Source organism: Pseudidiomarina sp. (assembly GCF_048268165.1).
Classification (GTDB): domain Bacteria; phylum Pseudomonadota; class Gammaproteobacteria; order Enterobacterales; family Alteromonadaceae; genus Pseudidiomarina.
In genome coordinates this window covers 803,011-916,618 of record NZ_JBLWWA010000001.1, presented here as the reverse complement: position 1 = coordinate 916,618, position 113,608 = coordinate 803,011, and the positions used below count along the sequence as shown (strand labels likewise).

The window sequence follows — 113,608 nt, the reverse complement described above, 5'->3', positions numbered from 1 at the left end:
AGTTACCACCGGCGCTTCGAATGACATTGAGCGCGCAACCCAAATAGCTCGCAAAATGGTGACTCAGTGGGGTTTATCCGAAAAAATGGGGCCATTGCTCTATGCGGAAGATGAAAACGAAGTGTTCTTAGGCCGCTCGGTAACGCAACATAAGCACATGTCTGATGATACTGCGCGCGCCATCGACCAAGAAGTGAAGCTGTTTATTGATCGCAACTACGATCGTGCAAAACGCATCTTGGAAGAGAACGTCGACATCTTGCATACCATGAAAGATGCGTTAATGAAGTATGAAACCATTGACGCAGACCAGATTGATGACCTGATGAATCGTCGTGACGTGCGTGAGCCACGCGACTGGCAAAAGCGTGACAACAACAAGTCGGGTGGTGATGACGGTGAGTCTGAAGTCAGCAAACCGGTGCCAACAAATAAACCAGCTGGAGATTCTCCAGCCAGTTAAGAAATAATAAGAAGCCCCGTGATTCGGGGCTTTTTTTTGAGTGAACACAGGTACGAAGTTATGTCGGATACACGCACAAATATTGAAGTTATGGGGATATTAAACGCAACGCCTGATTCGTTTTCAGACGGCGGTAAGTTTAATCAGGTTGATCGGGCACTTTATCAAGCCGAACAAATGGTTGCTGATGGTGCTGCATGGCTTGATATTGGCGGCGAATCAACGCGCCCAGGAAGTGGGGGCGTAAGCGCGCACGAAGAGCTCGAGCGGGTTATCCCTATTGTGGACAAGCTACGTGAGAATTTTGATGTGTCGCTGTCAGTCGACACGTACAAGACTGCCGTTATGGCGGAAGCACTTAAATATGGCGTGCGGATGATTAATGATATTAATGCACTGCGCGATGAGGGGGCTGAGTTGTTGTTAGCTACGAGACCGGACGTTAAAGTGTGTCTGATGCACATGCAAGGCGAGCCACGTACCATGCAGCACGAGCCACGCTATGATGACGTGGTGGTGGAAGTAAAACAGTTTCTAGATGCGCGTGTACGCGCTTGTGTGAAAGCTGGCATACAAAAAAATAATATATATCTCGATCCGGGCTTTGGATTTGGTAAGTCTGTCAGGCATAATTACCAGCTGTTACAACGCTTACAAGCGTTCCATGAGCTACAACTGCCATTGCTAATTGGTATGTCGCGCAAATCTATGGTTGGTCAAGTTACCAACCGTGAGGTGAGTGAACGCTTAGCAGGTAGCATTGCAGCGGCAACGATTGCCGCGATGAAAGGGGCACAGATTATTCGTGTGCATGATGTCAAGGAAACGGTTGATGCAATGAAAGTTGTTGCAGCAACCTTGGCTGGAGAATTCGCTTGAGTGAGCGTAAATATTTTGGCACTGACGGGGTTCGTGGCCGCGTTGGTGATTTTCCGATTACCCCAGATTTCGCTGTAAAGCTGGGGTGGGCTGCGGGTACCGTATTGTCAGCCAATGGCAACCATCGTGTATTGGTGGGAAAAGACACCCGTTTGTCAGGGTATATGCTGGAGTCAGCACTAGAAGCCGGTTTGTTATCTGCTGGTGTCAGCGTTGAATTTTTGGGCCCGATGCCAACACCCGCGGTTGCCTATTTAACGCGTAATTTCCGCGCAGCAGCCGGAATTGTAATTAGTGCTTCGCATAATCCTTATTACGATAATGGTATTAAATTTTTCTCCGACTCGGGCAGTAAACTGCCGGACAGTGTCGAAGCAGAGATAGAACGTTTATTGGATGAACCAATTCGCTGCGTGCCCTCTGAAAATATGGGCAGAGCCAGCCGCATTGATGACGCACCTGGGCGCTATATCGAATTTTGTAAAAGTGTTTTTCCGTCTGACTTATCACTTAAAGGCTTAAAGATAGTGGTCGATTGCGCACATGGCGCAACTTACCATATTGCCCCCGATGTGCTCAGCGAATTGGGTGCAGACATTTGGGAAATTGGTACAGAGCCAAATGGCGTCAATATCAATGAAAAATGTGGTGCCACCCACCTTGATGCGCTGCGCGCCAAAGTGCTTGAAGTGAAAGCTGACCTCGGTTTTGCGCTTGATGGTGATGGCGACCGAATCATGATGGTAACCGCATCAGGCCGCGTTGTTGATGGCGACGATATTATTTATATTCTGGCGCGTGCGGCACAGCAAGACGGCTTACTGCAAGGCGGTATTGTTGGCACGTTGATGAGTAATTTTGCGCTGGAAAAGTTTTTTACTGATCGCCGCATTCCTTTTGTTCGGGCTAAAGTGGGTGACCGTTACGTGATGGAAGAGTTGGTGAAACGTGATTGGCGTATCGGTGGCGAAAATTCAGGCCACATTATCAACCGTCAATTTCATAGCACCGGTGATGGCATCATTGCAGGTTTGCAAGTACTTACCGCAATGCAACGCGAAGGTCGCAGCCTTGACGACTTGCTGCAAAACTTTACTAAGTTTCCGCAAGCTTTAGTGAATGTCCGTTTCGAAGCTGGAACCGATCCTTTGGCAGCTGACAATGTGCAAGCGGTGGTTACCGAGGTGGAGCAAGCTTTGGGTAACAATGGGCGGGTGCTGTTGCGTAAGTCGGGAACTGAACCGTTAATACGTGTCATGGTAGAAGGCAAAGACGCAAAAACTGTACGCAAATTTGCTGAAGAAATCGCCAGTGAAGTGGAAGCGGCTAGTAATTAATCAGTGAACAACTATTTAAGCATTCACTGCTTGTAACTTGGGGCGAGGTTATGTAATATCTCGCCGCTCTCAATGAAGTCAGAGGTTTAGATGCAACGCCAACCGTTAGTGATTGCTAACTGGAAAATGAACGGCGACCGCTCCTTGGTCGTAACCATGGCTGATGCACTCCGAGACAGTGCCGCACAGCACGCTGGAGTAAGCGTGGTGGTATGTCCACCCGCAGTGTTAATGCCGGCTTGGCAGCAAGCAGCATTCTACGACAACGTGCAGTTAGGCGCGCAAGACGCGAACGAGAACTCGGGCGGTGCCCATACTGGTGAACATAGCCTTGCACTTGTGCAAGAAGCTGGTGCCAGCATGGTTCTTATCGGTCACTCTGAGCGCCGTCAGTTTTATGGTGATAATGCGAAGCGTATTGCAGCGAAAGTTAGCCATGTGCTCGAAAACTCACCGATGACTGCAGTGCTGTGTGTTGGCGAAAGTGCGCAAGAACGTGAGCAACAACGCACGTTTGATGTTGTTGCGCAGCAGTTGAACGAAGCCTTGCAGAACATTGATAGCGCCGAACGTTTAGTGATTGCCTATGAACCGGTTTGGGCAATTGGAACTGGCTTGACCGCTTCGCCGGAACAAGCGCAGGAAGTTCACGCGTTTATACGTAACTGGTTAAATGAAAAATTCGGGCCTTCAGGCGCCAACTTACAGATTTTGTATGGTGGTAGCGTGAAAGCTGATAATGCTGAGCAACTTTTTGCACAAGCTGATATAGATGGTGGTTTGATAGGCGGCGCAAGTTTAGTGCCAGAGCAATTCGTAGCCATCTGCGATGCTGCACAAACCCGGAGTAAGTAAGCTATGTACGAAATATTATTAATTGCCTACTTGATTGTTGCGTTAATCCTAGTTGGTTTCATTATGATTCAACAAGGTAAAGGCGCAGACATGGGCGCTTCATTCGGCGCTGGTTCGTCGAATACTGTATTCGGTTCAGGCGGTTCAGGTAACTTCCTAACGCGTACAACTGCTGTTTTGGCTGTCGTGTTTTTTGTACTGAGTTTGATTCTAGGTAACTTATCCTCAGGCAATGGCGACACCAAAGGTAACTTCGATGAAATTGAAGTACCAGTGGAAGAAGTCCCAGCAGTGCCTACGAACGACAGTGACGTTCCAGGTAGTAACTAAGCATTTAATTGCTAAAAGATTTTTTGCGGATGTGGTGGAATTGGTAGACACGCTATCTTGAGGGGGTAGTGCTTTAGGGCGTGCGGGTTCAAGTCCCGCCATCCGCACCAAATTAGCGACCGGCCACGGTTGCGTTTCCGTTGGAAACCCTTATAATATGGACACGTTTTCGGACGCGGGGTGGAGCAGTCTGGTAGCTCGTCGGGCTCATAACCCGAAGGTCGTAGGTTCAAATCCTGCCCCCGCAACCAATTACAAAAGGGTCCAGTGTTTTAAAAGCCCCGCAGCAGTTCGGGGCTTTTTACTATGTGACCTTTGCTGCGGCAGTTCTACGTATGAGCGTACAACTGAGTGGGCAGTCAACAACACTGGGCGTTTACGCCCTTTTTTTGTTTTTAGGAGTTAGCAAACTTGGCTCGTATTGAAGACCGTTTATTCGACATGATAGAACCTGCTGTTTCAGCACTTGACTATGCCTTATGGGGCGTAGAATTTGTGCGTGCAGGTAAACATTCTACGCTGCGCGTTTATATTGACCATGAAGATGGCGTAAGTGTAGATGACTGTGCAAAAGTCAGTCATCAGGTTAGCGCTATTTTAGACGTTGAAGATCCAATTCAAAGTGAATATTTCCTTGAAGTTTCTTCACCTGGTATGGAACGGCCTTTCTTCAAAGCGGCTCAGTACGCTGACTACCTGGGTGAAACGGCAGCCGTAGAGCTGACCATGGCCCAACAAGGTAAACGTAAATTTAAAGGTGTAATTGCCGCAGTTGATGGCGATTACGTTGAATTCAATATTGATGGCGAAGCGTTTAAAGTAGCGCAGTCATCAATCAAGAAAGCTCATTTAGTTCCTCAGTTTAACTAAGGATTGCGTAGGCGAGGCAAAACAATGGCAAAAGAAATATTATTGGTTGCAGAAGCAGTTTCAAATGAAAAAGATGTTTCAAAAGAAAAGATTTTTGAAGCGCTTGAATCTGCGCTCGCGCACGCAACCAAAAAGAAATACGACGGTGACATCGATGTACGCGTAAGTATTGATCGCCATACCGGTGAATTTGATACCTACCGTCGTTGGTTAGTGGTTGACGATAGCGAGCAACCGCTTGAGCACCCTTATCGCGAAATCAGCTTAGCTGCGGCCCAGTATGAAGACGAAAGTGTTCAAGCGGGTGACTATGTTGAAGAGCAAATTGACTCAATTGAGTTCGACCGCATCACCACGCAAACCGCCAAGCAAGTTATCGTCCAAAAGGTTCGTGAAGCCGAGCGGGCGAAAGTGGTTGATGAATACCAAGATCAAGTTGGCGAATTAGTCAGCGGTATCGTTAAGCGCGCAACGCGCGAGCACGTTATTTTAGATTTAGGTAACAACGCTGAAGCAATTATCTATCGTGAAGACTTGTTGCCACGTGAATCATTCCGCGCTGGTGACCGTTTGCGTGGTTTATTGTTTGAAGTTCGCCCAGAAGCACGTGGTGCACAGTTGTTTATCAGCCGTACCCACCCTGACTTCTTGATTGAACTGTTCCGCATTGAAGTGCCGGAAATCGGCGAAGAAATGATTGAAATCCGTGGTGCGGCGCGTGACCCAGGTTCGCGTGCGAAAATTGCGGTGAAGAGTAACGATCGTCGCATCGACCCAGTCGGTGCTTGTGTGGGTATGCGTGGTGCACGTGTACAAGCCGTTTCGGGCGAGTTAGGTGGCGAGCGCGTTGACATCGTACTGTGGGACGATAACCCAGCACAGTTCGTGATTAATGCCATGGCACCAGCTGAAGTCGCATCGATTGTGGTTGACGAAGAAGCGCACACAATGGACATCGCAGTTGAAGAAGGCAACCTTGCACAAGCTATCGGTAAAGCCGGCCAAAACGTTCGCCTTGCGAGCCAGTTAACGGGTTGGCAGCTGAATGTCATGTCGGTTGACGAATTTAATGAGAAGAACCAAGCCGAAGCGCAAAAAGTGCTCGATTTGTTTACGTCGAAGTTAGGTATCGATGAAGATTTCGCTGGTGTATTGGTGGATGAAGGCTTCTCAACCTTAGAAGAAATCGCGTATGTACCAGTTGACGAGCTGTTAGATATTGAAGGTATGGACGAGGACATCGTTGAAGAATTACGTAGCCGTGCGAAAGGCGTGTTAACAACACAAGCCTTGGCCAACGAAGAGTCGTTAGAAAGTGCTGAGCCAGATGAAACACTACTGAACCTTGAAGGTTTAGATCGTCATTTGGCTTTCGTATTTGCAAGTCACGGTATCGTCACCTTAGAAGACCTTGCTGAGCAAGGTATTGATGATTTGGCCGATATTGACGAACTAACCGCAGAGCGAGCAGGCGAGCTGATTATGCAAGCGCGTAACATCTGCTGGTTCGGTAATGAAGAATAAGATCAACGGGGGTACTACAGACTATGGAAGAAGTAACGCTGGATAAACTAGCTAACGATGTCGGTACGACAGTTGATCGTTTGGTGCAACAGTTTGCGGAAGCAGGCATGAAAAAGCAGCCAGGCGACGGTGTGACGGAAGACGAAAAACAGGCCCTGTTAGCCCATTTAAATAAAGCGCATGGTGGCAGCGGCCCAAGTGAGCCGGCCAAAATGACGTTAAAGCGCAAAGAAAAGAGCACCTTGAGTATTGGTGGCGGCCCCGGCCGTAACAAATCCGTACAGGTTGAAGTACGCAAGAAACGCACTTATGTGAAGCGCTCAGCGCTGGAAGATCAGCAACGTGAAGAACAAGAAAAAGCTGATCAGAAAGCAGAACAAGAACGTTTAGCTGCAGAAGCCAAGCGCAAAGAAGAAGAAGCGAAAGCAGCGGCAGAAGCCAAAGCAAAAGCAGACGCTAAAGCGGCGGAAGAAAAAGCGAAGCAAGAAGCAGCCCGCAAAGAAAAAGAAAAAGCGAAGGCCAAAGCTGAAGCTGAAAAACGCGCAGCAATGACACCTGAAGAACGTCAAAAAGCTGACGAAATTAAAGCTGAAGCCGATCGTTTGCGTAAAGCGCAAGAAGAAGAAGCACGTAAAAAAGCTGAAGCTGAAGCGTTAAAACAAGCGGAAGAAGCACGCCGTTTGGCAGAAGAAAACGAAGCGCGCTGGCAAGAAGAAGAAGCCAAGCGTAAAAAAGCTGAGCAAGAAGAAGTTCACTTCACCACATCACAAACCGCGCAAGCGGCTGAAGATGAGCAAGACGAAGGTGAAGAACGTCGTGCCCGTCGCAACAAGAGTAAGCGTCGTGGTAAAGATGACGAGCGTGATGAATCACCACGTCGTGAAAAACGTCGGAAAGGCTCAAAACGTTCGACCCTGCAGCACGGCTTTAATAAGCCAGCCGCACCGGTAGAGCGTGAAGTGAAGCTTGGTGAAACCATCACCGTTGGTGAACTTGCAAACCGCATGGCTGTTAAAACTGGCGAAGTGATCAAAACCATGATGAAAATGGGTGAGATGGTCACGATTAACCAGGTTTTAGACCAAGAAACGGCGTCATTAGTCGTTGAAGAAATGGGTCATAAAGTATTGTTGGTGAGCGAGAACGCGCTTGAGCAAGAAATTTTGGCAGACCGTAATGAGTCTGAAAACCAGCAGCAGGTGTCGCGTGCACCGGTGGTAACCGTTATGGGTCACGTTGACCACGGTAAAACCTCGCTGTTGGATTATATTCGTAAAGCGAAAGTGGCAAGCGGCGAAGCGGGTGGTATCACCCAGCATATTGGCGCTTACCACGTGGAAACCGATCATGGCATGATCACTTTCCTTGATACACCAGGTCACGCTGCATTTACGTCAATGCGAGCACGTGGTGCCGGTGCAACGGATATCGTTATCTTGGTGGTAGCAGCCGACGACGGCGTTATGCCGCAAACCTTGGAAGCGATTCAGCACGCGAAAGCTGCTGGCGTACCATTGGTGGTTGCAATCAACAAAATGGACAAAGAAGAAGCTGACCCTGATCGTGTTAAAAACGAACTCGCGCAGCGCGACGTTATCCCTGAAGAATGGGGCGGTGACGTGATGTTTGTGCCGGTATCAGCTCATTCTGGCGAAGGTATCGAGCAATTACTTGAGTCAATCCTATTGCAAGCAGAAGTACTTGATCTGAAAGCCAATGCCAGTGGCATGGCCAAAGGTATCGTGATTGAGTCGCGCTTGGATAAAGGCCGTGGCCCAGTGGCTTCGGTATTGGTCCAAGAAGGTACATTGCGTCAAGGCGATATCGTACTCTGTGGTCTGGAATATGGCCGTATTCGTGCGATGCGTGATGAAACTGGTCAAGAGATCAAAGAAGCTGGCCCATCAATTCCAGTAGAAATACTTGGTTTGTCGGGTGTGCCGCAAGCGGGCGATGAAGCAACTGCTGTTAAAGACGAGCGTAAAGCCCGTGAAGTTGCAAATTACCGTCAAGGCAAGTATCGCGAAATCAAATTGGCGAAACAGCAGAAAGCGAAGCTGGAAAACATGTTTGCGAACATGCAAGAAGGCGACGTGCAAGAGCTTAACATTGTACTCAAATCTGACGTACAAGGTTCGCTCGAGGCTATTTCTGACTCATTGATGAAGCTGTCTACCGATGAAGTGAAAGTGAACATTATTGGTAGTGGTGTGGGCGGTATTACTGAAACTGACGCATCATTGGCAAGTGCCTCAAATGCTATCGTGGTTGGTTTCAACGTACGTGCCGATGCATCAGCGAAACGCTTGATTGAGCAAGATGCTGTTGATTTACGCTACTACAGCGTGATTTATGACCTCATTGACGAAGTTAAAGCGGCAATGGGTGGCATGTTAGCACCAGAATTCAAGCAACAGATTATTGGTTTGGCCGAAGTACGTGATGTATTTAAATCACCGAAAATTGGCGCCATTGCTGGTTGTATGGTTACTGAAGGTGTCGTGAAACGCTCAGCGCCAATTCGTGTACTGCGTGACAACGTGGTTATCTTTGAAGGTGAGTTGGATTCATTGCGCCGCTTTAAAGACGACGTTCAAGAAGTTCGCAACGGTATGGAATGTGGTATCGGTGTGAAGAACTACAACGACGTGAAAGTGGGTGACCAAATCGAAGTATTTGAAACAGTTCAAGTAGAACGGAGCTTATAAACCGAAATGGGCAAAGATTTTAGCCGTACTGACCGCGTGGGTCAGCAGTACCAGCGCGAAATAGCGATGATATTGCAGCGTGAAATTAAAGATCCACGCGTGTCGATGGTCACTGTATCGGACATTGAAGTGTCGCGTGATTTGGCGTATGCCAAAGTATTCGTGACCTTTTTCAATGACGATGAAGCCTATGTAACCACCGCATTGAAAGTATTAAATGATGCGTCGGGTTTCATTCGGTCATTACTCGGTAAACGTGTACGTGCTCGGGTCATGCCTGAGTTACGTTTCGTGCATGATCCGTCATTGAACGAAGGCATTCGAATGTCACGGTTGGTTGATGAAGCGATTCGTCGCGATACCCACCGTGATGATGCCAGCGACAAGGATTCGAACGGAGACGATTAAATGGGACGTCGTAAGTTGGGCCGCAATGTAAGTGGCGTGATTTTGTTAAACAAGCCCCGTGATATCACATCAAACGCCGCACTCCAGCAAGTGCGGCGTTTTTTTAATGCCAATAAGGCAGGGCACACGGGAGCGCTTGATCCGCTCGCAACGGGCTTATTGCCATTGTGTTTTGGTGAGGCCACTAAAGTTTCACACTTTGCTCTTGAAGCGGACAAAACCTACCGTGTGGTTGCACAGCTTGGTGCGCGAACCACTACCAGCGACGCCGAAGGCGAAGTGGTTGAGCGTTGTCAGCCGGAAGCGCTTGAACGGCTGACACGCGACTTGATTGATGAAGCAATTATTCAGTTCACCGGCAGCCAAGAACAATCGCCATCCATGTACTCCGCGTTAAAGTATGAAGGTCGGCCGCTGTATTGGTATGCTCGGCAGGGTATCGAAGTGCCACGCAAAACACGCACCATTGCTATTCGTGCGATTACCTTTATCGATTGGTCATCAGACCGTGATCAGCTGACGCTGGAAGTTACCTGCTCCAAAGGCACATATATTCGTACGTTAATCGACGACATGGGCCAATGGTTGGGCTGTGGTGCCTATGTGCAGGAATTGCATCGCACGTGGATTGAAGGGGTCGAGGGCCCGGTTCTCAGTATGGATGAGATAGCCGCAATCGCCGCAACCACGAACCCTGAAGAAGGTGACTATGCTGCGGTGGATGCATTGCTGCAACCGAATGACTGCGTGATTCGGCAAGTGCCGGCGGTAGAAATTGATGCGATCAATTCAATACGCTTTATTAGCGGCAATCCAGCCAAGCTGCCCGAGCAGCCGCTGAATCCAGAGCAGCCTATGCGCGTATTTCGTGCTACAGATGGAGCGTTTTTGGGGATTGGCGTTTGGCGCGATGGTGCTTTGGCACCGAAGCGGGTGGTCAATTTAGCAGACTGATATTAGCTGCTGTTAGCATTGCGTTTTAGCACGTTCATGCGTATAATCCACAGCGATTTCGTCGGTGCTGAATTAGTGATTGGCACTGACATCTTTTAACAATCAGGAGTAATATATGTCACTAACTGCGGCACAAAAAGCGGAAATCGTTAAAGAATTTGGTCAAGGCGAAAACGACACTGGTTCTCCAGAAGTTCAAGTAGCGTTGTTAACTGCGAACCTTAACGAGCTGCAAAGCCACTTTAAAGAACACGCCAAAGATCACCACTCACGTCGTGGTCTGTTGCGCATGGTAAGCCAACGTCGTAAATTGTTGGACTATCTGAAGCGTAAAGACAATCAGCGTTATGCAAGCCTGATTGAGCGACTCGGTTTACGTCGCTAAGCACTGTTCGAGCAAAGGGGCCCAACTGCGGCCCCTTTTTTGTTTAATGAAAAACTAAAGCGATATTGGATATTAGATATTGGATATTAGAAAATCGAGCCGGCATTTCGCTAGTATCTAATATCTAGTAGCTAATAGCGCTTTAGAATTTAAGAGAAAGACAAAGGAAAATAACACGTGAATCCGATTACAAAGAAATTTCAGTATGGTCAACATACAGTAACATTAGAAACCGGCGCGATGGCGCGTCAAGCAACAGGTGCAGTTCTTGCGAGCATGGACGACACCACAGTATTAGTTACTGTCGTTGCTAAGAAAGAAGCCAAAGAAGGCCAAGACTTTTTTCCATTAACAGTTAACTATCAAGAGCGTACTTACGCTGCAGGTAAAATTCCAGGTGGTTTCTTCAAGCGTGAAGGCCGTCCGTCTGAAAATGAAACCTTAACTTGCCGCCTTATCGACCGTCCAATTCGTCCACTGTTTCCTGAAGGCTTCAAAAATGAAGTACAGGTTATAGCCACGGTTATCTCGGTAAACCCACAAATTAACCCTGATATTGTTGCCTTAATTGGTACCTCAGCAGCGCTTGCTATTTCTGGCGTGCCGTTCTCTGGGCCAATTGGTGCAGCGCGCGTTGGTGTTATCAACGACGAATACGTACTTAACCCAACTGCTGATGAGTTAGCGACTTCGAAGTTGGATTTGGTAGTTGCTGGTACTGCAGGCGCAGTATTAATGGTTGAATCAGAAGCCCAAATGCTGTCTGAAGATGCAATGTTAGGCGCAGTTGTTTATGGTCACGAGCAAATGCAAAACGTGATCACTGCAATCAGCGAATTTGCAGCAGAAGCAGGTAAAGAGAAGTGGGATTGGCAAGCTCCGGCAACCAACGACGCGTTGCTTGGTAAGATTAAAGATTTAGCAGAAGCTGGTATCGGCGATGCATACCGCATTACTGAAAAAGCAGAGCGTTACGAGAAAATCTCAGCATTGAAAGCCGAAGTGACTGAAAAGTTGCTTGCTGAAGATGAAACGCTGAACACCAAAGAAATTGGCGACTTGTTCCATTCGTTGGAAAGTAAAGTTGTACGTGGCCGTATTATCGCTGGCGAGAAGCGTATCGACGGTCGTGAACCGGATATGGTTCGTGCGTTACACATTGCAACTGGCGTATTGCCACGTACCCACGGCTCTGCTGTGTTTACGCGCGGTGAAACGCAAGCTTTAGTAACGGCTACCTTGGGTACTGAACGTGATGCACAGATGATTGATGACCTGTCAGGTATGATCAGCAATCGCTTCATGTTGCATTATAACTTCCCTCCATACTGTGTGGGCGAGACCGGCATGGTTGGTTCGCCGAAGCGTCGTGAAATCGGTCATGGCCGTTTAGCGAAGCGCGGTGTGCAAGCGGTTATGCCGTCGCAGGAAGAATTCCCGTACACCATTCGTGTGGTTTCAGAAATCACTGAGTCAAACGGCTCAAGCTCAATGGCTTCAGTATGTGGTACGTCACTGGCGTTAATGGATGCTGGTGTACCGATTAAATCATCGGTTGCAGGTATTGCTATGGGTCTAGTGAAAGAAGGCGATAACTTCGTTGTTCTTTCTGACATTCTTGGTGACGAAGATCACTTAGGTGACATGGACTTTAAAGTAGCAGGTAGCACTGAAGGTGTAACTGCACTGCAAATGGATATCAAAATCGACGGTATCACCCGTGAAATCATGGAAAAAGCATTGGCTCAAGCTAAAGCCGCACGCTTGCATATTTTGCACGTAATGGACGAGGCCATTTCTGGCGCTCGCACTGAGCTTTCAAGCTACGCACCGCGTTACACCACAATCAAAATTAACCCGGATAAAATCCGTGACGTGATTGGTAAAGGCGGAGCAGTAATTCGTGAATTAACTGAAAGCACAAACACCAACATTGAAATCAATGATGACGGTACTGTGCGCATTGCTGCCACCGATCAAGAATCAGCTGACGCAGCAATTGCTCGCATCGAAGAGCTGACCGCTGAAGTGGAAGTAGGCCGTATTTATCAAGGTAAAGTTGCGCGTATCGTTGATTTCGGCGCATTTGTGACAATTCTGCCAGGAAAAGATGGTTTGGTTCACATTTCACAAATTGCTGAAGAGCGCGTGAATGACGTTAACGAATACTTGAAAGTTGGTGACGTGGTACCTGTTAAGGTACTCGAAATTGACCGTCAAGGCCGTGTTCGTTTGAGCATGAAAGATGCGTCTGACAAGCCAGCTGCTGCACCTGCTGCAGAAGCAACGGATGCAACTGAAGATAACTCAAGCGATAACGCTGAGAGTTAATCAAAAACTAAGCTGATATTAGATATTAGATATTAGATATTAGATATTAGATATTAGATATTAGATATTAGATATTAGATATCGGATAAGGGCCGCGCTTTGGCGACAAAGCGCGGCCTTTTTATTTATATTTCTTAACATTCCGCTTTCGTCTTTTTTGCCAATCTAAGTTATTATGCCTACATCATGTTATAGACAAGGTCGTGCTTCATGAAAATCCGTTTGGGGGCTTTGGTATTGGTCGCCCTTTTGCTCAGCGCTTGCGCGCAAACAGGGCAATCACAAAACGCTGCGTTAACTAATTTGTTTGTGGTCACGCCACAAGCACCCGATATGCGTTACCAGCTAGAAATCGCTAAACTCAATGAAATTGTCGCACGCGACATGGATCTGCCAGAAGAGAGCCAAGCAGAGCTCCTGTATCGACGTGGTTCGCTTTATGACGCCTTGGGCCTGGTCACACTTGCCCGTATCGATTTTAATCACGCCTTAGAGTACAACCCGCGTTTAGCCGATGCATATAATTACTTGGGTATTCATTACACGCAACTGGAAGAGTTTAATTACGCTTACGAAATGTTCGATGGGGTATTGGAGCTTGAGCCTGATCACCCATACGCAACACTCAATCGTGGTGTAAATGCTTATTATGACAATCGTATTCGTCTGGCGATTGACGACTTTACGACCTTTTACGAAGCGCAACCGGATGATCCTTATCGTGTTATCTGGCTATTTTTAGCAGAAGTTGAAGAAAATCCTGAGGCTGCGCGTCTTGCTTTGGCACAACGTCGTGTTCAATATGGCAATACTGATTGGGGCTGGAGCTTAGTTGATTTAATGCTCGGCGCCATTGACGAACAAACCTTTTTAAAAGGGTTTGCGGTGCGCGACTTGAAGCCCGATGAAACTTTGGCGGAGCGGATGTGCGAAACTTACTTCTATTTGGGTAAACTCAAACAAATGGAAGGCGATTTTCAGGCCGCTTCGGTGTACTTCCGACTCGCCATGAGTACCAATGTATTTATGTTCCTTGAGTACCGCTATGCGAATTTGGAACTTGAACGCAGTAAACAAGCGATTGAAGCTGCGTCAGCGAAGTAGTACTTGCAGTAGCATCACCAATGCCCGTAAACCTTGGGCGTTACTGGTATTATGCTGGGTGAGCTTGGTGCCGGCTCATGCCAGCGCCACCACCATTCCAGCTGTTATTGGGCAAACCGCGCTAGGCGCAAAGCCGCCCCAAATAGCGGGTCAGCAGTGTGGCGTGTTTTCAGCCGTAACCTTATGGTTGCCAGAGCAGCAACAAAGCCAGCCGTTAGCGATGTTATCAAGTTGGCGGCAACACCCGTTATCTGCCTTTATCAATTGTTTTTCGGTAGCAACCTACAATCCTGAACATTTGAACTGCAAAACTGTCGGGACGCGGCGTCGAGCTCAGTGTGTGTTGCCGGAACAGCATCATGCGGCGAATCGAAGTGTTTTGTTTGTTGCCGATAAGCTCGGTATCGCCAGCAGTCAGAATCATTCAATTGTGTTACCCACCAATGCAACGCTAAGCCTGTTTGCGCATGAGATTGCGCATTGGCTTGGCTTCGTGGATGAATACGCCATGAGTGCAGAACTTGCTGAAAATTATTGTGCGGGACGCTACGCGCATCCAAGCCTAAATGTTGTGACCACTGCAAGCACAACACTTGATCGCGATGCCTTAATTGATTTGTGGGTGCAACTACCGTGGCGTTTTGCAGTACCTGATTGGCGAGCACTAGGGCAGCCTTTAGATGCTAATGAACAGCGTTGGCGGTTAGGCTCGAAGGACGAAGATGTTGGGTTGTATTCGATTGCGACGTGTCAGCAAACTGACAGGTATGCATGGCGCCCAGTAAATACCATGACGCCAATGCAATATTACGATATTGGCCAGTGGCCTGAGTTGTACCTTGAGCTTATTGCCCGGCCACGGTAATTGCTGTTTGTGCAATCATTAATACTGGGCACAATAGCGCAAATAACCACACCAAACTGCGTAGTTTATCCCAATTGGTTAAATAGAATACGTGGTAAGCAATGCGTAAGCCTATAAAGCTCACCGCTAAGGTGGTGTTTAACGCAGTAAGTTGCTCAGTAACAATAACCAACAATACCGCCGCAGCAAACAGAGGGAATGCCTCATAGGCGTTGTAGTGGCCTGCAACTGCGCGAGCGCCAGCACCGGTTAAACGTTGCTGTTGCGCGCGCGGGTGACGGTTGTCGTATCCTTTGTCACGGTTTTGAAAGTAAACCACCGGTGCTTTAGCAGCAATAGGTAATAACCCTGCAATAAGCAAACACCAAATTAGCGTACTCATTTGACTTCCTTCCCAGCGGCTTGCATATCAGCATGGTAAGACGATCGAACCAGTGGGCCAGAAGCTATATGGGTAAAGCCCATTTTTTCACCTTCTTCACGAAACATCTCAAATTCCGCTGGGGTTACGTAGCGCGTTACGGGCAAGTGGTGGCGACTTGGTTGCAGATATTGGCCAATTGTCAGCATCTCAACGTCATGTGCGCGCAGGTCACGCATGACATCAAGAATCTCTTCATTGGTTTCACCCAAGCCGACCATTAAGCCGGACTTACTGCGTACATCTGGGCGTGCCTTTTTATAACGCTGTAGTAAATCTAATGACCACTGATAATTGGCACCTGGGCGTGCTGCTTTATACATACGCGGCACGGTTTCGAGGTTGTGATTGAACACATCCGGCGCTTCATCAGATAAAATATCAAGTGCAACGTCCATGCGGCCGCGAAAGTCAGGAACCAAAACTTCAACTTGAATACCTGGGCTATGTGCACGAATTTCGCGAATGCAATCCGCAAAGTGTTGCGCCCCGCCATCTCGTAAGTCATCACGGTCAACTGAGGTAACCACAACATACTTTACCTTCATGTCACGTACTGTTGCGCCCAGCTTCACAGCTTCTTCAGGGTCAACCGGTAGCGGTCGGCCATGCGCAACATCACAGAATGGGCAGCGGCGTGTACAAATAGCGCCTAAGATCATGAATGTTGCTGTGCCGTGATTAAAACACTCGGCTAAGTTCGGGCACGAGGCTTCTTCACACACTGAATGCAAACCGTGCTTACGCATGGCTTGTTTAATTTCGTCAATGCGTTGGGTTGATGCAGGCAACTTTACTTTCAGCCACTCTGGCTTACGCAACATCTGATCGCGTTCAGTTGGGACAATCTTGACTGGAATCAACGCCATTTTATCGGCGTCACGTAATTTTACTCCAGGTTCAACTCTAACTGGCTTTGACATAATTTCTCGCGAATCCTGTTTCTTCAGTCGTGTGTTCATAACCCAGTAATTTAGCAAATATCTGGGTGACGTGTTGCGCCGCTTCACTCACGCTTTGCGGCCCATTCAAATCTATACTTTGCACCATTTCCATACCGGCGTAACCGCAGGGGTTAATGCGCAGGAACGGTGTTAAGTCCATGTCTACGTTTAACGCTAATCCGTGAAATGAGCAGCCTTTACGTATACGCAAACCTAACGAACATAGTTTAGCGCCGTTCACATAAACTCCCGGTGCGTCTGGACGTGCTGCAGCTTCAACACCGTACTCGGCCATCATTGCCACTATTGCGTCTTCGATAGCGTTTACCAATTGGCGTACGCCCATTTTACGACGACGAATGTCTAACAAGAAGTAAACCACCAATTGGCCCGGGCCATGATAGGTTACTTGCCCACCGCGGTCGACTTTCACAATCGGAATATCGCCGGGTGCTAAAATATGTTCTTCTTTGCCCGCCTGGCCTTGCGTAAAAACCGGGTCGTGTTCAAGTACCCAAAGTTCGTCGGTGGTGTGCTCGTCACGCTCATCGGTGAACGTTTGCATGGCAGTCCATACCGGTTCGTAGGGTTGCCGACCAAGATGGCGAATAATCAGTTTAGAGGACATAACGAACTTCTTCGATATCGGCAAGTGCGCGATACAAAGTCTCAATATGTTGCTGACTGGTTACCTGAACCTGAATGGATATCGAATGGTAGTTGCCTTTACTACTTGGCTTCACCGACGGTGAATAATCACCCGGTGCATGCTTTTGAGCAACGGCAACGACAGTATCCGGAAGTTCTGGCGTGGCGAGCCCCATTACTTTAAAGGTAAAATGGCATGGAAACTCAACCAATTCGTCAAAGCTAGTTTTTTGCATGCTTTTACTCCTGAATTAGGTGTCGTTTGCTGGCGTGAAACGCTTCAGCTAAACGCGCGGTAACTTCACCGCACTGACCATTGCCAACAATTATATCATCAATTTGACCAACCGGCTGCACTTCGCGGCTTGAGCTGGTAAGGAACAATTCATCGAAGTGGTGCAGTTGGTTGACATAAATCGGTTCTTCAACCGTTTCAATCTGCAGTTGTTGCGCAAGGTGCAATACCCATGTGCGGGTGATGCCCGATAAAATCAAGTGATCAGCGGGTGGGGTGAGTAATTTACCTTGCTGTACGGCGAAGTAATTGCACGACGCGCCCTCAGTAATACGCCCATCACGATGCAGGAGTGGTTCGATTGCACCTTGCGCTGCGGCTTTGCGCTTTAACATGATATTACCCAGCAAACTGATGCTTTTGATGTCACAGCGCTGCCAACGAATGTCTTCAAGCACAGCTACTTTCACCGGTTGGGGTACCTGCCAGTGCACCTGTAATGGCGACACACAGGCAAATATTGTGGGCTTCAATTCGCTACTAGGTAAATGTGATCGCTGTGCCTCTGCGCCCATCGTTACCTGAATATAAACCAAGCAATCATGAGCTGCATTGCGTTGTATCAATTCATCTACCAGCGTGTTCCAAAAGTGCTCGGTGGGTGCTTGAATGCCAATTTCTGTAAGTGACCGATGCAGTCGTTGTAGGTGCAGTTCGAGTAGGAAAGGGTGGCCTTGATAAACCGGAACAACTTCATAAATGCCGTCTGAAAACAAAAAGCCTCGGTCGAAGACCGAGACTTTTGCTTGTTCACTAGCGAGCCATTCGCCATTCAGATAAACCGTTGTGGTCATACAAGTGGTGACCTACGATTCGTCGCTGAATTGTTGTTTTGCCCAATCCATAAAGCGCTTAAACATACCGCCTTGTTCAACACTGGAGAGCGTGACCAGTGGATAACTGGCAATGTCCTCGCCTTCAAGCTGCAAATAAACAGTACCTACTTGGGTACCTTTTGCAATAGGGGCTTCAAGGGTTTGATTGAGTTCAAAGTTGGCTTTCAGATTATTGCGCTGGCCTTTCGGTAGCGTAATGACAACAGCGTCAGTCACACCCAACTGTACGGTATCCTGTTCACCACCCCAAATGCGATGATCAACAAAACTTTCGCCAGCTTGGTAGGCGGTAACTGTTTCGTAATACCGGAAGCCGTAGTTAAGCAGCTTCTTGCTTTCAACTTTACGGGCTTGCTCGCTTGAGGTACCCATAACTACGGCGATAAGACGGGTGTCGCCTTCGGTTGCAGATGAAACAAGGCTGTAGCCAGCTTCATTAGTGTGGCCAGTTTTGATTCCGTCCACGTTCATGCTGCGATCCCACAACAATGAGTTGCGGTTGTATTGTTTAATATTGTTGTAGGTGAATGATTTTTCCGCGTACAACGAATATTCTTCTGGCACGTCACGAATTAACGCGCGAGCCAAAGTAGCCATATCACGTGGTGAGCTGTATTGATTCGGATCAGGGAGGCCATGACTGTTGGCAAAGCTGGAGTTTGACATACCCAGTTCAGCGGAATAGGTATTCATTAAATCCGCGAATGCATCCTCGCTGCCAGCAATGTGCTCTGCCATCGCTACGCAGGCATCGTTGCCTGATGAAATAACAATACCGCGATTCAAGTCGGCGACAGAGACCTCTTTACCAACTTCGATAAACATTTTTGATGATTCTGGGAAGTTTTTTGCCCAAGCATTTTTGCTAATGGTTACTAAGTCATCGTTGTTGATTCGGCCAGCCTGCAGCTCGCGACCAATAATGTAGCTGGTCATCATTTTGGTTAAACTTGCAGGAGCTAATGATTCGTCTTCATTACCCGCAGTAATGACGTGACCGGTGGTGTAATCAATCAGAATGTAACCTTTGGCATTGATTGATGGTGCCGGGGGAACAATTGCAGCTTGTGCGACAGCTGTAAAAGCGGCCGCAGTGAAGACAACTGTGCGAACAAAATGACGGAGTACACGACGCATAGTATTCATTCTCTGGTTTGTTTAGCTCTAGATGAAAAAAAGGGTGCTGAATATAGCACAATCAATGGTAAAACGCAGCGATTAGGGCACCGCAACCCGAAATGCATCGGGGTAGCCTGCATTTCGCAACTGTTCCAGCAATTCATTTGTTTGTGGTTCAGCGAACGGCCCCAAAACTACACGATATAGACCATTGTTTGGCTGAGTAGTTGCAGGAACTTGGTATAAATCTTGTAATTGTTGCGCCTCGGCCTTTAAGCGCTTGGCATCGCTACCGGCATGAACTTGAATATAAAACTGTTCAATGTCGTCCAGCTTCAGTGGTGGCGTAACCGCTAACATCTCATTATTGGAGCTCGGTTGCAGGGCGTCAACACGTACCCGGGCGGTACCAGAATTCAGCATGTCGAGCTTGTAGGCCGCAACGTATGAAAGGTCGATAATACGGTTGCCGTGAAAGGGCCCGCGGTCGTTTACACGAACCACTACCGATTTGTTGTTATCAAGGTTGGTGACCCGTACGTAGGTTGGTAGGGGCAGTGTTTTGTGTGCAGCACTCATAGCATACATGTCATAAATTTCGCCATTGGAGGTCAGATGGCCATGAAATTTTTCACCATACCAAGATGCTGTGCCTTCTTGACTAAATGCGGACACGTCATCAAGTATGTGCCAGGTATTACCGAATAGTGAGTAGGTGCGGTTGCCTTGGCGACTGGGCGCTTCGAAGGTGGGTTCTGGCTCAATTAATTCATTCGCAGTAGGTAAGCGGGTTGGAATTGAGTCATGTTTCTGGCTATAACGTGAATTCGAGGCCGTTGAGCATGCACCAAGCACGCTCATCAGCAAAATAATGAAAACGAAACGAAGTCTAACCATAAGTAATTAGCGCGCTTGTTGTAATTGTTGACTGAATTGATAAACCGCCATCGCATATAACGGACTGTGGTTATATCGCGTGATCACATAAAAATTATGCAAGCCCAGCCAGTATTCATTATTTTCCACCTGCTCAAATTCGAATACTTTGCCAAGCATATCATCGCTCAACGCATGGCCTTCGGGTAATTCTAGACCGTCTTGCAAAAGATTAGCAAGCGTCGCTTCAGGCTTTAGGCCTTTGTTGACCAACTGGGCATGGGTGTCTGTGGTTGCCAGCTTGAGTGCTACAGGCGCGTTTTGTTTCCAGCCGTGCCGCGCAAAATAGTTGGCTACACTGCCAATTGCATCAACGGGGTTGCCTAATAAATCACGAACTTCATCACCATCGAAATCGACAGCATAGTGCCGGTACGACGACGAAATGAACTGGCCATAACCCATGGCTCCGGCGTAAGAGCCCATTAACTCGGTTGCAGGGAGTGATTCTTCACGCGTAAGCAACATAAATTGTTCAAGTTCAGAGCGAAAGAACTTTGACCTTGGCGGGTAATGAAAGCCGAGTGTATAGAGCGCATCGAGTACACTGTATTTACCACGGTATTCGCCGTAAAAAGTTTCGACGCCAATGATGGCAACAATGATTTCTGCAGGAACACCGTAGGTTTGCTCAGCGCGTGCTAGCGTATCTGCATGTTCTTGCCAAAATTTGAGTCCAGCACTAAGGCGTTTTTCCGTCAAGAAAATAGGATAGTACTGGTGCCATGGTTTGGCTTCCCAAGGGCGGGCAATGGCTTCAAGAATGGTCTCGTTACGCTCTGCCTGGGCGAGCAGTTGTTCAACCTCAGCGCGTTTAAAGTCGTGCTTGGTGACCATTTGATCAATAAATTGTTCGGTTTCTTTGGCCGTTTCATCCTGGGCCACAGCCGCTTGCGTGAATAGCCCGAATCCGCATAGTGCGATGATTGTCTTGGCGATGCTTAGTCGTGAAGGTACGAAGCCACTCATTGCATTACTCCTGTGATGTTTTAATCATGCATAACCAAGCGTTGGTTAGTCGCTATAGCCATCAGTAAACCAAACCCGGCTAGCAATGTCACCATTGACGTGCCGCCATAGCTGATTAACGGTAAGGGTACACCAACCACCGGCAATAAGCCGGAAACCATGCCGATATTTACAAGAACATAAACAAAAAATGTCAATGTTAAGCTGCCAGCCAATAATTTCTGATACACACGTTGCGCACGCATGGAAATAATCATGCCGCGGAAAATTATAAATCCATAAACCAAAAAGAGCCCGATAACACCAACTAAACCGAATTCTTCGCTAAACACAGAGAAAATGAAATCCGTATGGCGCTCAGGCAAAAATTCGAGTTGAGATTGTGTACCTTGCATCCAGCCTTTGCCCTCAATACCACCTGAGCCAATGGCAATTTTTGACTGGATAATTTGATAGCCAGCTCCGAGTGGATCCCGCTCAGGATCTAAAAAGGTTAGTACGCGCTGACGCTGATAGCCATGCATTAAAAAAGTCCAAAGAATCGGAATGAACGCACCAATAGCGACTGCAAAAAATGTAATTAACCGCCAACTAATACCCGCTAAGAACAATACAAAAATACCTGAACAAGCTATAAGCAGTGAAGTGCCTAGATCAGGCTGTTTGGCAATCATTAAGGTGGGCACCATCAACAGAACGAAAGCTGCTGCCATACGGCGCTTGGTTGGGGGAATCCCGTGCTCGGCAATAAACCATGCGATGGCCATCGGAACGGCCAGTTTCATGATTTCGGAAGGTTGAATGGTCGCGACACCCAGATTTAACCAGCGCTGTGCACCTTTGCTGGACTCACCAAACAACAGCACACCCAGTAACAGCACCACACCAATGGCGAATAACGGCAATGAGAAGCGCTCAATGGCGCCCAAAGGTATTTGTGCGATGACCAACATGCCGACGAAGGCAATACCGATACGCACAATTTGACGTTGTGTCATTGCCCATTCTTGGCCGCTGGCAGAATAAACTGTTGCTGCGCTAATAACCGCCAACAATAACAGGCCAACAAACAGGGGACCGTCAATATGAAAGCGGGTTAACCACTTACTTTTTTGATCAGCGCTTTGCATCATCCCGCTCCAGTTGGAAATAGAAGTCCAGTAGTTTTCTGGCCATTGGTGCGGCAACGCTGCCGCCACCGCCAATGGTATTTTCCGCTGCAATCACCACCACCACCTCCGGTTCTTCAGCCGGGGCGTAACCTACGTACATGGCGTTATCACGATAACGTTCATCAATTTCTTCGGCGTTATATTCTTCTTCTTGGCCGATGCTGCGCACTTGCGCGGTACCGGTTTTGCCACCACTGGTATAGGTTGCATCGGCGAAGGCTCGGTGCGCAGTTCCTTTAATAGAACTGACTGTAAGATTTAGCGCATTTAACACGACGTCCCAGTTTTCAGGCTGTTTCAGGGTGACCGGTTCACGTTTTTCGACCACCGCCGGTAAGACAACTTCACCTTCTTGCAAGGCGTGCAACAGCCTAGGCACGGGGCGTTCGCCTCTATTTGCAACCACTGCGGTACCCACGGCCAACTGAATTGGCGTGGTGGTCCAATAGCTTTGACCAATACCTATAGAAACGGTTTCACCGGCATACCAAGGTTGATTAAAACGCGCGCGCTTCCAACCGCGTGACGGCATCACAGCCGTCGATTCTTCTGCGATGTCGATGCCGGTACGCTCACCAAAACCATAACGAATCATATCATCATGAATCGCATCGATACCGAGCTTCAAAGCAAGATCGTAATAAAAAGTATCACAGCTCTCGACAATGGCTGATGTGACATCGGTCCAACCGTGTCCCCAAGCTAGCCAGTCACGGTAACGGTGGTCGACACCTTCAATTTGAAACCAACCTGGGTCCCATATACGAGTTTTTGGGGTGATTGTGCCTTGTTCTAACCCCAATATTGCAAGCTGCGGTTTAATTGTTGATGCTGGCGGATAACCGCCTTGAGTAGAGCGGTTCAGCAAGGGCGAATGTTGTGAGTTGAGTAAGCTTTGATATTGCGCATAGGAGATACCTTGAGCAAACCAATTGGGATCGTAACTGGGTTTACTTACCATCGCACGAATCGCACCATCACGCGGATCCATCAGGATAATCGAACCACGGTCGTCAGCCAGTAAATCATAGGCAAATTGCTGCAGTTCAACATCTAACTCTAAGTAGAGATCTTGGCCCGGCACAGGCGGTTCAATCGATAGTGTGCGAATGGCACGGCCATGAATGTCGACTTCTACCTGCTGGTAACCGATAGTTCCGTGCAACAATTCTTCGTAATAGCGCTCGACACCTAATTTACCGATGACACGGGTGGCTGCATAGTTGGCCTGTCGGTTTTGTTCGTTTAGGTTAATTAAGTCATTGCGATTGATTTTTGCCACATAACCTAAGGCGTGGGTAATCGCATCGCCGTAGGGGTAATGGCGTACTAATCGTGCTTCAATACTGACCCCAGGGAACTCATGCTGGCGGACGGCGAAACGTGCTGCTTGTTCTTCACTGAGGCGGTCGAGTAAAATCACCTGATTAAAGCGACGTTCGCGGCGGCGGTTATCATGAAACGCCTGTAACGTTTGTGCATCGATGTTAAGTAAGGTTTGCAAGTCAGCCAGTGTTTGTTCGAGGTTGCTAACTTTTTCTGGGGTTACCTCAAGACTCAAAACAGGCCTGTTTTCAGCCAAAATACGGCCATGACGATCATAAATAATGCCACGGTTAGGTGCCAGCGGAACCACTTTAATACGATTGTCATTGGAACGCGTTTGAAAGCTCTGGTGATCAACAACTTGCAGGCGATACATATTGGTCAGCAACACACCAAAAGCAATGACGACCAGAATCAAGCTTACGAAAACACGACGCCCAAAGAGCGCGGATTCAGCGTGATGGTCTCGGATGGTTATGCGGCGATGCTTCATATTATTCGCGATGATATGGGTGGTTAGCGGTGACGCTCCAAGCACGGTATAAACTTTCAGCAATGACCACCCGTACCATCGGGTGAGGCAAAGTGAGTGCTGATAATGACCAACGCTCGTCGGCAGCTGCGACACATTCCGGCGCAAGCCCTTCAGGGCCGCCCACCAGTAAACTGATATCACGCCCGTCCATCAGCCAGTGTTCAAGTCGCGCTGCCAGTTGCGGGGTAGTCCAACTTTTACCGGTTACTTCAAGCGTAACAATTCTGTCGCCTTTCCCAACAGCGGCGAGCATGGCTTCACCTTCTTGCCGTAGGATACGCGCAATATCTGCATTTTTGCCGCGCTTGCCCGCTGCGATTTCAACCAGTTCAAGTTGGCAATCGGCGGGGAAACGTTTGGCATAGGTTTGATAACCGGTGCTGATCCAATCGGGCATTTTCTGCCCAACCGCTATCAGCTGGATCCGCATTACTTGCGTCCCCAAAGCTTTTCGAGCTCGTAAAAGTCTCGAATTGACTCTTGCATGATGTGAACGACCACGTCAGCCAAATCAACCAAAACCCACTCTGAGTGTTCGTGACCTTCAACGCCAATTGGCGGCACACCATGATGCTTCGCTTCAGCTGCAACATAGTTCGCTAAGCTGCGAACATGCGTTTTTGAGCTACCTGAACAGATGATCATGTATTCAGCTACATCAGTTTGTTCACGCACGTCCATCACTTTGATATCACGGCCTTTAAGATCTTCTAACTTTTCTACAACGAAATCGCGTAATTGTTCTGCTTGCAAGAGTTCAACGCTCCAATTTATACGGCAAAAATCTAATTTAATGAAAACCGCGGTAGTTTACCACGAAGGCGATGTAAAAAGCAGCTAGCGATATAGCGCTTCTGTTTGGATATAGTCGGCCACGCTAGGCGGTACCCATTGTTGCCACGGTTGATTGGCTTGTATGGCCTGACGAATGGCGGTTGCCGAGATGTTCACCGCCGGTGTTTCGGCAAGGTAAACATGGCCATGCGTATGTTGATGCAGGGCGCTCACGGTATCAACCTGAACCTGTGCGAGCCATTGCTGCAATGCAGGTGAAAACGTATTCTGCGCATGCGGACGGCGCATCACGACAAAATGCGCATGGTCGAGTAATTGCTGCCAATTGAACCAACTTTGCAGTCCGGCAAAGGCATCTTCGCCAAGTAGAAAAACTAAGGTGTCGTTTGGCCAGCGTTGATGCAGTTGTTGCAACGTAAGTTGGGTGTAAGATTTACGCTGCTGTTGCAGCTCCCAGCCTTCAGCGCTGCAATTAACTAATTCACCGGCGGCCAGTTCGGCCATTGCCAAGCGTTGTTCCGCCGTGGCGCCAGGATAACTGCGGTGCGGCGGTTGTGCGCTGGGCATTAAATGCAAGTGCTGCGCTTCAATGTGAGCAGATACAGCAAGTGCCGGGCGTAAATGACCCCAGTGAATCGGATCAAAGGTGCCACCAAGTATTGCCCGCATCATTGGGGCAGCTCACCAACCGCCTCTGGGCGGCAATAAAGGGTAACAAGGTGAGTTGCCAAGGTACTGTAATGCTCACCGGAATCACGTTTAAAGGCGTATTCCATTCGCGCCAAAAGCTGGGCAGCTTTGCTTATAGCCACCGGTGACATGCGTTGGCAGAAGTTCCGATAGGCAGCTTCTTGATTTCGCCATACACCATTTTTGCGGCAGGCATCGGCATAATTATCGGCATTCTGTAAGGTGCTTACCAATTGCCATTCCCGTTGTAACATCCAATTGAGAATTGCTTCTTCGACGCTGTCTTCAAATAGTCGAGCGAGGCGATGCAAGGCAGTGTCAAGATCGGCCTGCACAATTGCTTCTTGCAGTGCAAATACATTGAATCGACTTTGGTCTTCGGCAGCACGCTGAATATCGGCCACGCTAAGCGGTTGTGGTAAGTCGGAAAGCGCAAGCTTTTGCAGTTCTTGATCTAATGCTAATAAATTACCTTCAAACCAGTCTGCCAACAGCTGTGTTGCATCAGGTTGAAGTTGTACCTGATGCAGTTGCGCGCGCTGTTGAATAAATCGGGGTAGGGCGCTGCGATCTGGGCTATTTGCAGTGACCACGGGGCCAGCTGCCGTCAATTCTTTGTACCACTTAGCTTTGAGTTGTTCTTGCTTCAGCTTCGGGCCAATGATAATCAGTATCTGGTCTGCTGTGGGAGCCTGCGCGTAGTTGCGTAATGCTTCACCGCCTTCGCGGCCGGGCTTCCCTTCGGGCAGTTCTAACTCGACCAGTTTAAGGGTTGAAAACAGACTCAGACTGGCGCTTTGGTCGTTTAACTGCTGCCAATCAAATTGGTTATCCTGTAACCAGCGTTGGCGCTCATCAATGCCTTGCTCACGCGCAAATCGGCGAATTTGTTGCAGCGCGTCATCAATCAACAATGGGGTATCGCCAAACACACTCATAATGGCCGGCAAACCGTGGTTGGTTAAGTGGGCGCTAAGCTGTGCTGGCGTAAGTTGCATAGGTTACTTACTACTCGCTGAGTTGGGCGATGGTTTGGCGCAACAGTTGTCGTGCTGCGTCGTCACGCATTTCACGGATTAAGACTTCCCGTTCGCGGGTTTTAGCTAATGCGAAATTAGGGTCGTCCTGGTAATCCCGATACACTTCTACTTGCAATTTTTTTGGCTCAGAATCCTGCTGAATGATCTGATAATTAACCGTATAAATCATCTCATATTCGGCAACTTGGCCTGATTGTGAGAGCGATAGGGTGCGTCGGTCAAGTTGATCGCTAAGAACTTCGATGGTCACGCCAGCTTGTGCACTATCAACCAGTTGAGCGCCGGCCAAATTAAGGCGCCGTTGGAGCACCTGACTAAATTCGCTAAAGGCTGGCGCTTGCACTGAAACGGCCTGCATTGCAGCCGGTAACTGGTAGTTGTCACGCAACTGAAAACCACAGCCGTTCAGGGCTGTGGCTAAAATGACAAGGCCGATGTAGTGCAATAGTTTAGTCATCAATTAGTTCGCTACGATATTAAACAGTTTGCCGGGCACGTATATTTGTTTGCGTACTGTTTTATCTTCTATAAAGCGCAGTACATTTTCATCTGCCATGGCAACTTGGGTAACCAGTTCTTGGGTGGCATCGGCTGGCACAGTGATTTTACTACGCACTTTGCCGTTTACCTGAACTACAACCAATACCGATGTTTCAACCATAGCTGCTTCATCAAATTCTGGCCAGGCTGCGAAGTTAATATCACTGTCGTGCCCTAAGGCTTGCCATAATGCTTCGCTTAAGTGCGGTGTGACTGGGGCCAACATCAACACAACAGCATCAAGTGCTTCAGCCATAATGCCACGGTCAAGTTCGGTTGCTAGCGGCGCTTTTTGCAGGCGGTTCAGCAGTTCCATGATGGCCGCGATAGCCGTGTTGAAATGCTGACGGCGACCCATGTCATCGGATACTTTCTGAATGGTGCGATGCACTTCACGGCGCAGCTCTTGCTGTGCGTCGTTAACATCGGCCCATGCCGAGCTTTGCGGCTTATCGGCAACATCAGCGTAGTCCGCGACTAAACGCCAGACCCGACGCAAGAAGCGTTGTGCGCCTTCAACACCTGAATCAGCCCATTCCAGGGTCGCTTCTGGTGGGGCTGCGAACATCATAAATAAACGCACGGTGTCGGCGCCATATTTATCAATCATTACCTGCGGGTCAATGCCGTTATTCTTTGACTTCGACATTTTGGTCATGCCGCCATGTTGTACCGGCTGACCATCTGTTCGCAATATTGCTTGGTTGATTCGGCCTTTTTCGTCGCGCGTAATGTCGACGTCTAACGGCGAATACCACGTGATTTTTCCAGACGCGTCTTCGCGGAAGTAACTATCCGCTAAGACCATGCCTTGCGTGAGTAGACGCTTGAATGGTTCATCTGAGTTAACTAAGCCGGTGTCGCGCAAAAGCTTATGGAAGAAACGCGCGTACAACAGGTGCAAAATTGCATGTTCGATACCGCCGATATACTGGTCAACAGGCAGCCAATAGTTGGCTTGCTCTGGGTTGAGCATACCGTCGTGATGATTGGCGCTGCAATAGCGTGCGTAATACCAGGATGATTCCATAAAGGTATCAAAAGTATCCGTCTCATGCTCTGCCGGCATGCCATTATAGGTGGTTTTGCGCCATTCTAAATCAGCTTTGATCGGTGAGTTGGTGCCATCCATGACGACGTCTTCTGGCAGAAGCACCGGCAATTGGTCTTCCGGCACAGGTACCGATTCGCCATTAGGTAAGTTCAACATTGGAATTGGAGCACCCCAATAACGCTGACGGGAAACGCCCCAATCACGCAGGCGGTAGTTGACCTGACGACGTCCAATATTGCGTTGTTCCAGATGTGTGGCTATTGCATCAAACGCAGCGTCGCTGCTTAACCCATTGTAGTCACCAGAGTTTACTGTGGTTCCTTTAGCAACAATGGCACCGTTGTTGATGTCTTCGTCGCCTGACTCGGCTTCAATCACGACTTGAATGGGCAACTTATAAGTTGTTGCAAATTCCCAGTCGCGCTGGTCATGCGCCGGAACGGCCATAACTGCACCAGAGCCGTAATCCATGAGTACAAAATTAGCTACCCACACCGGAATTTCTTCGCCGGTCATTGGGTGAATGGCGCGAACACCGGTGTCCATACCTTTTTTCTCGATGGTTGCTAAATCAGCTTCTGCCATCTTGGTGGTTTTAATGGACTCAATAAAGGCTGCTAAATCAGGATTTGAGGCGGCAGCTTTTTGAGCCAGTGGATGTTGTGCAGCCACGGCCATATAGGTTACGCCATAAAGCGTGTCTGGGCGGGTGGTGTACACGGTGAGTTGTGCATCACTTTGCGCAATCGAAAAGTCGATTTCGACACCTTCAGAGCGGCCAATCCAATTGCGTTGCATGGTTTTGACTTGTTCTGGCCAGCCTTCAAGCTGGTCTAAGTCGTTTAACAACTCATCGGCGTAGTCGGTAATTTTGATAAACCACTGCGGAATTTCTTTTTGTTCAACCAGCGCGCCAGAACGCCAGCCGCGACCGTCAATAACTTGTTCATTGGCCAGTACGGTTTGATCGATCGGGTCCCAGTTAACCGTGGCGTTCTTCTTATAAACCAAGCCTTTTTCAAATAGCTTAGTGAAAAACCATTGCTCCCAACGGTAATACTCTGGCGTACAGGTTGCCAATTCTCGTGACCAGTCGTAACCAAAGCCTAGCGACTTTAGCTGATTACGCATGTAGTCAATGTTTTGATAGGTCCACTTTGCCGGTGCGGTTTTATTCTGAATGGCCGCATTTTCTGCAGGTAACCCGAAAGCATCCCAACCCATGGGCTGCAATACGTTTTTACCTTGCATGCGGTGATAGCGGGCAACCACGTCACCAAGGGTGTAATTGCGCACGTGACCCATGTGCAATTTTCCACTTGGGTAGGGGAACATCGACAAACAATAGAACTTTTCTTTGTTTGGATCTTCGGTAACTGTGAATACCTGATCGCGTTCCCAGCGCTGCTGAACGGCTGGCTCAACCACGGATGGATCGTATTGTTCCGCTATTTTTTTTGACATCTGGCTTTCCGTTTAACTGCTCGGTTAAAAAATTAAAGTGCGTACCACATCATTAGCATCACAACGACGCCAAAAAGACCAAAGAAAGCGTATTCAAGACGCTCGCGTTGTTGGGTGTCACGGTTTTCATGACGGTGAAACGCAAACATGCCTAAGCTAGTAACACCTAAGGTACCCGCAGCGACTAAAACGGCAAATAATAACGCGGCAATGATGTTTTCCATGGCGACTCTCCATGCAGTGGTTAATTAATATGAGATGAATGCTGTTAGTTTACTGATTTTGAGCGCGCTTGACCATGCCGAAATGCAGCCAAAATACTGCTTAATGCAATTAAAAGCGCAATCAGCCAAGCGCCGATAGAACCATAGCGGTGATAAGCTGTTTGTCCTGTTACAACCGGTACTTGGGCGCTTAAAGATGTTGCTGAAAACTGCGGAGCGCGGGCAATTTCGTGGCCATTGGCATCAACAACAGCACTGATGCCATTGTTGGTGGCACGTAGCAAAGGGCGGCCAAGCTCTAGCGCCCGCATGCGTGCAATTTGCATGTGCTGCGCCGGGCCGTGCGATGCACCGAACCAGGTATCATTACTGACGGTTAAAATATAGTCAGTGGTCGGTAATACGTTGGCTCGTACTTGGTCGGGAAAAGCAATTTCGTAGCAAATTGCACCGGCTAAGTGGAACCCTTTCGCACGCAAGTTCGGCTGTTGGTAATCGCCCCGTGAAAACGAACTCATCGGTAAATCAAATAATGGCGCCAGAGGGCGCAATAAATCTTCAAATGGTACAAACTCACCGATAGGCAGTAATTGATGTTTCTGATAGCGGTTGGTATGGCCATGTGTATAGGGTTCAACCGGTTGGTATGGTGCATCCAAACCCAGCACAATCATGGTGTTAAAGTATTCATTCTGCTGATAATCAATGATGCCTGTTATGAGGGTGGTGTCGGTTTCAACCAAGGCATTGTGAATATTACTCAGCACGTCATCGGTGTAAGGCTCGGGCATGGTTACTGCTGACTCGGGCCAGATAATAATATCGTGGCTGAGATAATGCGGCCGGCTTAAGTCGAGGTAGGTCATTAGCGATTGCCAATGCTGATCAGGATTCCATTTAATGGACTGTTCAATATTGCCTTGCACCAACAAAACACGGGCTTGTTCACCGGTTTTCTCAATGGTGCTAACCCAGGGTAGGGTGAACGGAATGATCAATAGCCCAAAGGCGATTAAGCCGAACTCTTTTCGTTTGCGGTCAAACCACACGAACAAGGCAATCGCAATTGCCCAGAGCATTACGGTCACGCCCACACCACCTAACCATGGCGCGTAGTTGCCTATCCAGCTGTCAGTTTGCGTGTAACCTAGTTCTAGCCAAGGAAAACCGGTAAGAAACCAACCACGAATCGACTCACTGATTAACCAAGTTAGTGGCAATAGTGCTATCGCAAAGTGACCGAGCCAGCGCTCGCTATACTTCCACAAAAATAATGCTAATGCGGGGAATAAGCTCAAATAAAGGAACAACACCATGAGCACAGCAAGCGATGCGACTACGGGTAAACCGCCAAATTGGTCGATGCTGACATAAATCCAACTTAGGCCCGCACTAAACCAGCCTAGGCCAAAGTAAAATCCAATACGCCAAGCCATGCCTGCAGAGGCTTTGCGGGTAATCAGCAACAGCCCAAATAACACCGGCAACACCAGCCAAGCTTGTTGAAACGGTGCGTAGCTAAAAACCAAGCTACCGCCGAGTAGTAGCGAGGTGACCCGATAGTTCCTCATTTAGTCGGCATCTGCAGCATTGTTGGTATCCGTGATGGTTACCTGAAGTTGTTGAATGCGGCGCTTATCGGCACCGGTTATTTTGAACAAAATACTGCCCAAAGTGAGTTCTTCACCCACTTCAGGTAAATGGCCGAAGCCATGTGCAACCATGCCACCAATCGTGTCATATTCCTCATCACCAAAAGTTGTGTTGAAGTAGTCGTTAAAGTCTTCAATGGTGGTTAAGGCCTTTACGGAATAACGCGACTTATTGATGCGGCGAATATCGGCTTTGTTGTCTTCGTTGTAATCGGTTTCGTCTTCAATCTCACCGACAATTTCTTCTAAGATGTCTTCAATAGTCACCAGGCCAGAAACACCGCCATACTCATCGACCACAATAGCCATATGGTAACGTTGCGAGCGAAACTCTTTGAGCAACACGTCAACGCGTTTACTCTCTGGAACGATAACCGCTGGACGAATAACATCGGCGAGGGCAAATTCTTGGTCGGTCATACCGAAACCGTAAGCGAGCAAGTCTTTCGCCAGTAAGATGCCTTCAATGTGGTCTTTGTTCTCACTGACAACAGGATAGCGGCTATGTTGTGAGTCAATCACGATAGGTAAAAATGATTCAACGCTTTGATTGATATCGATAGTGACCATCTGTGAACGTGGCACCATGATATCGCGGACCTTGAGTTCGGCAACATCGAGTACACCTTCAATCATTTCTTTGGTGTCGTTGTCGATTAGATCGCGTTCTTCAGCGTCTTGGATTAAATCAACTAACTCTGCGCGGCTATTCGGTTCTCCGGTAAAAAGTTGCAACAGTTTGGTTGCCCACGTTTTACGCGCAGAACCGTTGGTAGAGTGTGGATTGTCATCGCTCATTTGCTGTTATTGCTCCAATTAATGCTGATCATCAGCGTGGTCATCAGCGTAAGGGTCAGCATACCCTAAGGCTGCAAGAATATCTTTTTCGAGCTGTTCCATGTGCTCGGCTTCATCGTTTTCAATATGGTCATAACCTAGCAAATGCAAGGTTCCGTGTACAACCATATGCGCCCAGTGTGCGACCAATGACTTATTTTGAGCCTTGGCTTCATCGGCAACAACACTTGCACAAATGACAAGGTCGCCGAGCAAATTGACCGGCAAGGGCACGGGGGCTTCAAATGGGAAGGACAATACGTTGGTGGCGTATGCTTTACCGCGGTACTGATGATTCAAGGCTAAACCTTCTTCGGCATCGACAACGCGTACCGTAAGCTCGGTTTCTGTACTGCAGTTTAAATGGTGCAGTACAGCCTCAATCCAGGCTTCAAACGAAGCGTCTGAGGGCAAATTGTCTGCTTCACAGGCAAGTTGCAGATCAACAGTTAAGTTTGTCATGATTTTTCGTCAAACGCCTCGTAGGCTTGTACAATGCGTTGCACTACAGGGTGACGCACAACATCGGATGCCTGAAAGAAGGTGAAACTAATTGCATCGATGTCTTTGAGCACTTCAATAACATGGCGTAAACCTGACTTCTGCCCACGCGGTAGGTCAACTTGAGTGATGTCGCCAGTAATCACGGCGCGCGAATTAAAGCCGATACGGGTAAGGAACATTTTCATTTGTTCACAGGTCGTATTTTGGCTTTCATCCAAGATAATAAATGCATCGTTAAGTGTCCGGCCGCGCATATAAGCGAGCGGTGCCACTTCAATGACATTGCGTTCAATAAGCTTTTCAACCTTTTCAAAGCCCAACATCTCAAACAAGGCGTCATACAAAGGGCGCAGGTATGGGTCTACTTTTTGCGCTAAATCACCGGGCAAGAAGCCCAGCTTTTCACCAGCTTCTACTGCGGGACGGGTTAGTAATATCCGTCGAATTTCTTGCCGTTCAAGCGCATCAACCGCGCAAGCAACAGCAAGATAAGTTTTACCAGTACCGGCAGGGCCCACACCGAAATTAACATCGTGCGTCAAAATGGCACGAACATACTCAGCTTGATTGTGATTGCGTGGCTTAATTAAGCCACGTTTGGTTTTAATGTGAGTCATTTTTTCAGCAGCGGGGTCATCGGCTGGTGTCTGTTCAAGCACTTTTGCTTGTTGTACCGCTAGATGCACCATTTGCGGGGTGACTTTACCCTCGTCGCCTTTCACTGTCGCAGTTTCGACATAGAGATCGCGTAAAATTTTAGCACCAGCCTGAACGGTATGGCTGGGGCCGATAATACGAAACTCGTTATGGCGATGGCTTATTTCAATGCCTAAGCGCCGTTCGATGTGCTTTAGATTTTCATCTAAAGCGCCACATAAATCCGCAATGCGGCGGTTATCTGCAGGTTCTAAATCGATGTCTATGGTGCTAACAGATGGACTCAAATTTACCTCGCTTTAATTGGTTGCTGGTGGAACAAATGTTGTTACACCGAGCTCATCGGGCTGTGTACGTGATTGACGCGCCAAAATAGTTTGTGGCGCGGTATCAACACGTAAGCCCATGTCTGACTCAACGCGCAGCACATCACCGCGTAATGAGTTCACAAACACGTCGGTGACTTTTACATCAACAAATTTACCGATCATGTCCGGAGTTCCGACAAAGTTCACCACACGGTTGTTTTCAGTACGACCGCTTAACTCCATCGGGTCTTTTTTCGATGGACCGGTAACTAAAATACGTTGCTCAGTGCCGAGCATACGACGCGCATGTACATGTGATTGTTGATTTAAGCGCTGTTGCAGCAGTTGTAAACGCTGCTTTTTGGTTTCTTCACTCACGTCATCAGGCAGGTCAGCCGCCGGGGTGCCGGGGCGCGCGCTGTAAATGAAGCTAAAGCTCATATCAAAGTCAACCGCTTGGATTAAATTCATCGTCGCTTCGAAGTCAGCATCGCTCTCGCCAGGGAAGCCGATGATAAAGTCTGAACTCATGGCGATATCTGGACGAATCTTTTTCAGCTTGCGAATTTGCGACTTGTATTCCAGTGCAGTGTGGCCGCGTTTCATCATGGCTAGAATACGATCTGAACCGCTTTGCACCGGCAGGTGCAAGTGGCTGACCAATTCAGGAATGGTTGCATACGCTTCAATGATATCGTCGGTAAATTCAACCGGGTGCGAAGTGGTGTAGCGAATACGGTCGATGCCGTCAATCGCAGCAATCATATGCAACAATTCAGAGAAGCGGCAAACGCTGCCGTCGTGGTAATCACCCCGGAATGCATTCACGTTTTGCCCCAACAAATTCACTTCACGTACGCCTTGCTCGGCCAATTGCGCAATTTCAAACAATACGTCGTCGACCGGGCGACTAACTTCCTCGCCACGGGTATAGGGCACCACACAGAACGTACAGTATTTGCTGCACCCTTCCATGATGGAGACAAAGGCTGTTGGGCCGTCAGCTTTGGGTTCAGGCAAACGATCGAATTTTTCAATTTCTGGAAATGAAATATCAATCATTGGGGTGTGATTCGTTTGCACTTGCTTCACCATTTCAGGCAAACGGTGCAAAGTTTGTGGACCAAATACGATATCAACGTATGGCGCACGTTCACGAATATGATCGCCTTCTTGTGAGGCAACGCAACCACCCACACCAATAACTAAGTCTGGATTCTTATCTTTCAGGTTTTTCCAACGGCCCAGTTGGTGAAAGACTTTTTCCTGCGCTTTTTCGCGAATGGAACAGGTGTTGAGCAGGATCAAGTCAGCCTCTTCAGGCTCAGCTGCGACGTCATAGCCATGAGTTGCCTTAAGCAGATCAGCCATTTTAGCTGAGTCATACTCGTTCATCTGACAACCCCAAGTTTTAATGTATAACTTCTTACTCATAAATCTTCGCGCTCACTTGCTCAATTGCGTTAAATACACCACACATAAAAAGGGCTGCTATTTTAGCCTGAACAGCCCCTAACTGCCAACTTTGCCGCCAGTTTCTGCTTTGCGGCGGGTGCGAATGGCTAAATAGCCTGCGACAGTAATAATGGTGGCACCTAAAATCATACTCACGGTAATGGGTTCATCCCAAAACCAATAACCCATTAAAGCGGCAAATATCACCGAGCTGTAGGTGAAAACGCCAACCCGTGCTGCTGGGGCTAAGGCAAAGGCCTTGGTCATGCCGAGCTGACCCGCCACGGCGAGTGCACCCATCACCATGATCCCAAACCAGTGTTCACTGGCAATGGACTCGCCGCGCCAAATCAGTGGTAGTGCCGATATCACGGTAGCGAGAGTCGCGAAATAGAACACAATTTTACTGGACGACTCGGTTGCGGACATCTGCCGGATCAATGTTTTGGTGAATGCGGCTAAACATGCCGCGATAAACGCAATACCAACAATCGGCGACAATGTGGTTTGCGCAGGGTTTAAAAAAACAAAAACCCCAACAAAGCCAATAGCAATCGCCAGCCAGGTTTGGGCAAGCACACGCTCTTTAAGCCATACCCGCCCAATTATTGGAATCAGAAAGGGCGACAGCAACAGCACTAAGGTTGCTTGCGCCAGTGGCAAATTGGCAATTGCATAGAAAAATAAATACATGGCCGCAAGGCCTGCTAAACCGCGCGTTATATGAAATCCCCAAGCCTTGGTTTTAAAAGCACTTGGCCCTTTACGCCATATCCACGGTAACAGCACCACAAACGCCATCAAATTTCTGAAAAATACCAGCTGTTCAGAGGGTAAATCAGTGCTCAGATACTTGACCAATGCGCTGACGCCAGCAAAGCAAAGCTCGGCGCCAAGCACTAGCGCGGAGGCAATAAACACCGTTCGTTGTGGGGTGTCCATAGAATCCTTACACGGCTTACGTCGCCGTTAAAAAGATGAGAGCCAAATAAGGCGCTATCTTATCACGTTCACAATGCTGGCGTTTAGCAATGTTTTTTAGCGTTGTTGGTGTATTTGTGGCGCAGTATTTTCTATGATGCGCAGTACGTTAAACGATTCAGTGGATTATAGAGATGCAAATTGTCGTAATCGGTGGTGGCATGGTGGGAGCTTCAGCGGCATTGGCTTTCGCCCAAAGCGGCCATGACGTAACCGTGATTGAGGCGGGTAAACCGGCGACCAGTACAGGTGACTGGGATTTGCGGATTTCTTCAATTCATCAACGTAATGTCGCCTGGTTGACTGAACTTGGCGTATGGGCTGATGTGCGCCCTGAACGGCGGTTTTATTACACCGATTTAGCGGTTGAATGCCGCGATGGTATGCGTGTTAATTTTGCGGCCAGCGAAGTGAACGTCGAAGCACTCGGGGCTATGGTTGAAAACAACGCACTGCAGCAGGCGCTGTGGCAGCACCTAGACCAACATGGCGTGCGCTGCTTAAGCCTAACGCGTGTGGCGCAGTTTCAATTAGCCGAGCAGCAGGTTGAGCTCGACACCGGTGAGCGACTCCCTTACGACTTATTGGTTGGCGCTGATGGTTCAACTTCGCAAGTTGCGAAAGCCGCAGGTATTGCAATGCGCGGCTGGGATTATGATATGCGTTGCTTGTTAGCAATTGCGGATGTTCGTGAGCCGATTCAACCGGCAACATGGGAAGTGTTTCGTGAAGCTGGGCCATTTGCGTTATTGCCGTTGGGTACTCACCAGGCATGTTTGATTGATTACCGCAGTGAGCAGGAGTGGCAGCAACTTAGTGGCGATGCGCAGGTTCATAAAGCCTTGCATGAAACCTTTGCACCCCATATCGGAGACCACAAGGTATCGCGATTCGCGAGCTTTCCACTACGGCGTCAGCGCGCTTTAAGGTATCACGTTCACAACTCAGTGGTACTTATTGGTGATGCCGCACATAGTATTCACCCATTAGCTGGGCAGGGCGTGAATATTGGGTTTGCAGACGTTCAAGAATTGCTTAGCCAGCTGAATGATCAACAACCGGTAGCTGCAGCGTTGCGTGCTTATGAGCGTGTACGTGAGCGCGAAAATCAACAAATGATGCGCGCAATGGATGCGATTCACTTCGGATTTCGCTCACAGCACGTGGTGCCACGGGCGTTAATTTCCGGCGGTTTAGCGTTAGTGAATCGGGTGATGCCATTGAAGCGAGCGTTAATCAAGCAAGCAATAGGAATGAAGTGACGAAAAGCGAAAAGCGTTATTGGTTATTAGTTATTAGTTATTAGTTATTAGTTATTAGTTATTAGTTATTAGTTATTGGTGTTTAACGAATAACGACAAGCGAAGCGATCGAATAACGAATAACGGGTTTTAAAAGTTTGTTGCGGTTTTCACCACCGAAGTGGTGCGGAGGGGGGGACTTGAACCCCCACGAGCGTTAGCTCACTAGCACCTGAAGCTAGCGCGTCTACCAATTCCGCCACCCCCGCAACAAACAGGGGATAAAAATGGCTGGGGTACCAGGATTTGAACCTGGGAATGGCGGGATCAAAACCCGCTGCCTTACCGCTTGGCTATACCCCAACACTGGGTGCATCAAGAAGAGAAGGGCGATTGGCTGGGGTACCAGGATTTGAACCTGGGAATGGCGGGATCAAAACCCGCTGCCTTACCGCTTGGCTATACCCCAACTTGTGTATACCGCCTGACAGTTTGAGTTGGTGCGGACGGAGAGACTTGAACTCTCACGCCGTGAGGCACTGGAACCTAAATCCAGCGTGTCTACCAATTCCACCACGTCCGCCCAAAAAGGGATTTGATTGGTGGCTACGGCGAGATTCGAACTTGCGACCCCAGCATTATGAGTGCTGTGCTCTAACCAGCTGAGCTACGTAGCCAATATCAAATTTTCTATCAAACTGCACTCGTTGAGTGCGGCGCGTATTATGCAAATCAGGGGGGAAACCGTCAACCTCTTTTTCCTAAAAAATCCATGATTTCGGTGCGATTGCTTAAAAAACGGATAGTTTGCCTATTTAATCGACGACTAATCGACCAATTGATAGGAAACCGTGGACACCACACGCACAATTTTTAGGTGCGGTGTATTCGAGTCGCGATCATAAATAGTAAATTGACCTTGATTGGCACTGCGAATTTTCCCTAATTCACTGTCTGAATGCTCAGCGAACCTTAATGCGACCTCACGGGCATTACGCGCAGACTCTTCAATCATGCTCGGCTTAATCGCGTTGAGGCCATTAAAATGGTACTCAACCTGAGTATCATAGCCATTACTGCTCAAGCTCACGCCCTTTTTGCCAAGCTCGGACAATTGTTGGCGTAATTCACGCACTTGGTTCACTTTTTCAGTGTACACGGTAATGGTTTGATCGCCGGTAAAGCGCAGGCCAACATCTTCAGTCGCCCAGCGCTCGGCCAGCTTATCTAACACATTAGGTGCAGAAACAGACAATTCATTCTCATCAAAGCCATTAACCAGCAAAAAGGCACGAATTGCCTGAATGTCTTGGTCGAGCTCCTGATAAATGGTGTTTTGTGTGTTGCCCGCACGGGTCACTTTTAAGGGCCAAATTGCGGTATCCGCGGCCACCTCTCGCTCGGCTAAGCCTTTTACTTCGACGACTCGATCAAAGCTACGAAAGTTATTTATGCTGCTCGTCAGCCCTGAACTTAATAGCGCTGCACTCACTATGGCTGCAACAGAAAAAATAATGGCATTAACGCTCGAGCGAGAAGTTGACATGATTATATCCTCAAAGTTACCACGGCAATGAATCGCCGTTGCTATGCCTAAATTGACCCGTGGACTCGATGTTAAGTTCATCCATGCGTGCAATTAGGCGTTCAGCTGCTGTATCCGCGCTGATATCGCCGGCATTATTGACCATTTCCGTTTGCACAAAACCTGGGTGCAACATAGCGACAGCAATGCCAGCGTCTTTTAAGTCATTAGCGAGCGACACACCGGCGGCGTTAAGGGCAGCTTTACTCATACGATATCCATAATAGGCGCCAGAACCGTTATCCGCCATTGAACCCATACGGCTGGTAATTAGAATGACTTTACTGCCTTGTTTGAGATTATCGCGTAGCGCATCGGTAACCAATAGCGGGCCCATCGCATTCACTCGAAATTGTGCTTCGATAGTTTGTGGGGTTAGGTTACCTAAAGATTCGCGTTCCAGCAGACCTGCATTATTAATTAGCATGTCAATGGGCTGGCCACGCAACTGCTTGGCTAACTCAGCAATGCTGTCGGTGTTAGTCACATCAATATTTTCAATAATATTCACACCTAACTTCTTTAAGGCATCTGAAGCGGTTCGACATACCGCAGTAACTTTCTCACCGCGCTGGTGCAATTGGGTTGCCAAGGCAAGGCCAATACCGCGATTAGCGCCCGTAATAACAGTATGTTGTGACATATTTACTCCTGTTTCTAAATTAAATTTTTCGGGTTCAACAACTGCGCCAACTCTTCTTTTGACAGGTCAGTCATCTCCGTTGCCACGTCAAGAATTGGACGTTGTTGTTGATAAGCTTGTTTGGCGATTTGGGCGGCTTTGTTGTAACCAATTTTACGGTTCAATGCCGTCACTAAAATCGGATTGCGCGCAAGCGCTTCATCAATTCGCTCGTGATTTACGGTGAAATCAGCGATGGCTTGATCAGCCAGAGCTCGCGCTGCATTGCTGAGTAATTCGATACTCTGTAATTGGTTGTACGCAATAACCGGTAGCATGACATTCAATTGAAAATTGCCTTGCTGCGCACTAACCGAAATGGTTTGATGATTTCCTGCTACTTGCGCGGCGATCATTGCTACCGCCTCAGGAATCACAGGGTTTACTTTGCCTGGCATAATACTACTGCCCGGCTGCAAGGCTTTGAGGCTAATTTCACCCAGGCCGGCCAAGGGGCCGCTATTCATCCAACGTAAATCGTTGCTAATTTTCAGCAACACCGTCGCCAAAGCATTGAGTTGCCCACTGAGTAATAAATTAATTTCTTGCCCTGAAATGCCCGCAAATGGATTAGCCGCGGCGCTAAATTGTTGTGCAGTGCGGTGACTCAAAAAATGACAGAAGCGTTCGCCGAAGTTATCGGGTGCATTAATGCCGGAGCCGATTGCGGTACCACCTTGCGGCAATTCAGTTAACTGCGCCAAACCATCTGTTAGTGCGCGTTCAAGATTGGCAACCTGGCTGGACCACGCAGATAATTCTTGGGCCATACTCAATGGCATCGCATCCATGAGGTGGGTTCGCCCCGTTTTGATGGTGTCGGTTAAGGTCTCGGCTTTGGTCGCTATGGTTTGGCGTAAATGTGATAACGCTGGCATTAAATCCGTTTTGAGCGCGATGGCACTGCTAACTAAGATAGCTGTCGGAATCACATCATTACTGCTTTGACTTGCGTTGACATGGTCATTCGGATGAACCTCAACAGCATGCTCGCGCAAGGCTAAGCTGGCCAGCACTTCATTCATATTCATATTGGTACTGGTGCCAGAACCGGTCTGAAATATATCCAACGGAAAGGCATCGTCCGCTTTACCGTCTAATATTAATTCAACGGCTTTCGTTATCGCTTGCGCCTGTTCGTTACTGATTATATCCGCTTCTGCATTTGCCGCTGCCGCCGCAGCCTTGATGTGGGCTAGAGCATAAATAAATTTTTGCGGGAAACGTAATGCGCTGAGTTGAAAGTTTTGTCGGGCGCGTTCGGTTTGCGCGCGCCACAGCGCGTGTTCGGGTACTTCAATATCACCCATGCTATCGGTTTCTATTCGTGTTGCCATGGTCTGACTCCTTTTTTGTCAGTATGGATATCGGCAATTAATACGTGCAATATGTTCATAAATATCAGTACACTCTGATCCAGCCTAAATAAGCGTCGTAAATATATTTAGGCTTGTCATTGAGACAAAACCCGCTGGACCGATCGCACGCTGCGATTGTCTGCCGAATTAAAGATAGCATGGGGTCAGTATGACAAAGTTTCAAATTCCTGCGGTGTTATTTACCGCAATCATTGCTGCTTCTGCTGTTCTATACAGCACATCGAGTGACGCTCAGGCACCGATGTCGCTAACCGTGACAGTGCTGGATGCCAATGGCGAACCGTTACCACAAGCCATTGTAAGTGTTGCTAATTCGGCACCTGAAAACGCGATTGTGAATAATGCGGTGATGGACCAAGTCGACAAACTGTTTTCACCCTTTGTACTTAATGTGCCGCAAGGCAGTTCAGTGAGTTTTCCAAATAGTGACAACATTCGCCATCAAGTTTACTCATTTTCACCGACTAAGCCCTTTGAGCTACCGCTGTATAGCAATCAACAAGCACCTGAACTGCGCTTTGATAAACCGGGTATTGTGGTTTTAGGATGCAACATCCATGACCACATGAAAGCCTATATCTATGTCAGCCCTCATGATTTTAGTCTGCAAACCAATGCGGATGGGCAGGTTGAATTACCCGGTGAAGTATCTCAAATTCATGTTTGGTATCCTGGTTTAACCGACACCATTACTGATGAATTGGTGGTTGAGGTAGCGAACGCACAAACGAACCTGACGGTTAATTTACCGGTACTACCACAAGCACAAAATCCACCGCCACCATCGGCGTTGCAGCAACGATTTAATCGTCGAAAAAATAACAACTAAAATGACTATAAAAAGTTTTCGCTCACGATTATTGGTAAGTTTTATGACGCTGGCTGGCGCGGTATTAATTATCTCGCTGGTGGCAGTGTGGTTAGCTACTTCACAACAATCAGAGCGCACGCTGGAACGAGAGCTGGAAGTAAGTGAGCGGGTATTTGCCGAGTTGATGGACGTGCGCGCTCAACAGTTACAGCAGGCTGCAGAAGTATTAACCACCGATTTTGGTTTTCGTGAGGCGGTTGCCAGTGGCGACGAGAATACAATTATTTCTGCCTTGATTAACCACGGTGAACGTATAGGTACCGACCTCATTGTGCTGCAGTCGCCCAACGGCGAAGAAATAGCAGCAACGCACACCAGTCAACTGCTACCTACTATCGACAACCTTACCGCGGGCCAATCAGCCGCGCAATTGGTGTTGGTTGACGATGAAATTTTCCAAATTGTGACTGTGCCTGTTCGCGCCCCTGACTTAATAGCTTGGGCAACGCTGGGTTTCGGTGTGGACGATGATTTCGCGGTGTTAATGCGCCAATTAACGCATGCTGATATCACGTTTATGAACCGCCAGCAGCGCACCGTGTTTGCAAGTAGCCTTGATGAGGAAATACTTGCCCAGATTGAAGACCCCGAAATCGCTCTGAGCATGGCCTTAGATAACCTAAATCTAGCGGCCAATGTTTCGGGCTTTAATGATATTCAATACGCTCTGAGTAACGATCCTAATTTGGTGATTCTGTTCAGTACCGACGAATTTGCAGCAACCAGTGAATTTGTGACATTGCAACAGCAGTACCTAATGATTGCGTTAGTGACGCTGATCTTTGCTGTGTTGTTAGCGATGATCACCGCTCGCAAAATCAGCCAGCCAGTAGCTCGCCTGACACGTGCGGCGGAGCAACTCGGTGCAGGTGACTATAGCCAACCCATTATGCTGCAACGCAATGATGAGTTTGGCGCTTTAGGCGCAGCGTTTGAAACCATGCGACAAGGTATTTCGCAGCGTGAGCAGCAAATTATGTATCAACTGCAGCATGACTTGTTAACCGGACTGCCCAATCGCGTTTCCTTGCGGGACTACTTATCACGGGCCATTCAGTCTAAGCAAAACGGTTACGTGGTGTTGTTAAATGTTGCGCGCTTCCGTGAAGTGAACGACCGTTTTGGTCAACAGGTAGGCGACCGATTATTGCAAATGATTTCGCAGCGCTTACGCGACAGTGCCCCCGAGCAATGGTGGATTGGTCGCTTGGCGGGCGATGAATTCGTCTTAATTGGCGAAGGCCAATCCGAACCACAAACCAAGGCATTGCTACGCGACATTGAACAAACACTTTCGCAGCCTTGGTGGCTTGATGAAACCAGTTATTTACTTGAATTTCGTGCTGGGTATTTAACCTTTCCGAATATAGGCGACGATGCCGATAGTATTTTGCGCCGTGCTCAAATTTGCGCGCGCCAAGCAAAACAACGCAATGCTTTTGCGGTGGCCTACGAACATGGTATGGACGAACAGCACTTGCGCCGTTTGCAAATTGTGCAGGCACTGCCAAGCGCGGTACGCGAACAACGTTTGCAGTTGCACTACCAACCCAAGGTTAACTGCAAAGACGGCCGTATATTGGGTGTAGAGGCACTGCTGCGCTGGCGTGATGAACACCTCGGCGTGGTGCGGCCGGACGAATTCATCCCATTGGCGGAACAAACTGGAGAAATTAATCGGTTAACCCGCTGGGTCTGCACGGCGGCGTTTGATCAACTGCAGTTGTGGCATGAGCAGGGGCTGCAACTGGCGTTGGCTATCAACTTATCAGCATTGGATTTACAGTGGCCGGATTTGGTTAAATTTTTGCGTGAAGCTGCGCAGAAGCGCGGGCTATCGCCACAATCGATTACTTTAGAAGTAACCGAAAGCGCGGTGATGGTGGAGCCGGAACAAGCGATTAAACGGCTGACTCAACTGCGTGAGGCCGGTTTTAAAATTGCTATCGATGATTATGGTACGGGCTATGCTTCCTTGGCTCAACTTAAACGTTTACCGGTTGATGAACTGAAATTAGACAGGTCTTTCATACAAGATATTGCTAACAGTCATGCCGACTTAACCATTGTGCGCTCAACGTTGGCGTTGGCGCATGAACTGCAACTAACCACGGTTGCAGAGGGTATCGAAGAGGAATCCGCATGGCAGATTTTGCAGCAGCTGGGGTGTGATACGGTACAAGGCTATTATTTCAGTCGACCATTAGCAGCGACCCAGTTCGAACAGTGGCTGCGCGATTATCAAGGAGTTTCACCATGAGCCTTAGCAGAGTGCTGATGCTGATCAAGTCGCTTGCGCTAACAGCAGCGGTAATAACATCTAGTTCCGCAGCTGCAGACTTTGGCAAGTTATTGGCAACTGGCGGGTTAACCAGTGTGGAGGGTAGCGGGGGCGGCGGCTTGGTGCCGTGGGCGACGCTTTCTAGTTATGCTGAAGAAGGCCAGTGGGGCGGAACTGTTGCATACAACTACGCCAACGTCGACGACTATGAACTTGGTGTCAGCGCACTCACGTTAAACTATGACAATCGCTGGGAATTCAGCTACGCCCGGCAACAGTTTGATCTGGTGAGTTTGGGCGGGAAACTTAAGCAAGATATCTACGGCGTCAAATATCATCTTTATGGCGACCTTGTTTATGGTCAAGAACCGCAACTGAGTATTGGTTTGCAGCACAAACGCAATAAAACGTTTGCGTTACCCGAAGCTGTGGGCGCCCGCGATGACAGCGGCACTGATGTGTACGTCAGCGCAGCCAAAGCTTGGTTAGACGGGCCGTGGCATAAAACTTGGCTGGTCAATTTAACGCTGCGCGCTACCAAAGCCAATGAAATGGGGCTGCTCGGCTTTGGCGGTGACCTGAACGACAGTTATAAATTACAAGCGGAAGCTTCCGTGGGCATGTTTGTGAATCGCCATTGGATTGTGGGCGTGGAGTACCGCCAAAAACCGAGTAACCTTAGCTTTGCCGAAGAGCATGATTGGCATGATGTGTTTATCGGATGGTTTCCGAATAAGCGGGTTGCGGTAGCCTTGGCATACACCAATTTGAAGTCGATTGCAGGTGCTGATAACCAGACCGGTATGTACGGTAGCATTCAAGTTACATTCTAAGAGGCGCATCATGATAGTACGAATAGCGATACTGGCACTTGGGTTGTTGATGACGCCGCTGGCGCAGGCAGAAAAGGGCTCGCTGTATCACCAATTGGGTGAATATGAAGGCATCAGCCAGTTAATGGAGTCGTTCATTCTCGAAATAGCTGAAGACGATCGCATTATTCACCATTTTGAAAATATCGATATTGATCGCTTCCATAAAATGCTGACGGAGCACATCTGTGAATTAAGTGGCGGGCCGTGCGAATACGCCGGTATGCCGATGCCTGAAGTACACCTTGGAATGAACATTACCCGGGCGGAATTTAATGCACTGGTGGAAGATTTAATTCAGGCCATGGAATCAGAACAGATACCTGTTAGCGCACAAAACAGATTACTTGCTATACTCGCTGCAATGCACAAGGAAGTGATTCATTTATAACAATTAAAGAGAGTAGGTTAGTTCTCCCATGATAAAAATAAAAATACCGCACACCTTAGTTCTCATGATGTACATGATGGTTGCCGCACTGGTGTTGACTTGGATTATTCCAGCTGGAGAATTTGAACGCAGCGTAAATGACATTGGGCAAACGGTGGTGCAGCCTGGCACCTATAGCGTACTAGCAGACCAACCCATATTGTCGCCACTGACACTGTTTACTGTGATTCCACAAGCACTGGGTGATGCACAAGGCGTAATTTTCTTTGTCTTGTTGATAGGCGGTGTGATGGGCATCTTACGCGCGACGGGAATGCTTGATGCGGTGATTGGCCTGCTCCTGAAAAAATTTGCGGATAAAACTGGATGGCTTATTTTGGGCGGTATGCTCACCTTTGGTATTTTTTCGGCCTTGATTGGGGTAGCCGAAGAGTATCTCATCTTTGTCGCCATGCTGGTGGCATTGTGCCGCGCATTAAAGCTCGATGGCATTACCGCTATGGGAATTCTAATTGTTGGCTATGGCATCGGTTACGGCTTGTCGTTATTCAACCCTTTTACGCTGTTAATTGCACAAGCCATTGCTGAAGTGCCGCCAGCCTCTGGCTTATGGTATCGGCTTGCACTTTGGCCGGTGTTATTTGCGATAGGTTTTCACCATGTATACCGCTATGCGAAGCGTGTAGCTGCAGACCCTAACAATTCGCTATTGGCTGATATAACTCCCGCTAAAAATACTGATGCCGAAGATTATCCAGCACTTACAGGGCGTCATAAAATTATCTTGATGGGCTTTGTGGTTGTGCTCGGTTTATTGGTGTGGGGTATCAAAGAACACGGTTGGTACCTGGTTGAACTCAGTGCACTGTTTCTTGGTTTCGGCCTATTTGCTGCACTGGTCGCTAAAATGGGCGCTAACGACGCGGCCAATAAATTTATAGAGGGGGCTGCGGAGCTCACAGCAACCGCGCTATTGATTGGTTTTGCGCGCTCAATTGCAATGATTATGGAGCATGGGCAGGTACTCGACACCGTTATTTACTATCTGGCAATGCCAGTTGAGGCTTTTGGTGCACATTTTGGTGCGGTTAGCATGTTAATTATTCAGAGCTTGCTGAACCTGTTTATTCCGTCGGGCAGTGGTCAGGCGTTTGTGACCATGCCGATTATGGTTCCGATTGCCGACACCGCCGGTATTGGTCGCCAAATAGCTGTGCTGGCGTTTCAAATGGGCGACGGTTTGATGAATATGATCGTACCCACCAACCCAGTGTTGATGGGCATATTAGGCTTAGCCGGTGTGCCTTACGAACGTTGGTTTAAGTTTGTGGCGCCGCTGATGCTGAAGCTTATTTTTGCGTGTGCGATAGCGATGTTGATTGCGGTTTCTATTGGTTATCAATGATTGATAACTGTAGATTGCCGTGCGGCAATTAAGCCGTAAGTAAACAACCTTTGGCAAATGGAATGATAAGGTATGAGTACGTCAGATAAATCGTGTCTAGTAACAACCAAGTGGTTGGCTGAACATAAATCGCAACCTAATTTGCATGTGCTTGACGCAAGCATGAAAAAAGTTGCGGGGCGTACTCCCCTTGAATACAACGAACTCACTGTCATACCAGGTTCGCTGGATATGGCTTTAGAGACAAGCTTTACCGACATCAGCGCGAGTTTGCCGAATACATTCCCTACAGCCGAGCAGGTTACCTTAGCCACACAAACCTTAGGCATTAATAAAGACGATACCTTGGTGCTGTACGATAATCAGGGCATTTACTCGTCGCCGCGCGCTTGGGTGATCTTTAAATCCATGGGCTTCAAACAAGTTTATATTTTGGACGGTGGACTACCGCAGTGGCTTGCGGACAGTTATCCTGCGGATACTGAACATGCGCGTCCGAAATCGGCTCGTGGCAATTTTGTCGCAAAGCTTGATAAAGAATGGTTGGTCACGGCCAAACAAGTTTTAGCAGCAACCCAAAGCGGGGCGAGCAGCATTATTGATGCGCGTTCACGCGAGCGTTATTTGGGCCAAAAAGAAGAGCCGCGCAAAGGAATGCGCAGTGGTCATATTCGTGGTTCGTTTAATCTGCCATTTCTTGATGTGTTGGACGACAACAGATTCAAGAAGTCGGCGGAACTTGAGGATATGTTGGTGTCGCTAGTTGGCCCAAAATCGCCACATTTGGTGTTAACCTGTGGTTCCGGTATCACTGCGTGTATTTTGTTGGTCGCGGCGCGAATTGCGGGTTTCAGTGAAGTGCAGCTGTATGACGGGTCATGGTCCGAATGGGGCGCTAATCCGCAGCTCCCCATCGGCCCCATATCTTCTTCGAATAACCAATAACGATTAACGGCTTTTTTAAACGTTAAACCGGAATAAGATCACATCACCGTCTTTCACGATGTAGTCTTTGCCTTCTTCGCGGCGTTTTCCAGCTTCTTTGGCACCTTGCTCGCCTTTGTGCGTAATGTAGTCGTCATAACCAACAACAACTGCACGAATAAAGCCTTTTTCAAAATCCGTGTGAATCTTACCGGCCGCCTGTGGTGCAGTAGCGCCCACCGGAATGGTCCATGCACGCACTTCTTTTACCCCGGCGGTAAAATAGGTTTGCAAGTTAAGCAACTGGTAACCACCGCGAATAACACGGTTCAAACCGGGCTCAGTGAGCCCTAAGTCAGCCATGAACTCAGCTTTTTCTTCGTCGTCAAGTTCAGCAATTTCAGATTCAATTTCGGCACAAACTGGCACCACAATGGCATTTTCGGTGGCTGCAATGGCGCGTACTTTGTCGAGGTAAGGGTTATTTTCAAAGCCGTCGTCATTCACGTTAGCAATGTACATGGTGGGTTTCATCGTTAACAGGTTGTAGCTGCGAATGGTGGCTTTTTCATCATCGCTAAGCGCAACTGAACGGGCCATTTCGCCGTTCTCAAGTGCGGGCAATAATTTTTGCAACACGGCAATTTCGGCAGCAGCTTGCTTGTCGCCGCCTTTCGCTTTCTTACCCTGACGATGAATCGCTTTTTCAACGCTATCCAAGTCAGCTAACGCCAACTCTGTGTTGATAACTTCAATGTCTTCAGCGGGATCAACTTTACCGGCAACGTGCACAATGTTGTCATTTTCAAAACAACGCACAACGTGACCAATCGCATCCGTTTCACGAATATTGGCCAAGAATTGGTTACCTAAGCCTTCACCTTTCGACGCGCCTTTAACAAGGCCCGCAATATCGACAAATTCCATGGTGGTTGGTACCACACGTTGCGGGTTCACAATGGCTGCTAGCTCATCTAAACGCGGATCAGGCACTGCAACCACGCCCGTATTTGGCTCGATGGTACAGAAAGGAAAGTTAGCTGCTTCAATACCAGCTTTCGTCAGCGCGTTAAACAGCGTTGATTTACCTACGTTCGGCAAGCCGACGATACCACACTTGAATCCCATGCTTATTTCTCTCTCTGTGCTTTAAAACTGTGTAAATGCTGTTGTGCCGCGCGCATATCTTGTTGCAACAAGATATCAATGCTACGGCAGGCTTCCGTAATGGTATCGTCCATCAATAGCTGGTCTGCTTGTGATGCTTTTCCCAACACCCATCCGGTTACTTTACTTTTATCACCGGGATGACCGATACCAATACGTAAGCGATGAAAATCATGGCTGCCTAAGCGCGCCACAATGTCTTTAATGCCGTTATGTCCGCCTGTACCACCGCCAGTTTTGAATTTAGCAACGCCAGGGGGCAAATCTAACTCGTCATAAGCGACCAAGATTTCTTCGGGAGCAATTTTATAAAAATTAGCAAGGCTGGCTACTGCGTTACCACTGCGATTCATAAACTGCATCGGCTGTAACACGCGCAAATCCATGCTGCCTTTTTGAATACGGGCGCTATTGCCAAAGAATTTGGTGTCAGGCTGGAGTGTATGGCCGTGCATACGAGCGTATTGCTCGACTAGCCAGAAGCCTGCATTGTGACGTGTTTGGGAGTATTCGGGGCCTGGATTACCCAGGCCCACGAGTAAGCGAATTGTCGACATAAGACCTTATTCAGCGTCTTTGTCTTCTTCTTTCGCTTCTTTAGCAGTAGGAACTTCAGCTGATACTTCTTCTTCAGTTTCTTCTGCTTCTTTTTCTACACGTGGTGCAGTGATTGAAACAACTGCTTGGTCGTGATCTTCGCCTTTAGTTAACTCAACTAGTTCAACGCCTTTAGGCATGTTCAGGTCGGTTAAGTGCAAGGTTTCGCCTAATTTCAAGTTCGCGATATCAACTTCAACGAACTCAGGCAGATCTTTTGGCAAGCAAGAGATTTCTAAATCTGCAACGTGGTGAACAACAACACCACCTTCTTCTTTCACGCCAACAGCTGTCGCTTCGTTGGTGAAGTGAACAGGAACGTGAGTGTGCAGCTTCTGACCTTTAACAACACGTTGGAAATCCAAGTGAGTCAATTTAGGCTTGTACGGGTGACGTTGAACGTCTTTCAAGATAGCTTCGTGCTTCTTGCCGTCGATAACCAACGTCAGAATGTGTGAGTAGAATGCTTCGTAGTCAGCCATGTTGTTCACTTTATTGTGATCCAACGTGATTGAAATCGCTTCTTTATCAGCACCGTATAAAATTGCAGGCAGTTTTTCCGCACGACGCAGGCGGCGGCTCGCACCTTTCCCTGTATCCGTACGCAATTCTGCTTGGATAGTAAAATCGATAGTTGACATATGGAGTGTCTCCGTTAAATAAAAATAAGCCGGATATTCGCGACCAAATACCCGACAAGTTCCTCAAAAATATGTCTTGCTTATTCGAGGGCGCGGAATATTACCACCGCAGCCCTCGAAATTCAATCAATACTCGAACATCGCTGAGATAGATTCTTCGTTACTGACGCGGCGCAGCGCTTCAGACAACATGCCACTTAACGTCAGTTGATGAACCTTATCCAGGCTCTTCATTTCTTCACTAAGCGGGATACTGTCTGTGACAATTACGCGGTCAATTTGCGAGTCGCGAATGTTCTCAAACGCGTTGCCCGAAAAAACTGGGTGCGTGGCGTAAGCAAATACGCGGCGTGCACCGTTCTTTTTCAGTGCGTCAGCGGCTTTACACAAGGTACCGCCAGTATCAATCATGTCATCAACAATGATGCAGTCGCGGTCTTGAATATCACCAATGATATGCATTACTTGCGATTCGTTAGCGCGTGGACGGCGTTTATCGATGATCGCTAAGTCGATGTCATTCAGTAATTTTGCGATGGCGCGTGCGCGCACAACACCGCCAATATCCGGCGAAACCACCACAGGATTATGGAATTCTTGCTGGCGTAGATGTTCCATTAGCACTGGGCTACCAAACACGTTGTCTACCGGAACATCGAAAAAGCCTTGAATTTGCTCCGCATGCAGGTCAACGGTTAATACCCGATCAACACCAACGCTGGATAAAAAGTCAGCAACTACCTTTGAAGTAATAGGCACTCGCGCAGAACGTACGCGGCGATCTTGGCGTGCATACCCGAAATATGGAATGACAGCCGTGATGCGGCCGGCAGAAGCGCGGCGGAGCGCATCGACCATAACCACCAACTCCATGAGATTGTCGTTGGTTGGGGCGCAGGTTGATTGAATAATAAAGACGTCCGAACCACGAACATTTTCGTTGATCATAACGCTGATTTCACCGTCACTAAAACGGCCTACTTCAGCGTCACCGAGTTTGATAAATAGGCGGTCGGCAATTTTTTTGGCGAGTTCTGGCGTCGCATTGCCAGCAAAGAGCTTCATGTCAGGCACACTAAACCTCAATCTTGGTTGGTTAGGTTCACAGTTGAAGCCTGCCGCAATTGCTGGCAGACCGGGTTTTCATTGAGACCTCGCGCGACAAATCCTGTCCACTGTGCAGGCATCCTTTGCAGCGCAGCACGGGCATCTAATTCGTTATCGAAGTGACCGAAAAGGCATGCACCGGTGCCGGTCAATCGAGAAGGCGCGTATTCTACCAACCAGTCGAGGGCGTTGGCAACTTCTGGGTAAAGTTTACGGACCAGAACTTCGCAGTCATTGGTAGTGGATTCCCAGCTCCAATGCGGCCATTGCAGTGGTGCATGATTGCGAATTAAATCGGGGTGCTTAAAAATACTCGGCGTACTAATTTGCACCCCGGGATGAATAATCAGGTACCACGGGCAGGGTGGGGTGGCTGGTGTTAACTGCTCGCCCACACCTTCGGCGAAGGCTGCGTGCCCACGCATAAATACTGGCACATCGGCACCAAGTTGCAGGCCGAGCTGTTCCAGTTGGGCATCAGAAAGCGGTAACTGCCAAAGCTGTCGCAGTGCCAGTAGTGTGGTTGCTGCATCCGATGACCCGCCGCCCAAACCACCGCCAAAGGGCAGTTTCTTGTCGATATGAATGTGAACGCCAGGTAACTGGCTGTGCGCTTGGTTGCGTAGCAGCTGAGCGGCCTGTACAACCAAGTTATCGGGGCTTTCTAATGCAGGCTCTGAACAGCTGAGCGTGATTTGGTTACTCGAATTCAACTGAAATGTCAGTTCATCACCATAGTCGACAAACTGAAACAGGGTTTGCAAATTATGGTAACCGTCGGCGCGTTGCCCAACAATGTGCAGAAATAAATTGAGTTTAGCGACTGCCGGTAAGGTTAAAAGCTCCATGCAGACACCTTGAGTTTGAGGCGCCACGCATCGGTTGTTAAATCAATACTGTGCGGCATAAAGGTGCCATCAACCATTGTGTAGTCCCGGAGTTGCGCGCGCCACAGTTGATCAGCGGCAATCATGACAAAATCTGATAGCAACGCCAGTTGCTGCTGTTCGTGTCGGCGTAACTGATAATGGGTGTCAATCATGCCCGGCAACTGTTTGCCCATCACAATGGAGTTAATCACCGTTATGGGTAAATCCATTTGAAAATACTCTAATAGCAGCTGCTCGGCTGATTCGGCGCGATACTCTTTCCCGTCCTCATCGGTCAATACGGCTAATCCATCTTGCTGATACAAGCGCGCCAAGGTACCCCGTAGGGGGTGAGAAAACCGCATAGTAAGGGTTGAAGCACTTGAAAACCAATCAACATAAACCCCGTGGCGGTTGTCCTGACGCAAGTCGAACAAAGCCATTTGTCCTTTTAGTCGCCACTGGTCACGTTGTTCCAGCAACTGTTGTTGTGCCGCAACTGCGCGGTCATCAACATCGCTGTGAGTGACCGGTTCAGGCACTGTGCTACAAGCAGCTAACCAACCGCTTGTGAGTACTACTAATAGAAGACGTTTCATTCGCTAAGCTATCCCTGTTCGTGTGCTTTTCATCATGCGGGCTTTCACGTACAATTGCCAGCGTTTAGCAGTAGCCAGAGGCTCGCAATTTTTTGCTATTATGACCATTTTCGCACTTGGTGTTAACCACAAAACAGCTTCCGTAGCATTACGTGAGCAAGTCGCCTTTTCGCCTGAGCAGTTGCACCAGGCGTTGCCAGCGCTGCGTGAACAAACGGGCGTAGCCGAAGCGGTCATCTTATCAACCTGTAACCGCACAGAGCTGTATTGCCAAGGCGCAACCTCCATCGACATGTTGGTCGGTTGGCTAGCTGGCTACCATCGCTTACCACTCGAGCAATTGCGTGAGCATTGCTATATCTATGAAGACAACGCTGCTATTGAGCATTTAATGGCCGTGGCGAGCGGGCTTGATTCGTTGGTGTTGGGTGAGCCGCAAATTTTGGGGCAAGTAAAACAGGCGTATCAATTCGCACGCAATCAAGCCAGCGTTGGCACCGTGCTCGAACGTTTGTTTCAAAGCACTTTTCGCGTGGCAAAAACTGTGCGCAATGAAACCAAAGTGGGTGAAAATGCGGTTTCTGTGGCTTACGCAGCAGTTAATCTTGCGCGCCAGATTTTTTCCGAGTTACCGCAATCCAGTGTGCTGTTAGTGGGGGCGGGCGACACCGCTGAACTGGTGGCGCAGCATTTAACTGAACACGGCGTTAAGCGGCTCATGGTAGCCAACCGAACACTGGCTCGAGCGAGTGCGGTGGCCGATAAGTTTGCCGGGCAAGCCCACACCCTGGGTGAATTGCCTGAATTATTGCCGCAAGCCGATATTGTGATCAGCTCGACCGCCAGCCCATTGCCTATTATTGGTAAAGGCTTGATTGAATCGGCTTTGAAAATACGTCGGCGACAGCCCATGCTGTTAATTGATTTAGCGGTGCCGCGTGACATTGAAGAGCAAGTTAACGAACTCAATGATGCGTACTTGTACACGGTTGATGACTTGCAAGGCATTATCACTGAGAACCTGCGCAACCGCGAAGAAGCCGCGGCAGAAGCGAAAGTTATTATCAGTGAGCACAGCAATGCGTTTACAGCGTGGTTGCGCCAGTTAGACCATGTTGATGTGATTCGTGACTTTCGCCAACGCACTCAGCAAATGAGCACGGAGCAGTTGCAACGTGCGCGCAATCAACTTGCAGCGGGAAAAGACCCAGAAGACGTCATGAATGAATTGGCGCAACGACTAACCAAGCAATTTTTACATCAGCCCACGCAATTAATGCGTGAAGCTGGGGCTGCCGGTGATTACGAAACCTTGGCGGTATTCCAACGATTAATAGCAGATGACGAGTAAGGTCCTCACCGCATGATGAATCCTTCGATTATTCGAAAATTAGAAGCTTTATTAGAACGTTATGAAGAAGTTCAGCACTTATTAAGTGACCCTGGTGTAATTGGCGATCAAGATAAGTTTCGTGGGTTGTCGCGCGAATATTCGCAACTCGAAGAGCTGGTAAAGTGCTTTACCAGCTATCAGCAGGCGCAGGCTGACGAAGCGGCTGCTAACGAAATGATGCAAGAAGACGACGCTGAAATGCGCGAGATGGCTAAAGCAGAATTAGACGAAGCGCAAGCGAAGCAAGAACAGCTTGAGCAAGAACTGCAGATTCTGTTGCTGCCGAAAGATCCAAACGACGACCGCCCATGTTATCTCGAAATACGCGCGGGTGCGGGGGGCGATGAAGCCGCAATATTTGCCGGTGATTTATTCCGTATGTATAGCCGCTACGGTGAGCAACATGGCTGGAAGGTGAGTATAGTCAGTGCAAGTGAAGGAGAGCATGGCGGCTACAAAGAAGTCATTGCACATGTTTCCGGCGATGGCGCTTATGGCCGATTAAAGTTCGAATCGGGTGGTCACCGCGTGCAACGGGTACCAGAAACAGAGTCGCAAGGGCGTGTGCATACCTCAGCCTGCACCGTAGCCGTGTTGCCTGAAATACCTGAAGCTGAAGCGGTTGAAATTAATCCAGCTGACTTGCGGGTTGATACCTATCGTGCATCCGGTGCCGGTGGTCAGCACGTTAACCGAACCGATTCTGCCATTCGAATTACCCACATTCCGACAGGGTTTGTGGTGGAGTGCCAAGACGAGCGCTCTCAGCATAAGAACCGCGCCAAAGCGATGTCGGTATTGCAGGCTCGTATTCAGCAAGCGGAAGATGAAAAACGTCGGTTAGAAGAACAAACAACACGCCGTAGTTTGGTCGGTAGTGGTGATCGTTCGGAGCGAATTCGCACGTATAATTACCCGCAGGGCCGCGTTAGCGACCACCGCATCAATTTAACGTTATATCGGTTGGATGAAGTGCTTGCCGGTTCGCTTGATTTGATTCTCGATGCCATTGTGCAAGAGCATCAGGCCGACTTATTGGCAGCATTGTCTGAAAATCAATGATAACCATGCAAGCACCAGTTAGCATAGCTGATGCACTCGCGATCGCTACCCGAGCCCTCAGCCACAGTGAGTCTGCCAAACTCGATGCTGAAGTGTTGCTTGCATTTTGTTTAGAGCGTGAACGTATTTATTTATATACATGGCCGGAACGGCAGTTAACCGCAGCGCAAACACAGCAATTTGAACAGCTGTTGGCCAAGCGTCAACAGGGCATGCCGGTGGCCCATTTGGTGGGCGAGCGCGAGTTTTGGTCGCTGCCATTGCGCGTGAACGATAGCACGTTAATTCCTAGGCCAGACACAGAGATTTTAGTTGAACAGACCTTAGCATTGGGTCTTGCAGATGATGCAAAAGTGCTAGATTTGGGCACCGGTACGGGTGCGATAGCGCTGGCCTTGAAATCAAGCAAGCCAAAATGGCACATTACAGCGGTGGATAAATCACCTGCGGCGGTTGAACTTGCGCGAAGCAATGCACGTGCATTGCAGTTGTCAATAAACTGCCAAATAAGCGATTGGTTCAGTGGGCTGACAGCACATGATAAATTTGATGTGATTGTTTCTAACCCGCCTTATATCGATGCTGCCGACCCGCATTTGCAGCAAGGCGATGTGCGTTTTGAGCCACGCAGTGCACTGGTGGCTGATAACCAAGGCCTCGCAGATATTGAACAGATTATTAGTCAGGCTGGAACATTTTTACGTAACGATGGCTGGTTATTGGTAGAACATGGATGGGAGCAAGCGGCCGCGGTTCGCGACTTAATGGCATCGTACAAGTTCGTAGCCGTTAACAGTATGCGCGATTATGCTAATCTTGAACGCATAACTGTGGGGCAATGGAGAGCAACTGATGGATAACAATTTTATCTTTGCCGACGAACATGACAGCGATGATGAAAAGCGGGATCAAACGACAGAAGCAGGCTGGAAGATCTTAATCGTTGATGACGAGCGCGAAGTGCATGCGGTTACTCGATTGGCGTTAATGGATTTGGTGTTTGAAGGCCGGGGGTTGAATTTTCTCAGCGCGTATTCACGCCAAGAAGCACAGCAAATGGTTGATGAAAATCCAGACATCGCCATTGTTTTGCTAGACGTGGTGATGGACACCGATGATGCCGGCTTACAAGTAGCGCGCTATATTCGCGAAACCGCTGGCAACCGCACTAGCCGTATCGTGTTGCGTACTGGTCAACCCGGCCAAGCACCGGAACGCTCGGTGGTCATTAATTATGATATTAACGATTACAAAGCGAAGACTGAGCTTACTGCGCAAAAATTATTTACCTGTGTGATGTCGTCGTTGCGGTCGTATCGCGATATTATCCGGGTTGCTGATCAGCGGGATGCGCTGGAACACGAATTAAGTTTTTACCAGAATTGGTTGTTAGAACACCAACCACAGTTGCGTCAGCAAATTGCTGCCGCGTATCAACGTTTAATAGATAATAACGATTAAAAAGGACGTTTTTGATGTCATTTGTAGCCTTAAAACACCTCCATGTCACTTTTGTAGCCATAAGTGTGGTATTATTCATGCTTCGATTTTTTTGGGTGAGCATTGGTGCCAACATTAGTCGCCAAAAGTGGGTGAAAATAGTCCCACACATTATTGATACAGGCTTGTTGCTGACTATTGTGGGTATGCTCATTCATTGGCAAATGTGGCCTTGGGAAACTCCATGGTTGATCAATAAAGTTATCGGCTTAGTCGGTTATATTTTGTTTGGTCTTGTGGCAATGAAAGCCAGTGTGAGTTGGTTACGTTATGTCGGCTTTATTGGTGCGTTAAGCTGGATTATGTTCCTGCTGCACATCGCCTTCAGTAAGCAAGCACTGATTTAAAGCAGTTTATATTTTAGGGGTTTATGCGTTTTTCATACTTAGAACATATCGCTCACGAAATGTTACCTACCATTGAAATTGTGTGGGAAATTAGTCGCACCTTTCATTCGGACAGCGACCAGTACGTTAGTGATTATTATCAGCTTATTCGTGAAATGGCTGAGCGTCATGAAAATCTTGACGGTATGGAAAAACTGCAGGCCGTTATTGAAGATTTCTATTTTGAACTAGGTTTTAGTGATGCGCCCGAGCCTGTGGTTGGGGCGCAGCGCATTCTGCTTGACCGTGTGATTAGTTATCGCACTGGGTTACCCATTAGTTTGGCCCTATTACTGCAAGAAACCGCCGCTTATGCCGGTATTCAGTTGGAGTTGGTCGATTTCCCAGGTTATCCATTGTTGCGCTTTGATCATGAACAAGAAAGCTACTTTGTTGATCCGCTGCACGGTGAATTACTTGAAGACAAACAAGTGCAAGAACGCTTTGAAGATGTTACTGAGGATGCGCTTGAGTTTTCATGGGATATGTTTGAAGCAGCTGATCAAAAAACTGTTCTGGTACGCTACCTAACCGAACTAAAGCACGCCATGATTCATGATCAGGAATTTGCGAATGCATTGACCGTGGTGCATATGTTGTTGGCGATTATGCCCGACGACCCGTACGAGATTCGTGACCGTGGTTACGTGTTAGAAGAACTTGACTGCAAACAAGCTGCAGTTGACGACTACCAGTATTTTGTCGAACAATGCCCAGATGATCCGAGTGCACAGATGTTGCGCTTGCAATTGGAAACGTGGGCGGCCCCCCAGCACGTCCTTCACTAAAAAAAATTAATAATAAGGGGTTCCTGTGGAAAACACTGCATTGATCACCAATGACGGTATCATTTTTGGCTTGCTTGCGGCCATTCTTGGTTTGATATTCTATACCCAATCCAGTTCTAACTCGTTTTGGCAAAAATTCTATAAGTGGGTGCCAGCGCTGCTGCTGTGTTACTTCATTCCGTCGTTATTGAATACTTTTGGTATTGTCGATGGTGCTAATACCGCAATTTATCCGCTGGTTATGGATTACTTGCTGCCAGCTTGTCTGGTCTTGCTCACGTTAAGCTTAGATCTAAAGGCTATTTTTCGTCTTGGGCCAAAACTCCTGATTCTATTTTTAACGGGTACTGTCGGTATCGTTATTGGCGGGCCTATTGCGCTGCTATTGGTGAGTGTAATCTTCCCGGAAATGTTAGGTGGTGCTGGCCCAGATGCTGTTTGGCGCGGTATGACAACCATTGCAGGCAGTTGGATTGGCGGTGGCGCAAATCAGGCAGCAATGAAAGAAGTCTACGAAGTTGGCGGTGAAATTTTCTCGGCCATGGTGACTGTAGATATTATTGTTGCGAACTTATGGATGGCCGTTTTGCTTTACATGGCGGCAAATCATAAAGCGATTGATAAGCGTATTGGTGCTGACACTAGCGCAATTGAAGCGATCAAAGAGCGCATGGAACATTATGAAGCCGAGCATCGCCGTGAATCAAAACTGCCTGACCTGATGTTCATCGTGGCAGTGGCCTTTGGTGTCACCGGTTTAGCGCATTGGGGTGCTGATGTTATCGCACCATTTATTAGCGATAATGTACCTGCACTTAAAGATTTTAGTTTGGACAAGAAGTTCTTCTGGTTAATCGTTATTGCAACAACCGTTGGCGTGGCGTTGTCATTCACGCGTGTACGTCAACTAGAAGGTGTGGGTGCGTCGAAATACGGCTCAATGTTTGTTTATATTCTTGTCGCCACCATTGGTTTGCATATGGACGTTACCGCCATTGTGGATGTGCCTAAATACTTCTTAATTGGTGCGATTTGGATGATTATTCATGCCAGTTTAATGTTGATTGTGGCGCGTTTACTGAAGGCTCCAGTGTTCTACATGGCTATTGGTAGCCAAGCCAATGTGGGCGGCGCAGCGTCAGCCCCTGTGGTTGCTTCAGCATTTCACCCATCGCTGGCGCCGGTTGGCGTACTGTTAGCGGTATTTGGCTATGCACTCGGTACTTATATGGCCTATATTTGTGGGCAAATCTTGCGCGTGATCGCCGCAGGATAATTGAAAGGACAACAACGTGATTAATACGCAAGTGATTAAAGTAGGCGGCGTGCAGGTGGGTAACCACTTGCCGTTTGTTTTGTTTGGCGGCATGAACGTGTTGGAGTCGCGTGACTTGGCCATGCGTATTGCCGAACACTATGTTGAAGTAACCACGCGTCTGGGTATTCCATATGTGTTCAAAGCAAGCTTTGACAAAGCAAACCGGTCGTCGATTCATTCATATCGCGGACCAGGCCTCGACAAAGGCCTCGAAATTTTCTCCGAGATAAAGCGCACGTTTAACGTGCCAGTAATCACAGATGTGCACGAGCCGTATCAAGCGAAACCTGTCGCGGAAGTTGCTGATATTATCCAGTTACCCGCATTTTTGGCGCGCCAAACCGATTTAGTTGTGGCGATGGCAGAAACCGGTGCCGTGATTAACGTTAAAAAACCACAGTTTTTAGCACCCCACGAAATGCGTCATATCATTAAAAAATTTGGCGAAGCGGGTAACCACAAAATTATTTTATGTGAGCGCGGCAGTTGCTTCGGTTACAACAATTTAGTGGTTGATATGCTGGGTATGGATGACATGAAGCACATGGCGCCAGTTATATTTGATGCAACCCATGCATTACAACGCCCTGGTGGTCGCGCTGACTCGGCTGATGGCCGTCGTGCGCAAGCCGCAGTATTAGCACGCTCAGGCATGGCGCTGGGTTTAGCTGGGCTATTCATTGAAGCGCATCCAGATCCAGAACAAGCGAAATGTGATGGCCCCTGTGCGTTGCCACTGAATAAGTTAGAAGCTTATTTGCAGCAAATGAAAGCCGTTGATGAGATGGTTAAAGCCTTTCCGGAATTAGATACCAGTTCAATTTAAGGCGCTCACTGAGCGCCTTTTTCTTTGCTTGCGCTTCCGTTTCACATGCTTTAAATTAAAACGCATGTTTAAAATGCACGTTCTAAACGTATGCGTGCGTGAAAAGTGAGCGTTATTGGTATGTCAAAACGAATTACCACCAAAGATAAAATATTGAATGCGGCAGAGGCTTTGTTTGCTGAGCATGGTTTTGAGCAAACCTCGTTGCGTCAAATAACTGCTGATGCAGAAGTGAATTTAGCTTCTGTAAATTATCATTTTGGTTCCAAAAAAGCGCTGATACAAGCTGTAATGGCCCGTTACCTTGAGGTGCTAATGCCTGCGCTTAGCCAAGAGCTTGATGGCCTGGCGCAAAAGACACAAGTTACCACGCGTGACGTTTTTGACTGTTTTCGTAACCCACTCAATGAATTACGCCATGTGCGCAAGCACGGGCCAACGATATTTTTAAGTTTACTTGGCTTTGCATATGCAGATATTCAGGGGCACCTGCGTCGTTACACCATGGACCATTTTGGCGATGTGATGCAGAATCTGCTGGCAGCCTTACACGTTGCGAATCCTAATCTTAGCCCAGTGGATATGTTTTGGCGGTTGCACTTTGTGTTAGGAGCTACGGTTTTTGCTCAGGTTTCAGGGCCTGCTTTACGCGAAATAGCTGCAGCTGACTTTGGTGAAGCCATCGCAGCGGACCAGATGATTGATAGGTTAATCCCATTCTTAGCGGGTGGCGTGGATGCGCCATCGCGATAATCGACTATGCTTGTAGCAGTGTCATTTTTTGCACGTTGTACCCAGTAACAAAGGTGTTGTGAAATGGAAATTATTATTCTTTTAGTGGTTGTGGTCGTGCTTTTGTTTGCGGTTCCGGATATCCGTCGCAGTTTAATTACACGTCCAGCGTTTGCGTTTTTTAAACGCGTGTTACCGCCGTTATCGCCAACCGAACGTGAAGCCATGCAAGCCGGTGATACCTGGTGGGATGCTGACTTATTTAGCGGCCGCCCCAATTGGCACGAATTTCATCAAACCAAGGCACCGCAGTTCACGGAAGATGAGCAAAAGTTTATTGATAACCAGCTAGAAACCCTGCTGGGTATGCTGGATGACTTCAAAATTGTTCAACAAGATACTGACTTACCGAAAAAGGTCTGGGAGTACATTCGCAAAGAGAAGTTTTTTGCCATGATTATTGGCAAAGAATTTGGCGGATTAGATTTTTCACCAGCGGCAAACTCCCATATTGTTTCACGCATCGCAACGCGCTCAATTAGCGCTGCGGTGTCTGTCATGGTTCCCAATTCGTTGGGCCCGGGCGAGCTACTTACGCACTACGGCACCAAAGAACAAAAAGACTATTGGTTACCGCGCTTGGCTGATGGTACGGACATTCCATGTTTCGCATTAACTGGGCCCGAAGCCGGCTCAGACGCAGGCGCAATCCCCGACACGGGCGTGGTATGTAAAGGCGAGTTTGAAGGCAAAGAGGTGTTAGGCCTTCGATTAAACTGGAGCAAGCGTTATATCACTTTAGCTCCGGTAGCGACCGTATTAGGCTTGGCGTTTAAAATGTACGATCCAGATGGATTATTAGGTGATCAGAAAGACATCGGCATTACCTGTGCATTGATTCCTACCAGCCATGAAGGTGTTGAAACCGGTGAACGTCATTTGCCGTTAGGCCAAGCGTTCATGAACGGTACCACGTATGGTAAAGATGTATTTATTCCGCTTGATTGGATTATTGGTGGACAAGACTATGCCGGTAAAGGCTGGCGGATGTTGATGGAATGTCTATCTGCAGGTCGTGGTATTAGCTTACCTGCGTTAGCAACCGCTACCGGCCACGTTACCGAGCGCATGACAGGCGCTTATGCGTATGTACGCCAACAGTTCGGTTTACCCATCGGTAAGTTCGAAGGCGTGCAAGCGGCAATGGGTAAGATTGGTGGTACCAACTATATTCTTGAATCCATGCGTCGTCTTACCGTAACTGCTTTGTGCGAAGGCAAAAGCCCATCAGTTATCACCGCCATGACCAAGTACCACATGACAGAAATGGGGCGCCAAGTAATGGAGGCTGCTATGGACGTTCATGCGGGTAAGGGCATTCAATTGGGGCCGCGTAATTACCTTGGGCATGGTTACATGGCCACACCGGTATCGATTACCGTAGAAGGCGCGAACATTTTAACCCGTAATTTGATGATTTTTGGGCAAGGCGCAACGCGCTGTCACCCTTATGTTTTGGCGGAAATGGAAGCGGCATCGAACCCGGACGAAGAGCGTGGTTTACATGACTTTGACGGGCTGCTGTTGAAGCACATTGGTTTTGCAGCCAGCAACTTCTTTGGCAGCTTATTTATGGGGCTTACCGGTGCGCGCTTTAATTCAAGCCCAATGAGCGGACCAACTGCCCGTTATTATCAACAATTAACACGCATGAGCCGGGCGTTAGCTATGACTGCCGATATGGCAATGTTGGTAATGGGCGGTGACTTGAAGCGCCGCGAAATGCTTTCAGCGCGTTTGGGCGATGTGCTGAGTCATTTATATATGGCGTCAGCGGTATTGAAACGTTATGAAGATGACGGCCGTCAAACCGGTGACTTGCCATTTGTGCAGTACGCGCTGGAACATCATTTGTACGAAATTGGTGAAGCGTTCAAAGGCTTTTTTGCGAACTTCTCCAATCGCTTTGTTGCGTGGACATTGCGCCTTGCGATTTTCCCATTGGGCATTCATTTCCACAAACCCAGTGACGACAACCTGCAAGCGATTGCGGAAAGTATGATGGAGCCAGGATTAACCCGTGATCGCCATACTTTCTTGTGCTTTTGGAAAGATGATCCAAAAGACATGACTGGGCACATGGAACTCGCATTTTTGGCAATGAAGGAACACGCGGATATCTACAAGCGAATTCGCAAAGCTGTGAAACGCGGTGATATTGCTGAAGACTTAAGCGGTGATGAGTTAGTCAAAGCAGCCCAAAAAGCTGAGGTGATCAACGCTGAAGAAGCCAAAGCCTTTAAGAAAACTGAGCAGCTGCGTATTGCTGCTATCGGTGTTGACCAATTTGCCCCTGGTGTTATTGAAAAACGTAAGTTTTTTAAAGCGTAGGCAACATTGAAATAAATAAAAAAGGGGCTGAATCAGCCCCTTTTTTTATGTAAAAAAACACAACCCATTAAACACCAATAGGCTTGTAACGGGTGCGATGCGGCTCCATGGCCTGTTCGCCATGAGTTTTCTTCATGTACTCTTCGTAGTCGGTGTAGTTACCTTCGTAGAAGTTAATCTGGCCTTCATCGCGGTAATCAAGAATGTGTGTTGCTACACGGTCGAGGAACCAACGGTCGTGCGAGATAACCATGGCTGAACCTGGGAACTCAAGCAAGGCTTCTTCAAGTGCGCGCAGGGTTTCAACGTCCAAGTCGTTGGTCGGCTCATCGAGCAGTAACAAGTTACCGCCGGCCTTCACCAGCTTGGCGAGGTGCACGCGATTACGCTCACCGCCGGACAGTTCACCAATGTATTTTTGTTGATCGTTACCGCGGAAATTAAAACGGCCCACATAAGCGCGACTGTTAATTTCGAAATTGCCGATACGTAAGATATCTTGACCATCGGAAATTTCCTGCCACACGGTCTTTTTGTCGTCCATGTCATCGCGGAACTGATCAACACTGGCAAGCTGCACAGTATCACCGAGCTCAACAGTACCTGAATCCGGTTGTTCTTTACCGGTAATCATACGGAACAGTGTTGATTTACCGGCACCGTTCGGGCCGATAATACCGACAATCGCGCCCTTGGGCACACTGAAAGTTAAGTCATCGATTAACACACGGCCGTCATACGCTTTCTTCAAGTGGTTTACTTCCAGCACCTTGTCGCCGAGACGTGGGCCTGGTGGAATAAACAGCTCATTGGTTTCATTACGTTTTTGGTAATCACCACTTTGTAATTCTTCAAACCGAGCCATACGCGCTTTGCTTTTCGCTTGGCGGCCTTTAGGGTTTTGACGAACCCATTCAAGCTCTTGCTTGATACTGCGCTGCCGCGCATTTTCTTGTTTTTCTTCTTGCTCGAGACGCTTCTCTTTTTGTTCCAACCAAGACGAGTAGTTGCCTTCCCATGGAATACCATATCCGCGGTCAAGCTCAAGTATCCAGCCGGCGACATTATCGAGGAAATAACGATCGTGGGTAATGGCTACAACAGTGCCTTCGTAGTCGTGCAAGAAGCGCTCTAACCACGCAACAGATTCGGCGTCCAAATGGTTGGTTGGCTCATCGAGTAGCAACATGTCAGGCTTGCTCAACAGCAAACGACAAATGGCTACACGGCGCCGTTCACCACCGGAAAGAACTTTAATTTTGGCGTCCCAAGGCGGCAAACGTAATGAATCGGCCGCACGCTCGAGCATATTCTCGATGTTATGCCCGTCTTTGGCCTGAATAATAGCTTCTAGCTGGCCTTGTTTTTTGGCTAAAGCATCAAAATCGGCATCTTCTTCTGCATAGGCAGCATAAACCTGGTCAAGTTGAGCCAACGCGTCTTTCACGTCAGCAACTGCCTCTTCAACGGTTTCCCGTACAGTTTTGTCTTCATCCAACTGCGGCTCTTGTGGCAGATAGCCAATCTCAATACCCGCTAGTGGGCGAGCTTCACCTTCGTATTCTTTATCCACGCCAGCCATGATGCGTAACAGCGTTGATTTACCAGCACCGTTTAAACCCAACACACCAATTTTGGCGCCGGGGAAAAACGACAACGAGATGTCTTTTAAAATAGTCTTCTTGGGCGGGACAACTTTGCTAACCCGCGACATAGAATAAATATATTGTGCCATAGCAGCATGCGTTCCTTTTTGAGGCGATATTTCTTAGCGATAATCTTCAGCGGCTATTTTAACCCTTAAGTTGGCGCTAACCCAAGTATATTGGTAAACTAGGCGCCATATATTTCTCGTTCTTATACTGTCGCTCAGACAGCCCGTGAAGTTAGGAGCCCCGATGTTGAAACATGAGATGAATATTGCCGAATACGATGCAGAGTTATGGCAGGCAATGACTGGCGAAGTTCAACGCCAAGAAGAGCACATTGAATTGATCGCTTCAGAGAACTACACCAGCCCACGCGTGCTCGAAGCACAAGGGTCTCAGCTTACCAATAAGTATGCCGAAGGGTATCCGCATAAACGCTATTACGGCGGTTGTGAGTACGTTGATGTGGTTGAAGACTTAGCCATTGAACGGGCCAAGCAATTGTTTGGCGCTAAATATGCCAACGTACAGCCGCACGCAGGTTCACAGGCTAACTCAGCAGTATTTTTGGCGTTACTAAACGCCGGCGATACGGTATTGGGTATGAGTCTGGCGCATGGTGGCCACTTAACACACGGTTCGCACGTGAATTTCTCAGGTAAATTGTACAATGCTGTGCAATATGGTCTGGATGAATCAACGGGTGAGATTGATTATGCTGAAGTTCGCAAATTGGCGTTGGAGCATAAACCGAAACTGATCGTTGCTGGTTTTTCTGCGTATTCAGGTGTGATTGACTGGTCGAAGTTCCGCGAAATTGCCGATGAAGTTGGCGCGTATTTGTTAGTCGATATGGCCCACGTTGCTGGCTTAGTTGCTGCAGGTTTGTATCCAAACCCAGTTCCATTTGCGGATGTAGTAACCACCACAACGCACAAAACTTTGGCTGGCCCACGCAGTGGTCTGATTTTGTCAGGCAAAGACGATCCAGATTTACATAAAAAATTGAACGGCGGTGTATTCCCAGGTAGCCAAGGCGGCCCGTTATGTCATGTGATTGCTGCCAAAGCGGTTGCCTTTAAAGAGGCCATGGAGCCAGAGTTTAAGGCGTACCAGCAACAAGTGTTGGACAATGCCAACACCATGGTAAAGGTGATGCAGGAACGTGGTTACAAAATCGTTTCTGGCGGCACCAAAAACCATTTGTTCTTGGTTGATTTAATCGACAAAGATATCACCGGTAAAGATGCGGATGCAGCGCTGGGGCAGGCGTACATTACGGTTAATAAAAACTCAGTACCCAATGATCCACGTTCACCATTCGTAACCTCTGGCTTGCGCTTAGGTACACCGGCGATTACCCGTCGTGGCTTTAAGCAAGCAGAAGCAGAGCAAGTGGCGAATTGGATTTGTGATGTATTGGATAACATCACTGACGAAAGCGTTATTGCGCGTGTTCGCGAGCAAGTGAAAGCGCTTTGTAAGCAGTTCCCTGTTTACAAGTAATTCAATCAAGGAAGCAGCGTATGCATTGTCCATTTTGTGGCACACAAGACACCAAAGTGATCGATTCGCGGCTTGTTGCTGACGGCGCCTCTGTGCGTCGTCGCCGCGAGTGCGCTGAGTGCAAAGAGCGTTTTACCACGTTCGAAACAGCTGAATTGGTGATGCCGCGGGTGATAAAGTCCGACGGTACCCGTGAGCCATTTAATGAAGACAAACTACGCAATGGTTTGCTGCGCGCCTTAGAAAAACGTCCGGTAAGTTTAGAGGCAATGGAGCAGGCCATTCAAAACGTAAAATCGGCGCTTCGAGCAACCGGTGAGCGTGAAATAACCAGCCAAGTTATCGGTGGTCTGGTTATGGAAAACTTGAAAGCAATCGACAAGGTTGCCTATATCCGGTTTGCTTCTGTGTACCGTGCGTTTGATGATATTCGTGAGTTTGGCGAGGAGATTGCGCGGCTCAATGACTAGTACCACAGAATGTCACCAACGTTATATGTCACGCGCCCTTGAGCTTGCTGCTCAGGGGCGTTTTTCAACCGCACCAAATCCAATGGTTGGGTGTGTGTTGGTGAATAACAACACCATTATCGGTGAAGGTTGGCATCAACGCGCTGGTGAAGCGCACGCAGAGGTTCACGCTCTGCGTCAGGCTGGCACGAAAGCTAAAGGCGCCACAGCTTATGTAACCTTAGAACCTTGCAGTCATTTTGGTCGTACGCCACCTTGCGCTGATGCGTTAATTGAAGCGGGTGTCGCATGTGTGGTGATTGCGCTGAAAGACCCAAACCCGTTGGTAAGTGGTGATGGTATTGAGCGGCTCAAAACGCATGGTATCGAAGTGATTGTTGGCATATTAGAGCAACAAGCACGTGCGTTAAATTGCGGGTTCGTCGCACGCATGCAGCGTAAACGCCCGTGGTTAAGGGTGAAGATGGCTGCGTCGTTGGACGGCCGCACAGCATTAGCCAATGGTGAAAGTCAGTGGATAACCAGCCCAGAGGGGCGCCGGGATGTTCACCGTTGGCGCGCGCAAAGTGGCGCTGTATTGAGCAGCGCGCAAACCGTATTAGCTGATCAAGCAACACTAACCGCTCGGCATCCCGACGCACAGCTGCAACCCGTTCGCGTGATTATTGACTCGCAGGGGTTGTTAACTGGCAATGAGCCATTATTTAAAGAATTATCGCCAATTGTCTTGGTGCATGGCCCTGATACGGTATCACCACAAACGTGGGCTGACCATGTGACTGTGCTGGAAGTGCCGCGTGCTGCCAATGGCTTTTTAGACCTTGTTCAGCTGCTGCATGAGCTTGCAGCGCGCGACATCAACTCGGTGTGGACAGAGTGCGGTTCGGGTCTTGCCGGTGGATTACTCGAAGCAGAGCTTGTTGATGAACTTGTGGTGTATTTAGCACCTAAACTTTTGGGACATACTGGTCATGGGTTGCTGCAGTTACCGGCGTTTACGCACATGAGCCAAGTACCCGAATTAAATTTTTCAGATGTACGTCAGGTCGCGGATGATATACGCATTATTGCGGTTCCGCGCCGGGTGAGAGGAGACTTAACGTCGTGACCCCATTAAACAGTGCTGCAGAGATTATTGAAGACATTCGTCAAGGTAAAATGGTTATTTTGATGGATGATGAAGACCGCGAAAATGAAGGCGATCTGATTTTGGCTGCAGAGTGTGTTACGCCCGCCGCGATCAATTTTATGGCACGTTATGGGCGTGGTTTGATTTGTTTGACGCTAACCGAAGACCGCTGTAAACAACTGCGATTGCCACTGATGGTTGATCAAAATAACGCCCCGTACGCGACCAATTTTACCGTTTCAATTGAGGCTGCAGAAGGCGTTACAACTGGGATTTCGGCAGCCGACCGTGCACGTACTGTGCAAGCCGCGGTAGCCCGTGATGCCAAGCCTGCGGACTTGGTGATGCCAGGCCATATTTTCCCGCTAAAAGCGAAGCCGGGTGGGGTTCTCAACCGTGCTGGGCACACTGAAGCTGGTTGTGACCTTGCGCGTTTAGCTGGTTTTGAACCGGCCGCCGTAATTGTCGAAATTCTTAATGAAGACGGTACCATGGCACGCCGCCCTGATTTAGAAGTGTTTGCGGCCGAGCATAATCTTAAAATTGGTACCATTGCCGACTTAATTGAATACCGTTCGATGAAAGAAAAGACTGTTGAGCGTAAGGCACATTGCAAACTGCCGACAGCTTATGGCGAATTTGAACTGATTACCTACCAAGACACCATTGATGCCCAAGTGCATTATGCGTTGGTGCGTGGTGAAGTTGACCCAGCGAAACCAGTTAACGTGCGCGTGCATCTGCAAGATACGTTCAATGATTTATTTGCTACCGAACGCGCGGCGAAACGCAGTTGGCCGCTTGGTCATGCCATGCAATACATTGGTGAAAACGAAGGGGTGTTGGTGGTAATTGGTCGTCAACAAAATTCTGATGACATACTCGAACAAGTGATGAGTTTTGCGGCTGAAGATAGAGGTGAACGTAAGCCGACTGCAGCAGCATCGAATGCTTCACGTAACGTGGGTATTGGCTCGCAAATTCTAGCTGATTTAGGTGTTCATCATATGCATTTAATGAGCTCGCCGAAGCGCTATTCAGCGTTATCTGGCTTCGGCCTTGAAGTGGTTGATTTTATTGAAGATAAGCAGGCCAGCGATTAAAACGCGCTGATTGCTTGAACCTGGCGCCAGAGCTTTTCGTTGGCTGGCGCCGCACGACCCGCCGCCGTGCTTTGACGCGCAACAAAACCATTGAGGTAATCAATCTCAGTTTGGCGCTGTTGGCGCACATCCATCAGCATGGACGAAAAGTTATTTGCGGTGTTTTTGACCACCTGCTGGGCTTGTTCCAGCAATTTCTCCGGCACAAGTTGAACACCCCGGTGCTGTGCTAACCAACAAATTTCTTCTGCAACATCCAATTGCTCGTGATGCAGGTGGTGCTGCAACAACTCACCGTTACGGCAATTATGAATGACCGTAAATGCATTGATCAGGCAATTAATCGCCAGTTTTTGCCAACGGCGTTGGTTAATCGCAGGGCTCCAGTTGAGTAGTGGTAATGCATTATTCAGCGCACTAAAAACTTCAGCGGGGCGACTGCTGGATGCGCGCTCTACCTGCGCCCAGCCTAACCAACTTTCACCTGAACCGGCATGCACTACCTCGCTCTCATGGCGATAAGCTCCGTGGGTCGTCACCCAATGCAATGCACGTTCCGGCATAATCACGGATTCATTGTCGAGCATACCGTTGTAGCTAACGATCAAAGATGAACCCTGAGGTAGCGGTGATTGTCTGAGTTCCTGCAACAGTGCTTCAACGTGGTAAGCCTTCACTGCCGCAAAAACTTGGGTTGGTTGCGTGAGTGGCAAGGTTGTGGTGCTAAATTCATAACTGTGTGCATTATGAATAATTGAAATTGATGAATGAGTTGCATGGCGGGGTTTAATCGAAACGTGTTCGCCGATACGGCGTAAATTCACCGCCATTAAACTGCCAATAGCACCTGTACCGATGACAACCCAATGCATGCTAATTCATCTCCCGGTGGTAATTTTGCTCAAGTCGCAGCAGGGGCTTACGCATGATGATTAGGATAATGAGACTTGGCATAACCATGAGCGCCGTCAAAATAAAGAACAATTGCCAATCGCCGTCCAACCAATTCACCACATAACCACTGTATGACGATAAAAGCGTGCGCCCAAGGTTACCGAGCGAAGCGAATAAAGCATATTGTGTCGCGGTAAACGCACGATTACAAAGCAAGCTAATAAATGCGACAAAAGCTACAGTTGACCAAGCTGCTGTAAAGCCATCGATAATCACTGCTGCAAGCAATAAGTCAGTGTCAGGGCCAACGCCTGCTATCCAAGCAAACATAAGATTGGATGAAGCCATGGCAATACCGCCAACCAACAAACCACGGACAATGCCTAGCCGCAGATTCACAAAGCTACCGATAATGGCAAATATAATCGTAATCCACCACGTTACCATTTTTGAATACACAGCAATGTCATCGTTGGTGAAGCCCACTTCTTTATAGAACACAATTGACATACGGCCCAAGAAGGCTTCACCAAGCTTAAACAAGAAGATAAAGGCCAGCATTCCGAATGCAAGTTTCCAGCCGCTGCGGCGGAAAAATTCGGCAATTGGTTCTATCAGAGTACTGCGCAACCAATCCATCCAATGATTGAACTTAGGAATTTCTGGTCGGTAACGCGTGGACTTACTGGCGGCAAGAACAAATAACATTTGAGCGGCGATAACAAAGCACAACACGAAGTAGGCGTCTTGCCACATCAAGGTAGTGCCGTCGACTAAAAAGAATGGAATGGCGCCGAAACCGCTATACCCCGTCCACCAACCTGCGGTAGCCATAGCTGCTCCAGCTGACTGCAAACGCGCTTCATGAGGGCCGAAGGTTTCAATTCGATATGCATCAATGGCGATATCTTGGGTTGCCGAAAATATTGCAATCACCAATGCAGCGCAGGCAACCCACCATAGGTTTTCAATAATATCGAGTTGAGCTAACGCAGCGGTGGCACTCAGAATTCCAGCAAGGCAAAGCATCATCCAAGCACGTCGCTGCCCGAGCCAACGATTTAAAAGAGGAATTTGCACGCGATCAATGAGTGGTGACCACAGGGCATTAATGGAGTAGGCCACAAAAACTACACCGAATAACCCAATAGCAGAGCGGTCAACACCCATTTCTTGCAGCCAGGCGGAAAGCATGGAGCCAATCAGCACCCACGGAAATCCACTGATTATTCCAAAACCAAATATCACCCAGATACGCGGTTCGCGGTAAATCGCAAAGTCTTTATACCAAGGTTCGCGCGCTGAAGAATGACTCACTGTTGTGGTACAACTTCAATTTTTTTAAGTACCGGCGGTTGCTTCGGCACGTTTGGCCACCCGGTCTGCTCGTGATAAAACTCAGTTTCCACACTTGCCAGTTTTTCCATCACATCCTCACCGGAAACAACCCAACCAAACACTGCGTACCCCCAACCCTTGCTGGATGGGTTCAGTGATTCATTGTCATTGAGATTAAAATAGAATTGCCGTGTTGCCGAGTGAGGGTCAGAAGTGCGGGCCATGGCGATGGTACCGTAATTGTTCAACATGCCGTTACCCGACTCGTTGAAAATAGGTTCAAACATGGTTTTGGCTTCAAATTCTTCGGTGTAGCCGCCACCTTGCACTACAAAGCCTGGGATAATGCGATGAAATATCGTGTTGTTGTAACTGCCGGCTTGTACGTAGGTGAGAAAGTTTTCGACCGTAATCGGCGCTTTTGCACGATTCAATTCAACGATGATGTCACCCTCAGTGGTTATCAACTTCACTTTAGGAAATAGATTGTCTGGTTGAATTTGTTGTGCAGCGCTCACGCCGCTTAGTAGTAAAGCAAGAGCAAAAGCTAAATAACGCATAATTAACCCCGAGCCTTAAAAATCACGAATTTACTGTTTTGTGCTACTTGGTGCACAGACTTAAACAAGCGCTTTAGCGGTTGATAATACGGTAGATGACGGTTTGCCACTACCCAAAGTTCCCCACCTTTACGCAAAACTCGCTTACTGTCGCGAAACATTTGGCGTGCAATGTGTTCAGTCACAGCGTGTTCTTGGTGGAAGGGTGGGTTGCACACTATCAGATCAGCACTCTGATCGGCGCATTGCGCCAAGCAATCGTCAACCTCTGCGTGATATTGATTGGCAGCCGCGCTGGGTAGATTTGTTTTAATGTTTCGCAACGTGGAAGCAATGGCTAAAAATGATTCATCAACCCATGTCACCCGACTGCTTGGTGAAAGGCGCGCGTAATGTAAGCCAAGCACACCATTGCCACAGCCAAGATCAATTGCGTGCTCTACACCCGGCGCGGGCATGTGTTCAAGTAAAAATCGAGCACCAATATCCAATTGATTGCGAGCAAATACACCGGCATGATGGTGTAAAGTTAACTGAAACTCAGGTAACTCCCAAGTACTCATAAAACGCTCTGGGTCAAGCGCTACGGCGCGCGTTTTAGCACTGACAGTGCGGCATTTTTTTTGGATTAACGACACGTCAACATCACTACAATAGTGCTCAAACAATTTGCGCACCGCGGGTGTCAGTAATTTACTTTTAGCTGCCGCGAATAACTGGGTGGTTTCGGGCAGTTCTGCGGCCAGCTTTGCCAACTGAAATTCGAGTAAGCTTAAGCTTTTTGGAATTTTAAGGTACACCACATCAGTAGTATCGGGCAGGGTGTCCAGCGGCGACATTGCGGTTAGCGTTTCCGGTAAATTGTTATGCCGCAGGTTATGGTGCCATGCACAATGACTGACGTATGAGTCGCTCAGACTGGTAACGTCTAGCCCCGCAAAAGGAACTAAAAGCGCGCCCCATTGATCGTTAATGAGCAATGGGCGTTGGTCATCGCGCTGCGCAATTATCTGATGCAACAATTCATCAGCTGCATCCCAGGCTTGCAGGGTATCTGCAGTGCGCGGGGGAAAACGATTTAGTTGCCAAGTGCCGGCAGGGCTATGTAGTGTTGTCATTTGCTCGTTAGTCGTTAATCGTTAGTCGTTATTCGTTAGTCGTTAGTCGTTATTGGTTATTAGTGTGTAGTTTTTTTCGAATAACGACAAGCGCAGCGATCGAATAACGAATAACGGTTTTAGGCTTTTCAATTGGTCGGACATTTCAGACCGAAACATTCGTGCTATGATAGCGAAAAATGACCCGTGACTATAGGTTTTAACACGTGAAAAAATATGCAGAAATTACCGGCTGGGGTAAGTGCTTACCGCCAGCTGTGATGACCAACGATGATTTAGCAACCTTTTTAGAAACTTCTGACGAGTGGATTCGTAGCCGTACCGGCATCGAAGAACGCCGTGTTAGTGAAGTTGGCACCTCTAAATTAGCCACAGTTGCTGCACGCAATGCGTTAGCAGCTGCTGGCCTTGATGCAAACGACATCGATCTTATTATTGTTGGCACCTGCACACCGGATGAAATTATTCCAAATGTTGCGTCTGCGGTACAGCGCGATTTAGGCAACAAACATGCCGCTGCGTTTGACTTGAATGCTGCATGTAGCAGCTTTTTATACGGAATGCATTTTGCTACACAAGCTATTCGCACAGGTGCGCACAAAAAAGTACTGATTATTGGTGCCGAACGTCTGACTCGAATTTTAGACTGGACCAAACGTGAAAGTGCAGTGCTGTTTGGCGATGGCGCTGGTGCGATGGTGCTTGAGGCTAGTGACCAAGAATCAGGTTTGCTGGCTTCACACGTTACTTGTGACGCCGATGCGCGCGACGTTTTAGCACTCGAGTTTGGCATGAGCTTCGACCGCTTTGGGTTTGACGGTATTATGCCGTTTAACTTTATTGGTCAGGAAATCTTCAAGCGTGCTGTAAAAGGCATGAATACTGCGGTTGAAAAGGTGTTTGAAGAAACAGGCTTAACGACCGACGACATTGACTCACTGATTCCACATCAAGCAAATAAACGGCTAATAGATTACTTGGCGAAGATGTGTAACGTACCTGAAGAAAAAACCGTTATTAATATTCAAAAATACGGAAACACTTCTTCTGCAACCTTGCCAATCGCGTTTTGCGAAGCGGTTGAACAAGGCATTGTTAAGCCGGGTGACACTATTGTATCTGCGGTATTTGGCGGCGGCTTAACTTGTGGTGCTGGTATTATAAAATGGGGTCAACGGGTAACACCACTGCGTGACAATACGGAAACCTTGCCGAGTAATGGTAAGTCTGCATTGGATTTGATCGTACCTTTATATGAAGGCACCAAAGCAGCATGGGAAAAACGTAGCGATGAGTAACTTGGTCAAAGAAGAAGTTCGTAATAATGTGCTTTGGCTGACATTAGCGCGTCCGGAAAAGAAGAACGCGTTAACCTCAGACATGTACGCTGCGTTGAGTGCAGCATTGCAGGCCGCTGATCGCGACGGCAAAATTGCTGCCGTGGTATTAACCGGCGAAGGTGACAGTTTCACCGCAGGTAACGACCTTCATGACTTTCTGGCTATTGAAGATCTTGATGATAGTGCACCGCCATTTGAATTTCTTTATACGTTAAGCCGCCTAAGTGTGCCTTTGGTAGCTGGTGTGAATGGGTTAGCCATAGGCATTGGCACGACCATTTTACTGCATTGTGATTTGGTGTACGCCAGCACAGACGCGGTATTTGCATTGCCTTTTATAAATCTTGGCTTAGTTCCTGAAGCTGCTTCGAGTTTGCTATTGCCGCAACAATGCGGTCATCTGCGGGCTTCGGAACTGTTGCTACTTGGTGAGAATTTTGATGCCAGCGCTGCACTAGCTTATGGCTTGGTCAATAAAGTTGTTGCGCCAAACGAGCTAAACAATACCCTTGAACAGGTAGCCCAAGCTTTGGCCAGTAAACCGCATGGCGGATTGCGCGCAGCCAAAAAATTAATTAAGCAGCCGGCGGAGCCGGTTGCCGACAGAATAGAGCGTGAAGCGAAGATTTTTGCTCGCGCATTGAGTTCAGATGCGGCCCGTAAAGCCATTGCTGAGCGTTTAAATCGCAAAAAATAATCCTATCTGCTTAATTTCTCGGCAGTCAGTTGCACTTGCCTTGCGAGTGCGCTGCCTTTAAGGGATAATGCCGCCGTTATGGTGACCTCATTGGTCCCCCCGCAACACGAACTGGTGAACTCGGTCAGGCCCGGAAGGGAGCAGCCGTAGTCAGGGATGTGGGTGCCGGGGTGCTGGCTGGTGAGGTCGCCACCCATCTTTTAATAGCGTTATTCGTGCGCTTCGCTTTTCGTACGTTCACTTCGTTCTCTGTTCGTTAATCGTTAATCGTTATTCGTTATTCGATCGCTGCGCTTGTCGTTATTCGAAAAAAACTACACACTAATAACCAATAACGATTAACGATTAACGAACAACGAGATATTCCATGCCAAAGAATGTGAAGCCAGTATATTACGGTGACTACCTAAAGCTCGATAAGCTATTAGACGCGCAACAGCCACATAGCAAAATGTACGGGCCAGAAGCTCATGACGAAATGCTCTTCATCATTGTGCATCAAGTGTATGAACTCTGGTTCAAGCAGGTACTGCATGAGTTACGCGCAATTCATAAAGAATTTAGCCAAGAACAACTCGATGATCGTGCATTACAACTTGTTGCGCATCGACTTCGTCGCATTTTAACCATTCAAGATTTAATGAATGATCAGGTCGGAGTGATTGAAACCATGACCCCGCAGGAGTTCCTTGAATTCCGCGATTATTTGGTACCAGCTTCAGGCTTTCAAAGCATTCAATTTAAGGAACTTGAGATTATCCTCGGGCTCACCCGCAACACGCGTATTGCCTTTGATCAACAGTCTTTCTATAACCGCCTCAATGACGAGCATCGCGCCTATTTAGAAGAGCTGGAACAGCATCCAAATCTGTTTGACCGGGTTGATGAGTGGCTGTCACGCATGCCGTTTTTGCAATTTGAAGACTTCAGCTTTTGGGAGGTCTATCAGGCTGCCGTGAAGCGCTCACTCGATCACGATGAAGAAATCATTCGACAAAATGCGGCGGATGAAAAGCAGTTGGAGACCGAATTAGCTGGTTTGCAAGCGAATCGAGAGAATTTTTCAGCACTGTTTGATAACGAAAGTTATAAAGCGTTACAAGAAGATAACCGAGTACGTCTATCGCAAAAAGCCATGTTAAGTGCGCTATTTATTACGCAATATCGCGAAGAACCGGCGTTTCATCTTGCACACCAAGTTATTACATCGCTGGCCGAAATGGATGAGAAGCTCACAATTTGGCGTTATAAACATGCAATGATGGTACAACGTATGTTAGGTACAAAAATAGGTACGGGAGGGTCGTCAGGGCATGATTACCTGCGCCGCACAACAGAACAGAACAGGGTGTTTAAAGACTTCTTCGCGATGGCAACTTACTTGTTACCGAAAAGTGCGTTACCGGAACTGCCTGAATCTGTGCGCAAGGCATTAGGTTTTTATTTTCGACATGAATCATGATTATAAACGTTGTTCATGCCAGCGCACTGCCTGATGTAAGGCGCTGAGCTGATGCGCTACCCGTTCGGACAACCACTGGCTGCGTGCGGTGGTTGTTGGGCTGGTTAAGCTACGAAGGTGTTGGCGTAATTCTCGAATATAGTCAGCAGGTGTGGTTGCATCCTGGCTGAATAACTGTGAGTCAAACCAATCCGAAAACTGTTCTTCATTGATATTCAAACGTTTTATACGCTGTTCAAGCGCATTTATTTCGGCTTCGATGCGCTCTTTTAATGTAGGGTTTAATGTCATTGGTGCGCGGCTTTGATTTTGGCGTATAATTGCATTGAGTCTACCGCATTCTTCTGGGCACGCCCAACTGAACTTTTCGGGAATAAGTTAGCTCTAATAGTTATGCATAAATTAAGTGCTTTTATGCACCACTGTTAATATACTGTAAACGAGATTTTAACTGCATTTAGTGTAATTTTATACCGCTTTCGGTAGTTGACATTGTCGCGCCGATCGTGGGAGTATTAATTTCATTATTACCGCAGAATTACACGCGGTAATAGCTGCAAGTGTTGATTAAACTCTTTTCGTCACTCAAATAACTGGGAGGCTGGCGACTTAGTGTCGTTGAGCTTAAAGTTAAGTCAAATTGGTTGGGAACTATGGCCAAAGTAATCAATAAAAGCAAAATTGCTGCAGCCCTAGTCGGGATGTACGTAATTGCAGGTAGCACGACAGTAGCTGCCCAAGACGTTTCTACGTTACAAAACGAAGAAGCTAAAATTCACACTGCTGACAAGCGGTCTCAGCAAAAGATCGATTCTTTGTTCGAACAGAGCCAAGAGTTGTTATATGAGTACCGTGCAGTTGTAGACGAATACGAAAACTTAAAAGTCTACAATGATCACGTTCAGCGTTTAGTTGATGATCAAAATGCATCACTGGCTTCTCTACAGCGCCAGATCGACGGCATCGAAGCAACCAAGCAAGGCGTGGTTCCTTTAATGTACAACATGATCGACGCTTTGGAGCAGTTTGTGGAGCTGGATCTTCCAATTCACAAAGAGCGCCGTTTGGCTCGTGTTGAGCGTTTACGCGACATCATGAGCGACTCAAACGTAACGACTTCTGAGCAGTTCCGTCAGATCACTGAAGCTTATCAAGCTGAAATGGATTACGGCGCAGGTCTCATCGCATATGAAGGCAAGCTGCAATTCGAAGGTGAAGAAATCTCTGTAGACTTCTTCCACTTAGGTCGTGCAGCGCTTATGGCTCAATCTTTGGACCTGAAAAACGGTTGGATTTACAACAAAGAAAACAACACTTGGGAAGCGTTAGATGATGCTTACTTAGGTGCTTTGACCAAAGCGATTCGTATGGCGCGGAAACAAACCGCACCAGATCTGATTAAACTGCCTATCTATGCAGCGGAGCGTGCAGAATGAACAAACTAGTGAAATCTTTGCTGGTCGCAGCAGCATTCTCATTATCAGCTGGCGCGAGCTCTGCTTACGCGCAGGATAACGCGAAATCACTAGACCAATTACTTGACCTAGTGAAGCAAAATCGTGCTGCGTCTCAGCGCATTAATGCTGAGCGTGAAGCTGAGTTCACTTCAGAGCGTGCTGACAAGCAAGCTTTGTTGAACCAAGCTCAACGTCAATTAGCAAACGAGCAAGCTCGCGGCGAGCGTCTGCAAGCTGAGTTTGCTGAAAATGAAATCTCACTCGCGAACAAAGAACAAGAGCTGCAAAACGCACTTGGTACTTTAGGTGAAATCGTGGGTGTTGCACGTGGTGCAGCCAGTGACACAATCGGCCGTATCGCGACTTCAATCGTAAGCTCTCAGTATCCAGGTCGTGAAGACGTGTTGGAAACGATTGCTGAAGCGAAAGAAGTACCAACTATCGCAGAACTTGAAGAGCTGTGGTTAGCTTGGTTAACAGAAATGAAAGAGTCAGGCAAGGTTGTTACTTTCAACAGTGACGTAACTTTGCTAGACGGTTCAAGCGAAAACCGTGACGTAACGCGTATTGGTGTATTTAACCTGATTTCACAGGGCGAATACTTCAACTACAACGACCAAGCTGAAGAAATTCAGCCGTTAGGTCGTCAGCCTGAAGGCTACGTGTTATCAACTGTTGAAGCTTTTGAAAGCACTGAATCTGGTTACGAAGGTTTATACATTGACCCAGCACGTGGTCAAATCTTGAACCTAGCAACTCAGAAAGCAACTCTCGAAGAGCGTTATCACCAAGGTGGTACAGTTGGTTACGTAATCACTGTTGCGCTTATCGTTGGTTTCTTAATTGCAATCTATAAGTTCATTACCTTAGGTTTGGAAGGCGCGAAGATGCGTTCACAGTTGCGTAATACTGAGAATCCATCTGATAAAAACGCACTTGGCCGTATCCTGAAGGTGTATCAAGAGAACAAAGGTGCAGATACTGAAAACCTTGAACTGAAACTTGACGAAGCTATCTTGCGTGAAACACCGCGTATTGATGCCGGCGTTAATATCATCAAGATTTTAGCAGCTATCGCTCCGCTATTAGGTCTCTTGGGTACAGTTGTTGGTATGATCGGTACCTTCCAGTCCATCACATTGTTTGGTACTGGTGATCCGAAAATCATGGCGGGTGATATCTCAATGGCGTTGGTTACCACCGCATTGGGTCTGATTGCTGCACTGCCATTGATTCTTGTCCACGCGATTGTGGCAGGACGTGCTAAGTCTATCGTACACGTACTAGACGAGCAGGCTGCAGGTATCGTCGCCGCGCATGCGGAGAAGAAGGAGTAATCCTATGGTATACCTGATGGAGCTTTGGGAATCTATCAGGGATTTTCTGGGTACCGGTGGCGACGTATTATTCGTCGTCATGGGGGCGCTCTTCCTCATGTGGGTTCTCATGATCGAGCGCTTTTGGTTCCTTACCGGGGTGTTCCCGAAGATGAAGCAAGATATCATCGATCGTTGGAACGCCCGGGAAGATACCACCTCTTGGTACGCTCATAAAATCCGTGATGCATGGATTTCTGAAGCCAACGAAAAGCTAAATGCGCGTATATTGTTGATCAAAACCTGCGTTGCGATTTGTCCGTTAATCGGACTGCTCGGCACTGTAACCGGTATGATTGCTGTATTTGAAATCATGGCGGTACAAGGTACGGGTAACCCACGCTTAATGGCGTCGGGTATTTCGATGGCGACTATCCCGACAATGGCGGGTATGGTTGCAGCATTGTCAGGTATGTTCTTTGCTTCTCGCCTTGAAACACGGGTGCGTCGAGCTAAAGAAAAATTGGTCGACAGTTTGCCACATCATTAAGAGAGAAGAATTATGGCACGTAAACGTTTTCGTGAAGAGGAAGATGCAGCGATCGATATGACGCCGATGCTCGACATCGTATTCATCATGTTGATCTTCTTCATCGTAACCACCTCTTTCGTAAAAGAAGCTGGTATTGACGTGAACAAGCCAGAAGCAAGTCAGGCAGAAAAGAAACCTTCTGCAAACATCTTCATCGCGATTCGTGCGAATGGCGAAGTATGGATGGACAAGCGTATGGTTGATGTTGAACGCGTAGGCGCCAACATTGAACGTCTATTGGCAGAACAGCCAACTGATATCGTAGTGATTCAGGCGGACAAAGAAGCCAAGCATGGTGTTGTCGTTAAAGTCATGGATCAAATTAAGGAAGCGGGTATTGACAAGATATCCATAGCCGCAGAGGACGATTAATATGGTGCGCTTTATAGTATCAATACTATTAGGTGCTGCAGCTACGTTCCTTCTGTTCGCTTTCATGGCTTTTTTGATTAGCGGCGGTGAGGGACGTAACGAAGGTCCACCACCGACTGCACCGATTGAACTCGTAACAACGCCACCGGATTCGGATGTGGATCAGCGTCGTCGTACGCCACCACCACCGCCGCCTCCGCCTCAGCAACCGCCTGAGACTCCGCCGAACGAGCCTGATACGTCAGACTCTGATGGTATGAATCTAGACCTCGGTTTTGAAGTCGATGTCGGTGGTACTGATACTGGCCTTAACGCTGGTGGTTTAGCGGTTCGAGATGGCGAAGCAACACCAATAGTTCGTATCAACCCGCGCTATCCACCTGCAGCTGCACGTGATGGTATTCAGGGTTGGGTACAATTGCGCTTCACGATTGACGAAGCCGGCGGTGTAACTGATGTTGAAGTTATTGACTCAGAACCACGTCGTGTATTCGACCAGGAAGCTCGTCGCGCGCTGTTGCGTTGGAAATATAAGCCGAAAGTAGTTGATGGCAAGCCTGTACGTCAGACTGGCCAGACTGTTCAGCTTGATTTCACGTTGGATCAGGAGTAATCGATGATGCACAAAAAACTCACAACATTACTTAGTGCGAGTGTATTGTGTACTGTGATGGCAGTCGCATCTGCGCCTGCTGCTTCACAAGAAATCAATTACAACTTGCCTTCTGCGGAAGCTGTGGAAGCAGCCAAACAGAGCCGACGTAATCAAACGGTAAGCGAACGAGTTGGTCGTCGATTGATGACGGCACTTGACTTGTACACCGAAGAAGAAGATACGAAAGGCGCAATCGCTATTTTGGAGGAAATTGATCCAAGTAGTGAATTTGACACCGCTTATTTGAATCGTTTTCTTGGTAACTTGTACGCTGCAGATAACGAAGTTGAGAAAGCTTTTGACCTTGTCAAAAAGGCTGCGGATGCAGACGTTCTCGGCTTTGCTGACCAGGCACTCGTTTTAAAGTTAACCGCTGACCTTGCGCTTCAATCTGAAGAGTATCGTACAGCGTTAACCTACTACGGACGTTGGTTGCAGTTTACAGGCGAAGCTGATCCGGATGTGTTTTTGCGTATTGCCAATGCTTATTATGAGCTGAAGCAATTTGACAAAATTGTTCGCCCTGCTGATTTAGCTATTGCAGCTTATGAAGCCGAAGGTGAATTCAACAAAAACCCATACGTATTAAAAGTTGCCGCTTATTACGAAACGGAAAACTATCGCGAAGCTATCAAGGTACTTGAAGTCGGTTTAAACAAACTGCCAACTGAAAAAGTTTGGTGGAGTCAGCTGGGTATGTTGTACATGCTGACTGAGCAGATCGATAAAGCCTTGCAGACGTTAGAAATCTCGTACTTGGCAGGATATATGGATAAGGAAAGCCAGATTAAGGCGCTTATTCAGTTGTATGCCAACTCACGGATTCCTTACAAAGCAGCGACGCTTATGGTGAAACACTTAAATGCGGGCGATATTGAAAAAACCGCGCGTAATTATCAAAGTGCCGCCAGTAGTTTTGAGCAAGCTCGTGAATACTCGCAAGCAGCCGCAATGTACGGTCTCTCTGCTGAATTGCAAGAAACTCAAGCAGATAAAGCTGAGTTCTATCGTCGCCAAGGTACCGCATATCTGCGTGCCGAGGAATACACGAAAGCAGCTGACTCATTCTTGAGAGCGCTAGATTTAGGCATCGAAGAAGAAGGTCGTGTCTACATGTCGCTTACTGAAGCTTACTTCTATGACAACAACTTCCGCGAAGCGCTGAAGTCAGTTCAGGAAGCTAAGAAATCGGGCGAGCAGCGTCGCAATGCAATTAGCTGGGAACAGTATATTCGCCAAAAAGCGTCTAATCGTGGCGTATCGCTTTAATTAGCGTAGAACGCAGCACGAATAAAGAAATTGTAAAACCCCGCTTTTTTGCGGGGTTTTTTGTGTTTGGTGAACTATTCTTAATGCAGACACGTTTCTAAAGAAAGTGTTAGTCTAGTTAGACAAAACAAACTAAGAGGAAGAAATCATGAAAGCCATGAAAAAATCAGTATCAGTTGCAGTAGGTGCATTATTGGTAAGCGCTGCGGGCGCGTCGGCGGCGGCATCAGCAAATCCATTTGGTTATGCTGAACTCGCCGGTGGCTATCAACAAGAACAGCAGCAACAGCAGGAAATGCGCTGTGGTGCCGATAAAGATAAAGCCAAAATGCAAGAAGAAGGCAAATGTGGTGAAAAAGCCAAAGAAAAAGCCAAAATGAAAGAAGAAGGCAAGTGCGGCGAAGGCAAATGCGGTGAAGGCAAATGCGGCGGCGACAAAGCCAAAGAAAAGGCTGCTGAAAAAGCCAAAATGAAAGAAGAAGGTAAGTGTGGCGAAGGCAAATGCGGTGAAGGGAAGTGCGGCGCATAGTAGGTCTTGGCTTACGGCGGGAGTTTTTGCAGGACGTATTGCAACAAACGCCCGCCGTTGATTTTTGGGAACTGGCACCAGAGAACTGGCTTGATCGTGGTTATGAAGCCACGTATCAGCTGGATCGTATTCGTGAACAGTACCCAATTAGTTGTCACGGCTTGTCACTCTCAATTGGCAGCCCCGACCCGCTGGACGAGCAGTTTGTTCTTCGGGTTAAGGCGTTTCTTGATCGTTTCAAAATTGAGCGTTATAGCGAACACCTGAGCTACTGCTCTGCACAGGGGCATCTGTATGACTTGCTGCCGATTCCATTCAGTGAAGATGCGGCTGATTATGTGGCGGGGCGCGTTCGTCGGGTACAAGAGCTGATTGAACGGCCTTTGGTGCTAGAGAATGTTTCTTATTACACACCGGCAGCAACTGACATCACTGAGTTGGAATTTATTAATCAAGTGTTGGATAAGTCCGGCTGCGAGCTGTTATTGGACGTGAATAACGTATTCGTTAATAGCGTGAATCACGCTTATGACCCGCACGAATTTATTCGCGGGTTACCCACTGAACGTATCACCTATGGGCATATCGCTGGCCACTATGAAGAGGCGCCGGATTTATTAATCGATACCCACGGTGCGGATATTAGACCGGAAGTATACGACTTGATGAAGTATGCGTATCAACAGCACGGTGAGTTTCCGATGTTGCTTGAGCGTGATTTCAACGTGCCACCACTCGCTACCTTGTTAGAAGAAGTGGACGCCGTGAAAGCGGTAGCCGCCAGGACCTAAATCCAGTATGTCTGATTTTAAGCGCATTCAATACCAGTGGGCGGCGTGGCTTCGTGAACCTGATTCCGCTGAACCTCCCGCTGCCGAGCAAAAGCGCCTCGCTGTCTATCAGCGCTTGGTTCGTAACAATATCGAGGGGTTTATAGCACGGGGCTTTCCAGTGCTAAAGTCGGTATTAAGTGCGCAACATTGGCAACGTTTGGTAGACGATTTTATTGCGAAACACCCGGCGAAATCGCCGTTGTTTGCTGAGATTGGTACTGAGTTTGTGACTTTTATTGCCAACTACGTAGCCTCGTGGCTACCGCCATTTAGCTATCAGTTAGCGGTGTACGAGAGAATGGAACTTGATGCTTACCATTATTTCGAAACGTGTCGTGCGGCGCCCACATCGTGCGCTATTGAGGAACTTACTTGGCGCGTGAACCCATCCTTAACGTGGCACGCATTTGATTACCCGGTGCATACCATCGCAGCCGACGCCATTCCGAACGAGCCCCTTGCGGCCCCCATATTTTTAGCAGTTTACCGAGTCGATGAAGACGACGAACTGCATTTCATTTCACGTGTCAAATTCATGCAACTTAATCCAGTTACAATGTTGCTAGTGGACTATTTACAGCAGTACCCCCGCCAAGGCTTGGCGGAAATAGCAGAGGCATTAGCACAGCAACTGCCACAATTTGACCAGGCGCAGTTATATCAAGGTCTGGTGAATACGGTTCCGGATTTATACCAAAGAGCTATGTTGTTCCCATCGGCCAATTAAAGTATGATCCGCACCGCAAAATATTAGTCAGTGAGGATGTATTTTATGGCACATGATCAAAACTTCCGTGATGAATCGGGCGTAAAAATGGGCTGGCTTGCAGTAATTGTATTCGTTGCAGTTCCAGTGTTACCTGCGGTACTCGCATGGTACAAATTCTTTTCAGCGTAAGCTGTTACGTTAAAAAGGCACGTTATGTCACTTCAATTATTGCTGGTTGAGGATAAGCCAGCGACGCGGGATCAACTTGTTCAAATAATTGAACAAAGCCCGTTTACGATAAGTTGCGCCAATGATGGCCTTGACGGCTTAAATCGTAGTAAAAACCATCATTTTGATGTGGTGTTGGTTGATCATAAAATGCCCTTAATGGATGGCTTGTCTTTAATCAAGAGCCTACGCCAAATAGAGCAATATCAACAAACCCCTATTATTTTGATGACCACACAAGATGCGTCGCAGGTGCAGCCGCTAGCTGACAAAGCGGGCGCGAACTTGTGCCTTCCTAAACCTGTTGATGCAAAACGCTTGCTTGGTTTGTTAACTGACTTAGCGGCAGCTACAGGTAAACCACAACAGACAACTGCCTGAGACCTTGAATGCAGATAGCTGATTATATTCGAGCCATTCCGGATTACCCGAAGCCGGGTATTATCTTTCGTGATATAACGCCGTTATTGGCCGATGGCGCGGCGTTTCGTCACACCATTGATTTACTTGCCGAGCGTTATCGCGACCAAGGCGTAACCAAAATCGTCGGGATTGAAGCACGCGGCTTTATATTTGCAACCGCACTGGCGTATGCAATGGGTATTGGCTTCGTACCGTTACGCAAGCCGGGTAAGTTGCCACGCAAGATTGTGTCGCAAGCTTACGCGCTGGAGTACGGCGAAGACACCCTTGAGTTGCACGCAGAAGATATTACCGCAGACGATCGTGTTGTTGTCATTGATGATTTATTAGCAACCGGTGGCACAATTTTGGCCGCTGTCGAGATGCTAAAAAAGCAACAAGCAACCATTATCGAATGTGCTTTTGTGATTACTTTAACCGACTTGCCCGGTGCTGATCGGTTACAACAAGCAGCGATTCCACACTATACCCTGTGCTCTTTTTAAGGTAAGTTAATTGCTTATCTGAAGCGACCGATTAAGAAGATATTGGCAATGAGCTATCAAGTTCTCGCACGCAAGTGGCGACCACGAAATTTTAGTGAAGTAGTGGGGCAGCAGCATGTGCTGAAACCTCTCTTTAACGCCTTGCAAACAGGCCGTTTGCATCATGCGTGGCTACTCACAGGTACCCGTGGTGTTGGTAAAACAACGATTGCCCGAATACTTGCTAAAAGCCTTAACTGTGAGAAGGGTGTAACCGCTGAACCTTGCGGTCAATGTTCAGCCTGTACAGCCATTGATCAGGGGCGGTTTGTCGACTTACTTGAAATTGATGCGGCATCACGCACGAAAGTGGAAGACACGCGCGAGTTACTCGATAACGTGCAATACGCGCCAACGCAAGGTCGCTACAAAGTCTATCTTATCGATGAAGTTCACATGTTGTCTCGGCATAGCTTCAATGCGTTGCTAAAAACGCTAGAAGAACCGCCAGAGCATGTGAAGTTTTTGCTTGCGACAACCGATCCTCAGAAATTACCCATCACCGTTTTATCGCGATGCTTGCAGTTTAATTTGAAGGCATTGTCACGAGATGAAATTGCTGGGCATCTACAAAAAGTCTTAGCAGCCGAATCAATAGAGTTCGATGAAGCGGCGGTTCAAGCACTTGCACGCGCAGCGCAGGGCAGTTTGCGCGACGCATTAAGTTTAACAGATCAAGCGATAGCGCAGGGCGATCATGCCGTAACCATGGCTGGTGTTCAGCAAATGCTTGGCAGTGTGCCGAGTTATCAATTGGTTCAGCTAATGCAGCAGCTACTGGCTGGTGACGCTGAAGTGATGCTGCAAACTTTGGATGCTGTTGCGGGTCAGGTACCTGACTTAAGTGGCCTGTTACCTGAAATGCAAAATTTAGTGCATGAGCTGGCGTTATTTAAAGCGGTACCTGCGACAGCACACGCAACGGGCCTTGAGCCTGCAGCGCAGCACTTAGCACAGCAATTGCCGGCCGCGCTGCTACAAGTTTTCTACGATATTTTGGTGCAGGGGCGCCGCGACCTCAACTACGCCAGTGATGTACGCAGCGGTGTGGAAATGACGCTATTACGCCTCATGGCATTTCGCCCAGAGTATCTTGAAGTGGTAGAAGCACCGGCAGAAATGGTCACCAAAACGAAGACGGTTACGGCCACCGCGCCACCGCCTTCGAACCTGACAGCGCCAGAGCCTGAGCCAGAGCCTGAGCCAGAATCAGAACCAGAACCTGAGCCAGAGCCAGAGCCAGAACCAAAGCCTGAACCAGAACCAGAACCTGAGCCAGAGCCCGAACAACAGCAACAGCCTGAACCGGACACGCAACCTGAGAGTACGCGCCCGAACGACTTGCAAGCATTGCTTGCAACGCGCGATGCGCTGTCGCAAAAAAAAAATCCTGAAGTAGCGGAACCACCAGCTCAAATTCAAGCGGCGCCAGAACCACCTTCTGAGCCGGAAATGCCTGCGCATGACCACGTTGAAGAACCTGTCGCTCAGCACCAGGAGCATTCGCAGCCACATACGCAACAACTTCCTGAGTTGGAAAGCGAAATCACTGCAACCACCAAACGTGCCGCAGAAATTGACCGTTGGGCCGCGATGATCGATGAGCTTGACCTGCATGGACTCACACGCCAACTTGCTCGCAACAGCGTGCTGCAGAAAAATAACGACGCGTATGTGTTGATGGTGCGAAAAAATTGGGCCTACCTGTTGAATGATGGCGCTGTAGGCACCATTAAAGAAGTGATGGCCGCCCAATTTGACATGACCTTACAGGATATTTTGGTGGGCGACGCCGCTGCCGCAACGCCGGTTGAGATTCAACAGCGCATCAATGCGCATCGATTGGACATTGCCAAGCAATCCTTAGCAGATGATGAAATTGCGCAGCAACTTGAACGTACATTTGGAGCTCAGCTTAACGCTGACTCTGTAAAACCTGAATAATTTAAGCGAATAGAGGTAGTTATGTTTAAAGGCGGAATGGGTAACATGATGAAGCAGGCGCAGCAGATGCAAGATCGCATGCAAAAAGCGCAGGCTGAGATCGCGAATTTAGAAGTAACTGGCGAAGCTGGTGCCGGTATGGTGAAAGTAACCATGTTGGGTAATCATAACGTACGTCGTGTCAGCATTGATCCTAGCCTATTCGAAGACGACGATAACGAAATGATTGAAGACTTGGTTGCTGCGGCAATCAATGACGCGGTGCGCCGCGTTGAACAAACTAGCAAAGAAAAAATGGCTGAAGTAACTGGCGGCATGAACTTGCCACCAGGCTTCAAGATGCCGTTTTAACAGAAGGCTTCAGCATGCGTCTTAGCCCTGCGATACAAGAATTGGTGAACGCCCTGCGCTTATTGCCTGGCGTTGGCCCTAAAAGTGCCCAACGTATGACGTTTCAATTATTGGAACGTCAGCGTGAGGGTGCTTTGCGTTTGGCGCAGGCGCTTACCGAAGCGGTGGAGCGGGTGGGGCATTGCAGTCAATGCCGCACCCTAACTGAAGAAGATGTATGTGCTATTTGTAGCGACGAAAAGCGCCGTACCAGCGGGTTGTTGTGCATTGTTGAAACACCCGCGGATGTACTTGCGATTGAACAAACAGGTCAGTATCAAGGCAGCTACTTTGTGCTTATGGGCCATCTGTCACCACTTGATGGTATTGGGCCTGAAGATATTGGCTTAGACATACTCGCTAAGCGATTACAACAAGAACCGATTGAAGAGATTATTTTAGCAACCAATCCGACGGTTGAAGGCGAAGCCACCGCACACTTTATTGCCGACCTAGCGCGCGCTCGCCAAATACGCACCTCGCGTATTGCCCATGGGGTGCCAGTTGGTGGCGAACTGGAGTATGTCGACCAAGCAACGTTGGGGCATGCATTTAGTGGTCGTAAAACCATGGAGAACAATTAATTAGGCATTAATTGGTTAAATTAACTCAGTGGCGCTTGAAAACATCGGTGCCACCCCCATCTTTCTTCTATACCTCATTTAATCACATTCGATTAACCCAGAAATAGTGTAGGAGAGATCACTATGGCGGAGACCCGTCAAGCAGAAACCCATGGTTTTCAAACCGAAGTGAAGCAATTGCTTCATCTAATGATTCATTCACTTTATTCAAATAAAGAAATTTTTCTGCGCGAGCTTGTATCAAACGCATCGGATGCCGCTGACAAGTTACGTTTTAAAGCGTTAAGCGATAGCAGCTTGTTAGCTGATGATGCGGAGCTGGCCGTTCGTGTGAGTGTCGATAAAGACGCCAATACCATTACCATCAGTGATAACGGTATTGGTATGACCCGCGATGAAGTGATGACCAATCTTGGTACCATCGCAAAATCAGGTACTGCCGACTTCTTTAGCCAGCTTTCTGGCGACCAAGCCAAAGACAGCCGTTTAATCGGTCAGTTTGGTGTTGGTTTTTATTCGTCATTTATTGTTGCGGACAGCGTCACCGTGCGCACCCGTGCAGCAGGCGCAGACAAAGGCGTAGAGTGGTCTTCACGTGGTGAGGGCGAATACGACTTGCGCGAAATTGATAAGGCCAAACGCGGTACTGATATTATTTTGCATGTGCGCGAAGACGCTAATGAGTACCTCGACGAATTTCGTTTAAAGAGCATCATTACCAAATACTCTGACCATTTGAGCATTCCAGTGCAAATGCCGAAACGCGATGATGACGGCAAACAAGATGGTTGGGAAGCGGTTAACTCAGGCCAAGCTTTGTGGACACGCGAGAAAGCGGATATTTCAGACGAAGACTACAAAGAATTCTACAAAACCATCGCCCATGACTTTGATGACCCACTGCTGTGGAGCCATAACAAGGTGGAAGGCACCTCGGAATACACCAGCTTGTTGTATATTCCAAAGCGCGCACCGTGGGATCTTTGGAACCGCGACACACAGCACGGCATTAAGCTCTACGTTAAACGCGTGTTCATTATGGATGACGCCAAGCAGTTAATGCCAACCTACCTGCGTTTTGTGCGTGGTTTGATGGACTCGGCCGATTTGCCACTGAACGTGTCGCGCGAAATTTTGCAAGACAACAAGATCACCCGTTCAATGCGCAACGGTAGCACGAAGAAAATCTTGAGCATGTTGAGCAAGCTGGCGAAAGATGACGCTGAAAAGTACCAAGAATTTTGGAATACCTTTGGTGCAGTATTAAAAGAAGGCCCGGCCGAAGATCATGCGAACCAAGAAATTATCGCCGGCTTATTGCGGTTTGCGTCAACGCACGAAGACACCAGCGAGGCGAAAGTGAGCCTTGATGCGTACATTGAACGGATGTCGGACAAGCAGGACAAAATCTACTACATTGTTGCTGACAGCTATGAAGCTGCCCGTGACAACCCAGCGTTAGAGATATTCCGTAAGAAAGGTATCGAAGTTCTGCTGTTATCTGAGCGCATTGACGAATGGCTGATGAGTCACTTGACCGAATATAAAGAGAAACCATTCCAGTCTGTGACTCGTGGTGATCTTGATCTTGGTGACCTTGAAGACGAAGACACTAAGAAACAGCATGAAGAAGCAGAGAAAGCCTTTGAGAAGCAACTGGAACGCTTTGAAAAAGCACTTGGCGATAAAGTTAAGTCTGTGCGCGTAACCCATCGTTTAACCGATTCACCAGCGTGTATTGTCACTGATGACAACGACATGAGCACCCAAATGGCGAAACTGATGGAAGCGGCTGGGCAAAAAGTGCCGGAAACCAAGTATATTTTTGAAATTAATCCAGAACATACTTTGGTGCAGCGCATTGCAGGGCTGGATGACGACGCGCGTTTCGGCGAATGGGCGCACGTACTGTTTGATCAGGCGACCCTGGCTGAACGCGGCAGTTTGAAAGACCCAGCTCAGTTCGTAGCACGATTGAACAAGCTGATGTTGGAGCTCACCCAGGGTTAAATGCTGCTGAAACTTCCAAATTGCGGAAAATTGCAGCAAATACGCTAATTTCGGGCATTGTCAGACCAAAGTCGGCAATGCTCGGACTTGTAAAGCCTGTTGCTGCAAGGTAAAGTTCGACCTTAACTTTTCCGCATTAAACACATTAAGTAAGAAGAGGTTGTTCATGCGCATTATCCTGTTGGGCGCTCCGGGCGCAGGGAAAGGTACGCAAGCGCAGTTTTTGATGAAAACCTTTGGGATTCCGCAAATCTCAACGGGTGACATGCTGCGCGCTGCAATTAAAGAAGGTACCGACTTAGGTAAGCAAGCCAAAGCCGTTATGGATGCCGGTAAACTGGTGTCAGATGACATCATGATTGGCTTGGTGAAAGAGCGTGTGGCACAGCCGGACTGTCAAAATGGCTTTTTGCTTGATGGTTTCCCACGTACTATCCCACAGGCTGACGGCATGCATGCTGCTGGCATCGATGTAGACGTGGTATTGGAATTTGATGTGCCAGACGAAGTTATCGTTGAGCGCATGGCAGGCCGTCGGGTACACCCAGGTTCAGGCCGTGTGTATCACGTTACCTACAACCCACCAAAGGTTGAAGGTAAAGACGATGAAACTGGCGATGACTTGGTCATTCGTGATGATGACAAAGAGACAACCGTGCGTAAGCGCCTGTCAATTTATCATGAACAAACCGAGCCTTTGGTGGCATATTATCGTAAACTAGCTGAACAAGGTCAGGTTAAGTTCCACAAAGTTGATGGAACGGGTGACGTTGAAGATATCAGTAACGAACTTGGTCGTTTATTGAAGTAACCTTCAGCGCACGAACGCAGAATTCGAAGCCCACCTTGTGTGGGCTTTTTTGTAGCTAACTTCATGTCATATAAAAACAAGGAAATCAGCCATGGATATCAATCTGCCAATTAGCATGTTGTATGCAGGATTACTCACTCTGTTATATTTTGTCTTATCAGTGAATATTATTCGCTTACGCTGGCGTGACCGCGTTGGTCTGGGAACCGGCGACTCACAAGACTTAAAAGTTGCAGTACGCATTCACGGTAATTTCGCAGAATACGTGCCGTTATCGCTGTTGTTGTTGGTGGTGATGGAACTGCAGGGTGCTGCGGTCGAGTTATTGTATGGCTTGGGTGCCGCGCTATTTGTAGCACGTATTTGTCATGCGTTGGGTTTAACTATGTCAGTTGGGCCGTCATGGGCGCGTACTGTCGGCGTATTGGGTACCTTTAGCGTGTTGTTGCTACAGGCTGGTTACCTGATTGGAGCCTTTATTGGTGGTGCTTTATGAATTTGCTTGCCGGCGTACATCGCTTTGGCGCAATAGGTAAACCACCATTATTGTTATTGCACAGCTCGCAAAGTAACAGCGGCCAATGGCGTGCGTTGGTCCAGCAGCTTGGTGCACATTTCGATATCTTGGCGATTGATTTATTGGGTTATGGCAAAGCACCGGCAACGGATGATATTGAAGCAGAAGCGTTTCGCTTTGCCGATGAGTTACCTCGCGTTCTGGAAGCCATTGCGGCAGCGCAGTGGCAGCAACCTATTACGCTAGTTGGGCATTCGTATGGCGGCGCTTTAGCATTAAAGCTCGCGCTTGAACAACCGGTGCCTGTACGCGAACTGGTGGTGTTTGAGCCGGTGGCATTTCATGTGCTGGAAGCCAATGAACCCGCCCGTGTTGAAATAGAGCAAATCGCTGCGCAGATGTATCAAGAAGATGCGGAAGCCGCTACACGTGGGTTTGTTGATTATTGGAATCAACCGGGCTTTTTTGATGCGTTGCCAGAGCGCATTCGCGCTGGCATGACTGCTCAGGCTGCTAAAGTAACGCGTGATTTCGCCGCCCTGATGGGCGAACCGCACAAACTATCGGATTATCGCAATGTGACGGTGCCGGTATTATTGCTGCAAGGCAAACACACGCAAGAAAGTGCCCGTTGTGTTGCGCACCATCTATTGCAAGTGTTGCCGAATGCACAGTCGCAAACGCTTGATTGCGGGCATATGGGGCCGGTAACACATCCGCAGTTGGTGAACCCAGCGATTGTTGATTTTGTCACCCGTCATCGTGACGCTGAGTGTCTGGTTTAACTCCAAACGTGTAGGTTATACGAGCATGAATGAGTTCGCGTTGCTTCGCCAGAATCCTGATTTTATCTATTTTGATAGTGCGGCGACCTGTCAGGTACCGGATGTGGTGTTGCAAGCTTACACAGCCTATTACCAAAAGCATCATGCCAATGTGCATCGTGCCAGTCATAAACTTGGACGGGCGGCCACCACTGCACTAGAGCAAGCGCGCACCGAACTTGCAGCTTTTATTGGTGCTGACGCTGAAAACGTTACCATGCAGGCATCAACCACTGCCGCCTTAAATGGTCTTGCGCAGCAACTTCCCATTAGCTGGCAAGCCGGTGATGAAATCGTATTAAGCGCTGCTGAGCATCACGCCAACATTTTGCCGTGGCAACGCCTCGCGCAACTTCATGATTTAAAACTGAGATACATTCCAATTGTTCGGCAAACCGGAGAATTGGGGGCATGGCAACATCTATTAAATGCACGCACGCGGGTCGTTAGCGTTACGGCAGCCAGCAACGTGACTGGCGCAATATTCGATATTCAACCGCTGTTGCAAGCAGCTCGTGCACAGGGTGCTATAACCATTGTTGATGCAGCCCAAATTGCCGCGCACAGCGATATAAACATAACCGACTGGCACTGCGACGCGTTAATTTTTAGTGCGCATAAAGTCTATGGTTTAAACGGCTGTGCGGTTACCTATTTAGCGCCGTCATTGTGGCAAGCCATGGCACCATTTCAAGTAGGCGGCGGCATTGTGCAGCAGGTTACCGAAACCACTGCAACGTGGATTGACAGCATTCATAAATTTGAAGCTGGCAGTCCCAACACTGGTGCAGCCGTGGCCGCGGCGGCAGGAATCAATTGGCTGCAACAACAGCAACCGCATGCGCACCTCAAGCAATTGCGAACCCAATTGGTGCAGCACTTGCGCGCGCGTGAGTGGCTAAGCGTATTGCCAAGCGGCGCGGCTCACACGCCAACGGTGGCGTTCTATAGCGATAGCTTTCAAGCCTATGACATTGCCGCATGGCTTGATCAACATAATATTGCGGTGCGGGCCGGTCATCATTGCGCGCAAGTTTTATTGCAACATTGGCAGCTGCCAGCGGTCGTCAGAGTGTCATTAGGGGCGTATAATACCGCCGACCAAATTAACCGTTTCATAGAAACCCTGGATGCTGGTTGGGCCTTATTCGGCTCAGACTAGGAGTAGCAAACGTGCAACAACCAAATCATTGGTGGGTTGAGTCGATTAAGTTAGGCCGCCTTACCGGGCCCATTTTGATTGCGCAATTAACGCAAATGCTGATGAGCGTAGTCGATACGCTCATGGCTGGCCGTGTCAGTGCCACTGATCTTGCCGCGGTGTCGGTTGGGGGCAGTATTTGGGTTCCTTCAACACTCTTAATTTTAGGTCTGGCGCTCGCGTTGGCACCCATTATTTCGCATTTTGACGGCGCCGGTAAGCAACACAAAGTGGGCAATATGGTGCAGCAGGGCATCTACGCGGCTTTGGCCGGTGGGTTGCTGTGCTTAGCCGTTATTATGTGTGCGCCACTCATACTCAACGCCATGACTGTTGAAGAAGAATTCCGTCGGGTTACATTAGACTACTTGTACTTTGTCAGTTTCGGCATTCCCGCACTGGTATTGTATATGGTGCTGCGTAATTTCTGCGAAGGCTTGTCGCACACCGTACCGTCGTTAGTTATTGGCGTGCTGGGTTTAATCGTGAATATTCCGGTTAACTACATCTTTATTTATGGTGAGTTTGGTATGCCTGCGCTCGGCGGTGCTGGGTGTGGATTGGCAACAGCCATTGTGCTGTGGGTGATGGCACTCGGCATGTTGGTGTACGTGTCGGTGGTGGAACGGTTCAAAAAACTGCAGGTGTTCAAGCAGTTTCATGCACCGAACTGGGACGATATTTGGTACATCTTGCGATTAGGGTTCCCGATTGCTACGTCAATGTTCTTCGAGGTAAGCCTGTTCGCGGCCGCAGCGTTGGTGATTGCACCGCTTGGCGCTACGGTTGTGGCAAGCCATCAAATTGCCCTCAATATTTCCTCGTTGGTGTATATGGTTCCGCTGAGTTTATCCATGGCGGTTACCTTGCGTGTTGGTTTTGCGTTGGGGGCAGGGAACCCTGCTAACGCCATGTTGAGCCATAAATTAGCAACCCTTTACGGCATGACCTTTGCGGCGGTGAACGGGTTGATTATGTACCTTGCCGGCGCTTGGCTGGCGGGTCTGTATACGGAAGATCAGGCAGTCATTCAGCTATCAGCCACGTTGATGGGGCTGGCAGCTATTTTCACGCTCTCAGATACCTTCCAAGCCATTGCTATCGGTACATTGCGTGGCTACAAAGACACCAAGGTTGTCATGTTTATTACCTTTGTGTCGTATTGGCCATTTGGCTTAAGTTTGGGGATTATCTTGTCGTTAACCGATTGGATAGTGCCGGCTATGGGCGCTGCCGGTATGTGGATTGGCTTTATTGTTGGCTTAAGCGTGGCCGCGGTGTTGTTAAGTTGGCGACTGCTGATTGTCAGTCGCCGTTACAAGCGTGACCACAGTGCACGCTTTGAGCAGGCAGCGGCTCAGGACTGATGCCGCTGTTGCAGTACCTCAAGCACATCGTTAATAGACAAATCGCGGGCGGCTAGCACCACCAATAAGTGGTATAGCAAGTCAGCACTTTCATTAAGTAGCTCGTCGTTGTCGCCCGCGGTTGCGGCGAGTGCCACTTCAACACCTTCTTCCCCAACTTTTTGCGCTGCACGTTTAATGCCTTGGGCAAATAGCGATGCGGTATAGCTGCTATCGGCCGTCGCACCTTTGCGTGACTCAATGGTATCCATAAGCTTTTGCAACATTGGCAATGCGGCCGCGTCGGTAAAACAGCTGCGTGTACCTAAATGACAGGTAGGGCCTTGTGGTAACGCAAGTAGCAATAAGCTGTCTTGGTCACAGTCAGTATGCACACTTAGAAGCTGCAGAGTGTGGCCTGAGCTTTCCCCTTTAGTCCACAAGCGTTGTTTGCTGCGGCTGAAAAACGTCACGTTCTGGGTTTCTAGTGTTTTCGTTAACGCGGCGGCATCCATGTAGCCTTGCATGAGTACTTCGCCACTTAAGCCGTGTTGCACAATAGCGGGCAGCAAGCCTTCGCCTTTGGCAAAGTCGACTTGATTGGTATTGGCTTGAGTAATTAGCATAACTCTATCCCTTGCTTACGCCGGTCGCACTGCGATGCCCGCGTCGATTAATGACTGTTTGAGGGTGTTGATTTGAATCAACCCTTTATGAAACACAGAAGCCGCTAACGCACCGTCTACGTTGGCTTGATTAAACACATCGTGAAAGTGCTCGATGCTACCCGCACCGCCAGAAGCAATCAACGGCACCGGACAATCAGCGCGCAAGCTGAGCAGTTGCGGAATATCATAACCTTTGCGCACGCCGTCTTGGTTCATGCAGTTCAGTACAATTTCGCCAGCGCCGCGCGCTACAACTTCACGCAACCACGCACGGGTTTGCCAGTTGGTTTTTTGTGTGCGGGTTTCGTCGCCGGTAAATTGGTACACGTCATAGGTGTCGGTTTGCTCGTTATAAAAGCTATCAATACCAATGACAATACACTGCTGACCGAACTCGTCGACCAAAGTGTTGATCAGTTCAGGATCACGCAGTGCCGGTGAATTAATAGATATTTTATCAGCACCCATGGCCAGTATTTCTTGGGCATGGGCAATTGAGCTAATACCACCGGCAACGGTGAATGGAATGTCAATCACGCGCGCAATACGCTCAACCCACGACTTATCAACCACCCGCGCATCCGACGAGGCAGTGATGTCGTAGAATACCAATTCGTCAGCACCGGCTTGGGCATATTGTTCGGCTAAGGGCTCAATGGCACCAATCACTTCATGATTGCGAAATTGAACGCCTTTTACCACTTCACCGTTACGAACATCCAAGCAGGGGATTATGCGTTTGGCCAACATGCAAGTGCCTCCTCAAGGGTAAACTGCCCGGTCAGCAAGGCTTTGCCTAAAATAGCGGCATCGCAATGAATGGCCTGTAACGCGGTTAAATCGGCCAAGCCAGCAACACCACCCGATGCCTGAATGATCAGCTGTGGGTACTGCTGCTTAAGCTGGCGGTATAAGTCCACATTGGTGCCGCTGAGCATGCCATCGCGGCTAATATCGGTACACAACACATGTCGTAGCCCATAAGGCAGAAAATCTTCGATCATTTGATTCAGAGTTAAATCAGAAGTTTGTTGCCAGCCGTGGGTTGCCACATAGGCAGTGCCGCCGGCATCAATATTCACATCAAGTGCCAACACGATGGCATCGGGCCCGAACTCTTGTAGCCACTGTTGTACTAAATGAGGGCTGCGTACAGCAATGGAGCCAATCACCGCGCGTTGCACACCCGCCGCAAACAGCCGGTCAAGATCGTCGCGGGTACGAATACCGCCACCAATCTGTACGTTCATGGTGGTTGCGGCGGTGATTTCTTCAATAAGGCCAAGTTGGCGTTTAGCTGGATCACGCGCGCCATCAAGATCAACCAAGTGCAGCCATTGCGCACCTGCTTGCTGATAGGCTGCGACCAAAGCCAATGGATTGCGGGCAAAGGTCGTTTGGCGCGCAAAGTCACCTTGTTGTAAGCGAACTACCTCACCATTAATTAAATCAAGCGCGGGTATTAGCATCAGTTAACTCCAAGAAATTCTTTAATAATTTGCTGCCGGCGCTACCTGAGCGCTCTGGGTGAAATTGGGCACCAAAATAATTACGGTGACGGATCATCGCAGCAAACGGTTGGCCATAATCACAGGTGGCGATAGTTGCCGCATCGGGCGCTACCGCATAACTATGGACAAAATAAAACCACTCAGGTTGCGCAAGGCCATGCAATAACGGGTTATCGCCAACTGCAGTGACAGTGTTCCAGCCCATGTGCGGCAGCGGTTGCTGCTGAGCTTGCATACGCAGTGTCTGGGCAGGAATTACGCCTAAACAATCCACGTTGCCTTCAGCGGACCAGGTGGTGAGTAGTTGCATACCCAAGCAGATACCCAGCACCGGTTGTTGCAACTGCTGCAAGGTGTCTACAAGCTCTAAGCGCTGCAAATTGCGCATGGCTGCCTGAGCTGTACCTACGCCGGGCAAAATAACCCGATCGGCGGCTTGAATGCGTGCGACATCTGCTGTCACTTCGGGTTTTATACCCAAGCGCTCGCAGGCAAAGCGTACCGAGCTTAAATTGGCGCAGGCTGTGTCAACAATAACCAACTGCTTGCTACTCATGCCAACATACCTTTACTTGACGGCAATTCGTCACTACCGCTGCGGGCAATGGCTTGGCGTAATGCGCGGCCAAACACTTTAAACAAGCTTTCTACTTGGTGATGGGCATTGCCTTCAGTGGTGCTCACGTGCAACGAAATAGCCATGGCATCACTGATAGAGCGGAAAAAGTGGCCAACCATTTCGGTTGAAAGTTCACCGACGGCATCGCGGCTAAAGTCTGCCGCAAATTGCAGATACGGGCGACCCGATAAATCAATCAGGCATTCGGCACGGCATTCATCCATCGGCAGGGCAAAGCCAAACCGACCAATGCCGCGTTTGTCACCTAACGCTTGGCGCAGCGCCTGCCCGAAGGCTAAGGCGGTGTCTTCGACGGTGTGGTGTTCGTCAATGTGCAAATCACCTTTCACCTTAAGCTGCAATGAAAAGCCGCCGTGAGTGGCTATCTGCTCCAGCATGTGATCAAAAAAGCCAATGCCGGTGCTAATTTCTATCGGTTGAGCTGCATCTAAATCAACCGCAACGCGAATATCGGTTTCACGGGTGGTGCGCTGCACTGTCGCTTGTCTTGGCTGTTTGAGTAGTTGGTGCCCAATCGCTTGCCAGCCATTACTGGCGCGGTCATAGCGGATGCTACGAATGCCCATGTTTTCGGCCAGTTGTAGATCAGTATCACGGTCGCCAATAACGTATGAATCGGTAAAGTCGACTTTACCTTGCACCAAGTAGTCGCGCACCAGGCCCAGTTTCGGCTTGCGGCAACTGCAGTTGTCTTGGTCGAAGTGTGGGCAAATGAGCACGTCGTCAAAGCGAATGCCTTGCGAGCTGAATATCGCCATCATTAAGTTATGAGGCGCATCAAAATCCGCTTGCGGAAAGCTATCCGTGCCCAAACCATCTTGGTTCGACACCATGACCAGGCGGTAGCCTTTGCTTTGCAACGCCAACAGCGTAGGAATCACGTCTGGCTCAAATACCAGCTTGTCGACACTGTCGAGTTGCTTATCAATCGCCGGTTCTTCGACTAAAGTGCCGTCACGGTCGATAAATAGAATTTTCTGAGCATTTGCAGAGCTCATGGTAATACCTCCAATAACTGGTTCATCTCGTCGGCACTGCCGATACTCATGCGTACTGTATTGTCTAACCCGCGCTGAGCGGATTGATTTCGGATCAGCACACCGGCGGCACTGCATTGGCTAACCAGCTCGCTTGCATCAGGCACGCTCACCAGCACGAAATTGGTGCAACTTGGCCAAACCTTTAATGCCCAAGGCTTAGCGGTAATCTGTTTGATAAAGGCATCGCGCAGTGTCACGGTGTCAGCCACCAACTGTTGCATAGCGGAAATACCAGCACCACTTAGCGCACGCTCAGCAATGTCCAAACAAGGCTGCGGCATGGGATAGGGCGCAATAACTTTGCGTAACACGTCAATCACATCGGTATTGGCTAACGCGAAGCCACAACGAATAGCTGCCAGGCCGAATGCTTTGGACAACGTTCTCAATACCACCAGTTGTGGGTATTTGTTCAACCAACTGGCAATGGTGTTCAGTTGCTGCACGCCACTGGCCGCGGCAAACTCAATGTAAGCTTCGTCCAATACGACCAAGGCTTGCTCACCTACTAGCTCCAGCAGTTGTTCAACGTCGGCTAAATTAAGGTTATTACCCACTGGGTTCGAAGGATTACACACGAACACCAGTTTGACACTATTACCTGGAGGCGTCAGCTCTTTACCCATGCCTTCAAGGTCAAGTTGCAGTGACGCGTCTTGCGCTTTACGCAATGGCACATCAATCACACCAGCACCGTGAGTTTGCGCGCTAATTGCGTACATACCGTATGTAGGCGTGGTGATCATAATGCTGTCTTGCCCCGGCTCACAAAAACTGCGAATCAACAGGTCAATGGCTTCGTCACTGCCGCGGCAGCTGAGTACTTGCTGCAGTTGCACGCCCGCGTAATCCGCATAGGCACCATTGAGCCGTTCGCTTTGAAAACTTGGGTAACGGTTCAGTTGTTGGTGGTCGGCAGTCAAGCTCGGTGTTGCTGGAGCTTCATTGGCATTAAGCCATACCGCGCCACCACTCATGCTGCGTCGCGCCGAGGCATACGGGGTTAACTGCGCCAAGTGGGTGCGCTGCAACTGCGTTGCTAAGCTCATGGTTTGTCCTCCAAGCGGATGCTAACGGCGCGCGCGTGAGCCCGCAAACCTTCGGTTTCAGCAAGGGTAATAATTGCCGAGCTCAAGCCATTTAGGCCGGCTTTTGAAACCTGCTGGGTGGTATAACGCCGATAGAAATCGAGTAGGCCCAAACTGCTGTAATTGCGCGCGAAGCCATATGTTGGCAATACGTGATTGGTACCGGTTGCATAGTCACCGCCAGATTCTGGCGTGTAGTGCCCAATAAAGATAGAACCCGCTTGTGTTACTTGAGCCAAATAGTCGTCGGCATTATCGAGTTGCAACGACAAGTGTTCCGGTGCGTAGCGTTCGCTAATGGCACAGGCTTGTTCCAACGAATCGGTTTGAATCAATGCGCTTTCAGTAAGCGCTTTGCGCGCTGTAGCGGCGCGTGGCAGCACCTCTAACTGACGGGCAATAGCAGCCTGAGTGGCCTCAATTAGAGCTGCACTTGGGCTGAGCAAAAGCACTTGTGAATCGGCGCCGTGCTCAGCTTGTGAGAGCAAGTCTGCCGCAACAAACTCAGGGTTGGCCGAATCGTCGGCAATAACCAAGAGTTCAGAAGGGCCTGCTGGCATATCAATTGCTGGGCCGCCGTTACGCTGTGCCACTTGTTGTTTTGCCGCAGTCACGTAGCTGTTACCCGGGCCAAAAATTTTGGCGACCGGGGCGATGGACTCGGTACCTACAGCGAGCGCGGCAATAGCTTGCGCGCCGCCGCAGCGATACACTTCAGTGATGCCACATTTTTGTGCGACATACATCAGTGCGGGGCTAAGTTCACCGTCTTTATCCGGAGGGCTAACCAACACCCGGCGTGGGTTATTTGCGATTTGCGCCGGAACGCCTAGCATCAATGCGGTGGAAGGCAATACTGCACTGCCACCGGGAATGTACAAGCCAACTGACTGCAAGGCCTGAAAGCGTTGGCTACAGACCACGCCCGGATAGGTTTCTACGCTGATATCACTGGGCTTTTGTTGTTGATGAAAAGTGTTGATGGTTTGGTATGCAGTATCAATGGCTTGTTTTACTGCAGGCTCAAGCAACTCTACTCGACGCGCTATGTCAGCTTCGTTGTAACGAAGCTGTGTGAGCGTGTCGCAGTCAAACTGACGGGTGTAGCGCAAAACCGCCGCATCACCATCGGTGGCAACAGCATCAATCATTGCAGCTACTTGTTGCTGCAGTTCGCGCGATTGTGACTGCGTAGGCCGCGCTAAAACCTGCGCTTGCTCCGCTGCCGATAATTGTGACCATTGTAAGATCTGCATGACTTACCCCATCATTTTTTCAATTGGCAGCACCAGAATTGAGCTGCAACCAATTTCTTTTAATTGTTCCATGGTTTCCCAAAATAGCTTTTCGGTACTGACCACATGCACGGCGACCAGCTCTTCGGTGTGGCTAAGTGGAAGTATGGTGGGGCGCTCAGCACCTGGCAGCAATTCAACCACCTGTTCAAGGGCCGCAACAGGGGCGTGCAGCATAATGTATTTGCTCTCACGCGCCATTTGCACCCCATCAATACGTGGTAGTAGTTGATCAACGATCGCTTGCTTCGCTGCAGACAATGGCTCTGGGCGTTGAATCAACTGTGCTTGTGAGCGGAATATCACTTCTTTTTCAACCAAACCATTGGCTTCTAGCGTGGCACCCGTAGAGACCAAGTCGCAGACTGCATCGGCCAAGCCGGCACGTGGTGCCACTTCGACACTGCCGGTTAAAATAGCGTTACTAGCCGATACACCTTGCTGCTGCAGGTAGTTTTGCAATAAGTAGGGGTAGGTGGTGGCAATGCGTTTGCCTTCTAAATCTTTTACGCCGTTGTAGTTTTCTTCTTTTGGTATGGCAAGCGACAAGCGGCACTGGCCAAAATCAAGCGCGCGCAAGCGCTGCACAGTGCTGGCTAACTTGGTTGCCTGACGTTCAAGGCGAACTTCTTCTAAAACGTTTTCGCCCACCAAACCCAGATCAACCACGCCGTCCATAACCAAGCCCGGAATGTCATCGTCACGCACTCGTAGCAAGTCAACCGGCTGGTTGCTGCTGTGTGCTAATAAGCGCGCTTCGTGCAGACTGAACTTAAAACCACAGGCTTGCAGCAGCGCAATCGACTCTTTACTTAAACGACCAGACTTTTGAATGGCGATGGTTAATCGCTGTGAACTTTTATCTACAACCATAATTTGCTCCTAATAAAAAACCCCGCGAAGGATTGCCTTGCGGGGTTTTTTAAGTGATTCGGTGAAGGCAGCCCCAAAATATTGAGTTAGCCTTCAGCTCTAAGTCTGGGCTAACGAGAATTCATATGATGATGGTGGTGCCAGTTGTTTAGCATGAATAGGTACTCGTTGTTCGTGCGCTGCGCTGTTCGTGTTCCATACGCTTCGCTGTTCGATTAATGACGAGATTGTATAGAAAATTGGATTGCGAATAAAGCCTGTTTTCAACGTTTGCAGTGATTTGTTGTATCAAGTTGTATAGGTAGAGCGTTATTCGTTATTCGTTCGCTACGCTGTTGGTGCGCTTCGCTATTCGAATAGTGCGAAGCACGGACGAAACACGAATAGCGAAGCGTACGAATCACGGGTTTCTATGATAAAGTTACTGCATCACTTATTCTAAAAACAATTCATGTCCAAAGTTACCTCACAATTTCAAGCGGATGGCGTGCTGGCGCGTACCTTACAGGGGTTTCGACCGCGCGCATCGCAAAGCGAAATGGCGGCGGCAGTAGAGCGTACGCTCACGAAAAAATCGCAACTTGTGGTTGAAGCCGAAACTGGAACTGGCAAAACCTTCGCGTACCTAGTTCCGGTGCTGCTGAGTGACGGCAAAGCCATTATTTCAACCGGCACCAAAGCGCTGCAAGAACAGTTGTATCACCGCGACTTACCAGCCCTGCGCGATGCTTTGGCGCCGCGTAAAATGGTGGCTTTACTTAAGGGCCGCGCCAATTATTTGTGCCTGCACCGAATGAATCAAGCGGTGGCGCACAGTGGTGAACTCAACAAAGAACAGCAAAGCCAGTTGGTCGAAGTAAGAAAATGGGCGCAGCGAACGGAAGATGGTGACGTCGGTGCAATCAATATTTTACAAGAAGACGCGGCCATTCTGCCTTCGGTAACCAGTACTGTGGACAATTGCTTAGGGCGCGATTGTCCGGATTACGATGACTGCTACCTGGTGAAAGCGCGTAAGCGCGCAATGGATGCTGACTTGGTGGTGGTAAACCACCATCTATTTTTTGCCGATATGGCCCTCAAAGATGTCGGTTTCGGTGAGTTAGTGCCGCAATCCGATGCAGTGGTGTTTGACGAGGCGCATCAACTGCCAGATATTGCTAGTCAATATTTTGGCGAGGCCGTATCAAGCCGTCAGCTGCAAGAGCTGGCGCACGAACTTAAGGTTTTGTACTTAACTGAGTTAAAAGATCTGAAACAGTTGGACAAGGCCGCCGACAAACTATTGGGTAGCCTGAAAGACTGGCGCTTGGTGTTTCCGCATGATGCCATGCGTGGCAATTGGCGGCAGTTTTCACAGCAAGAGTCAGTTCGTATGGCTGCGCACATGGTGGCCGAGCATTTAGGTTTTTTGCGCGACGTGTGTAAAAACGCGCTAGGGCGCAGCCAAGATTTGGATAATGCCTACGAGCGCTGCGTACAATTCCTGCATAAATGGGATCAATTGCAAGAGGTTGATCGCACCGGCTTCAGTTTCTGGTTTGAAACCACAGTACGGCAAGTGACGCTGCATCAAACACCATTAAGCGTTGCCGACAAATTTGGCGGCTACCTTGAACGCAGCGAGATGGCTTGGATATTCACGTCCGCAACCTTGGCCGTGGGCGAAGATTTTAGCCATTTCACCAATCAGCTCGGTATCAACCAGGCCGAAACACTCTGTTTATCGAGCCCATTCAACTTCGCTGAACAAGCGTTACTGTGCTTGCCGCGGTATTTACCGCAGCCCCATGAGCGCGAAATGCCCAAAGCGTTGCTGGAGGTGGTTGAGCAGGTGCTTGATCACAATCATACCGGTGGCACATTTGTGCTCTTTACCAGCCACCGCATGCTGCAAATTATCGCTAAACAGCTCGAAGAGCGCACTGACCGGCCATTGCTAGTGCAAGGCAGCACCAGCAAACGCGAGTTGCTGCAGCAATTTATCGCAGCGGGCAACGGTATTTTGCTGGGCACGTCATCGTTTTGGGAAGGCGTTGATGTACGTGGTGACGCGCTCCGCTGCGTGATTATCGACAAGTTACCGTTCGCAAGCCCAGATGATCCGCTGTTGCAAGCGCGCGTTGAAGATTGCCGATTACGTGGAGTTGACCCTTTTGCTCAGGTACAATTGCCGCAAGCCATTATTGCACTCAAGCAAGGCGCTGGGCGATTAATACGTGATGCCGACGACCGTGGGGTGTTGATTGTTTGCGATCAACGTTTAGTCACGAAGCCTTACGGTGGTGTGTTTCTGCAAAGCTTACCCGCTATGCGCCGCACGCGCGATTTGGCCGTTGCGCTTGAGTTTTTAGATACCTTGGAGAAATCAGAGTGAGTTTGAATGCGGTATTAGCGTTAGATACGTCAACCGAACAATGTTCTGTCGCGTTAAAAGTAGGGCAGCGCGTGGTTACGCGCGCCGCCATAACGCCGCGGGAACATTCGCAACGCATTTTAGCTTTTGTGCAAGAGGTTCTTGCCGAGCAACAGATTGAATTAAGCGCGGTTGATGCCCTAGTAGTCGGCCATGGGCCGGGCAGTTTTACTGGGGTACGCATCGGTGTGTCAGTGGCGCAAGGGTTAGCATTTAGCCAAAACTTGCCCGTTATTCCAGTGAGCACATTGACAGCACTGGCGCAGCAAGCGATTCGTTTGCATGGCTCTGAACAGGTTATCAGTGCCATTGATGCGCGTATGCAGGAAATTTATGTTGCGCCGTTTATCAATAAAAATGGCTATGCGCAGCAGGTAGCCACCGAGCAGATGGCACCGCTTGCAGATGTTACATTACAACCGTGGTGGGCGGAGCTCACCGCCGCAAGCACCATTCATGGTGCCGGAACGGGGTGGGCTACTTATGCAGCAGAGCTGAATCCTAGCTCAGCTGTAGCTGTGTTAGACGATGTCACCTTGCCGCTCGCCGAAGACATGTTGCAGTGGGCGTTGCAGTACGGTAAAGCGGTTCAAGCGGCAGATCTTGAGCCGTTGTATGTACGTAATGAAGTGGCATGGAAAAAGTTGCCAGGCCGATAAACTCTTTGTTAAGTTTCTTGAACTTAATACGCAAAACTCAGTTCCAAGTACTATTATAAAAGCTAATCAAAAACGGTTGGCTGTGGTTTAGCAGTGAGGTACTCAGTATGAAATTGTGGATAGCACTAATAGCGTCACTTGTATTGACAGCATGTTCAGCGGTTCCTGATGCATTACAAGTGTCTAACGAAGATGAACTTGTCAGTTACAGTGCCGCGCTAGAACAACCTGAGAGCGTGGTGGGTAAACCAGCGCGATGGGGCGGAGTTATTGCCGATGTTCAGAACTCAGATAATGGCACCGTTATTGAGGTGGTGAATTTTGCGCTGCAGCGCTGGGGACGTCCGCTAGTGAGTGACCAAAGTAACGGCCGTTTTCGTGCGAAAATAGACGGGTTTGTAGACCCTATGGTGTATAAGCAAGGCAGCCACGTTACCTTCGCTGGAACCATTGCTAAGCCTGAAACCGGTACCATTGGTGAATACACTTATCTATTCCCAGTATTAGAAGCTACAGGCAAATATTTATGGCCGGCGCGTAAAGAAAACACGCGTATTGAAGTGAATTACGATTCGCTATGGTATCGCCATTATTACTACACACGGCCTGCGTATCCTCGTCCGGTGTACATACCAAGCCCAGTAATGGAAAAAGGTTCACCGAAAACCGATAACAACTAGTCAGTAAGTAAATTTATTCATGACTCAAAATAACTCGTTTTACGTACAGGCTCAGCACGCTGCTGAGCCTGTTTCGTTTGAGCTACCCTGGGGCACCGTTCGCGGCCTTGCTTGGGGTGCCCAAGAAGGAAAGCCGTTACTGGCGTTGCATGGTTGGCTCGACAACGCTTATAGCTTTATTCCAATTGCAGATGCGTTTATGCGCAGTGAGTTAGCCGACAGCTATCGACTGATAGCGCTCGACTGGGCGGGCCATGGGCATAGCGATCATCGACCGCCGGGCAATTACTACCCGTTTATGGATTATGTGTACGACTTGTGGTGCATCTGTGAACAACAACAATGGCCCCAAGTAACGTTTTTAGCGCATTCGATGGGTGCCTATGTCGCCAATATGTTTGCCGGAATCGAACCCCAACGCGTGGCGCAATTGCTTGCAGTTGAGGCGTTTGGCCTGCTGGCGTCGTCCGCTGATGAAACCACCGAAGACTTGCGCAAAGGCTTTCGGAGTCGTTGGCAGCAGCAGTTTAAACACCGACCGCATTATCGAGACTTAGAAACAGCCATTTCAGCTCGCGTGCAGGCGGGGGACTTTAGCCGCGATCTAGCAGCCTTATTGGTTGAACGCGGCATTGAGCAACTTGGCGAAAACGACTACAGATTTCGTGCCGACGGGCAATTGCGTTTGAAATCACCGGTGCGCCTAACCGCTGCGCAAATTGCGGATGTGTTGAAGCATATTGAATGCCCATTCGGTGTGGTGCTGGGCAGCTCCGGCCATGCGCGCTTGAAGCAAGCGATTGCGCATTGGGGGCCGTATGTACCACAATTAAAGGTGCATGAAGTTGCAGGCGGGCATCATGTGCATATGGAACAACCAACTGCGATTATTGGGCTATTATCACAGATGATTGGCGCGCACAATGGCTAGGAAACACTGGTCGGATATGCGATGATTGCGCGTTATAACAATTCCAATATTTAATTTATTTGTTCAGGAGCATGAAGCGCGTGGATAAAATTTGGCTGAAACGTTATCCAGCTGGCGTACCGGAAACCATCGATCCGGACCACTTTAATTCGCTGGTCGACATTTTCGAGCAGAGTATCCAGAGTTACGGCGACAAAGTTGCCTACGTCAACATGGATAAAGAGATGACTTTCAATGAACTTGACGTGTTATCGCGCGAGTTCGCTGCATATTTACAGCAGCAAGGCATGAAAAAAGGCGATGCGTTGGCAATCATGATGCCCAACTTGTTGCAGTACCCAATTGCCTTGTTTGGTGCCTTGCGCGCCGGTTTAGTGGTGGTGAATGTCAACCCACTGTATACACCTCGTGAGTTAAAGCATCAGTTGTCTGACGCTAACGCCAAAGCCATTGTCATTTTAGATAATTTCGCGCACACCCTCGAAAAAGTAGAAGCCGACGTACCTGTTGAAAAAGTATTTTTGACCAGTATTGGCGACATGCTGCCAGCACCGAAGCGCTGGATAGTCAACGCAGTGGTGAAGTACGTGAAGAAAATGGTGCCAAGCTACAAGCTTAAAAACACCATCGACTTTCGCAGTGCCCTGAAGCAAGGCGCAAAAGCACATTATGAACGCCCAGAAATGAAGGGCAGCGATTTAGCCTTCTTGCAATACACTGGCGGAACCACAGGGTTAGCGAAAGGTGCAATGTTATCGCATCGTAATATGGTCGCTAATCTAGAAATGGTGTCCGCGATTGTTGCGCCGTTGGTTAATGACGGTGAAGAAACAATTGTTACTGCGTTGCCGCTGTACCATATCTTCGCGTTAACGGCGAACTGCCTGACCTTTATGAAGCACGGCGGCCGCAATATTCTCATCACCAATCCGCGCGACATGAAAGCCTTTGTAAAAGAACTGGAGAAATACCCGTTCTCAATGATTTCCGGCGTAAACACGTTATTCAACGGGTTGCTGCACGCTGAAGGGTTTAAAGATTTAAACTTCTCGCACCTTAAAATCGCATTGGGCGGTGGTATGGCCGTGCAGCGTTCAGTGGCAGAACACTGGGAACGCGTAACCAAATCGCGTTTGCTGGAAGGCTATGGCCTGACCGAATGTTCACCAGTTGTGACCGTGAACCCGACCGACATTGAACACTACAATGGCACCATTGGTATTCCGCTGCCGTCAACCGATGTACGTATCGTTGATGAAGATGGCAAAGAAGTTGCTCAGGGTGAGCCAGGTGAAATACAGGTTCGCGGCCCTCAGGTCATGGTTGGTTATTTAAACCGTCCAGAAGAAACTGAAAAAGTAATGAAAGACGGCGACTGGTTTGCCACCGGTGATATCGGTGTGATGGACGAGCAGGGCTTCTTCAAAATTGTTGATCGCAAAAAAGACATGATCTTGGTTTCTGGGTTCAATGTGTATCCAAATGAAATTGAAGATGTGATTGCTGACCATCCAAAAGTTTTGGAAGTTGCCGCTGTAGGTGTTCCGCATGATTCATCTGGCGAGCAGGTAAAAATCTTTGTCGTGCGCAAGGATAAATCACTCACCGAAAAAGAACTCATTAGTTACGCCCGCGAAAACATGACCGGCTATAAAATACCTAAACTGGTTGAGTTTCGTGACGAACTGCCGAAAACCAATGTCGGTAAAATACTACGTCGTGAACTACGCGACGAAGAAGAGGCTAAGTCGAAATAACGCATGCTTCCATTCCAGGTTATTACCTCTAACGCCGACTTGCTCGCATTTTGTGAGCAAGCTCGGCAAGCGCCATACCTTGCTCTAGATACTGAATTTGTTCGCACCCGCACCTATTATGCCCGGTTGGGTTTAGTGCAGGTGCGTGCAGGCGACCAGATGGTGTTGATTGACCCTGTTGCCGGCATTGATCTCGAACCATTTTGGCAGCTATTGAAAGATCCTAACGTGCACGTGGTGATTCACGCAGGCGGCGAGGATTATGAAATTTTGGCGCAAAACATGGGCCAAATTCCAACGCACATTTTTGACACGCAAATTGCAGCTGCATTTGCTGGTATCGGCGATGCCATGGGGTATGCCGCCATGGTTAAGCATTATTACGATGTTGAATTGGATAAATCCCAGTCGCGTACCGATTGGTTGCAGCGGCCGCTAGCGGCGGAGCAGCTGGAGTACGCGGCAGCTGATGTGTTTTATTTGCACGACATTTATCCGCGTTTACGCGCTGAGTTGAACGCTGAAAAGCTCGCATTGGTGGAAGCTGAAAGTGCATTGCAAGTTGCAAAACGCGCGCAGAAAACGCCACCACAATGGCTGTACCTATTTTTCGGAAACGCGTGGCAATGTGACCCTCAGCAACTGGCAGTATTACGCGAGCTGATGGTGTGGCGTTTAGACCGAGCGCAAAAATCAGATATTCCATTAGGCTTTGTTGCGAAAGACCACACGTTACTCGAGCTGGCGCGCCGCATGCCACAAAATATGGGGCACTTACGTGGTATTACTGATTTATCGCCAGTAACCATTCGTTATGCCGGTGATGCGTTGTTGGCGGCGGTGCGAGCTGGCCAAGCGAGCAACGACTTACCCAAGCAAATGGAACGGTTAACCGATATGCGAGGCTACAAGCCTGTGTTTAACGCGATTAAACAACAAGTTGCTGCGTTGGCGAAAACCTTGCAAGTGGAACCTGGCATGATTGCTTCGCGCCGTCAGATCAATGATGTTATTCATTGGGAGTGGCAAATTCCTGCGCAGGCCAAGTCTGACCTGTCATTACCTGACTTGTACACTGACTGGCGTGGCGCTAAGCTGAAGACATCTTTGGAAGCTATTTTTAAGCGAGATCGTTAAGCATGTTGTGTGCGATTTATCGTAGTCCGCGACGGGCTGATACCTATTTGTATATGCCGCACCCGGCGGACTTTACAAAAATCCCTGAACCTTTACAGCAAAGTTTCGGTCAACCTATACATGTAATGACGGTTGCGCTGAAACCTGAGCGCAAGTTTGCTCGTTTAAGCATGGAAGAACTTACCAAGCACTTGAACGAATCGGGATTTTACCTACAAATGCCTCCGAAAGAAGCTAATTTATTGGATGCGCATAAGCAGCAACAACAGGAGTCTGCGTCATGAATCAAGTAGTCCGTACGTTATTATCTGCGGTTGTATTGTTGGCGTCGCCAATCTTGCTCGCTCAGGAAACCACTGAGGAAAAAGGTCCAGAAGGGTTCGCTGCCTACGTTGAGGCAATTAAAAAAGAAGCCTTGGCCGACGGTTACAGCGAAAGCACCTTGGAAACAGCATTTGCCAACGCCGAGTTCTATCAGCGCTCAGTAAAAGCTGATCGCAACCAACCTGAATTCAAACTCACCCTAGACACCTATTTGCCGCGTGCGGTACCCGAATGGAAAGCCAAGAAAGCCGTTGAGATGTTTGAAAAGCATCAAGACTTGCTGGAAAAAATTGGCGCTGAATACGGTGTGCAACCGCGCTTCATCGTCGCGTTGTGGGGCATTGAAACCAATTTCGGTTCGTTCACCGGTGGTATGGATGTTATTTCAGCATTAACCACAATGGCCTACGAAGGCCGCCGTGAAGAGTTCTTCAAGAAAGAACTCTGGCATGCGCTGACCATTGTTGAAGAAGGCCATATTGCCATTGACCAAATGAAAGGCTCATGGGCTGGTGCCATGGGGCAAGCGCAGTTTATGCCAAGCTCGTTCATGGCGTATGCTGTGGATTATGATGGCGATGGCCGCAAAGACATTTGGGGCTCAATGGGCGATGTATTTGCCTCAGCCGCGAATTATTTGAAGTCAGTAGGTTGGCGTGACGACGTAACCTGGGGCCGTCAGGTTCAGATTCCAGAAAATTTTGATGGTGACTTAGCCTCACTGAATGTGAAGAAGTCGCTGGCTGAATGGCAAGAACTTGGTGTGCGCCGCTATGACGGTTCTGATTTGCCAGTGCGCGACGACATTGAAGCATCGGTTGTTATCCCAGACGATAAGCAAGGCCGTGTATTTTTGGCTTACAATAACTACGATGCATTAATGCGTTGGAACCGCTCACATTACTTTGTGGCGGCCGTTGGTTATTTATCTGATCGTATTCGCTTCCCGCGTTCGTAACGTATGACACCGCAACGCCCTTCCAAAATTGTGTGCGTGGGCCGCAACTATGTCGCCCACGCCGCAGAACTCAATAATCCGTTGCCGACACGGCCGCTGCTATTTATTAAACCACCATCCGCAATAACCTACCTGCCGGAAGTAACTATTCCCATGGGGCGGGGTGAATGTCAGCACGAAATTGAGTTGGCGCTTTATATTGGTAAAGCCTTACGCAAAGTAGACGCAGCAGATGCGATGCAGGCGGTGGTTGGGTATGGCGTGGCATTGGATTTAACCCTGCGCCAAGTGCAAAGCGAACTCAAGGCACAAGGCCAACCGTGGGAGCGGGCGAAAGCCTTTGATGGCTCATGTGTGTTGAGCGAGATGATTCCTGCGTCAGAATTTGACGCAGAGAATGCATTGCCGTTTGAGATCAGCTTGTCAGTGAATGGTGAGTTACGTCAGCAGGGCGATAGCAGCCAAATGATCTTCGCCATGGCCGATTTACTGGCGGATATCAGCCAACAATTCACCTTAGAGCCCGGTGACATTGTGTTAACGGGTACGCCAGCAGGTGTCGCAGCTCTTGCTTTGGATGACCAATTGCAACTGCAATTGCGCCAAGGTGAACGGCAGTGGCAATGGTCGGGTGTGGTACGCAGCCAATGACCACCAAATTCTGGGAAGAAAAATCACTGCAACAAATGACCCACGCAGAGTGGGAATCACTGTGTGATGGTTGCGGAAAATGCTGCTTGCATAAGCTGATCGACGAAGACGACGAACAGGAAGTTATTCAATATACCGATGTGAGCTGCCGCTTGCTGGATACGCAAACCGGTTTATGTTCCGACTATGCCAACCGTAAAGAGCATGTGCCAGACTGCGTGGTGATAACCCCGGCTAACGTAAACGAGTTGGATTACATGCCCACTAGTTGCGCGTACCGACGCTTAGCTGAAGGGCGTGGCATACCCAGTTGGCACCCGCTGAACCACAACGGCTCGCGTGGGCCTATGTTAGCAGCGGGCATGAGTGCTGCTGGCCTGGTGGAATCCGAAGACTATGTTGAAGAAGAACTCGAACTACGAATTGTCACCTGGCCGCTAAACGATATCGACTAATTACAGTTTATGCAGTTTAATCACGCGGGCCGCGATAACGACAACTGCGACTACCGTGTAAGTTGCGAAGATAATTTGCATCCAACCTGGCATGCTCAGCCCCGCGAATTGCCAATCAATTTCTCCGCATTGCCCTGGTGCTGCAAAAAAGCTCGGGAACCACTCGTGCAAAGGCATCCAACTTGGAAAGTTCGGGAAGGTATCGCAGACAATAAACCATGAGTTTTCTGAATTCTGCACTTCAAGGTGTTCGGTGGCTATCAACCAGCCCCATACCGACGCCACTAACCAGCCTAAATAGCCCAGCAAGCGCGCAATAAGCGCTTGTGGTGCGAACGTAGGCACTAACGCGATTAAGCCAATGGCGAGCACCGCAGTGCGTTGATAAATGCATTTTACGCACGGCTCAAGGCCTAATTGGTATTGAAAAAATAACGCGCCACCTAACAATGCAAAGCAAGAGGCTGCAAGCAGTGCCCATGCACCGCGCTGAGAAGGAAGTTTGGCAAGAAAAGTGAGCATAGAATCACCAAGTTATAGTAAATTGTTCAGAACCTTACCTGAGCAGTATTTAATTGTCGATAAGATTAGGTTAAGAAGCTTTACAAAACTTGTCCGACCATTGAAAAGCCTGCTAGAATCGGTTTTCGGTATATGACAAATAGCAACCCTATCTGCTTCAATGTAGGGCTTCTAAGTAGGTAACGTTATTCAAAACACAGGCCACTTCATGATAATCAAGGCACAAAGTCCAGCAGGTTTTGCCGAAGAATACATTGTAAAATCAATCTGGAATGGGCACTTTGCTCCGGGCACCATCTTGCCGGCGGAACGCGAACTGTCTGAGCTGATTGGGGTAACACGCACAACACTGCGCGAAGTATTGCAGCGTTTAGCGCGTGATGGCTGGTTGACCATTCAGCATGGTAAACCAACACGAGTGAATAACTTCTGGGAAACTTCAGGGCTTAATATTCTTGAAACCCTTGCCCGCCTTGATGAAGACGGCATGCCTGAATTGGTCGATCAGCTGTTATCAGCGCGCACCAACATCAGCGCCATCTACATTCGTCAGGCCGTGCGTAATGCGCCTGAAAAAGTGGTTGAGCTGCTTAAAGAAGCCGAAACACTTGACGATACAGCAGAAGCGTTCAGTCAGTATGATTACCACTTGAATCATGATTTAGCGTTTGCTTCCGGAAACCCGATATACGTGTTGGTTCTTAACGGCTTCAAAGGGCTGTATTCGCGTATTGGTAACTTCTACTTTTCGAATGCGGATGCGCGCAAATTAGCACGTAAA

General features: G+C 48.6%; 116 protein-coding genes, 7 tRNA genes, 1 other RNA gene and 1 pseudogene (2 of these 125 running past the window's edge). 73 read left to right on the top strand and 52 right to left on the bottom strand.

Annotated features, from left to right (window positions below; genetic code table 11):
- The 16 genes from ftsH to ACN0UY_RS04425 all read left to right on the top strand — a co-directional run.
- On the top strand, positions 1-463 hold the 3' portion of the coding sequence (gene ftsH / locus ACN0UY_RS04500; RefSeq protein ID WP_417665541.1) for an ATP-dependent zinc metalloprotease FtsH. Its footprint begins 1,466 nt before the window's first position; only the last 463 of its 1,929 coding nucleotides appear in the window; its start codon lies off the left edge, out of view; it ends in the stop codon at positions 461-463.
- A 60-nt stretch (positions 464-523) separates the two neighbouring features.
- Complete coding sequence (gene folP, locus ACN0UY_RS04495; RefSeq protein ID WP_417665540.1) at positions 524-1,342, top strand: dihydropteroate synthase; 819 nt, start codon at positions 524-526, stop codon at positions 1,340-1,342.
- Positions 1,339-2,679, top strand: coding sequence for a phosphoglucosamine mutase (glmM, locus tag ACN0UY_RS04490; protein ID WP_339878240.1), 1,341 nt, complete (start codon positions 1,339-1,341; stop codon positions 2,677-2,679). The genes folP and glmM overlap by 4 nt, the downstream gene beginning before the upstream one ends.
- Before the next feature lie 90 nt (positions 2,680-2,769).
- Positions 2,770-3,534, top strand: a complete 765-nt coding sequence (gene tpiA / locus ACN0UY_RS04485; RefSeq protein ID WP_417665539.1) for a triose-phosphate isomerase — start codon at positions 2,770-2,772, stop codon at positions 3,532-3,534.
- 3 nt (positions 3,535-3,537) lie between these two features.
- Positions 3,538-3,864: a preprotein translocase subunit SecG gene (secG, locus tag ACN0UY_RS04480; protein ID WP_128351090.1), complete on the top strand. Its 327-nt coding sequence runs from the start codon at positions 3,538-3,540 to the stop codon at positions 3,862-3,864.
- Between the two features lie 25 nt (positions 3,865-3,889).
- Positions 3,890-3,974: transfer RNA gene (locus ACN0UY_RS04475), tRNA-Leu, on the top strand.
- Positions 3,975-4,038: 64 nt separating this feature from the next.
- Positions 4,039-4,115 (top strand) — tRNA-Met (locus ACN0UY_RS04470).
- A gap of 190 nt (positions 4,116-4,305) precedes the next feature.
- On the top strand, positions 4,306-4,734 hold the full coding sequence (gene rimP, locus ACN0UY_RS04465) for a ribosome maturation factor RimP (protein ID WP_417659700.1): 429 nt from the start codon (positions 4,306-4,308) through the stop codon (positions 4,732-4,734).
- Positions 4,735-4,758: 24 nt separating this feature from the next.
- Positions 4,759-6,258, top strand: a complete 1,500-nt coding sequence (gene nusA, locus ACN0UY_RS04460; protein ID WP_417665538.1) for a transcription termination factor NusA — start codon at positions 4,759-4,761, stop codon at positions 6,256-6,258.
- A gap of 23 nt (positions 6,259-6,281) precedes the next feature.
- A complete protein-coding gene (gene infB / locus ACN0UY_RS04455; protein ID WP_417665537.1) occupies positions 6,282-8,966 on the top strand; it encodes a translation initiation factor IF-2 in 2,685 nt (894 codons plus the stop codon).
- 6 nt (positions 8,967-8,972) lie between these two features.
- A complete protein-coding gene (gene rbfA, locus ACN0UY_RS04450; protein WP_417665536.1) occupies positions 8,973-9,374 on the top strand; it encodes a 30S ribosome-binding factor RbfA in 402 nt (133 codons plus the stop codon).
- Positions 9,375-10,328, top strand: a complete 954-nt coding sequence (gene truB / locus ACN0UY_RS04445) for a tRNA pseudouridine(55) synthase TruB (protein WP_417665535.1) — start codon at positions 9,375-9,377, stop codon at positions 10,326-10,328. It abuts the gene before it with no gap.
- 115 nt (positions 10,329-10,443) lie between these two features.
- Positions 10,444-10,713: a 30S ribosomal protein S15 gene (rpsO, locus tag ACN0UY_RS04440; protein ID WP_128351084.1), complete on the top strand. Its 270-nt coding sequence runs from the start codon at positions 10,444-10,446 to the stop codon at positions 10,711-10,713.
- A 177-nt stretch (positions 10,714-10,890) separates the two neighbouring features.
- Positions 10,891-13,044 carry a polyribonucleotide nucleotidyltransferase gene (pnp, locus tag ACN0UY_RS04435; protein WP_417665534.1) on the top strand — a complete coding sequence of 718 codons (2,154 nt, stop codon included), beginning with the start codon at positions 10,891-10,893 and terminating at the stop codon, positions 13,042-13,044.
- A 210-nt stretch (positions 13,045-13,254) separates the two neighbouring features.
- Complete coding sequence (nlpI, locus tag ACN0UY_RS04430) at positions 13,255-14,148, top strand: lipoprotein NlpI (RefSeq protein WP_417665533.1); 894 nt, start codon at positions 13,255-13,257, stop codon at positions 14,146-14,148.
- Positions 14,090-15,013, top strand: a complete 924-nt coding sequence (locus tag ACN0UY_RS04425) for a hypothetical protein (protein WP_417665532.1) — start codon at positions 14,090-14,092, stop codon at positions 15,011-15,013. The genes nlpI and ACN0UY_RS04425 overlap by 59 nt, the downstream gene beginning before the upstream one ends.
- On the opposite strand, the gene ACN0UY_RS04420 is transcribed toward ACN0UY_RS04425, so the two are convergent.
- From ACN0UY_RS04420 to ACN0UY_RS04310, 23 genes are all read right to left on the bottom strand, one after another.
- Positions 14,994-15,395 carry an MAPEG family protein gene (locus ACN0UY_RS04420; RefSeq protein WP_417665531.1) on the bottom strand — a complete coding sequence of 134 codons (402 nt, stop codon included), beginning with the start codon at positions 15,393-15,395 and terminating at the stop codon, positions 14,994-14,996. The two genes, ACN0UY_RS04425 and ACN0UY_RS04420, sit on opposite strands and share 20 nt — an antisense overlap.
- Positions 15,392-16,357, bottom strand: coding sequence for a lipoyl synthase (lipA, locus tag ACN0UY_RS04415; protein ID WP_128351079.1), 966 nt, complete (start codon positions 16,355-16,357; stop codon positions 15,392-15,394). Before lipA ends, ACN0UY_RS04420 begins: the two co-directional genes overlap by 4 nt.
- Positions 16,341-17,006, bottom strand: coding sequence for a lipoyl(octanoyl) transferase LipB (gene lipB, locus ACN0UY_RS04410; protein WP_128351078.1), 666 nt, complete (start codon positions 17,004-17,006; stop codon positions 16,341-16,343). The genes lipA and lipB overlap by 17 nt, the downstream gene beginning before the upstream one ends.
- Positions 16,996-17,262 (bottom strand): DUF493 family protein YbeD, encoded by a 267-nt coding sequence (ybeD, locus tag ACN0UY_RS04405; RefSeq protein ID WP_128351077.1) that lies wholly within the window; start codon positions 17,260-17,262, stop codon positions 16,996-16,998. The genes lipB and ybeD overlap by 11 nt, the downstream gene beginning before the upstream one ends.
- Positions 17,263-17,266: 4 nt before the next feature.
- Positions 17,267-18,115 (bottom strand): aminotransferase class IV, encoded by an 849-nt coding sequence (locus tag ACN0UY_RS04400; protein WP_417665530.1) that lies wholly within the window; start codon positions 18,113-18,115, stop codon positions 17,267-17,269.
- Positions 18,116-18,127: 12 nt separating this feature from the next.
- Positions 18,128-19,303, bottom strand: a complete 1,176-nt coding sequence (locus ACN0UY_RS04395) for a serine hydrolase (protein ID WP_417665529.1) — start codon at positions 19,301-19,303, stop codon at positions 18,128-18,130.
- Between the two features lie 72 nt (positions 19,304-19,375).
- Positions 19,376-20,173, bottom strand: a complete 798-nt coding sequence (locus ACN0UY_RS04390) for a septal ring lytic transglycosylase RlpA family protein (RefSeq protein ID WP_417665528.1) — start codon at positions 20,171-20,173, stop codon at positions 19,376-19,378.
- Positions 20,174-20,179: 6 nt separating this feature from the next.
- Complete coding sequence (mltB, locus tag ACN0UY_RS04385) at positions 20,180-21,181, bottom strand: lytic murein transglycosylase B (RefSeq protein ID WP_417665527.1); 1,002 nt, start codon at positions 21,179-21,181, stop codon at positions 20,180-20,182.
- A gap of 20 nt (positions 21,182-21,201) precedes the next feature.
- Positions 21,202-22,314 (bottom strand): rod shape-determining protein RodA, encoded by a 1,113-nt coding sequence (gene rodA / locus ACN0UY_RS04380; RefSeq protein ID WP_417665526.1) that lies wholly within the window; start codon positions 22,312-22,314, stop codon positions 21,202-21,204.
- A complete protein-coding gene (mrdA, locus tag ACN0UY_RS04375; protein ID WP_417665525.1) occupies positions 22,298-24,172 on the bottom strand; it encodes a penicillin-binding protein 2 in 1,875 nt (624 codons plus the stop codon). Before mrdA ends, rodA begins: the two co-directional genes overlap by 17 nt.
- Position 24,173: 1 nt before the next feature.
- Entirely contained in the window at positions 24,174-24,644 is a 471-nt protein-coding gene (gene rlmH / locus ACN0UY_RS04370; protein ID WP_417665524.1) for a 23S rRNA (pseudouridine(1915)-N(3))-methyltransferase RlmH, read from the bottom strand.
- Positions 24,644-24,967, bottom strand: a complete 324-nt coding sequence (rsfS, locus tag ACN0UY_RS04365; RefSeq protein WP_128351069.1) for a ribosome silencing factor — start codon at positions 24,965-24,967, stop codon at positions 24,644-24,646. Before rsfS ends, rlmH begins: the two co-directional genes overlap by 1 nt.
- Positions 24,968-25,051: 84 nt before the next feature.
- Positions 25,052-25,681, bottom strand: a complete 630-nt coding sequence (gene nadD, locus ACN0UY_RS04360; RefSeq protein ID WP_417665523.1) for a nicotinate-nucleotide adenylyltransferase — start codon at positions 25,679-25,681, stop codon at positions 25,052-25,054.
- Positions 25,678-26,697 (bottom strand): DNA polymerase III subunit delta, encoded by a 1,020-nt coding sequence (gene holA, locus ACN0UY_RS04355; RefSeq protein WP_417665522.1) that lies wholly within the window; start codon positions 26,695-26,697, stop codon positions 25,678-25,680. The genes nadD and holA overlap by 4 nt, the downstream gene beginning before the upstream one ends.
- Before the next feature lie 10 nt (positions 26,698-26,707).
- The gene (gene lptE / locus ACN0UY_RS04350) at positions 26,708-27,196 is read right to left on the bottom strand and encodes an LPS assembly lipoprotein LptE (protein ID WP_417665521.1); all 489 of its coding nucleotides are present in this window, start codon (positions 27,194-27,196) and stop codon (positions 26,708-26,710) included.
- Positions 27,197-27,199: 3 nt separating this feature from the next.
- The gene (gene leuS / locus ACN0UY_RS04345; RefSeq protein ID WP_417665912.1) at positions 27,200-29,785 is read right to left on the bottom strand and encodes a leucine--tRNA ligase; all 2,586 of its coding nucleotides are present in this window, start codon (positions 29,783-29,785) and stop codon (positions 27,200-27,202) included.
- A gap of 44 nt (positions 29,786-29,829) precedes the next feature.
- Positions 29,830-30,021: a hypothetical protein gene (locus ACN0UY_RS04340; protein WP_128351064.1), complete on the bottom strand. Its 192-nt coding sequence runs from the start codon at positions 30,019-30,021 to the stop codon at positions 29,830-29,832.
- A gap of 44 nt (positions 30,022-30,065) precedes the next feature.
- Positions 30,066-31,592, bottom strand: a complete 1,527-nt coding sequence (lnt, locus tag ACN0UY_RS04335; RefSeq protein ID WP_417665520.1) for an apolipoprotein N-acyltransferase — start codon at positions 31,590-31,592, stop codon at positions 30,066-30,068.
- The gene (corC, locus tag ACN0UY_RS04330; RefSeq protein ID WP_128351062.1) at positions 31,593-32,471 is read right to left on the bottom strand and encodes a CNNM family magnesium/cobalt transport protein CorC; all 879 of its coding nucleotides are present in this window, start codon (positions 32,469-32,471) and stop codon (positions 31,593-31,595) included. It abuts the gene before it with no gap.
- 18 nt (positions 32,472-32,489) lie between these two features.
- The gene (gene ybeY, locus ACN0UY_RS04325) at positions 32,490-32,972 is read right to left on the bottom strand and encodes an rRNA maturation RNase YbeY (protein WP_417665519.1); all 483 of its coding nucleotides are present in this window, start codon (positions 32,970-32,972) and stop codon (positions 32,490-32,492) included.
- Complete coding sequence (locus ACN0UY_RS04320) at positions 32,969-33,958, bottom strand: PhoH family protein (RefSeq protein WP_128351060.1); 990 nt, start codon at positions 33,956-33,958, stop codon at positions 32,969-32,971. The genes ybeY and ACN0UY_RS04320 overlap by 4 nt, the downstream gene beginning before the upstream one ends.
- A 12-nt stretch (positions 33,959-33,970) precedes the next feature.
- On the bottom strand, positions 33,971-35,413 hold the full coding sequence (gene miaB, locus ACN0UY_RS04315) for a tRNA (N6-isopentenyl adenosine(37)-C2)-methylthiotransferase MiaB (RefSeq protein WP_417665518.1): 1,443 nt from the start codon (positions 35,411-35,413) through the stop codon (positions 33,971-33,973).
- 78 nt (positions 35,414-35,491) lie between these two features.
- Positions 35,492-36,376 (bottom strand): DMT family transporter, encoded by an 885-nt coding sequence (locus ACN0UY_RS04310; RefSeq protein WP_417665517.1) that lies wholly within the window; start codon positions 36,374-36,376, stop codon positions 35,492-35,494.
- Between the two features lie 173 nt (positions 36,377-36,549).
- On the opposite strand from ACN0UY_RS04310, the gene ACN0UY_RS04305 reads away from it, so the two are divergent.
- Positions 36,550-37,677 (top strand): FAD-dependent oxidoreductase, encoded by a 1,128-nt coding sequence (locus tag ACN0UY_RS04305; protein ID WP_417665516.1) that lies wholly within the window; start codon positions 36,550-36,552, stop codon positions 37,675-37,677.
- 161 nt (positions 37,678-37,838) lie between these two features.
- Here the strand turns inward: ACN0UY_RS04305 and ACN0UY_RS04300 are convergent.
- The 8 genes from ACN0UY_RS04300 to ACN0UY_RS04265 form a co-directional block, all read right to left on the bottom strand.
- Positions 37,839-37,925, bottom strand: a tRNA-Leu gene (locus tag ACN0UY_RS04300).
- Between the two features lie 19 nt (positions 37,926-37,944).
- A tRNA-Gln gene (locus ACN0UY_RS04295) sits at positions 37,945-38,019 on the bottom strand.
- Between the two features lie 31 nt (positions 38,020-38,050).
- Positions 38,051-38,125: transfer RNA gene (locus tag ACN0UY_RS04290), tRNA-Gln, on the bottom strand.
- 29 nt (positions 38,126-38,154) lie between these two features.
- Positions 38,155-38,239, bottom strand: a tRNA-Leu gene (locus tag ACN0UY_RS04285).
- 17 nt (positions 38,240-38,256) lie between these two features.
- Positions 38,257-38,333, bottom strand: a tRNA-Met gene (locus ACN0UY_RS04280).
- Between the two features lie 149 nt (positions 38,334-38,482).
- Positions 38,483-39,202 carry an SIMPL domain-containing protein gene (locus ACN0UY_RS04275; protein WP_417665515.1) on the bottom strand — a complete coding sequence of 240 codons (720 nt, stop codon included), beginning with the start codon at positions 39,200-39,202 and terminating at the stop codon, positions 38,483-38,485.
- A 16-nt stretch (positions 39,203-39,218) separates the two neighbouring features.
- Entirely contained in the window at positions 39,219-39,884 is a 666-nt protein-coding gene (locus ACN0UY_RS04270) for an SDR family oxidoreductase (RefSeq protein WP_417665514.1), read from the bottom strand.
- A 14-nt stretch (positions 39,885-39,898) separates the two neighbouring features.
- Complete coding sequence (locus ACN0UY_RS04265) at positions 39,899-41,260, bottom strand: class II fumarate hydratase (RefSeq protein ID WP_417665513.1); 1,362 nt, start codon at positions 41,258-41,260, stop codon at positions 39,899-39,901.
- A 190-nt stretch (positions 41,261-41,450) separates the two neighbouring features.
- On the opposite strand from ACN0UY_RS04265, the gene ACN0UY_RS04260 reads away from it, so the two are divergent.
- The 6 genes from ACN0UY_RS04260 (at position 41,451) to ACN0UY_RS04235 (ending at position 48,067) form a co-directional block, all read left to right on the top strand.
- Positions 41,451-42,131 (top strand): methylamine utilization protein, encoded by a 681-nt coding sequence (locus ACN0UY_RS04260; protein ID WP_417665512.1) that lies wholly within the window; start codon positions 41,451-41,453, stop codon positions 42,129-42,131.
- A gap of 1 nt (position 42,132) precedes the next feature.
- Positions 42,133-44,433: an EAL domain-containing protein gene (locus ACN0UY_RS04255; RefSeq protein ID WP_417665511.1), complete on the top strand. Its 2,301-nt coding sequence runs from the start codon at positions 42,133-42,135 to the stop codon at positions 44,431-44,433.
- Positions 44,430-45,287, top strand: a complete 858-nt coding sequence (locus ACN0UY_RS04250) for a DUF3034 family protein (RefSeq protein ID WP_417665510.1) — start codon at positions 44,430-44,432, stop codon at positions 45,285-45,287. Before ACN0UY_RS04255 ends, ACN0UY_RS04250 begins: the two co-directional genes overlap by 4 nt.
- A 10-nt stretch (positions 45,288-45,297) precedes the next feature.
- The gene (locus ACN0UY_RS04245) at positions 45,298-45,717 is read left to right on the top strand and encodes a group I truncated hemoglobin (protein ID WP_417665509.1); all 420 of its coding nucleotides are present in this window, start codon (positions 45,298-45,300) and stop codon (positions 45,715-45,717) included.
- A 28-nt stretch (positions 45,718-45,745) separates the two neighbouring features.
- Positions 45,746-47,122, top strand: coding sequence for a YfcC family protein (locus tag ACN0UY_RS04240; protein WP_417665508.1), 1,377 nt, complete (start codon positions 45,746-45,748; stop codon positions 47,120-47,122).
- Positions 47,123-47,194: 72 nt separating this feature from the next.
- The gene (locus tag ACN0UY_RS04235) at positions 47,195-48,067 is read left to right on the top strand and encodes a sulfurtransferase (RefSeq protein ID WP_417665507.1); all 873 of its coding nucleotides are present in this window, start codon (positions 47,195-47,197) and stop codon (positions 48,065-48,067) included.
- A 15-nt stretch (positions 48,068-48,082) separates the two neighbouring features.
- Here ACN0UY_RS04235 and ychF read toward each other — a convergent pair whose 3' ends face one another.
- The 6 genes from ychF to lolB all read right to left on the bottom strand — a co-directional run bounded on the left by ychF (position 48,083) and on the right by lolB (position 53,026).
- Positions 48,083-49,174: a redox-regulated ATPase YchF gene (ychF, locus tag ACN0UY_RS04230; RefSeq protein WP_417665506.1), complete on the bottom strand. Its 1,092-nt coding sequence runs from the start codon at positions 49,172-49,174 to the stop codon at positions 48,083-48,085.
- Between the two features lie 2 nt (positions 49,175-49,176).
- Complete coding sequence (gene pth, locus ACN0UY_RS04225) at positions 49,177-49,770, bottom strand: aminoacyl-tRNA hydrolase (RefSeq protein WP_417665505.1); 594 nt, start codon at positions 49,768-49,770, stop codon at positions 49,177-49,179.
- 6 nt (positions 49,771-49,776) lie between these two features.
- Positions 49,777-50,451, bottom strand: a complete 675-nt coding sequence (locus ACN0UY_RS04220; protein WP_417665504.1) for a 50S ribosomal protein L25/general stress protein Ctc — start codon at positions 50,449-50,451, stop codon at positions 49,777-49,779.
- A gap of 126 nt (positions 50,452-50,577) precedes the next feature.
- Positions 50,578-51,525: a ribose-phosphate pyrophosphokinase gene (locus ACN0UY_RS04215; protein WP_417665503.1), complete on the bottom strand. Its 948-nt coding sequence runs from the start codon at positions 51,523-51,525 to the stop codon at positions 50,578-50,580.
- Positions 51,526-51,533: 8 nt separating this feature from the next.
- A complete protein-coding gene (gene ispE / locus ACN0UY_RS04210; protein WP_417665502.1) occupies positions 51,534-52,406 on the bottom strand; it encodes a 4-(cytidine 5'-diphospho)-2-C-methyl-D-erythritol kinase in 873 nt (290 codons plus the stop codon).
- Entirely contained in the window at positions 52,394-53,026 is a 633-nt protein-coding gene (gene lolB / locus ACN0UY_RS04205) for a lipoprotein insertase outer membrane protein LolB (protein ID WP_417665501.1), read from the bottom strand. The genes ispE and lolB overlap by 13 nt, the downstream gene beginning before the upstream one ends.
- Before the next feature lie 100 nt (positions 53,027-53,126).
- Here lolB and hemA point away from each other — a divergent pair, with 100 nt between their 5' ends.
- The 10 genes and pseudogenes from hemA (at position 53,127) to ACN0UY_RS04155 (ending at position 63,422) form a co-directional block, all read left to right on the top strand.
- On the top strand, positions 53,127-54,377 hold the full coding sequence (gene hemA / locus ACN0UY_RS04200) for a glutamyl-tRNA reductase (protein ID WP_417665500.1): 1,251 nt from the start codon (positions 53,127-53,129) through the stop codon (positions 54,375-54,377).
- Between the two features lie 15 nt (positions 54,378-54,392).
- Positions 54,393-55,481, top strand: coding sequence for a peptide chain release factor 1 (gene prfA, locus ACN0UY_RS04195; RefSeq protein WP_417665911.1), 1,089 nt, complete (start codon positions 54,393-54,395; stop codon positions 55,479-55,481).
- Between the two features lie 5 nt (positions 55,482-55,486).
- Positions 55,487-56,341 (top strand): peptide chain release factor N(5)-glutamine methyltransferase, encoded by an 855-nt coding sequence (gene prmC, locus ACN0UY_RS04190; RefSeq protein WP_417665499.1) that lies wholly within the window; start codon positions 55,487-55,489, stop codon positions 56,339-56,341.
- Positions 56,334-56,879, top strand: a pseudogene (locus ACN0UY_RS04185) (response regulator); the annotation flags it as partial. The gene prmC and the pseudogene ACN0UY_RS04185, both read left to right, overlap by 8 nt.
- A 77-nt stretch (positions 56,880-56,956) precedes the next feature.
- Complete coding sequence (locus ACN0UY_RS04180) at positions 56,957-57,328, top strand: SirB2 family protein (RefSeq protein ID WP_128351037.1); 372 nt, start codon at positions 56,957-56,959, stop codon at positions 57,326-57,328.
- A gap of 23 nt (positions 57,329-57,351) precedes the next feature.
- Positions 57,352-58,155 (top strand): SirB1 family protein, encoded by an 804-nt coding sequence (locus tag ACN0UY_RS04175; RefSeq protein ID WP_417665498.1) that lies wholly within the window; start codon positions 57,352-57,354, stop codon positions 58,153-58,155.
- Positions 58,156-58,180: 25 nt separating this feature from the next.
- Positions 58,181-59,431: a DUF819 domain-containing protein gene (locus tag ACN0UY_RS04170; RefSeq protein WP_417665497.1), complete on the top strand. Its 1,251-nt coding sequence runs from the start codon at positions 58,181-58,183 to the stop codon at positions 59,429-59,431.
- Between the two features lie 19 nt (positions 59,432-59,450).
- Positions 59,451-60,299, top strand: a complete 849-nt coding sequence (kdsA, locus tag ACN0UY_RS04165; RefSeq protein WP_417665910.1) for a 3-deoxy-8-phosphooctulonate synthase — start codon at positions 59,451-59,453, stop codon at positions 60,297-60,299.
- Between the two features lie 120 nt (positions 60,300-60,419).
- Positions 60,420-61,052 (top strand): TetR/AcrR family transcriptional regulator, encoded by a 633-nt coding sequence (locus ACN0UY_RS04160; protein WP_417665496.1) that lies wholly within the window; start codon positions 60,420-60,422, stop codon positions 61,050-61,052.
- Positions 61,053-61,115: 63 nt separating this feature from the next.
- Positions 61,116-63,422 (top strand): acyl-CoA dehydrogenase, encoded by a 2,307-nt coding sequence (locus ACN0UY_RS04155; RefSeq protein ID WP_417665495.1) that lies wholly within the window; start codon positions 61,116-61,118, stop codon positions 63,420-63,422.
- Between the two features lie 67 nt (positions 63,423-63,489).
- Here the strand turns inward: ACN0UY_RS04155 and ettA are convergent, their stop codons facing one another.
- Positions 63,490-65,157, bottom strand: coding sequence for an energy-dependent translational throttle protein EttA (ettA, locus tag ACN0UY_RS04150; protein ID WP_128351032.1), 1,668 nt, complete (start codon positions 65,155-65,157; stop codon positions 63,490-63,492).
- Positions 65,158-65,320: 163 nt separating this feature from the next.
- Between ettA and glyA the strand changes: the two genes are divergently transcribed.
- Genes glyA through ribBA form a run of 4 tightly spaced genes read left to right on the top strand, consistent with a single transcriptional unit; the run spans position 65,321 to position 69,279 of the window.
- Positions 65,321-66,577: a serine hydroxymethyltransferase gene (gene glyA / locus ACN0UY_RS04145; protein ID WP_128351031.1), complete on the top strand. Its 1,257-nt coding sequence runs from the start codon at positions 65,321-65,323 to the stop codon at positions 66,575-66,577.
- Between the two features lie 20 nt (positions 66,578-66,597).
- The gene (nrdR, locus tag ACN0UY_RS04140; protein ID WP_128351030.1) at positions 66,598-67,047 is read left to right on the top strand and encodes a transcriptional regulator NrdR; all 450 of its coding nucleotides are present in this window, start codon (positions 66,598-66,600) and stop codon (positions 67,045-67,047) included.
- Complete coding sequence (ribD, locus tag ACN0UY_RS04135) at positions 67,040-68,155, top strand: bifunctional diaminohydroxyphosphoribosylaminopyrimidine deaminase/5-amino-6-(5-phosphoribosylamino)uracil reductase RibD (protein WP_417665494.1); 1,116 nt, start codon at positions 67,040-67,042, stop codon at positions 68,153-68,155. Before nrdR ends, ribD begins: the two co-directional genes overlap by 8 nt.
- Positions 68,152-69,279: a bifunctional 3,4-dihydroxy-2-butanone-4-phosphate synthase/GTP cyclohydrolase II gene (gene ribBA, locus ACN0UY_RS04130; RefSeq protein WP_417665493.1), complete on the top strand. Its 1,128-nt coding sequence runs from the start codon at positions 68,152-68,154 to the stop codon at positions 69,277-69,279. The genes ribD and ribBA overlap by 4 nt, the downstream gene beginning before the upstream one ends.
- Here the strand turns inward: ribBA and ACN0UY_RS04125 are convergent.
- Genes ACN0UY_RS04125 through ACN0UY_RS04110 form a run of 4 tightly spaced genes read right to left on the bottom strand, consistent with a single transcriptional unit; the run spans position 69,276 to position 73,189 of the window.
- Entirely contained in the window at positions 69,276-70,151 is an 876-nt protein-coding gene (locus ACN0UY_RS04125) for a ketopantoate reductase family protein (protein WP_417665492.1), read from the bottom strand. The two genes, ribBA and ACN0UY_RS04125, sit on opposite strands and share 4 nt — an antisense overlap.
- 1 nt (position 70,152) lies before the next feature.
- Positions 70,153-71,490 (bottom strand): AmpG family muropeptide MFS transporter, encoded by a 1,338-nt coding sequence (locus ACN0UY_RS04120; protein WP_417665491.1) that lies wholly within the window; start codon positions 71,488-71,490, stop codon positions 70,153-70,155.
- Positions 71,487-72,071, bottom strand: a complete 585-nt coding sequence (locus ACN0UY_RS04115) for a peptidylprolyl isomerase (protein ID WP_417665490.1) — start codon at positions 72,069-72,071, stop codon at positions 71,487-71,489. Before ACN0UY_RS04115 ends, ACN0UY_RS04120 begins: the two co-directional genes overlap by 4 nt.
- Before the next feature lie 2 nt (positions 72,072-72,073).
- Positions 72,074-73,189, bottom strand: coding sequence for a methyltransferase (locus tag ACN0UY_RS04110; protein WP_417665489.1), 1,116 nt, complete (start codon positions 73,187-73,189; stop codon positions 72,074-72,076).
- A 206-nt stretch (positions 73,190-73,395) separates the two neighbouring features.
- Between ACN0UY_RS04110 and ACN0UY_RS04105 the strand changes: the two genes are divergently transcribed.
- The 4 genes from ACN0UY_RS04105 (at position 73,396) to ACN0UY_RS04090 (ending at position 76,688) form a co-directional block, all read left to right on the top strand.
- Complete coding sequence (locus ACN0UY_RS04105) at positions 73,396-74,487, top strand: ketoacyl-ACP synthase III (RefSeq protein ID WP_417665488.1); 1,092 nt, start codon at positions 73,396-73,398, stop codon at positions 74,485-74,487.
- A complete protein-coding gene (locus tag ACN0UY_RS04100; RefSeq protein ID WP_417665487.1) occupies positions 74,480-75,226 on the top strand; it encodes an enoyl-CoA hydratase-related protein in 747 nt (248 codons plus the stop codon). The genes ACN0UY_RS04105 and ACN0UY_RS04100 overlap by 8 nt, the downstream gene beginning before the upstream one ends.
- Before the next feature lie 88 nt (positions 75,227-75,314).
- Positions 75,315-75,412: signal recognition particle sRNA small type (ffs, locus tag ACN0UY_RS04095), an RNA gene on the top strand.
- Positions 75,413-75,593: 181 nt separating this feature from the next.
- Positions 75,594-76,688 (top strand): tryptophan 2,3-dioxygenase family protein, encoded by a 1,095-nt coding sequence (locus ACN0UY_RS04090; protein WP_417665486.1) that lies wholly within the window; start codon positions 75,594-75,596, stop codon positions 76,686-76,688.
- Here the strand turns inward: ACN0UY_RS04090 and priC are convergent, their stop codons facing one another.
- Complete coding sequence (priC, locus tag ACN0UY_RS04085) at positions 76,689-76,979, bottom strand: primosomal replication protein PriC (protein WP_417665485.1); 291 nt, start codon at positions 76,977-76,979, stop codon at positions 76,689-76,691.
- 362 nt (positions 76,980-77,341) lie between these two features.
- Between priC and ACN0UY_RS04080 the strand changes: the two genes are divergently transcribed.
- From ACN0UY_RS04080 to ACN0UY_RS03980, 21 genes are all read left to right on the top strand, one after another.
- Positions 77,342-78,124, top strand: a complete 783-nt coding sequence (locus ACN0UY_RS04080) for a DUF3450 domain-containing protein (protein ID WP_417665484.1) — start codon at positions 77,342-77,344, stop codon at positions 78,122-78,124.
- On the top strand, positions 78,121-79,482 hold the full coding sequence (locus tag ACN0UY_RS04075) for a MotA/TolQ/ExbB proton channel family protein (protein WP_417665483.1): 1,362 nt from the start codon (positions 78,121-78,123) through the stop codon (positions 79,480-79,482). The genes ACN0UY_RS04080 and ACN0UY_RS04075 overlap by 4 nt, the downstream gene beginning before the upstream one ends.
- Before the next feature lie 4 nt (positions 79,483-79,486).
- Complete coding sequence (locus tag ACN0UY_RS04070; RefSeq protein WP_128351017.1) at positions 79,487-80,011, top strand: MotA/TolQ/ExbB proton channel family protein; 525 nt, start codon at positions 79,487-79,489, stop codon at positions 80,009-80,011.
- A 12-nt stretch (positions 80,012-80,023) separates the two neighbouring features.
- The gene (locus ACN0UY_RS04065; protein WP_092855554.1) at positions 80,024-80,425 is read left to right on the top strand and encodes an ExbD/TolR family protein; all 402 of its coding nucleotides are present in this window, start codon (positions 80,024-80,026) and stop codon (positions 80,423-80,425) included.
- Between the two features lies 1 nt (position 80,426).
- Positions 80,427-81,038, top strand: coding sequence for an energy transducer TonB (locus ACN0UY_RS04060; RefSeq protein ID WP_417665482.1), 612 nt, complete (start codon positions 80,427-80,429; stop codon positions 81,036-81,038).
- 3 nt (positions 81,039-81,041) lie between these two features.
- Entirely contained in the window at positions 81,042-82,349 is a 1,308-nt protein-coding gene (locus ACN0UY_RS04055) for a tetratricopeptide repeat protein (RefSeq protein WP_417665481.1), read from the top strand.
- 148 nt (positions 82,350-82,497) lie between these two features.
- Complete coding sequence (locus tag ACN0UY_RS04050) at positions 82,498-82,878, top strand: hypothetical protein (protein WP_417665480.1); 381 nt, start codon at positions 82,498-82,500, stop codon at positions 82,876-82,878.
- Positions 82,866-83,669, top strand: coding sequence for a DUF692 domain-containing protein (locus ACN0UY_RS04045; RefSeq protein WP_417665479.1), 804 nt, complete (start codon positions 82,866-82,868; stop codon positions 83,667-83,669). The genes ACN0UY_RS04050 and ACN0UY_RS04045 overlap by 13 nt, the downstream gene beginning before the upstream one ends.
- A 7-nt stretch (positions 83,670-83,676) precedes the next feature.
- On the top strand, positions 83,677-84,438 hold the full coding sequence (locus ACN0UY_RS04040) for a DNA-binding domain-containing protein (RefSeq protein WP_417665478.1): 762 nt from the start codon (positions 83,677-83,679) through the stop codon (positions 84,436-84,438).
- 45 nt (positions 84,439-84,483) lie between these two features.
- Entirely contained in the window at positions 84,484-84,609 is a 126-nt protein-coding gene (locus tag ACN0UY_RS04035; protein WP_417665477.1) for a hypothetical protein, read from the top strand.
- Positions 84,610-84,633: 24 nt separating this feature from the next.
- A complete protein-coding gene (locus ACN0UY_RS04030; protein ID WP_417665476.1) occupies positions 84,634-85,029 on the top strand; it encodes a response regulator in 396 nt (131 codons plus the stop codon).
- 8 nt (positions 85,030-85,037) lie between these two features.
- Positions 85,038-85,556, top strand: a complete 519-nt coding sequence (locus tag ACN0UY_RS04025; RefSeq protein WP_417665475.1) for an adenine phosphoribosyltransferase — start codon at positions 85,038-85,040, stop codon at positions 85,554-85,556.
- Positions 85,557-85,604: 48 nt separating this feature from the next.
- Positions 85,605-87,539, top strand: coding sequence for a DNA polymerase III subunit gamma/tau (gene dnaX, locus ACN0UY_RS04020; RefSeq protein ID WP_417665474.1), 1,935 nt, complete (start codon positions 85,605-85,607; stop codon positions 87,537-87,539).
- A 21-nt stretch (positions 87,540-87,560) separates the two neighbouring features.
- On the top strand, positions 87,561-87,890 hold the full coding sequence (locus ACN0UY_RS04015) for a YbaB/EbfC family nucleoid-associated protein (RefSeq protein ID WP_128351009.1): 330 nt from the start codon (positions 87,561-87,563) through the stop codon (positions 87,888-87,890).
- Between the two features lie 14 nt (positions 87,891-87,904).
- Positions 87,905-88,513, top strand: a complete 609-nt coding sequence (gene recR / locus ACN0UY_RS04010) for a recombination mediator RecR (RefSeq protein WP_128351008.1) — start codon at positions 87,905-87,907, stop codon at positions 88,511-88,513.
- Between the two features lie 123 nt (positions 88,514-88,636).
- Positions 88,637-90,523: a molecular chaperone HtpG gene (htpG, locus tag ACN0UY_RS04005; protein ID WP_417665473.1), complete on the top strand. Its 1,887-nt coding sequence runs from the start codon at positions 88,637-88,639 to the stop codon at positions 90,521-90,523.
- Between the two features lie 166 nt (positions 90,524-90,689).
- Entirely contained in the window at positions 90,690-91,334 is a 645-nt protein-coding gene (adk, locus tag ACN0UY_RS04000) for an adenylate kinase (RefSeq protein WP_128351006.1), read from the top strand.
- A 91-nt stretch (positions 91,335-91,425) separates the two neighbouring features.
- Positions 91,426-91,830, top strand: coding sequence for an MAPEG family protein (locus tag ACN0UY_RS03995; RefSeq protein WP_417665472.1), 405 nt, complete (start codon positions 91,426-91,428; stop codon positions 91,828-91,830).
- Positions 91,827-92,636: an alpha/beta fold hydrolase gene (locus ACN0UY_RS03990; protein WP_417665471.1), complete on the top strand. Its 810-nt coding sequence runs from the start codon at positions 91,827-91,829 to the stop codon at positions 92,634-92,636. Before ACN0UY_RS03995 ends, ACN0UY_RS03990 begins: the two co-directional genes overlap by 4 nt.
- A gap of 25 nt (positions 92,637-92,661) precedes the next feature.
- Complete coding sequence (locus ACN0UY_RS03985) at positions 92,662-93,837, top strand: aminotransferase class V-fold PLP-dependent enzyme (RefSeq protein ID WP_417665470.1); 1,176 nt, start codon at positions 92,662-92,664, stop codon at positions 93,835-93,837.
- An 11-nt stretch (positions 93,838-93,848) separates the two neighbouring features.
- Positions 93,849-95,243, top strand: a complete 1,395-nt coding sequence (locus ACN0UY_RS03980; protein ID WP_417665469.1) for an MATE family efflux transporter — start codon at positions 93,849-93,851, stop codon at positions 95,241-95,243.
- On the opposite strand, the gene hisIE is transcribed toward ACN0UY_RS03980, so the two are convergent.
- Genes hisIE through hisG form a run of 8 tightly spaced genes read right to left on the bottom strand, consistent with a single transcriptional unit; the run spans position 95,234 to position 102,337 of the window.
- Positions 95,234-95,848 carry a bifunctional phosphoribosyl-AMP cyclohydrolase/phosphoribosyl-ATP diphosphatase HisIE gene (gene hisIE / locus ACN0UY_RS03975; protein WP_417665468.1) on the bottom strand — a complete coding sequence of 205 codons (615 nt, stop codon included), beginning with the start codon at positions 95,846-95,848 and terminating at the stop codon, positions 95,234-95,236. The genes ACN0UY_RS03980 and hisIE overlap by 10 nt on opposite strands.
- 15 nt (positions 95,849-95,863) lie before the next feature.
- Positions 95,864-96,640 carry an imidazole glycerol phosphate synthase subunit HisF gene (gene hisF / locus ACN0UY_RS03970; RefSeq protein WP_417665467.1) on the bottom strand — a complete coding sequence of 259 codons (777 nt, stop codon included), beginning with the start codon at positions 96,638-96,640 and terminating at the stop codon, positions 95,864-95,866.
- Positions 96,622-97,359, bottom strand: coding sequence for a 1-(5-phosphoribosyl)-5-[(5-phosphoribosylamino)methylideneamino]imidazole-4-carboxamide isomerase (gene hisA, locus ACN0UY_RS03965; RefSeq protein ID WP_417665466.1), 738 nt, complete (start codon positions 97,357-97,359; stop codon positions 96,622-96,624). Before hisA ends, hisF begins: the two co-directional genes overlap by 19 nt.
- The gene (gene hisH / locus ACN0UY_RS03960; protein WP_417658561.1) at positions 97,340-97,957 is read right to left on the bottom strand and encodes an imidazole glycerol phosphate synthase subunit HisH; all 618 of its coding nucleotides are present in this window, start codon (positions 97,955-97,957) and stop codon (positions 97,340-97,342) included. Before hisH ends, hisA begins: the two co-directional genes overlap by 20 nt.
- Positions 97,954-99,039, bottom strand: coding sequence for a bifunctional histidinol-phosphatase/imidazoleglycerol-phosphate dehydratase HisB (gene hisB, locus ACN0UY_RS03955; RefSeq protein WP_417665465.1), 1,086 nt, complete (start codon positions 99,037-99,039; stop codon positions 97,954-97,956). Before hisB ends, hisH begins: the two co-directional genes overlap by 4 nt.
- Positions 99,036-100,130 carry a histidinol-phosphate transaminase gene (hisC, locus tag ACN0UY_RS03950; RefSeq protein ID WP_417665464.1) on the bottom strand — a complete coding sequence of 365 codons (1,095 nt, stop codon included), beginning with the start codon at positions 100,128-100,130 and terminating at the stop codon, positions 99,036-99,038. The genes hisB and hisC overlap by 4 nt, the downstream gene beginning before the upstream one ends.
- A complete protein-coding gene (hisD, locus tag ACN0UY_RS03945) occupies positions 100,127-101,425 on the bottom strand; it encodes a histidinol dehydrogenase (RefSeq protein ID WP_417665463.1) in 1,299 nt (432 codons plus the stop codon). Before hisD ends, hisC begins: the two co-directional genes overlap by 4 nt.
- A 3-nt stretch (positions 101,426-101,428) precedes the next feature.
- Positions 101,429-102,337 carry an ATP phosphoribosyltransferase gene (gene hisG, locus ACN0UY_RS03940; RefSeq protein ID WP_417665462.1) on the bottom strand — a complete coding sequence of 303 codons (909 nt, stop codon included), beginning with the start codon at positions 102,335-102,337 and terminating at the stop codon, positions 101,429-101,431.
- Between the two features lie 451 nt (positions 102,338-102,788).
- On the opposite strand from hisG, the gene ACN0UY_RS03935 reads away from it, so the two are divergent.
- The 10 genes from ACN0UY_RS03935 (at position 102,789) to ACN0UY_RS03890 (ending at position 112,305) form a co-directional block, all read left to right on the top strand.
- Positions 102,789-104,714, top strand: a complete 1,926-nt coding sequence (locus ACN0UY_RS03935; RefSeq protein ID WP_417665461.1) for an ATP-dependent DNA helicase — start codon at positions 102,789-102,791, stop codon at positions 104,712-104,714.
- Complete coding sequence (tsaB, locus tag ACN0UY_RS03930; RefSeq protein ID WP_417665460.1) at positions 104,711-105,412, top strand: tRNA (adenosine(37)-N6)-threonylcarbamoyltransferase complex dimerization subunit type 1 TsaB; 702 nt, start codon at positions 104,711-104,713, stop codon at positions 105,410-105,412. The genes ACN0UY_RS03935 and tsaB overlap by 4 nt, the downstream gene beginning before the upstream one ends.
- Before the next feature lie 107 nt (positions 105,413-105,519).
- The gene (locus tag ACN0UY_RS03925; protein ID WP_417665459.1) at positions 105,520-106,092 is read left to right on the top strand and encodes a Slp family lipoprotein; all 573 of its coding nucleotides are present in this window, start codon (positions 105,520-105,522) and stop codon (positions 106,090-106,092) included.
- 19 nt (positions 106,093-106,111) lie between these two features.
- Positions 106,112-107,023: an alpha/beta fold hydrolase gene (locus tag ACN0UY_RS03920; protein WP_417665458.1), complete on the top strand. Its 912-nt coding sequence runs from the start codon at positions 106,112-106,114 to the stop codon at positions 107,021-107,023.
- Between the two features lie 80 nt (positions 107,024-107,103).
- Positions 107,104-108,780, top strand: a complete 1,677-nt coding sequence (gene fadD, locus ACN0UY_RS03915) for a long-chain-fatty-acid--CoA ligase FadD (protein WP_417665457.1) — start codon at positions 107,104-107,106, stop codon at positions 108,778-108,780.
- Between the two features lie 3 nt (positions 108,781-108,783).
- Positions 108,784-109,917, top strand: a complete 1,134-nt coding sequence (rnd, locus tag ACN0UY_RS03910; protein WP_417665456.1) for a ribonuclease D — start codon at positions 108,784-108,786, stop codon at positions 109,915-109,917.
- Positions 109,918-109,919: 2 nt separating this feature from the next.
- The gene (locus ACN0UY_RS03905; protein ID WP_417665455.1) at positions 109,920-110,201 is read left to right on the top strand and encodes a YcgL domain-containing protein; all 282 of its coding nucleotides are present in this window, start codon (positions 109,920-109,922) and stop codon (positions 110,199-110,201) included.
- The gene (locus ACN0UY_RS03900; RefSeq protein WP_417665454.1) at positions 110,198-111,199 is read left to right on the top strand and encodes a lytic murein transglycosylase; all 1,002 of its coding nucleotides are present in this window, start codon (positions 110,198-110,200) and stop codon (positions 111,197-111,199) included. Before ACN0UY_RS03905 ends, ACN0UY_RS03900 begins: the two co-directional genes overlap by 4 nt.
- Before the next feature lie 3 nt (positions 111,200-111,202).
- Positions 111,203-111,850 (top strand): fumarylacetoacetate hydrolase family protein, encoded by a 648-nt coding sequence (locus tag ACN0UY_RS03895; RefSeq protein ID WP_417665453.1) that lies wholly within the window; start codon positions 111,203-111,205, stop codon positions 111,848-111,850.
- A complete protein-coding gene (locus tag ACN0UY_RS03890) occupies positions 111,847-112,305 on the top strand; it encodes a YcgN family cysteine cluster protein (protein WP_417665452.1) in 459 nt (152 codons plus the stop codon). The genes ACN0UY_RS03895 and ACN0UY_RS03890 overlap by 4 nt, the downstream gene beginning before the upstream one ends.
- Here ACN0UY_RS03890 and dsbB read toward each other — a convergent pair whose 3' ends face one another.
- Positions 112,306-112,827 (bottom strand): disulfide bond formation protein DsbB, encoded by a 522-nt coding sequence (gene dsbB, locus ACN0UY_RS03885; RefSeq protein WP_417665451.1) that lies wholly within the window; start codon positions 112,825-112,827, stop codon positions 112,306-112,308.
- A 208-nt stretch (positions 112,828-113,035) separates the two neighbouring features.
- Here dsbB and fadR point away from each other — a divergent pair, with 208 nt between their 5' ends.
- Positions 113,036-113,608 carry the 5' portion of a fatty acid metabolism transcriptional regulator FadR gene (gene fadR / locus ACN0UY_RS03880; protein ID WP_339880032.1) on the top strand. The gene runs 138 nt beyond the window's last position, so the window shows 573 of its 711 coding nt (coding positions 1-573); the start codon lies at positions 113,036-113,038; its stop codon lies beyond the right edge, outside the window.

What these genes read in the sequence shown, in the direction of transcription:
- ACN0UY_RS04240 (WP_417665508.1), top strand. Translation starts at nt 45,746, where the DNA reads ATGATAAAAATAAAAATACCGCACACCTTAGTTCTCATGATGTACATG.
- lnt (WP_417665520.1), bottom strand. Translation starts at nt 31,592, where the DNA reads ATGAGGAACTATCGGGTCACCTCGCTACTACTCGGCGGTAGCTTGGTT.
- ettA (WP_128351032.1), bottom strand. Translation starts at nt 65,157, where the DNA reads ATGGCACAATATATTTATTCTATGTCGCGGGTTAGCAAAGTTGTCCCG.
- ACN0UY_RS04275 (WP_417665515.1), bottom strand. Translation starts at nt 39,202, where the DNA reads ATGTCAACTTCTCGCTCGAGCGTTAATGCCATTATTTTTTCTGTTGCA.
- ACN0UY_RS04425 (WP_417665532.1), top strand. Translation starts at nt 14,090, where the DNA reads ATGCGAATTTGGAACTTGAACGCAGTAAACAAGCGATTGAAGCTGCGT.
- prfA (WP_417665911.1), top strand. Translation starts at nt 54,393, where the DNA reads ATGAATCCTTCGATTATTCGAAAATTAGAAGCTTTATTAGAACGTTAT.
- ybeD (WP_128351077.1), bottom strand. Translation starts at nt 17,262, where the DNA reads ATGCAAAAAACTAGCTTTGACGAATTGGTTGAGTTTCCATGCCATTTT.
- ACN0UY_RS03935 (WP_417665461.1), top strand. Translation starts at nt 102,789, where the DNA reads ATGTCCAAAGTTACCTCACAATTTCAAGCGGATGGCGTGCTGGCGCGT.
- ribD (WP_417665494.1), top strand. Translation starts at nt 67,040, where the DNA reads ATGACTAGTACCACAGAATGTCACCAACGTTATATGTCACGCGCCCTT.
- ACN0UY_RS04305 (WP_417665516.1), top strand. Translation starts at nt 36,550, where the DNA reads ATGCAAATTGTCGTAATCGGTGGTGGCATGGTGGGAGCTTCAGCGGCA.
- hisF (WP_417665467.1), bottom strand. Translation starts at nt 96,640, where the DNA reads ATGTTGGCCAAACGCATAATCCCCTGCTTGGATGTTCGTAACGGTGAA.
- rimP (WP_417659700.1), top strand. Translation starts at nt 4,306, where the DNA reads ATGATAGAACCTGCTGTTTCAGCACTTGACTATGCCTTATGGGGCGTA.
- ACN0UY_RS04260 (WP_417665512.1), top strand. Translation starts at nt 41,451, where the DNA reads ATGACAAAGTTTCAAATTCCTGCGGTGTTATTTACCGCAATCATTGCT.
- infB (WP_417665537.1), top strand. Translation starts at nt 6,282, where the DNA reads ATGGAAGAAGTAACGCTGGATAAACTAGCTAACGATGTCGGTACGACA.
- recR (WP_128351008.1), top strand. Translation starts at nt 87,905, where the DNA reads ATGCGTCTTAGCCCTGCGATACAAGAATTGGTGAACGCCCTGCGCTTA.
- htpG (WP_417665473.1), top strand. Translation starts at nt 88,637, where the DNA reads ATGGCGGAGACCCGTCAAGCAGAAACCCATGGTTTTCAAACCGAAGTG.
- hisC (WP_417665464.1), bottom strand. Translation starts at nt 100,130, where the DNA reads ATGAGCTTAGCAACGCAGTTGCAGCGCACCCACTTGGCGCAGTTAACC.
- ACN0UY_RS04025 (WP_417665475.1), top strand. Translation starts at nt 85,038, where the DNA reads ATGCAGATAGCTGATTATATTCGAGCCATTCCGGATTACCCGAAGCCG.
- mrdA (WP_417665525.1), bottom strand. Translation starts at nt 24,172, where the DNA reads ATGAAGCATCGCCGCATAACCATCCGAGACCATCACGCTGAATCCGCG.
- ACN0UY_RS04220 (WP_417665504.1), bottom strand. Translation starts at nt 50,451, where the DNA reads ATGTCAACTATCGATTTTACTATCCAAGCAGAATTGCGTACGGATACA.
- ACN0UY_RS03890 (WP_417665452.1), top strand. Translation starts at nt 111,847, where the DNA reads ATGACCACCAAATTCTGGGAAGAAAAATCACTGCAACAAATGACCCAC.
- ACN0UY_RS04030 (WP_417665476.1), top strand. Translation starts at nt 84,634, where the DNA reads ATGTCACTTCAATTATTGCTGGTTGAGGATAAGCCAGCGACGCGGGAT.
- nadD (WP_417665523.1), bottom strand. Translation starts at nt 25,681, where the DNA reads ATGATGCGGGCAATACTTGGTGGCACCTTTGATCCGATTCACTGGGGT.
- dsbB (WP_417665451.1), bottom strand. Translation starts at nt 112,827, where the DNA reads ATGCTCACTTTTCTTGCCAAACTTCCTTCTCAGCGCGGTGCATGGGCA.
- ACN0UY_RS04050 (WP_417665480.1), top strand. Translation starts at nt 82,498, where the DNA reads ATGAAAGCCATGAAAAAATCAGTATCAGTTGCAGTAGGTGCATTATTG.
- hisIE (WP_417665468.1), bottom strand. Translation starts at nt 95,848, where the DNA reads ATGCTAATTACTCAAGCCAATACCAATCAAGTCGACTTTGCCAAAGGC.
- ACN0UY_RS04420 (WP_417665531.1), bottom strand. Translation starts at nt 15,395, where the DNA reads ATGAGTACGCTAATTTGGTGTTTGCTTATTGCAGGGTTATTACCTATT.
- prmC (WP_417665499.1), top strand. Translation starts at nt 55,487, where the DNA reads ATGCAAGCACCAGTTAGCATAGCTGATGCACTCGCGATCGCTACCCGA.
- ybeY (WP_417665519.1), bottom strand. Translation starts at nt 32,972, where the DNA reads ATGACAAACTTAACTGTTGATCTGCAACTTGCCTGTGAAGCAGACAAT.
- ACN0UY_RS04245 (WP_417665509.1), top strand. Translation starts at nt 45,298, where the DNA reads ATGATAGTACGAATAGCGATACTGGCACTTGGGTTGTTGATGACGCCG.
- rodA (WP_417665526.1), bottom strand. Translation starts at nt 22,314, where the DNA reads ATGATGCAAAGCGCTGATCAAAAAAGTAAGTGGTTAACCCGCTTTCAT.
- rpsO (WP_128351084.1), top strand. Translation starts at nt 10,444, where the DNA reads ATGTCACTAACTGCGGCACAAAAAGCGGAAATCGTTAAAGAATTTGGT.
- ACN0UY_RS03900 (WP_417665454.1), top strand. Translation starts at nt 110,198, where the DNA reads ATGAATCAAGTAGTCCGTACGTTATTATCTGCGGTTGTATTGTTGGCG.
- ACN0UY_RS04060 (WP_417665482.1), top strand. Translation starts at nt 80,427, where the DNA reads ATGGTGCGCTTTATAGTATCAATACTATTAGGTGCTGCAGCTACGTTC.
- ACN0UY_RS03895 (WP_417665453.1), top strand. Translation starts at nt 111,203, where the DNA reads ATGACACCGCAACGCCCTTCCAAAATTGTGTGCGTGGGCCGCAACTAT.
- secG (WP_128351090.1), top strand. Translation starts at nt 3,538, where the DNA reads ATGTACGAAATATTATTAATTGCCTACTTGATTGTTGCGTTAATCCTA.
- folP (WP_417665540.1), top strand. Translation starts at nt 524, where the DNA reads ATGTCGGATACACGCACAAATATTGAAGTTATGGGGATATTAAACGCA.
- rbfA (WP_417665536.1), top strand. Translation starts at nt 8,973, where the DNA reads ATGGGCAAAGATTTTAGCCGTACTGACCGCGTGGGTCAGCAGTACCAG.
- ACN0UY_RS03920 (WP_417665458.1), top strand. Translation starts at nt 106,112, where the DNA reads ATGACTCAAAATAACTCGTTTTACGTACAGGCTCAGCACGCTGCTGAG.
- corC (WP_128351062.1), bottom strand. Translation starts at nt 32,471, where the DNA reads ATGAGCGATGACAATCCACACTCTACCAACGGTTCTGCGCGTAAAACG.
- ACN0UY_RS03995 (WP_417665472.1), top strand. Translation starts at nt 91,426, where the DNA reads ATGGATATCAATCTGCCAATTAGCATGTTGTATGCAGGATTACTCACT.
- lptE (WP_417665521.1), bottom strand. Translation starts at nt 27,196, where the DNA reads ATGACTAAACTATTGCACTACATCGGCCTTGTCATTTTAGCCACAGCC.
- ACN0UY_RS04110 (WP_417665489.1), bottom strand. Translation starts at nt 73,189, where the DNA reads ATGACAACACTACATAGCCCTGCCGGCACTTGGCAACTAAATCGTTTT.
- ACN0UY_RS04070 (WP_128351017.1), top strand. Translation starts at nt 79,487, where the DNA reads ATGGTATACCTGATGGAGCTTTGGGAATCTATCAGGGATTTTCTGGGT.
- hisB (WP_417665465.1), bottom strand. Translation starts at nt 99,039, where the DNA reads ATGAGCTCTGCAAATGCTCAGAAAATTCTATTTATCGACCGTGACGGC.
- ACN0UY_RS04250 (WP_417665510.1), top strand. Translation starts at nt 44,430, where the DNA reads ATGAGCCTTAGCAGAGTGCTGATGCTGATCAAGTCGCTTGCGCTAACA.
- mltB (WP_417665527.1), bottom strand. Translation starts at nt 21,181, where the DNA reads ATGAGTGGCTTCGTACCTTCACGACTAAGCATCGCCAAGACAATCATC.
- ACN0UY_RS04235 (WP_417665507.1), top strand. Translation starts at nt 47,195, where the DNA reads ATGAGTACGTCAGATAAATCGTGTCTAGTAACAACCAAGTGGTTGGCT.
- hisH (WP_417658561.1), bottom strand. Translation starts at nt 97,957, where the DNA reads ATGAGTAGCAAGCAGTTGGTTATTGTTGACACAGCCTGCGCCAATTTA.
- ACN0UY_RS04100 (WP_417665487.1), top strand. Translation starts at nt 74,480, where the DNA reads ATGAGTAACTTGGTCAAAGAAGAAGTTCGTAATAATGTGCTTTGGCTG.
- hisA (WP_417665466.1), bottom strand. Translation starts at nt 97,359, where the DNA reads ATGCTAATACCCGCGCTTGATTTAATTAATGGTGAGGTAGTTCGCTTA.
- priC (WP_417665485.1), bottom strand. Translation starts at nt 76,979, where the DNA reads ATGACATTAAACCCTACATTAAAAGAGCGCATCGAAGCCGAAATAAAT.
- lolB (WP_417665501.1), bottom strand. Translation starts at nt 53,026, where the DNA reads ATGAAACGTCTTCTATTAGTAGTACTCACAAGCGGTTGGTTAGCTGCT.
- ACN0UY_RS04115 (WP_417665490.1), bottom strand. Translation starts at nt 72,071, where the DNA reads ATGCGTTATTTAGCTTTTGCTCTTGCTTTACTACTAAGCGGCGTGAGC.
- ACN0UY_RS04075 (WP_417665483.1), top strand. Translation starts at nt 78,121, where the DNA reads ATGAACAAACTAGTGAAATCTTTGCTGGTCGCAGCAGCATTCTCATTA.
- ACN0UY_RS04175 (WP_417665498.1), top strand. Translation starts at nt 57,352, where the DNA reads ATGCGTTTTTCATACTTAGAACATATCGCTCACGAAATGTTACCTACC.
- ACN0UY_RS04180 (WP_128351037.1), top strand. Translation starts at nt 56,957, where the DNA reads ATGTCATTTGTAGCCTTAAAACACCTCCATGTCACTTTTGTAGCCATA.
- hemA (WP_417665500.1), top strand. Translation starts at nt 53,127, where the DNA reads ATGACCATTTTCGCACTTGGTGTTAACCACAAAACAGCTTCCGTAGCA.
- ACN0UY_RS04080 (WP_417665484.1), top strand. Translation starts at nt 77,342, where the DNA reads ATGGCCAAAGTAATCAATAAAAGCAAAATTGCTGCAGCCCTAGTCGGG.
- ACN0UY_RS04395 (WP_417665529.1), bottom strand. Translation starts at nt 19,303, where the DNA reads ATGAATACTATGCGTCGTGTACTCCGTCATTTTGTTCGCACAGTTGTC.
- ACN0UY_RS04035 (WP_417665477.1), top strand. Translation starts at nt 84,484, where the DNA reads ATGGCACATGATCAAAACTTCCGTGATGAATCGGGCGTAAAAATGGGC.
- ychF (WP_417665506.1), bottom strand. Translation starts at nt 49,174, where the DNA reads ATGGGATTCAAGTGTGGTATCGTCGGCTTGCCGAACGTAGGTAAATCA.
- ACN0UY_RS04090 (WP_417665486.1), top strand. Translation starts at nt 75,594, where the DNA reads ATGCCAAAGAATGTGAAGCCAGTATATTACGGTGACTACCTAAAGCTC.
- ACN0UY_RS04270 (WP_417665514.1), bottom strand. Translation starts at nt 39,884, where the DNA reads ATGTCACAACATACTGTTATTACGGGCGCTAATCGCGGTATTGGCCTT.
- holA (WP_417665522.1), bottom strand. Translation starts at nt 26,697, where the DNA reads ATGCAACTTACGCCAGCACAGCTTAGCGCCCACTTAACCAACCACGGT.
- dnaX (WP_417665474.1), top strand. Translation starts at nt 85,605, where the DNA reads ATGAGCTATCAAGTTCTCGCACGCAAGTGGCGACCACGAAATTTTAGT.
- rlmH (WP_417665524.1), bottom strand. Translation starts at nt 24,644, where the DNA reads ATGCGGATCCAGCTGATAGCGGTTGGGCAGAAAATGCCCGATTGGATC.
- lipB (WP_128351078.1), bottom strand. Translation starts at nt 17,006, where the DNA reads ATGTCCTCTAAACTGATTATTCGCCATCTTGGTCGGCAACCCTACGAA.
- miaB (WP_417665518.1), bottom strand. Translation starts at nt 35,413, where the DNA reads ATGAGTAAGAAGTTATACATTAAAACTTGGGGTTGTCAGATGAACGAG.
- truB (WP_417665535.1), top strand. Translation starts at nt 9,375, where the DNA reads ATGGGACGTCGTAAGTTGGGCCGCAATGTAAGTGGCGTGATTTTGTTA.
- ACN0UY_RS03925 (WP_417665459.1), top strand. Translation starts at nt 105,520, where the DNA reads ATGAAATTGTGGATAGCACTAATAGCGTCACTTGTATTGACAGCATGT.
- ACN0UY_RS04310 (WP_417665517.1), bottom strand. Translation starts at nt 36,376, where the DNA reads ATGGACACCCCACAACGAACGGTGTTTATTGCCTCCGCGCTAGTGCTT.
- ACN0UY_RS04400 (WP_417665530.1), bottom strand. Translation starts at nt 18,115, where the DNA reads ATGACCACAACGGTTTATCTGAATGGCGAATGGCTCGCTAGTGAACAA.
- ACN0UY_RS04155 (WP_417665495.1), top strand. Translation starts at nt 61,116, where the DNA reads ATGGAAATTATTATTCTTTTAGTGGTTGTGGTCGTGCTTTTGTTTGCG.
- ACN0UY_RS04055 (WP_417665481.1), top strand. Translation starts at nt 81,042, where the DNA reads ATGATGCACAAAAAACTCACAACATTACTTAGTGCGAGTGTATTGTGT.
- lipA (WP_128351079.1), bottom strand. Translation starts at nt 16,357, where the DNA reads ATGTCAAAGCCAGTTAGAGTTGAACCTGGAGTAAAATTACGTGACGCC.
- ACN0UY_RS04390 (WP_417665528.1), bottom strand. Translation starts at nt 20,173, where the DNA reads ATGGTTAGACTTCGTTTCGTTTTCATTATTTTGCTGATGAGCGTGCTT.
- nlpI (WP_417665533.1), top strand. Translation starts at nt 13,255, where the DNA reads ATGAAAATCCGTTTGGGGGCTTTGGTATTGGTCGCCCTTTTGCTCAGC.
- ACN0UY_RS03990 (WP_417665471.1), top strand. Translation starts at nt 91,827, where the DNA reads ATGAATTTGCTTGCCGGCGTACATCGCTTTGGCGCAATAGGTAAACCA.
- ACN0UY_RS04340 (WP_128351064.1), bottom strand. Translation starts at nt 30,021, where the DNA reads ATGGAAAACATCATTGCCGCGTTATTATTTGCCGTTTTAGTCGCTGCG.
- hisD (WP_417665463.1), bottom strand. Translation starts at nt 101,425, where the DNA reads ATGCAGATCTTACAATGGTCACAATTATCGGCAGCGGAGCAAGCGCAG.
- ACN0UY_RS04160 (WP_417665496.1), top strand. Translation starts at nt 60,420, where the DNA reads ATGTCAAAACGAATTACCACCAAAGATAAAATATTGAATGCGGCAGAG.
- ACN0UY_RS04015 (WP_128351009.1), top strand. Translation starts at nt 87,561, where the DNA reads ATGTTTAAAGGCGGAATGGGTAACATGATGAAGCAGGCGCAGCAGATG.
- rnd (WP_417665456.1), top strand. Translation starts at nt 108,784, where the DNA reads ATGCTTCCATTCCAGGTTATTACCTCTAACGCCGACTTGCTCGCATTT.
- ACN0UY_RS04255 (WP_417665511.1), top strand. Translation starts at nt 42,133, where the DNA reads ATGACTATAAAAAGTTTTCGCTCACGATTATTGGTAAGTTTTATGACG.
- ACN0UY_RS03905 (WP_417665455.1), top strand. Translation starts at nt 109,920, where the DNA reads ATGTTGTGTGCGATTTATCGTAGTCCGCGACGGGCTGATACCTATTTG.
- ACN0UY_RS04040 (WP_417665478.1), top strand. Translation starts at nt 83,677, where the DNA reads ATGTCTGATTTTAAGCGCATTCAATACCAGTGGGCGGCGTGGCTTCGT.
- ispE (WP_417665502.1), bottom strand. Translation starts at nt 52,406, where the DNA reads ATGGAGCTTTTAACCTTACCGGCAGTCGCTAAACTCAATTTATTTCTG.
- adk (WP_128351006.1), top strand. Translation starts at nt 90,690, where the DNA reads ATGCGCATTATCCTGTTGGGCGCTCCGGGCGCAGGGAAAGGTACGCAA.
- tpiA (WP_417665539.1), top strand. Translation starts at nt 2,770, where the DNA reads ATGCAACGCCAACCGTTAGTGATTGCTAACTGGAAAATGAACGGCGAC.
- ACN0UY_RS04065 (WP_092855554.1), top strand. Translation starts at nt 80,024, where the DNA reads ATGGCACGTAAACGTTTTCGTGAAGAGGAAGATGCAGCGATCGATATG.
- ACN0UY_RS04265 (WP_417665513.1), bottom strand. Translation starts at nt 41,260, where the DNA reads ATGGCAACACGAATAGAAACCGATAGCATGGGTGATATTGAAGTACCC.
- nrdR (WP_128351030.1), top strand. Translation starts at nt 66,598, where the DNA reads ATGCATTGTCCATTTTGTGGCACACAAGACACCAAAGTGATCGATTCG.
- glyA (WP_128351031.1), top strand. Translation starts at nt 65,321, where the DNA reads ATGTTGAAACATGAGATGAATATTGCCGAATACGATGCAGAGTTATGG.
- ACN0UY_RS03985 (WP_417665470.1), top strand. Translation starts at nt 92,662, where the DNA reads ATGAATGAGTTCGCGTTGCTTCGCCAGAATCCTGATTTTATCTATTTT.
- pth (WP_417665505.1), bottom strand. Translation starts at nt 49,770, where the DNA reads ATGTCGACAATTCGCTTACTCGTGGGCCTGGGTAATCCAGGCCCCGAA.
- nusA (WP_417665538.1), top strand. Translation starts at nt 4,759, where the DNA reads ATGGCAAAAGAAATATTATTGGTTGCAGAAGCAGTTTCAAATGAAAAA.
- ACN0UY_RS04125 (WP_417665492.1), bottom strand. Translation starts at nt 70,151, where the DNA reads ATGCATTGGGTTGTCATCGGTACAGGTGCTATTGGCAGTTTAATGGCG.
- hisG (WP_417665462.1), bottom strand. Translation starts at nt 102,337, where the DNA reads ATGGTTGTAGATAAAAGTTCACAGCGATTAACCATCGCCATTCAAAAG.